Source organism: Streptomyces sulfonofaciens (genome assembly GCF_014656295.1).
Taxonomy (GTDB): domain Bacteria; phylum Actinomycetota; class Actinomycetes; order Streptomycetales; family Streptomycetaceae; genus Streptomyces; species Streptomyces sulfonofaciens.
This window is the reverse complement of record NZ_BNCD01000019.1, coordinates 1-115,343: the sequence shown is the minus strand read 5'-3', so window position 1 is coordinate 115,343 and position 115,343 is coordinate 1. Positions and strand designations below refer to the sequence as shown.

General features: G+C 73.4%; 85 protein-coding genes and 3 pseudogenes. 54 read left to right on the top strand and 34 right to left on the bottom strand.

Translation table 11 applies throughout. From position 1 onward, the window contains the following. Window positions 1-16: 16 nt before the first annotated feature. Entirely contained in the window at window positions 17-655 is a 639-nt protein-coding gene (locus tag IE313_RS26675; protein ID WP_189936560.1) for a maleylpyruvate isomerase family mycothiol-dependent enzyme, read from the bottom strand. Beyond that, window positions 648-1,577: pseudogene (locus IE313_RS26670) on the bottom strand (alpha/beta hydrolase); the annotation flags it as partial. The gene IE313_RS26675 and the pseudogene IE313_RS26670, both read right to left, overlap by 8 nt. Before the next feature lie 77 nt (window positions 1,578-1,654). Between IE313_RS26670 and IE313_RS26665 the strand changes: the two are divergent. Then, window positions 1,655-2,296, top strand: a complete 642-nt coding sequence (locus IE313_RS26665) for a TetR/AcrR family transcriptional regulator C-terminal domain-containing protein (protein WP_189936556.1) — start codon at window positions 1,655-1,657, stop codon at window positions 2,294-2,296. 307 nt (window positions 2,297-2,603) lie between these two features. On the opposite strand, the gene IE313_RS26660 is transcribed toward IE313_RS26665, so the two are convergent. Further along, window positions 2,604-3,881: an MFS transporter gene (locus tag IE313_RS26660; RefSeq protein WP_189936554.1), complete on the bottom strand. Its 1,278-nt coding sequence runs from the start codon at window positions 3,879-3,881 to the stop codon at window positions 2,604-2,606. Between the two features lie 95 nt (window positions 3,882-3,976). Between IE313_RS26660 and IE313_RS26655 the strand changes: the two genes are divergently transcribed. Together IE313_RS26655 and IE313_RS26650 are read left to right on the top strand one after the other, a co-directional pair. Further along, the gene (locus IE313_RS26655; RefSeq protein WP_189936552.1) at window positions 3,977-4,912 is read left to right on the top strand and encodes a LysR family transcriptional regulator; all 936 of its coding nucleotides are present in this window, start codon (window positions 3,977-3,979) and stop codon (window positions 4,910-4,912) included. 294 nt (window positions 4,913-5,206) lie between these two features. Continuing rightward, on the top strand, window positions 5,207-5,971 hold the full coding sequence (locus IE313_RS26650) for an NAD(P)-binding domain-containing protein (RefSeq protein WP_189936550.1): 765 nt from the start codon (window positions 5,207-5,209) through the stop codon (window positions 5,969-5,971). Window positions 5,972-6,441: 470 nt separating this feature from the next. On the opposite strand, the gene IE313_RS26645 is transcribed toward IE313_RS26650, so the two are convergent. Next, entirely contained in the window at window positions 6,442-6,939 is a 498-nt protein-coding gene (locus IE313_RS26645) for a peptidylprolyl isomerase (protein ID WP_189936548.1), read from the bottom strand. A 199-nt stretch (window positions 6,940-7,138) separates the two neighbouring features. Here IE313_RS26645 and IE313_RS26640 point away from each other — a divergent pair, with 199 nt between their 5' ends. The 11 genes from IE313_RS26640 (at window position 7,139) to IE313_RS35535 (ending at window position 21,599) form a co-directional block, all read left to right on the top strand. Further along, window positions 7,139-7,312 carry a hypothetical protein gene (locus tag IE313_RS26640; RefSeq protein WP_189936546.1) on the top strand — a complete coding sequence of 58 codons (174 nt, stop codon included), beginning with the start codon at window positions 7,139-7,141 and terminating at the stop codon, window positions 7,310-7,312. A gap of 72 nt (window positions 7,313-7,384) precedes the next feature. Beyond that, on the top strand, window positions 7,385-7,900 hold the full coding sequence (locus IE313_RS26635; protein ID WP_189936544.1) for a PaaI family thioesterase: 516 nt from the start codon (window positions 7,385-7,387) through the stop codon (window positions 7,898-7,900). Window positions 7,901-8,561: 661 nt separating this feature from the next. Then, on the top strand, window positions 8,562-9,560 hold the full coding sequence (locus IE313_RS26625; RefSeq protein ID WP_189936542.1) for a TIGR03842 family LLM class F420-dependent oxidoreductase: 999 nt from the start codon (window positions 8,562-8,564) through the stop codon (window positions 9,558-9,560). Window positions 9,561-9,779: 219 nt separating this feature from the next. After that, entirely contained in the window at window positions 9,780-11,393 is a 1,614-nt protein-coding gene (locus IE313_RS26620) for an NCS1 family nucleobase:cation symporter-1 (protein ID WP_189936540.1), read from the top strand. Window positions 11,394-11,699: 306 nt separating this feature from the next. Beyond that, window positions 11,700-12,614, top strand: coding sequence for a ribokinase (locus IE313_RS26615; protein WP_189936537.1), 915 nt, complete (start codon window positions 11,700-11,702; stop codon window positions 12,612-12,614). Then, entirely contained in the window at window positions 12,614-13,624 is a 1,011-nt protein-coding gene (locus tag IE313_RS26610) for a LacI family DNA-binding transcriptional regulator (RefSeq protein ID WP_189936535.1), read from the top strand. The genes IE313_RS26615 and IE313_RS26610 overlap by 1 nt, the downstream gene beginning before the upstream one ends. A gap of 116 nt (window positions 13,625-13,740) precedes the next feature. Then, window positions 13,741-15,249, top strand: coding sequence for a purine-cytosine permease family protein (locus IE313_RS26605; protein ID WP_189936534.1), 1,509 nt, complete (start codon window positions 13,741-13,743; stop codon window positions 15,247-15,249). Then, window positions 15,246-17,855, top strand: a complete 2,610-nt coding sequence (locus tag IE313_RS26600; RefSeq protein ID WP_189936532.1) for a hypothetical protein — start codon at window positions 15,246-15,248, stop codon at window positions 17,853-17,855. Before IE313_RS26605 ends, IE313_RS26600 begins: the two co-directional genes overlap by 4 nt. A 445-nt stretch (window positions 17,856-18,300) precedes the next feature. Next, complete coding sequence (locus IE313_RS26595) at window positions 18,301-19,302, top strand: helix-turn-helix transcriptional regulator (protein ID WP_189936530.1); 1,002 nt, start codon at window positions 18,301-18,303, stop codon at window positions 19,300-19,302. Between the two features lie 174 nt (window positions 19,303-19,476). Further along, window positions 19,477-19,965 carry a hypothetical protein gene (locus tag IE313_RS26590; protein ID WP_189936528.1) on the top strand — a complete coding sequence of 163 codons (489 nt, stop codon included), beginning with the start codon at window positions 19,477-19,479 and terminating at the stop codon, window positions 19,963-19,965. A 674-nt stretch (window positions 19,966-20,639) separates the two neighbouring features. Continuing rightward, a complete protein-coding gene (locus tag IE313_RS35535; protein WP_229924980.1) occupies window positions 20,640-21,599 on the top strand; it encodes a helix-turn-helix transcriptional regulator in 960 nt (319 codons plus the stop codon). 265 nt (window positions 21,600-21,864) lie between these two features. On the opposite strand, the gene IE313_RS26580 is transcribed toward IE313_RS35535, so the two are convergent. Genes IE313_RS26580 through IE313_RS26570 form a run of 3 tightly spaced genes read right to left on the bottom strand, consistent with a single transcriptional unit; the run spans window position 21,865 to window position 23,921 of the window. Next, complete coding sequence (locus IE313_RS26580) at window positions 21,865-23,328, bottom strand: helix-turn-helix domain-containing protein (RefSeq protein ID WP_189936526.1); 1,464 nt, start codon at window positions 23,326-23,328, stop codon at window positions 21,865-21,867. Between the two features lie 12 nt (window positions 23,329-23,340). Next, window positions 23,341-23,694, bottom strand: a complete 354-nt coding sequence (locus tag IE313_RS26575) for a response regulator transcription factor (RefSeq protein WP_189936524.1) — start codon at window positions 23,692-23,694, stop codon at window positions 23,341-23,343. A gap of 59 nt (window positions 23,695-23,753) precedes the next feature. Then, the gene (locus IE313_RS26570; RefSeq protein ID WP_189936522.1) at window positions 23,754-23,921 is read right to left on the bottom strand and encodes a hypothetical protein; all 168 of its coding nucleotides are present in this window, start codon (window positions 23,919-23,921) and stop codon (window positions 23,754-23,756) included. Between the two features lie 565 nt (window positions 23,922-24,486). On the opposite strand from IE313_RS26570, the gene IE313_RS26565 reads away from it, so the two are divergent. From IE313_RS26565 to IE313_RS26520, 10 genes are all read left to right on the top strand, one after another. Continuing rightward, window positions 24,487-25,791 carry an MFS transporter gene (locus tag IE313_RS26565; protein ID WP_189936521.1) on the top strand — a complete coding sequence of 435 codons (1,305 nt, stop codon included), beginning with the start codon at window positions 24,487-24,489 and terminating at the stop codon, window positions 25,789-25,791. A gap of 604 nt (window positions 25,792-26,395) precedes the next feature. Next, the gene (locus IE313_RS26560; RefSeq protein ID WP_229924979.1) at window positions 26,396-31,429 is read left to right on the top strand and encodes a non-ribosomal peptide synthetase; all 5,034 of its coding nucleotides are present in this window, start codon (window positions 26,396-26,398) and stop codon (window positions 31,427-31,429) included. Then, window positions 31,426-38,700, top strand: coding sequence for a non-ribosomal peptide synthetase (locus IE313_RS26555; protein WP_189936520.1), 7,275 nt, complete (start codon window positions 31,426-31,428; stop codon window positions 38,698-38,700). Before IE313_RS26560 ends, IE313_RS26555 begins: the two co-directional genes overlap by 4 nt. A 6-nt stretch (window positions 38,701-38,706) precedes the next feature. Beyond that, window positions 38,707-39,717 (top strand): GHMP family kinase ATP-binding protein, encoded by a 1,011-nt coding sequence (locus tag IE313_RS26550; protein ID WP_189936630.1) that lies wholly within the window; start codon window positions 38,707-38,709, stop codon window positions 39,715-39,717. Continuing rightward, a complete protein-coding gene (locus IE313_RS26545; protein ID WP_229924978.1) occupies window positions 39,692-40,753 on the top strand; it encodes a pyridoxal-phosphate dependent enzyme in 1,062 nt (353 codons plus the stop codon). Before IE313_RS26550 ends, IE313_RS26545 begins: the two co-directional genes overlap by 26 nt. Then, a complete protein-coding gene (locus tag IE313_RS26540; RefSeq protein ID WP_189936518.1) occupies window positions 40,750-41,982 on the top strand; it encodes an ATP-grasp domain-containing protein in 1,233 nt (410 codons plus the stop codon). The genes IE313_RS26545 and IE313_RS26540 overlap by 4 nt, the downstream gene beginning before the upstream one ends. Beyond that, window positions 41,979-43,496, top strand: coding sequence for an argininosuccinate lyase (gene argH, locus IE313_RS26535; RefSeq protein ID WP_189936517.1), 1,518 nt, complete (start codon window positions 41,979-41,981; stop codon window positions 43,494-43,496). The genes IE313_RS26540 and argH overlap by 4 nt, the downstream gene beginning before the upstream one ends. Beyond that, a complete protein-coding gene (locus IE313_RS26530) occupies window positions 43,486-44,571 on the top strand; it encodes a GntG family PLP-dependent aldolase (RefSeq protein WP_229924977.1) in 1,086 nt (361 codons plus the stop codon). Before argH ends, IE313_RS26530 begins: the two co-directional genes overlap by 11 nt. Before the next feature lie 73 nt (window positions 44,572-44,644). Further along, window positions 44,645-44,857, top strand: a complete 213-nt coding sequence (locus tag IE313_RS26525; RefSeq protein ID WP_189936514.1) for an MbtH family protein — start codon at window positions 44,645-44,647, stop codon at window positions 44,855-44,857. A 171-nt stretch (window positions 44,858-45,028) separates the two neighbouring features. Next, complete coding sequence (locus IE313_RS26520; protein ID WP_229924976.1) at window positions 45,029-45,784, top strand: class I SAM-dependent methyltransferase; 756 nt, start codon at window positions 45,029-45,031, stop codon at window positions 45,782-45,784. 23 nt (window positions 45,785-45,807) lie between these two features. Here the strand turns inward: IE313_RS26520 and IE313_RS26515 are convergent, their stop codons facing one another. The 5 genes from IE313_RS26515 to IE313_RS26495 all read right to left on the bottom strand — a co-directional run bounded on the left by IE313_RS26515 (window position 45,808) and on the right by IE313_RS26495 (window position 52,015). Continuing rightward, window positions 45,808-47,742: a cellulase family glycosylhydrolase gene (locus IE313_RS26515; RefSeq protein WP_189936512.1), complete on the bottom strand. Its 1,935-nt coding sequence runs from the start codon at window positions 47,740-47,742 to the stop codon at window positions 45,808-45,810. A gap of 115 nt (window positions 47,743-47,857) precedes the next feature. Beyond that, window positions 47,858-48,901: a LacI family DNA-binding transcriptional regulator gene (locus IE313_RS26510; protein WP_189936510.1), complete on the bottom strand. Its 1,044-nt coding sequence runs from the start codon at window positions 48,899-48,901 to the stop codon at window positions 47,858-47,860. Next, entirely contained in the window at window positions 48,898-49,725 is an 828-nt protein-coding gene (locus IE313_RS26505) for a carbohydrate ABC transporter permease (protein ID WP_189936508.1), read from the bottom strand. Before IE313_RS26505 ends, IE313_RS26510 begins: the two co-directional genes overlap by 4 nt. 16 nt (window positions 49,726-49,741) lie before the next feature. Continuing rightward, complete coding sequence (locus tag IE313_RS26500; protein ID WP_189936506.1) at window positions 49,742-50,677, bottom strand: carbohydrate ABC transporter permease; 936 nt, start codon at window positions 50,675-50,677, stop codon at window positions 49,742-49,744. Window positions 50,678-50,725: 48 nt separating this feature from the next. Further along, complete coding sequence (locus tag IE313_RS26495) at window positions 50,726-52,015, bottom strand: ABC transporter substrate-binding protein (RefSeq protein ID WP_189936504.1); 1,290 nt, start codon at window positions 52,013-52,015, stop codon at window positions 50,726-50,728. A gap of 348 nt (window positions 52,016-52,363) precedes the next feature. Here IE313_RS26495 and IE313_RS26490 point away from each other — a divergent pair, with 348 nt between their 5' ends. Both IE313_RS26490 and IE313_RS26485 read left to right on the top strand, forming a co-directional pair. Beyond that, complete coding sequence (locus IE313_RS26490) at window positions 52,364-53,635, top strand: RICIN domain-containing protein (RefSeq protein WP_189936502.1); 1,272 nt, start codon at window positions 52,364-52,366, stop codon at window positions 53,633-53,635. 89 nt (window positions 53,636-53,724) lie between these two features. Next, window positions 53,725-55,032, top strand: coding sequence for a ricin-type beta-trefoil lectin domain protein (locus IE313_RS26485; RefSeq protein ID WP_229924985.1), 1,308 nt, complete (start codon window positions 53,725-53,727; stop codon window positions 55,030-55,032). Between the two features lie 91 nt (window positions 55,033-55,123). Here the strand turns inward: IE313_RS26485 and IE313_RS26480 are convergent, their stop codons facing one another. Then, entirely contained in the window at window positions 55,124-56,527 is a 1,404-nt protein-coding gene (locus tag IE313_RS26480; protein WP_229924975.1) for a polysaccharide deacetylase family protein, read from the bottom strand. A gap of 345 nt (window positions 56,528-56,872) precedes the next feature. On the opposite strand from IE313_RS26480, the gene IE313_RS26475 reads away from it, so the two are divergent. From IE313_RS26475 to IE313_RS26445, 7 genes are all read left to right on the top strand, one after another. Further along, a complete protein-coding gene (locus IE313_RS26475) occupies window positions 56,873-58,969 on the top strand; it encodes a transglycosylase domain-containing protein (protein WP_229924974.1) in 2,097 nt (698 codons plus the stop codon). Between the two features lie 49 nt (window positions 58,970-59,018). Next, window positions 59,019-59,705: a response regulator transcription factor gene (locus tag IE313_RS26470; protein WP_189936499.1), complete on the top strand. Its 687-nt coding sequence runs from the start codon at window positions 59,019-59,021 to the stop codon at window positions 59,703-59,705. After that, window positions 59,702-61,216, top strand: coding sequence for a sensor histidine kinase (locus IE313_RS26465; protein ID WP_189936497.1), 1,515 nt, complete (start codon window positions 59,702-59,704; stop codon window positions 61,214-61,216). The genes IE313_RS26470 and IE313_RS26465 overlap by 4 nt, the downstream gene beginning before the upstream one ends. Then, window positions 61,213-61,782, top strand: a complete 570-nt coding sequence (locus IE313_RS26460; RefSeq protein WP_189936496.1) for a hypothetical protein — start codon at window positions 61,213-61,215, stop codon at window positions 61,780-61,782. The genes IE313_RS26465 and IE313_RS26460 overlap by 4 nt, the downstream gene beginning before the upstream one ends. A 58-nt stretch (window positions 61,783-61,840) precedes the next feature. Further along, complete coding sequence (locus tag IE313_RS26455) at window positions 61,841-63,664, top strand: gamma-glutamyltransferase family protein (RefSeq protein WP_189936494.1); 1,824 nt, start codon at window positions 61,841-61,843, stop codon at window positions 63,662-63,664. Window positions 63,665-64,039: 375 nt separating this feature from the next. Continuing rightward, window positions 64,040-65,452: a phytoene desaturase family protein gene (locus IE313_RS26450; RefSeq protein WP_189936492.1), complete on the top strand. Its 1,413-nt coding sequence runs from the start codon at window positions 64,040-64,042 to the stop codon at window positions 65,450-65,452. A 56-nt stretch (window positions 65,453-65,508) separates the two neighbouring features. Then, complete coding sequence (locus IE313_RS26445; protein WP_189936490.1) at window positions 65,509-66,045, top strand: O-acetyl-ADP-ribose deacetylase; 537 nt, start codon at window positions 65,509-65,511, stop codon at window positions 66,043-66,045. A 218-nt stretch (window positions 66,046-66,263) separates the two neighbouring features. Here the strand turns inward: IE313_RS26445 and IE313_RS26440 are convergent, their stop codons facing one another. The 4 genes from IE313_RS26440 to IE313_RS26425 all read right to left on the bottom strand — a co-directional run bounded on the left by IE313_RS26440 (window position 66,264) and on the right by IE313_RS26425 (window position 69,542). Next, window positions 66,264-66,725 (bottom strand): GtrA family protein, encoded by a 462-nt coding sequence (locus tag IE313_RS26440; RefSeq protein WP_229924973.1) that lies wholly within the window; start codon window positions 66,723-66,725, stop codon window positions 66,264-66,266. A 216-nt stretch (window positions 66,726-66,941) separates the two neighbouring features. Then, a complete protein-coding gene (locus IE313_RS26435) occupies window positions 66,942-67,958 on the bottom strand; it encodes an NAD(P)/FAD-dependent oxidoreductase (RefSeq protein WP_189936488.1) in 1,017 nt (338 codons plus the stop codon). Beyond that, a complete protein-coding gene (locus tag IE313_RS26430) occupies window positions 67,955-68,473 on the bottom strand; it encodes an isoprenylcysteine carboxyl methyltransferase family protein (protein WP_189936486.1) in 519 nt (172 codons plus the stop codon). Before IE313_RS26430 ends, IE313_RS26435 begins: the two co-directional genes overlap by 4 nt. A gap of 7 nt (window positions 68,474-68,480) precedes the next feature. Further along, window positions 68,481-69,542 (bottom strand): type III polyketide synthase, encoded by a 1,062-nt coding sequence (locus IE313_RS26425; RefSeq protein WP_189936484.1) that lies wholly within the window; start codon window positions 69,540-69,542, stop codon window positions 68,481-68,483. 118 nt (window positions 69,543-69,660) lie between these two features. Between IE313_RS26425 and IE313_RS26420 the strand changes: the two genes are divergently transcribed. The 3 genes and pseudogenes from IE313_RS26420 to IE313_RS26410 all read left to right on the top strand — a co-directional run bounded on the left by IE313_RS26420 (window position 69,661) and on the right by IE313_RS26410 (window position 72,837). Continuing rightward, window positions 69,661-70,611, top strand: a complete 951-nt coding sequence (locus IE313_RS26420; protein WP_229924972.1) for a UbiA family prenyltransferase — start codon at window positions 69,661-69,663, stop codon at window positions 70,609-70,611. Window positions 70,612-70,774: 163 nt separating this feature from the next. Beyond that, window positions 70,775-72,241 (top strand): annotated as a pseudogene (locus tag IE313_RS26415) (AlkA N-terminal domain-containing protein); the annotation flags it as partial. Window positions 72,242-72,336: 95 nt separating this feature from the next. Next, window positions 72,337-72,837, top strand: coding sequence for a methylated-DNA--[protein]-cysteine S-methyltransferase (locus IE313_RS26410; protein ID WP_229924971.1), 501 nt, complete (start codon window positions 72,337-72,339; stop codon window positions 72,835-72,837). Window positions 72,838-73,018: 181 nt separating this feature from the next. Here IE313_RS26410 and IE313_RS26405 read toward each other — a convergent pair whose 3' ends face one another. Together IE313_RS26405 and IE313_RS26400 are read right to left on the bottom strand one after the other, a co-directional pair. Continuing rightward, a complete protein-coding gene (locus IE313_RS26405; protein ID WP_189936480.1) occupies window positions 73,019-73,756 on the bottom strand; it encodes an SIR2 family NAD-dependent protein deacylase in 738 nt (245 codons plus the stop codon). Between the two features lie 371 nt (window positions 73,757-74,127). Next, on the bottom strand, window positions 74,128-74,592 hold the full coding sequence (locus IE313_RS26400) for an NUDIX domain-containing protein (protein WP_189936613.1): 465 nt from the start codon (window positions 74,590-74,592) through the stop codon (window positions 74,128-74,130). Between the two features lie 484 nt (window positions 74,593-75,076). Between IE313_RS26400 and IE313_RS26395 the strand changes: the two genes are divergently transcribed. Further along, window positions 75,077-76,258: a glycerate kinase gene (locus IE313_RS26395; protein ID WP_373317076.1), complete on the top strand. Its 1,182-nt coding sequence runs from the start codon at window positions 75,077-75,079 to the stop codon at window positions 76,256-76,258. 140 nt (window positions 76,259-76,398) lie between these two features. Here the strand turns inward: IE313_RS26395 and pssA are convergent, their stop codons facing one another. The 7 genes from pssA to ccrA all read right to left on the bottom strand — a co-directional run bounded on the left by pssA (window position 76,399) and on the right by ccrA (window position 84,299). Continuing rightward, window positions 76,399-77,253 (bottom strand): CDP-diacylglycerol--serine O-phosphatidyltransferase, encoded by an 855-nt coding sequence (gene pssA / locus IE313_RS26390; protein ID WP_189936477.1) that lies wholly within the window; start codon window positions 77,251-77,253, stop codon window positions 76,399-76,401. Beyond that, on the bottom strand, window positions 77,240-77,905 hold the full coding sequence (locus IE313_RS26385) for a phosphatidylserine decarboxylase (RefSeq protein WP_189936475.1): 666 nt from the start codon (window positions 77,903-77,905) through the stop codon (window positions 77,240-77,242). The genes pssA and IE313_RS26385 overlap by 14 nt, the downstream gene beginning before the upstream one ends. Before the next feature lie 169 nt (window positions 77,906-78,074). Next, a complete protein-coding gene (locus IE313_RS26380) occupies window positions 78,075-79,280 on the bottom strand; it encodes an acyl-CoA dehydrogenase family protein (RefSeq protein ID WP_189936472.1) in 1,206 nt (401 codons plus the stop codon). A gap of 72 nt (window positions 79,281-79,352) precedes the next feature. Further along, window positions 79,353-79,910, bottom strand: a complete 558-nt coding sequence (locus IE313_RS26375) for a MaoC family dehydratase (RefSeq protein ID WP_189936470.1) — start codon at window positions 79,908-79,910, stop codon at window positions 79,353-79,355. Between the two features lie 5 nt (window positions 79,911-79,915). Then, complete coding sequence (locus IE313_RS26370) at window positions 79,916-80,881, bottom strand: HpcH/HpaI aldolase/citrate lyase family protein (RefSeq protein ID WP_189936468.1); 966 nt, start codon at window positions 80,879-80,881, stop codon at window positions 79,916-79,918. Further along, on the bottom strand, window positions 80,878-82,926 hold the full coding sequence (locus IE313_RS26365; protein ID WP_189936466.1) for an ethylmalonyl-CoA mutase: 2,049 nt from the start codon (window positions 82,924-82,926) through the stop codon (window positions 80,878-80,880). Before IE313_RS26365 ends, IE313_RS26370 begins: the two co-directional genes overlap by 4 nt. An 8-nt stretch (window positions 82,927-82,934) precedes the next feature. Next, window positions 82,935-84,299, bottom strand: a complete 1,365-nt coding sequence (gene ccrA, locus IE313_RS26360; protein WP_189936464.1) for a crotonyl-CoA carboxylase/reductase — start codon at window positions 84,297-84,299, stop codon at window positions 82,935-82,937. Between the two features lie 742 nt (window positions 84,300-85,041). On the opposite strand from ccrA, the gene IE313_RS26355 reads away from it, so the two are divergent. Both IE313_RS26355 and IE313_RS26350 read left to right on the top strand, forming a co-directional pair. After that, window positions 85,042-86,040 carry an AraC-like ligand-binding domain-containing protein gene (locus IE313_RS26355; protein WP_189936462.1) on the top strand — a complete coding sequence of 333 codons (999 nt, stop codon included), beginning with the start codon at window positions 85,042-85,044 and terminating at the stop codon, window positions 86,038-86,040. 683 nt (window positions 86,041-86,723) lie between these two features. Further along, window positions 86,724-87,785: an acyl-CoA dehydrogenase family protein gene (locus IE313_RS26350; RefSeq protein ID WP_189936460.1), complete on the top strand. Its 1,062-nt coding sequence runs from the start codon at window positions 86,724-86,726 to the stop codon at window positions 87,783-87,785. Window positions 87,786-88,014: 229 nt separating this feature from the next. On the opposite strand, the gene IE313_RS26345 is transcribed toward IE313_RS26350, so the two are convergent. Together IE313_RS26345 and IE313_RS26340 are read right to left on the bottom strand one after the other, a co-directional pair. Further along, entirely contained in the window at window positions 88,015-88,842 is an 828-nt protein-coding gene (locus IE313_RS26345) for a TetR family transcriptional regulator (RefSeq protein WP_189936458.1), read from the bottom strand. A gap of 191 nt (window positions 88,843-89,033) precedes the next feature. Next, on the bottom strand, window positions 89,034-90,770 hold the full coding sequence (locus IE313_RS26340; protein WP_229924984.1) for a 3-hydroxyacyl-CoA dehydrogenase family protein: 1,737 nt from the start codon (window positions 90,768-90,770) through the stop codon (window positions 89,034-89,036). A gap of 579 nt (window positions 90,771-91,349) precedes the next feature. Here IE313_RS26340 and IE313_RS26335 point away from each other — a divergent pair. Further along, the gene (locus tag IE313_RS26335) at window positions 91,350-91,919 is read left to right on the top strand and encodes an adenylosuccinate lyase (protein WP_189936453.1); all 570 of its coding nucleotides are present in this window, start codon (window positions 91,350-91,352) and stop codon (window positions 91,917-91,919) included. A 500-nt stretch (window positions 91,920-92,419) separates the two neighbouring features. Here the strand turns inward: IE313_RS26335 and IE313_RS26330 are convergent, their stop codons facing one another. Beyond that, complete coding sequence (locus tag IE313_RS26330; RefSeq protein WP_189936452.1) at window positions 92,420-93,499, bottom strand: Rv2578c family radical SAM protein; 1,080 nt, start codon at window positions 93,497-93,499, stop codon at window positions 92,420-92,422. A 171-nt stretch (window positions 93,500-93,670) separates the two neighbouring features. Here IE313_RS26330 and IE313_RS26325 point away from each other — a divergent pair, with 171 nt between their 5' ends. The 7 genes from IE313_RS26325 (at window position 93,671) to IE313_RS26295 (ending at window position 102,504) form a co-directional block, all read left to right on the top strand. After that, window positions 93,671-94,114 carry an SRPBCC family protein gene (locus IE313_RS26325; RefSeq protein ID WP_189936450.1) on the top strand — a complete coding sequence of 148 codons (444 nt, stop codon included), beginning with the start codon at window positions 93,671-93,673 and terminating at the stop codon, window positions 94,112-94,114. 936 nt (window positions 94,115-95,050) lie between these two features. Then, on the top strand, window positions 95,051-95,887 hold the full coding sequence (locus IE313_RS26320) for a M55 family metallopeptidase (RefSeq protein ID WP_189936448.1): 837 nt from the start codon (window positions 95,051-95,053) through the stop codon (window positions 95,885-95,887). Then, window positions 95,880-97,343 (top strand): M20/M25/M40 family metallo-hydrolase, encoded by a 1,464-nt coding sequence (locus tag IE313_RS26315; RefSeq protein WP_189936447.1) that lies wholly within the window; start codon window positions 95,880-95,882, stop codon window positions 97,341-97,343. Before IE313_RS26320 ends, IE313_RS26315 begins: the two co-directional genes overlap by 8 nt. A gap of 381 nt (window positions 97,344-97,724) precedes the next feature. Continuing rightward, window positions 97,725-99,716 carry a S9 family peptidase gene (locus IE313_RS26310; protein WP_189936609.1) on the top strand — a complete coding sequence of 664 codons (1,992 nt, stop codon included), beginning with the start codon at window positions 97,725-97,727 and terminating at the stop codon, window positions 99,714-99,716. A 56-nt stretch (window positions 99,717-99,772) separates the two neighbouring features. Continuing rightward, window positions 99,773-100,705, top strand: coding sequence for a S66 peptidase family protein (locus IE313_RS26305; protein WP_189936607.1), 933 nt, complete (start codon window positions 99,773-99,775; stop codon window positions 100,703-100,705). 109 nt (window positions 100,706-100,814) lie between these two features. After that, window positions 100,815-101,360 carry a GNAT family N-acetyltransferase gene (locus IE313_RS26300; RefSeq protein ID WP_189936445.1) on the top strand — a complete coding sequence of 182 codons (546 nt, stop codon included), beginning with the start codon at window positions 100,815-100,817 and terminating at the stop codon, window positions 101,358-101,360. A gap of 202 nt (window positions 101,361-101,562) precedes the next feature. Then, window positions 101,563-102,504 carry an arginase family protein gene (locus tag IE313_RS26295; RefSeq protein ID WP_189936443.1) on the top strand — a complete coding sequence of 314 codons (942 nt, stop codon included), beginning with the start codon at window positions 101,563-101,565 and terminating at the stop codon, window positions 102,502-102,504. Between the two features lie 194 nt (window positions 102,505-102,698). On the opposite strand, the gene IE313_RS26290 is transcribed toward IE313_RS26295, so the two are convergent. Next, entirely contained in the window at window positions 102,699-103,052 is a 354-nt protein-coding gene (locus tag IE313_RS26290) for a VOC family protein (protein ID WP_189936442.1), read from the bottom strand. Window positions 103,053-103,444: 392 nt separating this feature from the next. Here IE313_RS26290 and IE313_RS26285 point away from each other — a divergent pair, with 392 nt between their 5' ends. Continuing rightward, window positions 103,445-103,660 (top strand): hypothetical protein, encoded by a 216-nt coding sequence (locus tag IE313_RS26285; RefSeq protein ID WP_189936440.1) that lies wholly within the window; start codon window positions 103,445-103,447, stop codon window positions 103,658-103,660. Between the two features lie 181 nt (window positions 103,661-103,841). Here the strand turns inward: IE313_RS26285 and IE313_RS26280 are convergent, their stop codons facing one another. Continuing rightward, window positions 103,842-104,234, bottom strand: a complete 393-nt coding sequence (locus IE313_RS26280) for a glycosyl hydrolase (protein ID WP_189936438.1) — start codon at window positions 104,232-104,234, stop codon at window positions 103,842-103,844. A gap of 462 nt (window positions 104,235-104,696) precedes the next feature. Here IE313_RS26280 and IE313_RS26275 point away from each other — a divergent pair, with 462 nt between their 5' ends. The 4 genes from IE313_RS26275 (at window position 104,697) to IE313_RS26260 (ending at window position 109,707) form a co-directional block, all read left to right on the top strand. Then, window positions 104,697-106,028: an NAD(P)/FAD-dependent oxidoreductase gene (locus IE313_RS26275; protein WP_189936436.1), complete on the top strand. Its 1,332-nt coding sequence runs from the start codon at window positions 104,697-104,699 to the stop codon at window positions 106,026-106,028. 28 nt (window positions 106,029-106,056) lie between these two features. Further along, the gene (locus IE313_RS26270; RefSeq protein WP_189936606.1) at window positions 106,057-107,901 is read left to right on the top strand and encodes a transketolase; all 1,845 of its coding nucleotides are present in this window, start codon (window positions 106,057-106,059) and stop codon (window positions 107,899-107,901) included. A 97-nt stretch (window positions 107,902-107,998) separates the two neighbouring features. Then, window positions 107,999-108,937 (top strand): non-homologous end-joining DNA ligase, encoded by a 939-nt coding sequence (gene ligD, locus IE313_RS26265; protein WP_189936434.1) that lies wholly within the window; start codon window positions 107,999-108,001, stop codon window positions 108,935-108,937. A gap of 23 nt (window positions 108,938-108,960) precedes the next feature. Continuing rightward, window positions 108,961-109,707: a GvpL/GvpF family gas vesicle protein gene (locus tag IE313_RS26260; RefSeq protein WP_373317070.1), complete on the top strand. Its 747-nt coding sequence runs from the start codon at window positions 108,961-108,963 to the stop codon at window positions 109,705-109,707. 261 nt (window positions 109,708-109,968) lie between these two features. On the opposite strand, the gene IE313_RS26255 is transcribed toward IE313_RS26260, so the two are convergent. Next, window positions 109,969-110,778 carry a methyltransferase domain-containing protein gene (locus IE313_RS26255; protein ID WP_189936432.1) on the bottom strand — a complete coding sequence of 270 codons (810 nt, stop codon included), beginning with the start codon at window positions 110,776-110,778 and terminating at the stop codon, window positions 109,969-109,971. A 371-nt stretch (window positions 110,779-111,149) separates the two neighbouring features. Then, window positions 111,150-111,770, bottom strand: a pseudogene (locus IE313_RS26250) (phosphatase PAP2 family protein); the annotation flags it as partial. Window positions 111,771-111,889: 119 nt separating this feature from the next. On the opposite strand from IE313_RS26250, the gene IE313_RS26245 reads away from it, so the two are divergent. Further along, window positions 111,890-113,515, top strand: a complete 1,626-nt coding sequence (locus tag IE313_RS26245; protein ID WP_189936428.1) for an ABC-F family ATP-binding cassette domain-containing protein — start codon at window positions 111,890-111,892, stop codon at window positions 113,513-113,515. Between the two features lie 169 nt (window positions 113,516-113,684). On the opposite strand, the gene IE313_RS26240 is transcribed toward IE313_RS26245, so the two are convergent. After that, a complete protein-coding gene (locus IE313_RS26240; protein WP_189936426.1) occupies window positions 113,685-114,803 on the bottom strand; it encodes a baeRF2 domain-containing protein in 1,119 nt (372 codons plus the stop codon). Window positions 114,804-114,907: 104 nt separating this feature from the next. Between IE313_RS26240 and IE313_RS26235 the strand changes: the two genes are divergently transcribed. After that, entirely contained in the window at window positions 114,908-115,213 is a 306-nt protein-coding gene (locus tag IE313_RS26235) for a DUF6158 family protein (RefSeq protein WP_229924969.1), read from the top strand. Window positions 115,214-115,343 lie beyond the last annotated feature (130 nt).

Below are 115,343 nucleotides of genomic sequence, written 5' to 3'. Positions count from 1 at the left end.
GTTCCGTGCTCGTGCTTCACATGCGCCGGGCCAACGCGGTGGTCCCGGCCCCGTCCAGGTGACGGAGGGCGTGGGCGCGGCCGGCCAGGACGGAGATGAGGTGCTCTGCCGCGCCGACAACCTCCAGAGCGGGGTCGCCTCGTCGGCTCCAGCCGGTGTCGGCCGCGCGCAGGGTGAGGCCACGGGCTCGCGCGGTGGCCGGCACGAACGGATTGGGGACGGTCGTCTCGACGGTGAGGACCGCTTCTGCCACCTCGCGCGCGAGAGCGGCCGGTCTGCCCAGGGCGAGGGCTATGTCGAGGTGGTGGACGACGTGGTCGCCCAGCATCAGCGGGGCGGGGAGCAGGCGTCCGATGCCGCGGGGCCGGGCCCGTCGCCGGTCGAATTCGTCGATGAGCTCACTCGCGGTCCGGTGTCGGGCGTAGCGGCGGCTGATGTCCTCGTTGGTGGCGTCGAACGATCCGCGGTGGCGGGCCATGGCGGCCAGCAGACGGCTCAGCGGAAGGTGCAGGCCGAGTGCGAGGTGGGCGAGCACGTCCTTGTTCGTCCAGCCCGCGCACAGGCTGGGACGGTCCCACTCCTCTTCGGTGAGGGCGCGGGCGAAGGCGGAGAAGTTGTCGTCCTGGAGCCTGCTGAGCGTGTTGTGGTCAGGCATCGCCGACCTCGCTCGCGGGCTCGGCGGCGAGGTGCCGGGTGAGAAAGGCGACCTGGTCGCGGAGGATGCCGTCCACGAGCGGCGGGTGGTAGACCTCGAAGTGGTCGGCGGGATAGCGGATCGCTGTGCCGCGGGGAGCGAGATCAGCCGTCCTGACGGCGATGCGCGGGTCCATGAGGGTCTCGTGGTCGGACACGCACACGAGCAGCGGCGCTCGAACGGCTTTCGCACGCCGCGAGGCGTTGAGCTTGATCAGCTCGAAGCCGATCGATGCGGTGACGCGGTTGTCGAAGCTGCCACCCGGCGGGACCATTCCGTACCAGCCTTCCTTGGCCCCCGGGACGGTCACGATCGCTGTGCCGCCCGGTTCGTCGACGATCGCGACGTAGCGGCGCGGCAGGCCCAGCGCAGCGCGGACCAGGTCACTGGCGATGGGCCGGGCCAGCCTGGTGATCGCGCGGAACCCGGAACTGGTTGCGGCGTTCATGGTGTTCAGGACAGGGCACTGGACGACGGCGGCGGCGATCTCGGGGTGTTCGGCCGCCGCGAGCAGGACGTGGGTGGCCCCCATCGAGGTTCCCCACAAGGCGATCCTGGTCGGATCGATGCGGGGGTCGCCGGCGGTGAAGGCCAGCGCGGCGTCCACGTCGGCGAGCTGGCGGGGGATCGAGACGAGCTGGCGGGGCGTGCCCTCGGAGGCGCCGATGTGCCGGAAGTCGAAGGCGACGACGGCGATGCCCGCGGCAGCGAACGCCTGCTCGTACCTGTCGAGCCGCATGTCATGGGTGGCTCCGAAGCCGTGGACGAGCACGACGGCAGGCCAGGGGCCCTGGCCCGTGGGGCAGGTGATCCAGGCCGCGCAGCGGTGTCCCCGGGAGATGAAAGAAGTGCGGTGTGTCTCAAGCATCTGGAGGTGGACTCCGTCCCTGTACGTACGTTGTACGTGTAGTACCTTGGGTTACGTACAACGTACGTGTCAAGTAGGGGGAGCACCTGCCGATGAGAGCCCGGTTCACTCTTGCGGAGATCCAGTGGCACGCGCTGGACATCGTCGACCGCGACGGCCTGCCCGCGCTCACCATGCGTTCGCTGGCCGCAGCCCTGCGTACCGGCCCCATGACGCTGTACAACTACGTCGACGGGCGCGAGGCACTGGAAGAACTCGTGGTCGACGCGGTTTCCGCATGTGTCCATGTCCCGGAACCCACCGGCGACTGGGCCGCCGACACCCGAGCGGTGGCCACCGCCCTGTGGCGGGCCGTCCGTGCGCACCCGGCCGCCGTCCCGCTCGTCCTCACCCGTCGTACGTCGTCGCCCGCCAGTCTCGCCCCGGCGGAGGCGCTGGCCTCGGCGCTGGCCGGCGGCGGGCTGGGCGAGGATGACCTGCTGGTCGCCTTCCGCACCGTCATGAGCTTCGTCATGGGCATCGCCCAGGCCGAACTCGCCGGTCCGCTCACCCGCGAGACCACTCGCGAGTCGGCAGCCCGGCGCATGAGCACCCTGGCCGAGGGAAGTCTTCCCACGCTCGCCGGTCTGGCCCACCTCGGTGCCGCGCTCGCGGACCAGGAGTTCGAGCGCGGGCTCGACATGGTCCTTGCCGGGATCCGGCAGGTGGCCGTGCGGCCGCACGACCGCGGTTGAGAAGGCACCGGCGGCGCGCCGCATCGTGCCCCCGCAGTCGCAGGGTCCGGCACGCTGACAGCATTTCGTCGCGGGGCCCTGGACGCCGCCCGGCAGCTTCCTCACGCGGAGCGCCCCTGCCCGTCGGGCGGCAGGCCCCTGACTCACCTGCGCGACTGAGCCCCGGACGCCGACCGTGCGCGAAGGGTCCTCAAGGCAGCGCGACCGCACCCCCGGCCCGCCCCGGTGCCCCTGTGCACCACCCGGCGCAGGACCCGGACGGAACGGAACCGGGGGAACCGGGGAACCGGGATTCAGGAAGAGGCGGTCATGGGGAACCGTGCCCCGCAGGGGCTGGGCGGAGGGCCGGGCGGGAGGCCAGGAGGACGGCGAGCAGGGCGACGGCAGCGGCCCCGGCCCAGCCGGCGAGGCGGTAGGCGGAGGCACCCACGGCGCCGCCGGCGCTGTTGCCGACGTAATAGGCCGTCAGATAGAGCGCCGAGGCCTGGGCCCGCCCGGAGGCGGCCGTGCGGCTGACCGCGCCGGAGGCGACCGAGTGACCGATGAAGAAGCCCGCGGTGATGAGCACGAGGCCGAGCAGGACCAGGGCGAGCGGCCCGGCCAGCGTCAGCAGGAGGCCCGCCGCGCAGAGCGTGAGGCCGACCGCGAACGCACCGCGCCGCCCCAGCCGGGCCTGCAGCGCACCGGACGCCGCGGACGTCCCCGTCCCCACCAGGTAGACGAGGAAGATCGCGCCGACCGCCGCCTGCGACAGGTGGTACGGCGCGGCCGTCAGCCGATAGCCCAGCAGGGTGTAGACCGAGCCGAACACGGCGGAGAACAGCGGCCCCACCGCGTACAGTCGCCGCAGCCGCACATCGCGAACGTGGCGGGAGACCGTGCGCCACAGTGCCGCCAGATGCACCGGAGCCGGTGTGAAGTGCCGGGCCGGCGGGGCCAGCAGGCGGAAGGCCACCGCGCAGGCCAGCGCGGTCAGACCGATCCCGAGCAGCGCGGCCCGCCACCCGTACGCCTGCGACAGCGCACTCCCGGCGACGCGGCCGCTCATCCCGCCGATGGAGTTGCCCGCGACGTACAGGCCGATCGCCGAGGGGACGGCGCAGGGCTGGACCTCCTCCGCGAGGTAGGCCATCGCCGTGGCCGGCAGGCCGGCCAGCGCCACGCCCTGCACCGCGCGCAGCGCGACCAGCACGGCCGGGTTCGGGGCGAACGGCACGGCGAGCGCGAGCAGCGAGGCCCCGAGGACCGAGGCCGTCATCACCGTGGTACGCCCGTACTTCTCGCTGAGCGCGCTGACCGGCAGCAGTGCGACGGCCAGCGCGCCGGTCGACGCGGTCACCGTCAGGCTGGCCTGCGCGGGCGTGAGGTGCAGACCTGAGGACAGCGCGGGCAGCAGCGCCTGGGTGGAGTAGAGCAGTGCGAAGGTGGCAAGGCCGGCGGCGAACAGGGCCAGGTTCGCCCGGCGGTACGCCGAAGTGCCCTTGCGAAGACGGGTGTCTGCGGTGGTGTCGGCTCGGGCGGTGGGCCGGCGGGGGCGCACCCCCGCCGCCCCGGTGTCGGCCGCCCCGGTGTCGGCAGAGCTCATGCAGCGAACGTAGGATTGCGCGCTTCCATGCGTCCAATGCATGGAAGAGGCGTTGTTGATGTACAGCCGTATCAGGTGAGGCGAGGAGAGTCGTCATGGACCCCGATGAGACGTACGACACTCCGCGGGTGGCCGCCGAGCTTGATCCCGACGCCTGGGCGGCGCTCCTCGCGCCGCGCCTGGCGCAGTTCGTCGCGGTCGCCCGGCATGAGCATGTGACGCGTGCGGCCCAGCAGTTGGGCATGCCGCAGCCCACCCTCAGCCGGGCGCTGGCCCGGCTGGAGGGCGACCTCGGTGTGACCCTGTTCGCCCGGCAGGGCCGCAGGCTGCGGCTGACCCGGGCGGGGGTCACGTTCCGCGGTGCTGCCGAGCGGGCCCTTGCGGAGGTGGAGCGCGCCGCGGAGTCCGTACGGGTGGAGGCCGGTCGGATCTCGTTCGGCTTCCTGCACACGCTGGGGCCTGAGACCGTGCCGGAGCTGCTGCGGGCGTTCCGCGTGGACCACCCGCAGGTGCGGTTCCAACTGGTGCAGACATATGGAGAGGCGATGCTGGAGCGGCTGCGTGCCGGCACGCTCGACCTGTGCGTGACCTCTCCGCTGCCGGACGAGCCCGGCCTGGTCGCCCGGCGCCTCGCCGAGCAGCGTCTGCGGCTGGTGGTGCCGAACGGGCACCGGCTGGCCGGGCGGCGCCGGGCTCGGTTGGCGGAGGTGGCGGGAGAGCCGTTCGTCACCCTGGAGCCCGGATTCGGGCTGCGCCGGATCACCGACGCCCTCTGCGCGGAGGCGGGGTTCACTCCGCGGGTCGCCTTCGAGGGCGAGGAGGTGGAGACCCTGCGCGGACTGGTCGCGGCCGGGCTCGGCGTCGCCCTGCTCCCGTCGCCGCCGGTGCCGCGGGCCGGGGTCACCGAGTTGGACGTCGTCGGTCAGCGGGCCGTTCGCGAGATCGGGGTCGCCTGGCTCCGCGGCCAGACGGACGCACCGCCGCTGGCCGCCTTCAAACGCTTCCTCCTCTCCCGCAGGGGCCACCTGTGAACTGCGCGTGCCCGGTCGGGTCGTTGCCGCCTGCCCGGTGCGCGGGAGTGTGGGGACCCTGCTCCACCCGGGCCTGGTCGACGGGCACATCGGCCGCCGCCGGTGGAACGGGAGCGCCTGCGCGTGCCCGGCGCGCAGGTCCGGTCCCCAGGACAGGCGGGGCCCGAAGACCGTCCTGCGTCCAGCCCGGTGGGCTGCCGGCGGACGCTGCGCGCACACCGTGCCCGCCTACACTCGGCGGTGGCCCGGGTACCGGAGTGCAGGCCGCTGCCGGCAGGACGACAGGGAGACACCGTGGAACGCATCGGGATCATCGGGGTGGGCGAGATCGGCCGGGCCATCGTGGAGGGCCTGTGCGACGGTGTCGAGGAGCCGCCCGAGGTGTTCCTCTCGCCGCGCGGGGCCGGTGCCGCCGCCGAACTCTCCCGGCGCCATCGAAACGTACGGGTGTGCGTCGACAACCAGGACGTGGCGAACCGCTCCGATGTGGTGGTCATCGCCGTCCGGCCCCAGGACCGCTCCGAGGCCCTCGCCGCGCTCCGGATCGGCGGGGACACCGTCGTGATCAGCCTGATGGCGGGCGTCGGTATCGGCGAGTTGCGCCGGACGCTCGGAGCCGTCGGCCCGCTGGTGCGTGCCATCCCGGTGCCCGCGGTGCGCGAGCGCGGGTCCGTCACCGTCACCCACCCCTCGCACCCGGTCGCGGACGCCCTCTTCGACCGCCTCGGCGGGGTGCTCCCGGTCGCGGACGAAGCGGCCTTCAACGTGTTCTCCGCACTGACGGCCACGGTGTCCACGCACTACCGGTTCCTGGCGACGCTCACCGCCTGGGCATCCCGGCAGGGCGTTCCCGCCGAGGACGCGGACCGCTACGTCCGGGGCCTCTTCCAGGGCGTCGGGCGCGCGCTGGACGACGGTGCGAGCTCTCTGGAGCAGCTTGCCAAAGAGCACGAGACGCCGAAGGGGAACAACGAGCGCATACGCACCACGTGGTTCGACAGGTCCAACTCCGACGCCCTGACCAGGGCACTCGACGGGCTCCTCGCCGATCTCAAGTAGCCGCCTCGCCGGCCGCGGCCTCGCCGGCCGCCGTCCCGCCAGCCGCGGCGCGCACGCCCCGTGCCGCCGGCGCGGGCCATCGCCGCGGGCCGCTCCACGGACCGCCTCGTGCGCCGGGACAGGCGGTGGTGCTTCGCCGAACGCCGCCTGACCCCTCGGAACGTCGTCGGCGGGCGGGCCGCCGCCTGCACCGTGGGTGGCTGAGGGGGAGGGACCGTCGCGGCGCGTCGGGCGGTAGTCCCGGTGATCTTCGCGGGCCCTCTCGCTGACACGGGTCACATGGCCACCGGGAGCAGGCCGGCCGGCTCCGGCACCCCGCACCGGAGGCCCGCCCTGCTCCCGGTGGCCCCCTGGCCGCTGTCCGGGGGCGGGTGAGGCTCCGGCGAGGAGGCGCCGGCCGTCTCTGGCCGGCGCCCCTGCTGTATGCGGATTTATGCGGATGTGTGCGGATCCGGGGGCCGGAAACCCGGTCAGCCCTCGACGACGCCGGACTTGGCGATCGTGATCTTGGCCTTCGTGGCGCCGCTGCCCGAGCCCAGGGACTCGATCCGCTTCACGACGTCCATGCCCTCGACCACCTCGCCGAAGACGACGTGCTTGTTGTCCAGCCAGTTGGTGACGATCGTGGTGATGAAGAACTGCGAGCCGTTCGTGTTCGGTCCCGCGTTGGCCATGGAGAGCTGGCCCGGCTTGGTGTGCTTGATCTGGAAGTTCTCGTCGGCGAACTTCTCGCCGTAGATGCTCTTGCCCCCGGTGCCGTTCCCCGCGGTGAAGTCGCCGCCCTGGAGCATGAAATCGGGGATGACCCGATGGAAGCCGGACCCCTCGTACCCGTAGCCGTGCTCGCCCGTGGCCAGCTCACGGAAGTTGCGCGCGGTCTTGGGGACCACGTCGTCGAACAGCGTGAAGACGATCCGTCCGGCAGGCGCGTCGTCGATGGTGATGTCGAAGAAAACGTTGTTGTTCATTGAGCCATGATCACATCCCCCGCGCCTGCGGGGGCGACCGGCCATGACCGACGAGAGGGTGAGGCGCCCGGGGCATGGGGCGGCCTCGCAGGTCACGACGCCGTCCGTCGGCCGCACCGCGGCACGGGGGCTTGGGCTGACTGGTGCTACCTTTAGTCAGCCGGTGGGGGATGTGTCCAGTCAGGACTGGAGTGCGCACATGGCGAACAACGTGATGGCGCTCCGCTTCGGCAAGGGCATGCAGGACGAGCGCCCGCTGTCGCTGAACCTGGTCCACGCCCGGTGCGGCGCCCCCGCCGAGCCCGCTGTGCGCTGCACCGCGTGCCACGACGTCCCGCTGTCCGACGTGGTCGTGACACTCGAACCCCGGTAGGCCGCTGTCGGCCCGGGGGCGGGCACGGGGACCGCGACGGCCGCCCGAGGAGGACGGCGTGAAAGGAAGATCATGGCCATATCCGATGCGTCAGGCTCGGACGCCGCGCGGGAGCGGACGTACCGGTGGCAGGACCCCGCCACGACGGCGGCCGCGGTACCGGGGAGGAGCGGTCGGGAGTTCCTGGAGGCGATCGGTGACGGAACGCTGCCGCGGCCGCCCATCCTGGACACCCTCGGGATAGACGTGGTCGAGGTGGGCGACGGGCGGGTGGTGTTCGCGCTGACGCCCGCGGAGTGGCACTACAACCCCATCGGCAGTGTCCACGGGGGCGTCATGGCCACGCTCGCCGACACGGCCCTCGGCTGTGCGGTGCACAGCCGTCTGCCGGCGGGCACCGGCTACACCTCCCTCGAAGTGAAGATCAACTTCACCAGGGCGGTGACCCTCGCGTCGGGGCGCCTGGTGTGCGAGGGCAAGGTCCTCACGCTGGGTCGGCGTACGGCGACCTCCGAGGCGCGCATCCTGGATCAGCAGGACCGGCTCGTGGCCCACGCCAGCACCACGTGCCTGGTCTTCCCCGTGTGACGAAGGCCCGGCCTGCCGAGGACGCCTCCGCGCTCCTCGGCCGGCCGGGGCAGGCGCGCCGGGCGGCCTGCGAGCCGCACGCCGTGCCTCAGTACAGGCCGCAGGGCCGCGGGTCCTGACGAGCGGGCCGGAACCCGGAACCCCGGAACCCGGGAACCCCGGAACCCCGGAACCCCGGAACCCGGGAACCCCGGAACCCCGGAACCCCGGAACCCGGAACCCGGGAACCCGGGAACCCCGGAACCCGGGAACCCGGGAACCCCGGAACCCGGGAACCCCGGAACCCCGGAACCCCGGAACCCCGGAACCCGGGAGCACGAGGACCCGGGAACCTCGAACCCGGGGACCCGGGAACACAGGAACACCGAACACCGGAACGCCCGATCCGGCGGCGAGCCCTCTCCACTGCGGTGAGCGCCTCCTTCCTCCGCCGACGAGCACGGGGCGCGCAGCGAGTCCTCTTGCCAAGCCAGGAGAACAAGTCCACGATTGTCCCTCCGCTGCCCACTGCCCCGCTGCCCCCGCCGAGTAAGTCCCGCGCGGCATCCGCCAGTACCCGCACCGAGCCCGTACCGAGCGCTCCGGCCGGGCCGCCGTCCCCGCCCCGTCCTCCAGTCGGCCCTTCCAGTCCTCAAAGCCCTCCGGACCAGGAGCTGTTCCCATGGACTTCGGACTCGTCCTCCAGACCGACCCGCCAGGCTCCGCCGTCGTCACCCTCATGCGCCGCGCCGAACGGGCGGGTTTCCGCTACGGCTGGACCTTCGACTCCGCCGTGCTCTGGCAGGAGCCGTTCGTCATCCACAGCCGCATCCTGGACCACACCGAGCGGCTGATCGTCGGCCCGATGGTCACCAATCCGAGCACCCGGTCGTGGGAGGTGACCGCGTCCACCTTCGCCACCCTCAACGAGATGTACGGCAACCGCACCGTCTGCGGCATCGGACGCGGCGACTCCGCCCTGCGGGTCGCGGGCCGGCCCCCGAACACCCTGGCCAGGCTGAGTGACGCCATCGGCGCGATCCGCGATCTCGCCGAGGGCCGTGCGGCCGAGGTCGACGGACAGCGCATGCGGCTGGCCTGGGCCAGGGACAGCAGGCTGCCGGTCTGGATGGCGGCCTACGGTCCCAAGGCGCTGGCCGTGGCCGGGCAGCGGGCCGACGGCTTCATCCTCCAGCTCGCCGACCCGTACCTGACCGAGTGGATGGTGAAGTCGGTGCGCGCCGCCGCCGAGGCGGCCGGCCGCGATCCGGCCGCGGTCAAGGTCTGCGTGGCGGCTCCCGCCTACGTGGGGGACGACCTCGCGCACGCCCGTGAGCAGTGCCGGTGGTTCGGCGGCATGGTCGGCAACCACGTGGCCGACCTGGTGGCCCGGTACGGGCAGCACTCCGCACTCGTGCCGGACGCGCTCACCTCGTACATCCGGGCCCGCGAGGGCTACGACTACGCGCACCACGGCCGCAGCGGCAACCCGGACGCGGCCTTCGTGCCCGACGAGATCGTGGACCGCTTCTGCCTGCTCGGACCCGCCGAGGCGCACCTGGAGAAGCTGCGGACGCTGCGCGACCTCGGCGTCGACCAGTTCGCGGTGTACGCCATGCACGACGCCCGCGAGAAGGTCATCGACACCTACGGCTCCGAGATCATCCCGGTGCTCGGCTGACCCGTCGAGCCGACCGGCCCCGGACGCCGGCCCGCCTCGCGGACATCCGGCGGCCGTTCGCGCTTTCCCCGCAACCGCCGCGCATCTCCCACCCATCGCACCCGCGTACCCGCGGCCACCCCCCGGGTATCTCCCCTCCGCGCCCTTCGGTGCTGCAACGGCCCGGGAGGCACCCGCACCGGCCTCGCCGGGACATCCCTACCAGCGAATGGGCACGCCATGACCCGCACCGTCCCCCCTGGCCCCCCGTCAGGAAATCCGGGCCCCCTCGGTCCCTCCCCCTCCATATCGGGCGCGCAGTTCCTCACCGGCGACGGCCGCGTGGAGCTGCTGCACGGCGCCTATCCCGCCGGGAGCCCCTTCGCCAACGAGGACCTGCGCCCCATCCCGCTCGCCGAACGCCACTGGGGCACGTACAACTTCACCGCGCTGTGGATCGGCATGGCGCACAACATCCCCTCGTGGACGCTCGCCTCCGGTCTGGTCACGCTCGGCATGGACTGGAAGCAGGCGGTCCTCACGATCGCGCTCGCCAACGTGATCGTCCTGCTGCCCATGCTGCTGACCGGGCATGCGGGGCCCAAGTACGGCATACCGTTCCCGGTGCTCGCCCGGGCGTCCTTCGGGGTGCGCGGCGCCAACCTGCCGGCACTGGTCCGTGCGGCCGTCGCCTGCGGCTGGTTCGGCATCCAGACCTGGATCGGCGGCCAGGGCATCTACGTCCTGCTGGGCAAGGCATACGGCGGGGCCTGGGCCGGGGCCGCGGAGATCGGCGGCTATCCGTGGACCCTGTGGCTGTGCTTCGTGGTGTTCTGGGCGCTGCAACTCGCCGTCATCCTGCGCGGTATGGAGACCCTGCGCCGCTTCGAGAACTGGGCAGGGCCCTTCGTACTGGTGGGCGCCGTGGTGCTGCTCGTGTGGATGGCCGACAAGGCGGGCGGCTTCGGACCGCTGCTCGATGCGCCCTCCCGGCTCGGCTGGGGCGCCCGCTTCTGGCCGGTCTTCTTCCCCGCCCTGATGGGCATGATCGGCTTCTGGTCCACGCTGTCGCTGAACATTCCCGACTTCACCCGCTTCGGCAGGGGCCAGCGGGCGCAGGTGTGGGGCCAGACGATGGGGCTGCCGACGACGATGACGGCCTTCGCACTGCTGTCGGTGCTGGTGACCTCGGGCACCCAGGCGGTGTACGGGGAGCCGATCTGGGAGCCGGTGGCCGTGGCGGGCAAGGCCGACAGCGTGCTGGGACTGCTGTTCGCCCTGGTCACCGTGCTGGTCGCGACGATTTCCACCAATCTGGCCGCCAACGTCGTCTCTCCCGCGTACGACCTGGCCAATCTGGCGCCGAAGTTGGTCGACTTCCGGACCGGTGCGCTGATCACGGGTGTGGTGGGCGTGCTGATCTTCCCGTGGAAGCTGATCGAGACCCCCGAGTTCTACATCTACGTGTGGCTGGGTGTGGTGGGCGGGTTGCTCGGCACGGTGGCCGGGATCCTGATCGCGGACTACTGGTTCGTGCGCCGTGCGTCGCTGGAGCTGGTGGAGCTGTACCAGCGGCAGGGGCGGTACTGGTACACCGGTGGCTGGAACTGGCGGGCGGTGCTGGCGTTCCTGGTGGGCGGCCTCCTCGCCGTGGGCGGCTCGCACTCCGCCCCGGGCAAGGGCCCCTTCCCCGCGGACGGCCTCGTTCCGGCCCTTGAGCCGCTGGCCGACTACGGCTGGGCCGTCGGCCTCGCCTCGGCGTTCGTGCTGTACACGGCGCTGATGTGGCCGGCGGCAGTACGGGAGCGGCGCGGCCGGGCCCTGCCGGGGGACCTCGGGGGCGGCGGCGCCTGACAGCCGTCCGTGCGCGGTCGGCCCCGCGGTCCTGCGCGGGCCGGCCGGCCACCGCCGGGCGGGGACCTGCCGGAATGAGAAGTTCCGCAAGGTCTTGACGCATCGCCTTTCCGCGGGGGAGAGTCGCCCAGCAGGTCGACGCCCGCCGAACGGGACAGGGCGGGCCGGCGTACCGCTCCGCGGCGCCGGTGCTGGCCTGCGCACCCTCGCCGTGATCAGTGCACAGAGGTCCCCGATCCGGTCTACACGAATAGACAACACGAATAGACAACACGAATAGACAACACGAGTAGAACGGATCGGACGATGGTACGGAACGGCGGCGTCCTGGTCGTCGGCTCGGTCAACCGCGATGTGACGGTGCGTACCGAGCGGTTTCCCGCCCCCGGTGAGACGGTCCTCGGCGACCGGCTGCTCACCGGCCTCGGCGGCAAGGGCGCCAACCAGGCCGTCGCCGCCGCGGGTGCGGGCGCTCGGACCCGGCTCCTCGCCACCGTCGGCGACGACGACCACGGTGGCGAACTGGTACGGGCCCTCACGGCGGCCGGGGTCGGCACCGGCCCGCTGCGCAGGGCGCCCGGCCTCGCCACCGGCACGGCGCTGATCACGGTGGACAGCCGGGGCGAGAACCAGATCGTGGTGGTCCCGGGGGCCAACGCGGCGACCGGCGCCGACCGGGTGCGGGAGGAGGCCGCCGCGGTCGGTGCGGCGGACGTGGTCGTCGTCCAGGGCGAGATCCCCGTCGAGGCGGTCACCGAGGTCGTCCGTCTCGGGCCCCGTCTGACCGTGCTCAATCTCGCCCCGTACGTCGCCGTGCCCCGTCCGGTGCTGGAGCGGGTCGACGTGCTCGTGGTCAACGCCACCGAGGCGGGGCAGTTGCTCGGCACCGCCGCCCCGTCGGGCGTTCCCGCCGCCCTTGGCGCGGTGCGGCGGCTCGCGGGCATCGCACGGAGCGCGGTGATCACACTGGGCGCGCAGGGCGCCGTCGTCGCGGGGGCACGCACGGCGCCGGCCCACCTCCCGGTCCTGGAGGCGGTCGAGGTGGTCGACGCGACCGGCGCGGGGGACGCCTTCGTCGGGGTGCTCGCCGCGGAGCTGGCCGCCGGTTCCGACCTGGCGCACGCCGTCGCGCGCGGGGTGGCCGCCGCCTCGCGCACGGTGCAGGTCGCCGGGGCGGCCCAGGCCGCCGTGGCGGCGCTGTCGCGGAACGGGAGCGCCTGATGCGCAACGGCAAGCCGCCCACACGTGCGGACGTGGCCCGCCTGGCCGGGACCTCGACCGCGGTGGTCAGCTACGTCGTCAACGACGGGCCGCGGCCGGTGGCCGCTGCCACCAGGGAGCGGGTGCTCGCGGCCATCGAGGAGCTCGACTACCGTCCCAACGCCGTGGCACGGGCCCTGCGCACCCAGGAGTCGCAGACGGTGGCCATGCTCGTACCCGACATCTCCAACCCGTTCTTCGCCGAGTTCGCCCAGGCCGTCCAGGACTGCGCCTTCGAGCAGGGCAAGGTGCTGCTGATCGGCGACTCGGGCGGCGACGACGAGCGCGAGCGGGCCTATCTGCGCCGCTTCCTCGACCAGCAGGTCGCGGGCATCGTCTTCATCGGGGCGCGGCGCGGTTCCTCGCTGCGGAACATGACCGACGCGGGGGTCCCCGCGGTGGTGCTCGACCGGCCGCTGGACGGGCCGGGCCACTCCTTCGTCGGCATCGACAACACCGCCGCGGCGCACGCCGCCACCCGGCACCTGATCGAGCACGGACACCGCCGCATCGCCTGCGTCGCGGGCCCCGGCGACCACCGCAACGCCGTGGACCGGCTGGCGGGCTGGAGGTCCGCGCTCAAGGAGTCCGGCAGGGCCCCGGACCCGGCGCTCGTCCACGTCGACGCGTTCTCCGTGGAGGGCGGGGTCAGGGCCGGACGCGCCCTGCTCACCGCACGGGCACCGGACGCCGTCTTCGTCAGCAGCGACTCCCAGGCGGAGGGACTGCTCGCCGTGGCCCACCGTCTCGGCCTCGCCGTCCCCGGCGACCTCGCCGTCTTCGGCTTCGACGGGACGCGCCGCAGCGAATACTCCGACCCCGCCATGTCCGTCGTCGAACAACCCGTCAAGGCCGCCGCGCAGTGCGCCCTCGCACTGCTCGCGTCGTCGGTCGCCGAGCATGTGCTGCTCGACTTCACGCTGGCCATCCGCAGGTCCTGCGGATGCGCCGCCGCCCCGGGGACCCGGTGAGCCGCCGTGCCGCAGAGCACCGCCGCCGCGTCCCGTCCCCGCCCGCAGGGCCGGGGGCCGTACGGCGCACCGCCGAGTCCCCGCCACCGACATGCCGCAGCCTTGGGAGGCCGCTCATGAAGCAGGACCAGAAACCGGCCGCGGCAGCGGTCGAACGAAACGGTGTGAACCCGGTTCCGGACGGCGAACGCCACGGCACCCCGCGGGGCCTCTTCGCGGTGTGGTTCTCCTGGAACATCTCCATCCTCGGGGTCAGCTACGGCGTCTACGTCTACGGCGTCGGCCTCAGCGCCTGGCAGGCCGTCGCCGCTGGCCTGCTCGGGTACGTGCTGTCGGCGGTCCTCGTCGGCATCCTCGCCGTCGGCGGGCCGCGCACCGGGCTGCCCACGCTCACCCAGACACGGCTCGCCTTCGGCTTCCACGGCAACAAGTTCCCGACCTTCTTCGCCTACCTGTCCAACGTCGGCTGGAAGGTCACCATCATCACGCTGGCCTCCACGACCGGCGCCAGGCTCTTCGCGCGGCTGTGGCCAGGCGCCTTCGCCGACGGCCGGGGGCACGAGAGCGTGCCCGCGGTCATGATGTGGTTCGTGATCGTCCTCGTGCTCACGGTCACCGTGGCGGTCTTCGGCCACCGGCTCATCCTGCGGGTGGAGAAGTGGGTCGCCTGGCTCACCGCCGTGATGACGGTGGTCTTCATCGGCATGATCGTGCCGCACATCCACTGGAGCCGGATCGGGCACACCCCGAACGGCTCGTTCGGCGAGTTCGTCGGCGGGGCCGTCCTCGCCATGACCCTGGTCGGTCTGGGCTTCCTCAACTACGGCGGCGACTTCGCCCGCTACCTGCCGCGCCGCACCGGCGCGCGCGGTGTCGTCGGCTGGACCGCGGGCGGCATCACACTCCCGGTGGCCGTGCTGCTGGTCCTCGGCATCCTGCTCGCGGCCGGGAACCCCGAGCTCGGTTCCGCGGCGGCCGACGACCCGGTCGGCGCACTCACCGACCTGCTGCCGTTCTGGTTCTTCGTGCCGTTCAGCATCGTCGTGGTGATCTCGCTGATCGCCGCCGCGATCACCGGACTGTACTCGTCGGGCCTTGCGCTGCTGGCCCTGGGAGTGCCCGTCTCCCGGGCGGGCACGACGGTCGTCAACATGGTGGTCATCTCGGCGGGCGCCTTCTACCTCCTGTTCGTCTCCGACTCCTTCCTCGCCACCTTCCAGGCGTTCCTCGCGCTGATCGCCGTGGTGATGGGCACCATGGGCGGCATCCAACTGCTGGACTTCGTCCGGCAGCGCCGCCTGGGCTGGCCGACGGAACTGGCCATGCCGGCCGGACAGGGCGGCAGCGCAGGACGCTGGACCGCCCTGGTTTCCCTGGTGGCCGCCACGGTGATCGGCCTCGGCCTGGTCACCTCCTCCGACCCGAACATCGCCAAGGTGGTCGGCTTCCTGCTCACCGAGGACCAGAAGAAGGGCGTCATCGGCACCACCAACGTCGGCGTCCTCGTCGCGATGGCCGTCGGCGCCGCCCTCTACGCCCTTCTGACGTTCGTGCTGGGGATCGACCCGAAGGGCCCGGCGCGCAGCACGGAGCCAGGCCGCGACCTGGAGGGCGTACCGTCATGAGCTTCACCAGGCCCGATGTGTGGCACGCCCCGGCAACCTACTGGTTCTGGCAGCGCATCCCGACCCGCGAGGAGATCCGCGAGCAGCTCGACTCCCTCGCCGCGGCCGGTTTCGGCTCGTTCCAGATCCAGACCAGGCTCTCCTTCCCGCGGGCCGACTACCTGGGCGGGGAGTACCTCGCCGCCTGCCGCGCCGCGGCCGACGAGGCCGCCGCGCGGGGCCTGATGATGGGGCTCTACGACGAGTACAACTGGCTCTCCGGGCACGCGGGCGGCCGGACCGTGGCGGGCCGGGACGAACTGCGCGAGCGGCACATGTTCTTCACCACCGCCCGCCTCGGCGGCGCGTTCGCCGAGTGCGCCGTCGACGGGATACGGGCGACGGACGTCGACCACCTCCTCGAACCCGGCAGGAACTGGGTGTTCGAGGGCGGTGCCCTGCGCTGGGACGAGTGGGAGGTCGTCGCCGCGCTGGCCCACCCCGAGGGCACCGTCGACGACGCGGAGTCGGTCGTGGACGTCACCGCGGACGCCGTCCTGGTCCAGGCGGGCGGGTCCGGGTGCCGGGTGCGCGTCGCCGCCGAGGCGCTGCGCGGACGCTCGGCCCTGACCGTGTTCGTCGCCGCCCGGTGCGCCTCCAGCCGGATGATCAACTACCTGCTGCCGGAGGCCGCGGAGCGGTTCCTTGAGGTGGGTTACGAGCCGTACGCGGCGGCGCTCGGCGACCATCTGGGCAGCACGGTCCGCTATGTGTTCTTCGACCAGCCGCACGGTTGCTTCTTCGACTGGCGGGGCCGGACGGGGCACGTGGGCTCGTCGCTGATGTACGCACCGGCGATCGTGCCCGCCGACCGCCGGGTCCTGCTGGCGCTGGCCCGCGATGTGGGACCGCGCACCGCGGCCTGGCGCTGTGACTTCTTCGAGCGGTACGCCTCGGTCGGCATCGACGCCTTCCTCGGCACGCTGTCGGCGTGGTGCAGGGCGCACGGCGTGGCGCTCTCGGGCCACGAGGTCCTCGGCTACGTCTCGTCGTGGGACCCGACCAGCACGATCATCACCGACGACCCGCGGACGAACTTCGGCACCGACTACTTCGGCCTCGACCGGCTGCGCGACCTGACGGCGGTCGACGCGCGCAACGAGCACCCGCAGATCAGCGCCAAGTTCGGTGACTCCATGGCCCGCTCCCACGGGCGCTCCGGCTGCCTGGTGGAGCAGTACTTCGCCCGTACCGGGCAGGGCTCGCACTTCGCGGCGGGACGCTGGGAACTCACCCTGGGCCAGCTCCGGGAGCAGACCGTCCGGCACCATCTGCTCGGTATGCGGCAGTTGCTGACGCACGCGTTCTGGCTGACGGACGGCGACGACCGGGACGAGGTCCTCGCCAACCCGCGCTTCGACTTCCCGCCCGGTGTCAACTTCGAACCCTGGTTCGGCCACCACCGGGCGTTCGCCGACGAGTCCGGCAGGCTCTCCGAGTTCCTCGACGGCGCCAGGCCGTTGGACGAGATCGCCGTGCTCTACCCCCTGCGGACGAGCTGGGCATGCGGACCGGGCCACCCGTACGGCAAGCACCTGGCGTTCTGGGCGGAGCACCTGGCACGGGGCGGCTACGACTTCCGCCTTCTGGACGAGCGCGAGCTGCGCGCGGGACCACTGCCGCAGGGGTTCACCACGCTGATCCTGCCCGGGGTGTCCGTCGTGGCCGACGCCGCGACGCTCGACGCCGTCGAGGAGTTCGCCGCCCGGGGCGGGAGCGTCCTCGCCTCAGGACCCCTGCCGTCGGCCACCCAGCGCTCGGGGCTCGACGCACGCCTGACCGCGCGGACGCGCGCCCTGCTCGGGGGCGAGCACGGGGCGTACTGGGAGGGCGTCCCTTCCGACGAGGACGTCGACGCCCGCCTCTGCGCCGCCCTGGCCGGCCACACCCGGGTGGAGACCGACGGCATGGTGTGGTCCCGCCGCGGCCTGGACGCCACGGGCACCAGGGTGGCGCTGTTCAACGACGACCCGGGGCGGCGCACCGTCTCCGTGCGGCCGACGGGGCTGCCCGCGCTGGTCACCCGCTGGAACACCGCCGACGGTACGACCGGCGAGCCGTTCGAGGTCTCCGGGGACCTGCGCCTCACCCTCGACCCGGGAGAGCTGGTCTGCGTGCACCTGGACCCCGGCCCCCGTGCCGTTCCGGCCACCAGGGTGCTCGACGCGGGGTGGACCCTCGCCGTCGACGACCGGGTGCGGCCCGTCGACGTGTACCGGGGCTGGGAGCGGCAGGGCGAGGAGACCTTCTCGGGTGTCGGCGAATACCGGACCCAGGTCGCGCTGACGGCGGCCGAAGCGGCGTGGCCCCGGTGGGAGCTCCTGCTTCCCGAGGTCGCGGCGAGCGCGGAGGCGGAGATCAACGGGCACCGCGTCGGCCGCTGGGGCTGGGGACCGTTCCGTGCCGCCTTCGGCCCCGGGGTGCTGCGGGAAGGACCCAATCTCCTGCGCATCCGGGTGGCGTCGACCGCCGCCAACTCGCACTACGCGCACGGCAGCCAGCGGCAGGGCCCGCCGGACCCGAGCGGACTGCTCCGCCCGCCCAGGCTCCGGCCCCACCTGCCGTGAGGCCGGGCCCGCCCGAGCCGTGAGGCCGCCGGGGACCCGGCCGGGCCTCAGGCCGTCGGGGGCCGGCCGCGCCGTGGGGCCGTACGGGCCCGGCCGCCCGGGGCCCGCCGGGCGGCACGGCCCGGAGGCCGGCACGGCCCGGGGCCGCCGTGCAGCAGGACTGCCGCGTCCGCATTCTTGTGTGCGAATTCGCCGGTTGCCGGTAGGGACATCACCTCCCTGCTTCTGGGTAGAGGAGACGCTGTTGTCGATGTGGTCCGGAAAGGGCGGCCCAGGGGCCGGGTTCCACACAGTGCGAAGCCAGGCACTGCGGTACGCGGCACCGGCGTTTGCGGGCGCCGCCGGGCCCCGCGCCATATGACCGGGCGTCGCCCCGACGGAGTCCCCTGGCCCGGGACCGGATTCGGTCCGAACGAGAAAGAGCTGCACGAAGGGGTTCTGATCCGTGTATGACCCGCTGGATTCCGACATAGCCGTCTACAGTTGGGTGCTGGAGCATCGCGCCGTCGACCAGCAGGCGATTGCCGAGACCATCGGGATCACTCCGGAAAGAGTCAGAAGCAGTATCGAACGCCTTTTTCGCGCACATCTGCTCCATGCCAATCCCGAGGATCCCTCGGACGTCTACGCGGTGGCCCCCGAAACGGCGACCGCGGAGCTGGCCGCCCCCCTGGAAACCCACATACGCGAGAACGAGCGGCGCATAGCCGTCATGCGGGAGACGCTCAGCCGCTTCTCGCCCTACTACCACCGGCGCCGCTCGCCGCGCGAGGCGCTGGAAATACTGGAGAACGTCCAGGACGTGCGCAACGCCCTGAACCGGGCGTCGGAGCGGTGCCGTGAGGAGGTGCTGAGCTGCCAGCCCGGCGGCGGCTCGCGGGTGCCCGAAGCCATGCAGGAGGCGCTCCTGAGGGACCAGGCGATGCTGGAACGCGGTATCGTCCTGCGGACCCTGTACCACCACACGGCCCGGTTCAACGGACCGAGCCAGGCCTACGTCGCCGCCAACTCCGACCTCGGCGGACAGTACCGGACCTCACACGAACTGTTCGGCCGCCTCATCGTGTTCGACAGGGAACTGGCCTTCATACCGGTGCAGGACGACAGTTGGGGAGCGGTCGTGATCCGCGAGGCGTCGACGGTCGCCTATCTGTGCCAGATCTTCGAGCAGACCTGGGACCGGGCCACGCCCTTCGCCGACCCCGTCGGCCAGGGCCTTGAGGAGGTGTCGCGTGAGATCCACGAGACCATCGTCCAGTTGCTGGCCGCGGGCATCAAGGACGAGGCCATCGCGAGGCGGCTCGGGATGTCGCTGCGCACCGCGCGGCGCCATATCGCGGACATCATGGAGCAGTTGGAGGCGACGAGCCGTTTCCAGGCCGGTGCCAACGCCGCCGCACGCGGCTTACTCGGCGCGGACACCAGGCCGCCCCGGCTCCCCCTGTGACGGGAGAACCACGCCGCACGGCCCCCGTCGCGCATGTCCGGGACCGGTTTCCCGTGGCTGGCGGGACGGCTGCGGTGCACCGGATACTCAGGGGACGAGGACCCCACCAGCCCTGGTCTGAACGGCCGGCTTCGCCTCACAAGGACGACGGCCGGCGAGGACAGAAGGCGAAACATGGACATGGGACACGAGCACTTCGAAAGGGACGAATCCGGGGCGTTATACATTCAGGAGCTGGCCCTTTTCGTCTTCGCCCATCTGGGGCGGGCCCCCGGAATCCTGTGGCCCGAGCACGACCACCCGGCGTTGCGCCCGCAGGCCGGGCCCGAGGAGCTCGCCCTGCTCGCCGAGGGGCTGAGCAGGGCCACGGGGCTACCGGTGCGCACCTGCCGGCTCGAACCGGTGGGAGCCGGCCTGCAAACGGGCTCCGCACGGCGGCACTGCCTGTTCCACCAGACCGCGGGGACCGGAAAGTGGTGGCTCCTGGCCGGCCCCGCCGACTCCGCCGGGGCCGGGTCCACGGCATTTCGCACCTACCGCCTCAGGGTCAGCGAGATCCTGTACGTCCCGGTGCACTGGACGTGGCTCGTCGACCTCGCACCGGGCGGCCGGTTGATCCATACCTGTCTGGGCCCGGCCGACGATCCGTCGCCCACCGACTGACGAGCGCGCGCAGCGGAGCGGACCGCGGACACCGGGCGGTCCTGGCACCCGCCGCTTCCCCCGCGGCCCCGTAATCCTCGTCCCCGGAATACCGGGACGCTGGAAGGAATCGCAAGCACATCGGGCTGCAGGCGCACACCCATGTGAAATCCATGCGGTCGCGGCGCGACAATCCTGGCACGCCCGAGCGCGAAGCACCCGCATTTATCGGCGCGGTCACCCGCATTTTCCTGGGTGAACCCGGTTCCCCGGTGCCGTGCCCGTCGGTGACCGAATGGTGCCCGGGGCCCTGGCACGCCGGGCGGCCGCACCGCGAGCCGGTGGCGTGGCTGCCGTCCGCCGCGTCTCGTACCAGCCCACAGGCGGTGCCGGCGCCGTCCGGCGAGACGGTCCGCCGCCCCCCGGACAGCCCCGTGGGCGCCCGAGTCCGCGCGGGGCCGGGGCGCGCCGGTACCGGCGCGCCCTGTGACGGGGCCGGGGAAACGGCCCGCCATTGCCGTGCGAGCCGGAAGCACATATTCTACGGCGCGGTACAGGAAAGCCTCAGGAAACCGCACTGCCGGAATTGCTGGGGTTGGTGGTTCGGACATGTCCCAACCACAAGAAAAAACTGCGTGAAGGGGTCCGGATCGGTGCATGAACCGTGGGATTCTGACACTGTCGTCTACAGTTGGGTGCTCGAGCACCGGACCATCGACCAGTCGGCCATCGCGGAGGATACGGGGATTACCCCCGACCGGATCAGGCGCAGCATCGACCGCCTCTTCCGCGCCCATCTGCTGCACGCCAACCCCGACGATCCCGCGGACGTCTACGCGGTGGCGCCCGAGACCGCCACCGCGGAACTGGCCGCCCCGCTGGAGGCGCACATCCGTGAGCAGCAGAGGAGAATCGACGCGCTGCGCGAAGCGCTCCACCCCTTCTCCCCGCTCTACCACCGGCGCCGCTCGCCGCGCGAGGCGCTGGAAATACTGGAGAACGTCCAGGACGTGCGCAACGCCCTGAACCGGGCGTCGGAGCGGTGCCGTGAGGAGGTGCTGAGCTGCCAGCCCGGCGGCGGCTCCCGCGTACCGGAGGCCATGCAGGAGGCGCTCCAGCGGGACCAGGCCATGCTCGGACGGGGCATCGTGCTGCGGACCCTGTACCACCACACCGCTCGCTTCAACGGCCCCAGCCAGGCCTATGTGGCGGCGAACTCCGCCCTCGGCGGCCAGTACAGGACCTCGCACGAACTGTTCGGCCGGCTGATCGTGTTCGACCGCGAACTTGCCTTCATACCCCTGCACGACGACCGCTGGGGGGCCGTGGTGATCCGCGAGGCGTCGACCGTGGCCTATCTGTGCCAGATCTTCGAGCAGACCTGGGACCGGGCCACGCCCTTCGCCGACCCCGTCGGCCAGGGCCTTGAGAAGGTCTCGCGGGAGATCCAGGAGACGATCATCCGGTTGCTCGCCGCGGGCATCAAGGACGAGGCCATCGCCCGACGGCTCGGCATGTCGCTGCGCACGGCACGGCGTCACATCGCCGACATCATGGAGCAGCTCGACGCCACGAGCCGTTTCCAGGCGGGCGTCAACGCCGCCGCACGCGGCTTAGTCGGCGCGGACACCGGCCCGGGACAGCTCCCGCACTGAGGCGCCATCCGGCCCCGACTCGGTGGCAACGTTGTCCACCGGCCGGTCGGCGCGGCGAGCGTGCTCGGGACCGCTCCCCCCTGACACCCGCGACCGGCCGCCGGCCGACGGATCCCGCGGCGCACCAGACCGCACCTGCCGCCTGGCACGGTGACCGGCCGGACCCTCGCCCGGGTGCCCGACCCGAGGGCGTCCCGGAGCCGGAGCGGACGGCGCGGCCCCGGCGCCGCGCCGGGCGGTGCGGCCCACGGGGCGCACCGCCCCGTCAGCAGACGGCCGCGGGCAGTGCCGCGTACAGGTGCTGCACCTGGCGCAGCGCGACGAAGCGCCGTTCGCCTCCGCTCTCCGTGACCGTCCTCAACAGGCCCAGGGTGACCAGCGTGTGCAGCATCGACGTCGCCTCCCGTTCGTCGAGCCCGGCCCGCGCGGCCGCCTCACCGATGGACCAGGCGCCGGCCCGGCGCGCCATGGCGGCGAGGAGGGAGCGCACGCGCGGTTCCAGTCGTGCGATGGTCCGCCGCAGCCCCTGGCAAGGGTGCCGGGGACGCAGGAGCGAGGTCGGGGGAGGGGGTGTGTGGAACGGGTCAAGCCGCGCCTCGTCGAGGAGCTGTTCGAGAGAGCGGACGAGGGACCAGGAGCCCGCGTACTCCAGGCTCCTCGGCAGTCCGTCGAGGGCCCGGCAGAGTTGCGCGACGACGCCCGCGTTGCCCCCGCCCAGCCGGAAGGCGGGGTCGAAGCGCCTGATGTGGCTGGCCAGCAGCCGCACCGCGGGGTTACGCGCCAGGCGCACCGGGTCCGCCTCGTCCGAGGCGCACGGCACCGGCAGCGGGGCCAGCGGCAGCACCTGCTCGTGCGGGACGCCGATGGGGGCCGAGGCGGTGACCAGCAGGCGCAGCCGCGGACAGCGCAGCATCAGCTCCATGGCCTGGCCGACACCGACACCGCACGCCTCCAGATCGTCCAGCGCCAGCAGGGCGGGACGGTCGTCGATGTCGGAGGCGATCTCACCGAGGGTGCGTGCCGCGCGGAACCCGTCCTCGCCGAAGGCGAGCGCCTCCCGCGGCACATGCGGGTGCACGGAGGCGAGCGGGCCCCGCGGAGCGAAGGCGCCGGCCGGCCCGTCCGGTACGAGGCGTCCGTGCGGCGGGCCGAACGCGTCGGCCCCCGGACGGGGCGGCGTGGCGCCCGCCGGTGCCGCACGGCCGGGCGGCACCGCACCCGCTTCCGGTACGTCGCGGTCCGGTTCCGCCTGGGTCAGCCAGCGGGCGGGCAGGTCCTGGGCGCGGGCGCAGCGGCTCACGGCCTCCGCGGCCACGCGCGTCTTGCCGACCCCGCCGACCCCCACCACCGTCACGAGCCGCTGGCCCGGCAGTCCGAGGAGTTCGACCAGGGTGGCGATCTCCGCCTCCCGGCCCACCACGGCGCCCGTCGTGGCCCACAGGGGCGAGGGATCGAGCCGGTACCGCGCGGGGGCGGCGGCGCGGTGCCGGGGCCCGTTCGACGCCGCCTCGATCAGTACCGCGCGCTCCGCGGCCCGCAGCCCCAGTCCGGCCGCGAGCAGTCTGACGGTCTCCAGGCGGGGCGCGCGTACGGTGCCCCGCTCCAGGTTGCGCACGGCGCGGACGCTCACCGTCGCGAGGTCCGCAAGGTGCTGCTGGGTCAGCCCCGCCCGTTGCCGGTGCGTTCTCAGAAGCTGGCTGAAGGATCTGAGGGTCTGCTCATCGTCCATGGCGTCCCTACGTCAGCGTTCCTGCGCCGGGATGGTGCTGCGGGGCGTTGCCGGTAAAGCGGGTCCGCTCACCGGTGCCGCCTCGGGGGCCTCGGGGGCCGGCCGTCCCGCGGGCCCGGTGTCGATCTCCCCTGAGGCGTGCCGGGCCCCGGGGGGCCCGGTGGCGCTGAGGGCCCAGACGATGAGTTGCGTCCGGTTGGCCGCCCCCGTCTTGCCGCGCAGGCGGCGCAGATAGGTGTCAACGGTGTGCGGGCTGATGCCCAGGTGACGGGCGATGCTCCAGTACGTCCCACCGTCGACGAGGAGGCTGAGGACCTGCCCCTCCCGGGGGGTGAGTGCGGGCCTGGAGCCACTTCGGTCAGTCATCGATGCCCTTGTGTCTGGGTCGGTACCGGGCGCGCACGGACGGGTGCAGGGCCGGGGGCTCAGCCGCCCCACGAGGTGTCGTCCACGGAGTTGTCGGGCACTCCGGACTCCGTCGGGGCGCCGGTATCAGCCCCGTGCAGGCCCTGGAGGTCACCGAACGCCCCGATGGCCGAAAGGACCAGGAACGCCGCCAGGGTGAGGCGCGCGAACATCGACGAGCTCTGCATGACAGTTCCCCTTCCGTCGTGGAGAGAGCCATGTCCTCGGGTCGAGTCCAGCTTGGCCGCGCGGACGGGGTGTCAGCGACCGGGCGGATACCTCAGCAACGTGCCTGGCACGAAAGCGACACGGGGAGGAAAGCGGCGTAATGGCTGCACCCTCGTGATTCGGCGGTCGCCGGTGGACCGTGGCCGCCCCTGCCGGGCCCCGCGATCCGGCCGTCCGGTCCCTCGTGCCGGGTGGCGGCACTGCACGCGTGTGCGAACATCGGTGTGCCGCGCCCGCCCGGAGAGCACACCGGGCACTGCGCGCCCCGGACACACCGGCTGCCACTGCCGCGCCCGCGGCCGCGGGCCCCCTGTCGGCCGGCCGCCCCCGTCAGGCCCCGGCACCTGCCCGGACCGGGTGCGGGCCGCAAGTCCGCCGTCCCGATGCCCGCGGCCCCTGCCCGGAGAGCCGGGCAACGGGCCCGGCCCCGGGCCGTGGAAGAACCGGTCGGCGGCGGTGGACCCCGGCAGCGCCGCGTCCCGTACCCGACGGCGCACACCACACGACTGCAAAGGACCCACAGGTATGGACGCTCGTTCCACCGACGCCCCGACCACCCCAGGGCGCACACGGGGCCCGCGGATTCCGGACCTGCTCAGACAGCCCGGTTTCCGGCGCTACTGGACGGGACAGACCGTCTCCGGCCTCGGCGACCAGATATCCGCCCTGGCCATTCCGCTGATCGGCGTCACCGTGCTGCACGCCGACGCCGCGGCCATGGGGTTCCTGGGCGCGGCGGCCTGGCTGCCCACCCTGCTGCTCGGCCTGCCCGCCGGCCAGTGGGCCGATCGCCGGCGCCGGCGCCGGCACGTCATGCTGGCCGCCGACCTCGCCCGCGCGGCGGTGCTGGTGACCGTCCCGGTCGCCGCCGCCCTCGGACTCCTCACGCTCTGGCACCTGTACGCGGTCTCCTTCACGGTGGGGACGCTGTCCGTCTTCTTCGAGGTGTCCAACCCCCATGTCTTCAAGGCCCTGGTCCCCGCGGACCGGTATGTCGCGGGCAACGCCCTGGCCAGCGGCGGCCGCGCCATGGCGAAGGTCGTCGGACCGAGCGTCGGCGGCCTGCTGGTGCAGTGGCTCTCGGCGCCGCTGAGCCTGTTGGCGGACGCCGCCACCTTCCTCGCCTCCGCCTTCTCACTGGCCCGGGTCGCCCCCGTCGAACCTCCGCCGGCGCCCCGCACGGGCCGGCCGTTCGCCGCAGCGGGCGGTTTCATCCTGCGCTCCGCGGTGATCAGGCCCGCACTCGCCGCCACGGCGACCGTGAACTTCTTCACCTTCATCGGATCGACGCTCTTCGTGCTGTACGCCACGAAGGCGCTGCACCTCGACCCGGGCCTGATCGGGGCCGTTCTCGGCGCCGGGGCCCTGGGGGCCCTGCTCGGTGCCACCTGTGCCACCCGGCTGCTCGCACGGATAGGGGTGGGGCGCGGGTTCGCCCTGGGCTGTGTCGTCTTCGCCGCCCCGATGCTGCTGGTGCCGGCGGCCGGCGGCCCGCAGCGGCTCGTCCTGGGCCTGCTGGTCTGCGCCCAGTTCACCTCCGGGCTCGGTGTGATCTGGATCGACATCTCGCTGGCCACGATCTTCGCCGTGCACGTCCCGGACGACCTGCGCTCCGGTGTGTTCGGCGCCTACCAGGCAGTCAACCTCGGCACCCGGCCCCTCGCGTCCCTCCTGGGAGGCACGCTCGCCACGGTGGCGGGGCTGCGTCCCACCCTGTGGGTGGCGGCGGCCGGCGCCCTCACCGCCTGGGTGTGGTTGCTGCCCTCGCCCCTGCTGAGGCGCCACGGACTGCCGGAGCAGGCGGGCGCCCCGGCCCGGACGAAGGTCTGAGGTCCGAAGCCACGGGCGGTGTGCGCCGAAGCCGAAGCCGCGGCGGTGCGCGCCGGGGCAGGCGCGTGCCCTGCCGGGCCGGTGGCTGCCGACCCGGTCCGTGCCCGAGCCGGTGAGTGCCCGGCCGGCCCCGGTCGGACCCTGCCGGGCCGGTGGCTGCCGAAGCGCGCCCATGTGCCTCAGGTGCCGCACGGCAGGCGGAAGTTGCCGGTCGAAGTGCCTGCGAAGTGCCTGTGGCGGTCCTGGGCCGCGGCTAGCTTGAGGACAACCGGGCAGCGAACCTGCCCGCCTCCCCCCACTCCCCACTCACCGCCACAGCCCGATACCTCCCGGCGCTGCCCCGCCCCGGCCCGCAGGCCCCAGGGCCGCCCGGTGCCTCCAAACCGCGCCGAGACCCCGGTGTACACCCGTCGGGACGCCCCCGACGACCGGGGGCCGATCACCGGCCGCACCGTTCCCCCAAGCCCCATACGCGGCTCCGGCCGACCACGCCGTGGCCGGCGCGGGCGGAGCCGTGCACCCGGCGGCGCCGCCGCGCGCCCGACGTCCTCCGCCCATGCCCGCAGCCGTCCGCCGAGCTGTCCGAACCCTCAGGGAGACTTCCGTGGTCCACGAAGAATCCGGGATGTTCCTGGAGATGTTCCTCCGTCAGGTCGCCGCGACACCTTCAAGCGTGGCAGTCGAACTGGCCGACCAGCGGCTGACCTATGCCGGTCTGGAGGAGGCGTCGGCACGGCTGGCCACCCGCCTGCACGCGCAGGGTGTGCGCCCCGGCTCCATCGTCGGCGTCTTCCTCGAACCCTCGTTCGACCTGGTCGTCTCGGTGGTCTCCGTCATCCGGGCCGGTGCCGCCTGGCTGCCACTGGACCCGTCGTACCCGCAGGACCGGCTGGCCTACATGATCAGCGACTCGGGCGCGCAGCTTCTGCTGGCCCACGGCACGGCCGCCCCCTGGCTGCGCACCTGCGGCGTACCGGTGCTGGACCCGGCCGGCGGCACGGGGGAGCCGTCCGCCGCCCCGGCCGAGGCGCCCGCCCCGGACTCCGCTGCCTACGTGATCTACACGTCCGGCTCCACCGGCCGGCCGAAGGGTGTGACGCTCACCCACGGGTCCCTGGCCAACCTCGCCCGGGCCCAGGTCGCCGCCTACGGGATCACGCCCGGCAAACGGGTGCTGCAGTTCGCGTCGCCGAGCTTCGACGCATCCGTGTTCGAGCTGACGATGGCCCTGCGCTCGGGGGCCACGCTGGTCCTGCCGCCCCGCAGGGACGTCCTCTACGGACCCGGCCTCGGGGAGTTCCTGAGGGACGCCCGGATCACCCACCTCACCCTTCCGCCCAGCGTGCTCGGCATGGTGCCGCACACCGAGCTGCCCGACCTCGAAGTCATCACCTGCGCCGGCGAGGCCCTTCCGCCGCACCTGGTGGAGCGGTGGGCCCCGGGCCGCCGCCTCCTGAACGCCTACGGTCCCACCGAGACCACCGTGTGGGCCTCGTACGCCGAGGCCGAGCCGGGTGGCGGCAAACCGGACATCGGGCGTGCCATCGAGGGCGCGACCCTGCATGTGCTGGGGGACGACCTGCGGCCCGTGCCGGACGGCGGCACCGGCGAACTGGCCATCGGCGGCGCGGGCGTGGCACGGGGCTACATCGGCCGTCCCGGCCTGACGGCGGACCGGTTCGCCCCCGACCCGGACCGGCCAGGCGAGCGCGTGTACCGTACCGGCGACCTGGTGCGGCGCACCACCGGCGGCGCGCTGGACTTCCTCGGGCGCATCGACCAGCAGGTGAAGCTGCACGGCTTCCGCATCGAGCCGGACGAGGTCGCGGCCGTGCTGGGCCGCCACCGCGACGTGCAGGACACGGCGGTGGTCGTGGGCACGGTGGGGGAGCAGGACGGCCTGCTGGCCTACGTGGTGGCGCCCGGCGCGAGCCCCCTCGAACTGCGGGACTTCGCCCGTGACCGGCTGCCGCACTACATGGTCCCGACGATCGTCACCATCGACCGGCTGCCCCTCACCCCGAACGGCAAGCTCGACCGCGCGGCGCTGCCGGCCCCGGACCGCGCGTCGCTGGGGCTGACCGGCGCGGACGACGACGCCGCGGCCCGCACGCCGGTGCAGCGGCGGCTGGCCGAGATGGTGGCGGAGCTGCTCGGCATGGACGACGTGGGCATCCACGACGACTTCTTCACGCTCGGCGGCCACTCCTTGTACGCGGGACGCCTCGCGGCGCAGATCCGTAGGGAGTTCTCCACCGAGTTCCCGATCTCGGGCATCTACAAGGGCCCGACCGTCGCGGCGATGGCCGAGGCGCTCGCCGGACCGGGCACCGCCGCCCCGGCCCTGCCGCCGCTGCGCAAGGCCGACCGCAAGGGACCGCTGCCCCTGTCCTTCCCGCAGGAGCGGATCTGGTTCCTGGAGCAGCTCTCGCCGGGCAACCTGGCCTACAACGCCCAGGCCACCCTGGAGTTCCGCGGCCCGCTGGACGTGGACGCGCTGCACCGCACGCTGACCGAGATCGTGCGGCGCCACGAGGTCATGCGCACGGCGTTCGCCGCCGTGGACGGCACGCCCGTCCAGCAGCCGCTGCCGCCCATGCCCGTACACCTCCCGGTGACGGACCTGGATGGGCTGCCCGCCGACGAGCAGGAGCGGCGCACCCAGGAGGTGCTCCGGAACGCCGTCCAGCAGCCCTTCGACCTGACCTCGCCGCCCCTGGTGCGCTGGGCGCTGGTGCGGCACGCCGCGGACCTGCACACCCTGGTCCAGGTGGAGCACCACTTCGTGCACGACGGCTGGTCGTTCGGCCGCCTCCTGGACGAGATGCGCGCCCTCTACACCGCGTTCGCGGCGGGCGCCCCCTCGCCGCTGCCGGAGCCCGCGGTCCAGTACGCCGACTTCGCGGTGTGGCAGCGCGACTGGCTGCGCGGCGAGGTGCTCGAACGGCACATCGACCACTGGAAGGCGCACCTGGACGGAGCCCCCTTCACCCTCGACCTCCCGACGGACCGGCCGCGTCCGCGCAACCAGTCCTTCTCCGGCGCCGCGCTGCGCGTGGAACTACCGGCGAAGCTGTCCCGCGCACTGGAGGAGACCAGCCGCGGGGCCGGGGTCACGCTGTTCAGTTCCATGCTGTCCGGCTTCGCCGCGCTGATGGGCCGCTACGCGCAGGTGGACGACATGGTGATCGGCACCGGTGTCGCCAACCGCCGCCTCGCCGAGACCGAGCGGATGCTGGGCATGGTGGTGAACACCCTCCCCCTGCACATCGACATGTCCGGCGCACCCGGCTTCGACGCGCTGCGCAAGCGCGTGCACGGCGTCATCGTCGACAGCTCCGACTGGCAGGACGTGCCGCTCGACCGGTTGGTGGACGCCATCAGGCCGCCCCGCGACCCCTCGCGCAACCCGCTCTTCCAGGTGATGTTCAGTTTCCACAACGCCTCCGTGCCCGACCTCGACCTCGGCGGGGTCGGGGGCACCGTGCTGGAGCGGCACAACGGTACGGCGAAGATGGACCTCAACATCGTCGTCATCCCCCGCAGCCAGCAGCGCACCGGTCTCGCGGAACACCCTGAGGGCGACCGCATCACCCTCATCTGGGAGTACTCCACGGCGCTCTTCGACGAGGACACGATGCGCCGCATGGTCGACCACTACATCAGGCTGCTGGAGACGGCCCTTCGTGAGCCCGACCGCCCGGTGGACCGCATCGACCTGGTGTCCCCCGGGGAGGTGGAGTCGTTCGAGGCGTTCAATCGGACGGGGGGTGTGTTTCCGGATGGGTTGTTGCACGAGTTGGTGGATGCGCAGGCGGTGCGGTCGCCGGATGCGGTGGCGGTGGTGGGTGCTGATGGTGAGCGGGTGTCGTATGCGGAGGTGGTGGGTCGGGCGAATGCGTTGGCGCATCGTCTGGTGGGGTTGGGTGTGGGGCCTGATGTGCCGGTGGGTCTGTGGATGGATCGTTCGGTGGAGATGCTCGTCTCGTTGTTGGGTGTTCTGAAGGCCGGTGGTGCTTATGTGCCGTTGGATCCGGATGTTCCTCCTGCGCGTGCGGTGACGGTGTTGACCGATGGCCGTATCCGGTTTGTGTGTACGGATGCGGGGCGTGCGGTGCATTTCGTCGGTTGCGGTGTGCGGGCGGTGGTGTGTGATGTGCTGACGGAGTCGATGCCCGAGGCTCCGGTCGTCCCGCTCCTGCCGGATCATCTGGTGTCGGTGTATTTCACGTCGGGTTCGACGGGTCGGCCCAAGGGTGTGGCGAGTACGCACCGCGGGTGGGTGAACCGTATGTGGTGGATGCAGGAGTGTTATGGCATCGGTCCGGGTGAGACGGTTCTGCACAAGACGATCCTCAGTTTCGACGACTCCGCTGTGGAGTTGTTCTGGCCGCTGATCACCGGTGCCACCGTGGTCATGCTGGGTGCGGGGCTCCACCGCGATCCGCGCGCCATCCTGGAGAGCGCCGTCCGGCACCGGGTCTCGGTCCTGCAGTTCGTGCCGAGCATGCTCAACCTGTTCCTGGACGAGGTTGCTGGTGCTGGTGCTGGTGTTGGGGCTGGGGGTCTTGGGTGTCTGCGGCATGTGGTGTCGAGTGGTGAGGCGTTGCAGCCGTATGTGGTGGGGCGGTTCTTCGAGTGTTTGGGGGGTACGCCTGCGCGTTTGTACAACCAGTGGGGTGCGACTGAGGTGTCGATTGATTCCACGGCGCATACGTGTGTGGTGGAGGATGTCGAGCGGGGTGCTGTTCCGTTGGGTGTTCCGATTGCCAACAATGAGTTGTTGGTGTTGGATGATCATTTGAATCCGGTTCCGGTGGGTGTTCCGGGGGATTTGTATCTTGCCGGTGTCGGGTTGGCTCGTGGGTATTGGGGTGATCCGCGGAAGACGGCGGATGTTTTTGTGCCTCATCCGGGTCGGTCCGGTGGTCGGTTGTATCGGACGGGTGATCAGGGTGTGCGTCATGGGGATGGGGAGATCACGTTCCTGGGGCGTAGTGATCATCAGATAAAGGTGCGTGGTATTCGTGTGGAGCCGGGTGAGATCGAGCATGTTCTGCGGTCTCATCCGGTGGTTCTCGAGGCGATTGTGACGAAGTGGGAGCCGACTCCTGGTGATCAGCGGTTGGCTGCTTATCTGGTGTTGGGTGACGGGGCGCCGGATTTTGATGCGTTGGTGAAGGATCTGGAGGCGGATCTTCTGGGGAAGTTGCCTCCTTATCTGGTTCCTGGGAGTTTCACGCCGATTGCGGCGGTTCCGACGAACGCGAACGGGAAGTTGGACACGAAGCGTCTGCCGGTGCCGCGTGTGGTGCGGTCCGCTCGTGCGCACACCGCGCCGGTCACGGACACCGAGCATCTGATCGCCGATATCTGGGCGGATGTGCTGCAGCATCCCGGGCCCGATGTGCACACCAATTTCTTTTCCCTGGGCGGGCACTCCCTGCTGGCCACGCGCACCATCTCGCGGCTGCGCGCCGCGCTGGGCCTCAACGTCCCCCTCACCCTCCTCTTCGACCACCCCACTATCCACACCATGGCCAAAGCCGTCGAGGAACTGCTCCTCCAGGAACTCGACGAGGGGACCGGGGCCGAGCCGGACGAGTCGTTCCGTGCCGCGGAAGGGAGCACCTCATGACCGCGGTCGGCCAGGAAGGCGCGTCCGGTCGGGCGCGCCCGTCGGCGGGGGACCGCAGGGCGCTCGCACAGGAACGGATCAGGGCGGCCCGGGCCCGGTTGTCCGGCACCGGCGCGGACGCCATCCGGCCGCGCCGGCACGGCGGCGAACCCCCCGCGTCGTTCTCGCAGGAACGCATGTGGCTCCTGGAGCGGATGCTCGACGGATACAACTCCTACGAAGTGGTCCGGCTGCGTGGCCGGCTCGACGTTCAGGCGTTGGAAGAGGCGTTCTCCTGCATCGTCGAGCGGCACGAGGTGCTGCGCACCGTCTTCACCGAGCGCGACGGGGCCCCGGTCCCGCTGGTGCGCCCGGCGGGTCCTGCCCCCGTCAGCCTGGTGGACGTCGACGGGGCCGGGGGCGGGGAGCGGTTGTCCCGAGCCCTCGCCCGGGCGGAGGAGCTGGTGCGGCAGCCCTTCGACCTGGCGGCGGAGAGCCCGCTGCGGGTCACGGTGCTGCGGCTGACGCCCGCGGACCACCTGCTCGTGGTGGTCGTCCACCACATCGCGGTCGACGGCTCGTCCATGCCGCTGCTGTGGAGCGAGCTGTCGGCCGCCTACGCGGCCCTGGTCGAAGGACGGCGGCCCGACCTGCCCGAACTGCCGATCCAGTACGCCGACTACGCGGCCTGGAGCCGCGAGCGGCAGCACGGGGAGGAGATGACGAGGCAACTGGCCTACTGGCGCGAGCACCTCCAGGGCGCCACCGGCACGGAACTGTTCACCGACCGGCCCCGGCCCCCCGTCCGCAGCGGCGAGGGCGCACACGTCCGGTTCGCCCTCCCCGCCGAGCTGACCCGGCGGCTGACGGAGCTGGGCGGGCAGCACAAGGCGACGTTCTTCATGGTGCTGCTGGCCGCGTTCGACGCGACGCTCCGCAAGCACACCGCCGCGGACGACATCCTGATCGGCACACCCATCGCCGGCCGCACCCGTGCCGAGACCGAGCCCCTCATCGGGTACTTCGTCAACACCCTCCTCATGCGCACCGATCTATCGGGCGACCCCACCTTCACCGAACTCCTGGAACGCGTCCGCACCACCGCCCTGGACGCCTACCACAACCAGGAACTCCCCTTCGACGCACTGCTGCAGGAGCTGCGTCCAGAGCGCGACCCCAGCCGCAACCCGCTCTTCCAGATCATGTTCACCCTCGGTGACGAGGAGACGACGACGCTGCGGCTCCCCGGCCTGGAGGCCGAGCCGGTGGCCATGGTGGCGACGAAGTCGCGCTTCGACCTCAACCTCTCGCTGACCCGTCGCGCGGACACCCTCGAAGGTGTCGCCATCTACGCCACCGACCTCTTCGAGCGGGCGTCGATCGAACGCTTCGTGGACCGGTTCCAGCGGTTCCTGCACAACGCGGCGGCCCACCCCGAGCGCAGGCTCTCGGCGATCGACGTCCTCAGCCCCGGGGAGGTGGAGTCGTTCGAGGCGTTCAATCGGACGGGGGGTGTGTTTCCGGATGGGTTGTTGCACGAGTTGGTGGATGCGCAGGCGGTGCGGTCGCCGGATGCGGTGGCGGTGGTGGGTGCTGATGGTGAGCGGGTGTCGTATGCGGAGGTGGTGGGTCGGGCGAATGCGTTGGCGCATCGTCTGGTGGGGTTGGGTGTGGGGCCTGATGTGCCGGTGGGTCTGTGGATGGATCGTTCGGTGGAGATGCTCGTCTCGTTGTTGGGTGTTCTGAAGGCCGGTGGTGCTTATGTGCCGTTGGATCCGGATGTTCCTCCTGCGCGTGCGGTGACGGTGTTGACCGATGGCCGTATCCGGTTTGTGTGTACGGATGCGGGGCGTGCGGTGCATTTCGTCGGTTGCGGTGTGCGGGCGGTGGTGTGTGATGTGCTGACGGAGTCGATGCCCGAGGCTCCGGTCGTCCCGCTCCTGCCGGATCATCTGGTGTCGGTGTATTTCACGTCGGGTTCGACGGGTCGGCCCAAGGGTGTGGCGAGTACGCACCGCGGGTGGGTGAACCGTATGTGGTGGATGCAGGAGTGTTATGGCATCGGTCCGGGTGAGACGGTTCTGCACAAGACGATCCTCAGTTTCGACGACTCCGCTGTGGAGTTGTTCTGGCCGCTGATCACCGGTGCCACCGTGGTCATGCTGGGTGCGGGGCTCCACCGCGATCCGCGCGCCATCCTGGAGAGCGCCGTCCGGCACCGGGTCTCGGTCCTGCAGTTCGTGCCGAGCATGCTCAACCTGTTCCTGGACGAGGTTGCTGGTGCTGGTGCTGGTGTTGGGGCTGGGGGTCTTGGGTGTCTGCGGCATGTGGTGTCGAGTGGTGAGGCGTTGCAGCCGTATGTGGTGGGGCGGTTCTTCGAGTGTTTGGGGGGTACGCCTGCGCGTTTGTACAACCAGTGGGGTGCGACTGAGGTGTCGATTGATTCCACGGCGCATACGTGTGTGGTGGAGGATGTCGAGCGGGGTGCTGTTCCGTTGGGTGTTCCGATTGCCAACAATGAGTTGTTGGTGTTGGATGATCATTTGAATCCGGTTCCGGTGGGTGTTCCGGGGGATTTGTATCTTGCCGGTGTCGGGTTGGCTCGTGGGTATTGGGGTGATCCGCGGAAGACGGCGGATGTTTTTGTGCCTCATCCGGGTCGGTCCGGTGGTCGGTTGTATCGGACGGGTGATCAGGGTGTGCGTCATGGGGATGGGGAGATCACGTTCCTGGGGCGTAGTGATCATCAGATAAAGGTGCGTGGTATTCGTGTGGAGCCGGGTGAGATCGAGCATGTTCTGCGGTCTCATCCGGTGGTTCTCGAGGCGATTGTGACGAAGTGGGAGCCGACTCCTGGTGATCAGCGGTTGGCTGCTTATCTGGTGTTGGGTGACGGGGCGCCGGATTTTGATGCGTTGGTGAAGGATCTGGAGGCGGATCTTCTGGGGAAGTTGCCTCCTTATCTGGTTCCTGGGAGTTTCACGCCGATTGCGGCGGTTCCGACGAACGCGAACGGGAAGTTGGACACGAAGCGTCTGCCGGTGCCGCGTGTGGTGCGGTCCGCTCGTGCGCACACCGCGCCGGTCACGGACACCGAGCATCTGATCGCCGATATCTGGGCGGATGTGCTGCAGCATCCCGGGCCTGATGTGCACACCAATTTCTTTTCCCTGGGTGGGCACTCCCTGCTGGCCACGCGCACCATCTCGCGGCTGCGCGCCGCGCTGGGCCTCAACGTCCCCCTCACCCTCCTCTTCGACCACCCCACTATCCACACCATGGCCAAAGCCGTAGACGGCCTGGCGCCCACCGCACCCGTGGGCCCGGCCGCCCGGACCGGAACCGACGAGGAGCTGTCACCCAGCCAGCGCCGGCTGTGGTTCCTGGAGGAACTGAACCCGGGCACGGCCGAGTACAACGTGCCGTCGGCCATCATGTTCAGCGGCACCCTGGACAGCGGGGCCCTGGCAGCCGCGCTGCGGCTCGTCGTGGACCGGCACCACGTCCTGCGCTCGCGCATCGTCATCGGGGACGACGACGTGCCCCGCCAGCGCGTCGAGGCCGTGCCCGACTTCCTCGTGGTGACCGACCTGCGGCACCTGCCGGCCGACGAGGCGCGAACCCGTGCCGACGCGCTGGCCACGGACGACGCGTGCCTGCCCTTCGACCTCGCCGAGGGCCCCTGGCTCAGGGCCCGCATCGTCGAGCTGCCCGAGGACCATCACCTGCTGGTGCTGGTGGTGCACCACATCGCGGTCGACGGCTCGTCCATGACGCTGCTGTGGAGCGAGCTGTCGGCGGCCTACACGGCCCTCCTCGGCGGACGGCGGCCCGACCTGCCCGAACTGCCGATCCAGTACGCCGACTACGCGGCCTGGAGCCGCGAGCGGCAGCACAGCGACGAGCTGGCGGAACAACTCGCCCACTGGCGCGACCGCCTCCAGGGCTCCACCGGCACCGAGCTGCACCCGGACCGGCCGCGGCCACCCGTCCGCGACGGGAACGGCGCCCAGGTGCGCCTCACCCTGCCGACCGAGCTGGCGGCCCGGCTGAACGCGCTCGCACAGCACCACAACGCGACCCTCTACATGGTGCTGCTGGCCGCGTTCGATGCGACCCTCCGCAAGCACACCGCCGCGGACGACATCCTGATCGGCACACCGATCGACGGCCGCACCCGTGCCGAGACCGAGCCCCTCATCGGATACTTCGTCAACACCCTCCTCATGCGCACCGACCTGTCGGGCGACCCCACCTTCGCCCAGCTCCTGGACCGCGTCCGCACCACCGCCCTGGACGCCTACCAGAACCAGGAACTCCCCTTCGACATGCTGGTCGAGGCCCTGCGTCCCGAGCGCGACCTCAGCCGCAACCCGCTCTTCCAGATCATGTTCACCCTCGTCGGAGCACAGTCCGGGGCACTGGAAGTGCCGGGCGCCACAGCCCGCCCCGTGGAACTGCCGACGGGCTCGGTGAGGTTCGACCTCGACGTGACACTCGTGACCCACCCCGACCGCATCGAGGGGGTCTTCACCTACGCCACCGCGCTGCTGGACCGGGAGACGGTGGAGAGGCTGGTGGCGCACTACCGGCGCCTGCTGGAACAGGTCGTCGCCGACGCGCACCGCCCCCTGTCGCGGATCGGTGTACTGACGCCCGACGAGGAGCACCGGCTGCGCACCGGCTGGAACGACACCGCCGCCGCGTACCCGGCGGCCTGCCTGCACGACCTGGTCGACGCGCAGGCCGCGCGGACCCCCCACGCCGTCGCCCTCGGCGCCCCGGGCCGGGCCGACATGGTCTACGCGGAGCTGGCCGAGCGCTCCGGCCGGCTCGCCGCCCGGCTGGCGGCCGCCGGCGCGGGCCCCGGCACACCGCCGGTGGCGGTGGTCCTCGAACGGTCGCCCGAGGCGGTCCTCGCGGTACTCGCGGTCCTCAAGGCCGGCGCCGCCTACCTGCCCGTCGACCCCGCCTACCCGCAGGACCGCATCGACTACATGCTCGCGGACAGCGGCGCCCGGATCGTCCTGACCGGACAGGGACTCGCCGCCCGGTTCGAGGACCGGCCGGGCGCGGCGGTGATCGACGTGGACCGCGACACCGGGGGAGACCCCGCCGGTACGGCCCCGGCGCGCACCACCCACCCGGACGACCTGGCGTACGTCATCTACACCTCCGGATCCACGGGCAGACCGAAACCGGTCCAGGTACCGCACCGCGGCCTCGCCAACTTCGCCGCCGACATGGCGCGCAGGCTGCGGCTGGACGAGGAGGACACGGTGCTTGCCGTGACCACCGTCTCCTTCGACATCGCGGTGCTGGAACTGCTGGTCCCGCTGACCCGCGGTGCCCGCACCGTCGTCGCCGACCGTGCCACCGCGTCGGACGGTGCCCGGCTCGCCGAGGCCCTGGACGCCGTCTCGGCCACCCTGGTGCAGGCCACCCCCGCCACCTGGCACCTGCTCCTGATGAGCGGCTGGCAGGGCGGTACCCTGCGGGCGGTGTGCGGCGGTGAGGCGATGTCCCGGCAGCTCGCCGCGGATCTCGCCGACCGGGTGGACGAACTGTGGAACGCCTACGGGCCGACCGAGACCACCGTGTGGTCCACGGCCCACCGGGTGGAGCCCTCACAGGCGCCCGGCCCCGTCCCCATCGGCACCCCGCTGTCCAACACCCGCGCCTATGTGCTCGACGACGCCATGGGGCTCGCCCCGATCGGCACCATCGGCGAGCTGTACCTCGCGGGCGACGGGGTGGTGCGCGGCTACGGCGGGCGTCCCGCGGCGACCGCCGAGCGCTTCCTGCCCGATCCGTTCGGCGCCGGCGGGCGGATGTACCGCACCGGCGATCTCGCACGGTGGCGCGCCGACGGCACCCTGGAGTTCGCGGGCCGCGCCGACGCCCAGGTCAAGATACGCGGCCACCGCATCGAGCCCGGCGAGACCGAGTCGGTGCTCCAGCGGCACCCCGCCGTGGCCCGCTGCGCGGTCACGGTCGCCGGTACCGGGATGGACCGGCGACTGGTGGGCCACGTGGTGTGGCGCGAGGGCGAGGAGACGGCGTCGCTGCGCGCGTTCGCGCGGGACCGGCTGCCCTCCCACATGGTGCCCTCGGCATTCGTGAGCCTCGAAGCCCTGCCGCTGACCCCGAACGGCAAGGTGGACGTGCGGCGCCTGCCGGAGCCGGGCACCGGGACCGGGGGCGCGGCCATGGCCCCGCGCGATGTGCTGGAATTGCGGATGACGGGACTGTGGCAGCGGATCCTGCAACGCGCCCCCATCGGCGTACGGGACGACTTCTTCGAGCTGGGCGGCCACTCCCTCAGGGCGTTCGAGCTGATGGAGGCGGTGCGCCGGGAGTTCGGGGTCGACGTCCCCCTCAACGCGCTCTTCCGCGCCCCCACCGTGGAGGGCCTGTGCGCGGCGCTGCCGGGCGCCTCGGGCGCCGTTGCCCACCTGCTCGTCCCGATGGCGGAGGGCCCCGCGCCCGAAGCCGGCCGGGCACCGGCACCGCCGCTGTTCCTGGTGCACCCGCACGGCGGCGACGTGTGCTGCTACGTCGACCTCGCCCGGCGGCTCGGCGGCACCCGGCCCGTGTACGGGCTCGAAGCCGTCGGCTACAACACCGACAGCACTCCGCTGGAGCGCATCGAGGAGATCGCGGCCCGCTATCTGGACGAGATCAGGACGGTGGCCCCCGAGGGCCCCTACCGGCTGGCGGGCTGGTCCTTCGGCGGCAACGTCGCCTTCGAGATGGCGGCACAACTGGAGCGGGCCGGGGACGAGGTGGACTTCCTCGGTGTGATCGACGCCGAGGCGCTCGGCACCGGCCCCGGCCCCTCGGAGCAGGATGTGCTGGTCAGGTTCGGCGCGGAGGCCGGACTCAGCGAGGAGCAGGTGCGCCGGCTCGACGACGACCACATCATCGCGGCACTGGTGCGCCGCTCCCACGAGAGGGAGACGCTGCCCGAGCGCACGCAGTCCGCGGCGGTGCGCCGCATGCTGGCCGTCGCACGGGCCCACCAGAAGGCCGCGGCCGGCTACCGGCCGGGCACTCGGGTCACCGCGGACGTCCACCTGTTCACCGTGTCGCAGCAGCACCCGACGCTCCAGGCGCCGCCGGTCGATCCGCACGCCTGGCGGGCCCGCACCCGCGGCCGCGTGCACGAGATCGAACTGCCGGGCAACCACCACGACGTCGTCTACCCCCCGCACTCCGCTGCGGTGGCCGAGAGGATCGAGACGGCCTTGCAGACCCTGAACCCGAAGACCGACACGGCCGAGGAGGCCTAGGTGGAGATGGGCGTATCCCGGCGAGGTGTGCTGCCGGACAACCCGCGCCCGACGGCGCTGGCGGAGTCGGAGCCGCACGAGGAGGGCCACGAGGGCGCCGGGCCCGAGGCCCTGGTCGGCATCGGCACCGCGCCGAGCCACCACGGAGAACTGCTCCAGGGGGCGTTCGAGGACCACGGCGAGATCCGCAGGGGCCTGGTCACACTGCCGTGCTCGCTGTTCGGCAGCAGTGCCACGATCCGGCTCAGCCGCTGGGAGCCGGAGCTGAGCGTGCGGCCGAAGTGGAAGACCAAGTCCCTGAGCGCCGTGCGGGGCGTGCTCGGCGCGCTCGGGATGGAAGGCTACGGCGGCCGGCTCGAACTGCACGGAGACGTCGCGGTGGGCCGCGGGCTCGGCTCGTCGAGCAGCGATGTCACCGCTGCCATCCTCGCCGTCCTCTCCGCGACCGGCCGGCATCTGCCCCCCGAGCGGATCGCGCGGATCGCAGCCGCCGCGGAGGTGGCCACGGACCCGCTGATCTTCGACCGCATGCTGCTGTTCGCCCAGCGCGAGGGCGTGGTGATCGAGGACTTCCACCGGCCGGCGCCGTCACTGGAAGTGGTCGGTTTCGCCTTCGACGACCAGGGACTCGACACGCTGTCCTGGCCGCCGGCCCGGTACACCTCGTGGGAGATCGAGTGCTTCAGGGCCCTGCGGGGTCTGCTGCGGCGCGCGGTGGAACACGGCCACCTCGCCGAACTCGGGCGCATCGCCACCGCCAGTGCCCGCATCAATCAGCGGTTCCTGCCCGTTCCCCGGTTCGAAAGGGTGCTGGACGTGGCCGCGGAGTGCGGCGCCCTCGGGGTCCAGGTCGCCCACAGCGGCACCATCGCCGGCCTGCTCTTCGACGCGCGCAGGCCCGAACTGGAACGGCAGGCGGCCCTCGCCGGGCGCCGCCTTCGTGAACTGCACTTCTCCGACCAGTGGCGCTACAACGCCGGGAGCGACAACCATGCCAGTGACGTACGCCAGCCGTAAGCCCTACCGGAGCGTGGTCGACAGCCATGTGCTCCCCAAGGTCGTCCAACTGGAGGGGAACCTCTACGGGGCCGCCTTCCACCTGATGAAGCTGCTGCCCGCGGACTTCATCCTCAAGAGCGCCGAGGCCGGCGGCGAACTGCTGCCGGGCACCACCGTGGTGGAGACCACCTCCGGCACCTTCGGGCTCGGCCTCGCCATGGTGTGCCGCCTGCGCGGCTACCCCCTGGTGCTCGTCGGCGACCCCGCCATCGACGCGCCGCTGCGGCGGCGGCTCGAGGCGCTCGGCGCCCGGGTGAGCATCGTCTCCGGGGCCGAACTGCGCACGTCGGGTGTCCAGCAGGCCCGCCTCGACCGGCTCGCGCGCATCCAGTCACGCCTGGGCACCTACTTCACCCCGGGGCAGTACGACAACCCGTTGAACCCGGTGTCGTACGGGGCGGTCGCCGAACTGCTGCTGGAGAGCCTGGGACCGGTCGACGCGCTGGTCTGCCCGGTCGGCTCGGGCGGTTCCTCGTCCGGGATCGGCTCGTTCCTGCGGTCCCTGAACCCGGCGATGCGGCTGATCGGCGTGGACACCCTCGGCAGCGTGCTGTTCGGCGCCCCCGCCGGGGCCCGGCGGCTGCGGGGCCTCGGCAACGGGCTCCTGCCGAAGGTGCTCGACCACACCCTCTTCGACGAGGTGCACTGGCTCGACGCCCCGACCGCCTTCGCCACCACCCGCGAGCTGCACTCCGGGCACTGCCTCTACATGGGTCCCACCAGCGGTGCGGCCCACCATGTGGCCCGCTGGTACGCACGCGAGCACCCGGACCTCAAGGTGGTCGCGCTCTTCCCGGACGAGGGCCACCGCTACACGAGCACCGTCTACAGCGACACCTGGCTGCGCCGCAACGACCTCCTCCCCCCGGCGCTGCCCGGCGCGCCGCGCACGCTGGACCACCCGGCGCAGGTCGACGGCGCCTGGAGCCACTACGCCTGGAACAGGCAGCGGCACGAGGACGTCACCCGGCAGGCCGCGGGAGGTGCGGCATGACGCGCACCCTCGTCCTGGTCGAGAGCAACACCACGGGCACCGGGCGGCTGTTCCCCGAGCGCGCCCGCGGGCTCGGACTGCGCCCGGTCCTGCTGGCCTCGCAGCCGGCACGCTACGCCTCGGTCGGCGGGGCCGAGGTCGTGCGCACCGACACGGACGACGTCGGGGCCGTCGTCGCCGCGTGCCGCGGTGCGGCGGGCGAGGAAGGGCTCGCCGGTGTCACCACCAGCTCCGACTACTACGTGGGCACCGCCAGCGCGGCCGCGGCACGGCTGGGCCTGCCCGGCCTTCCGCCCGCCGCCGTCGAAGCCGTCCAGGACAAGGGCGCCCAGCGCGGCCGGCTCGCCGACGGCGGCGTGCGCGTACCGCACTTCGCGGTGGCCGCCACCCGCGACGAGGCCCTCCGGGCGGCCCAGGACATCGGCTACCCCGTCGTGGTGAAGCCCGTCATGGGAAGCGGCAGCCAGGGTGTGCGGCTGTGCCGCGACGCCGGCGAGGTGACCGGACTGGTCGACGTCCTGCTCGCCAGGGAGCGCAACGAGCGCGGCCGGCCGGTGGCGCGGCGGGTGCTCGTCGAGGAGTTCGTCGACGGGCCCGAGTACTCCGTGGAGATGCTCGGCGGCGCCGTCGTCGGCGTCACCGGCAAGCACCTGGGGGCGCTGCCCGCGTTCGTCGAGACGGGCCACGACTTCCCCGCTCCGCTCGATCCCGCGGTACGCGCCCGGATCGAGGCGGCCGCGCGCGCCGCGGTGCGGTGCCTGGAACTGCTCCTCGGCCCCGCCCACGTCGAACTGCGCCTGTCCGCCGCCGGGGAACCCGTCCTGGTCGAGGTGAACCCCCGGCTGGCCGGCGGGTGGATACCCCGGCTGGTGCAGGAGGCCACCGGCATCGACCTCATCGAGGAGACCGTCAGGGCCTTCACCGGCCTCGGGCGCACCCCCGCACCGACCCGCTCGGAGGCGGCGGCCATCCGTTTCGTCGTGGCGACGCGCAGCGGCCGCCTCGACGGGCTGCCGGGACTCGACGAGGCGCGCCGGGTGCCCGGGGTCGTCGACGCCGAGTCCTACCGGGCCCCCGGCACGGAACTCACCGTCGGTGACGACTTCCGGGACCGCATCGGACACGTCATGGCACGCGCGGCAACCGCGGCCGAGGCCGGCCGCTCGGCGGACCGGGGCCTGCGGGCGGTCCGGCCGTCGCTCACCCCGATCAAGGAGGCGGTCCTATGACGGACTCCGGAAGGCTGCGCACCGCTGCCTCGCCGCAGATCCGCGCCATGCTGCTGGAGCGCCCGGCCACGCCCCGGCCGGCCTGGAAGGCGGAACTCGACCGGATCTGCCTGGTCGACCTGGCCCATGTCGTGATGCTGGCGGAGCGCGGCATCACCGAGCGGCCGGTCGCCTCGGCGCTGCTGTCGGCCGTCCAGGACCTGCGCAAGCAGGACTTCGCCCCCCTGGAGCACCTGCCGACGCCCAGGGGCCTGTACCTCGCCTACGAGGGCTACCTCATCGAACTCCTCGGCGAGGGTGTCGGCGGAGTCCTGCAGACCGGCCGCTCGCGCAACGACCTCAACGCGACCTGCCTGCAACTGGCCCTGCGCGAGCCCTACAAGCGGCTCGCCCGCGAACTCACCGCCCTCGGCACCGTGCTGACCAACCGGGCGCGCAGGTACCGCGACGTCCTGATGCCCGTCCACACCCACTTCCAGGCCGCCATGCCCATCACCTTCGGGCACTACCTGCTCGGCCTGTCGCACGCGGTCGAGCGCGACCTCCAGTCGCTGGCGCACGCGGCCCGCGGGCTGGCGCGCAGCCCGCTCGGCGGTGGCTCGGTGGGCGGCACGACCGTGCCCATCGACCCCGAACGCACCGCGCACCTCCTGGGGTTCACGGAGCCGGTGGCCAACTCCGTCGACGCCATCGCCTCCCGGGACACCGCACTGCGCATGCTGTCCACCTGCGCGATCCTCGGCGTCACCCTGGACCGGGCCGCACTGGACCTGCTGATGTGGTCCAGCGCCGAGTTCGGCATGCTCACCGTCCCCGACGGTCTCGTCGGCTCCAGCTCGATGATGCCCCAGAAGCGGAACGCGTTCGTACTGGAGCATGTGCAGGGCAAGTCCGCCGCCGCCCTGGGCGCGCTGACCGCGGCGGTGAGCGCGATGCGCGGCACACCCTTCACCAACTCGATCGCGGTCGGCACCGAGGCCATGTCCCACGTCATGGCGGCGCTGTACACCACGGCCGACGCGGTGAAGATCATGCGGCTCGCCTACCAGGGGGTGCGGCCCGTGCCCGAGGTCATGGCCCGGCGGGCCACCGAGGGCCTGACCAACGCGACCGCGACGGCCGAGTGGCTGGTGGGCCAGGGCGTGCCGTTCAGGCGTGCGCACTACCAGGTCGGCCAGGCCGCGACCGCGGTGCTCGCCGGGGAGGTGGACTCCCTCGGCGAGGGGCTCGCCCGCAACGGGCACACCCCGAAAGCCCCGCTGCCCGACCTCGGCCCCGAGGCGGTGCGGCGCGCGGCCCGGTTCGGCGGCGGCCCCGGCCCGGCCGCGTTCGAGCGTGCCTTCGGCCCGCTCGCCGCCCGGTGGCTGGAGCACCGCGCCGCCCACCTGCGGCAGGAGGCCGCATGGGAGCGCAGTACCGAACGGCTGATGGAGACCGTCGACGCCGTCTGCGCCCCGGCCACCGCCACGGCGGCCGGGTCCGTCACAGGAGAGGGGACCGTCCGTGGTGCCTGAGACACCGGCGAGCGACGCCGGCCTTCGCCGCGTCGAGCTGCGCAGCGACACGTTCACCATGCCGACGCCGGCCATGCTGCGGGCCATGACCGCGGCACGGCTGGGCGACGACACCTACGGCGAGGATCCCACCGTCCGCGAACTGGAGTTGCTGGCCGCGCGCACGCTGGGCAAGGGCGACGGCTGCTTCATGCCGAGCGGCACGATGGCCAACCTCGCGTCGATCCTCACCCACTGCCCGCGCGGCACCAAGGTCGTGGTGGGCGCCGAGTCCGACATCTACGTCTACGAGGCGGGCGGCGCGTCGGTGTGCGGCGGCGTGGTCTTCGAGCCCGTCCGCAACGCCCCCGACGGGACGATGGCGCTCGCCGACATCGAGGCGGCCTTCCCCGAGGACCCCGAGGACCCGCAGTTCGCGCTGCCCTCGCTGCTGTGCCTGGAGAATCCGCAGAACCGCTGCGGCGGGCGGGTGCTCCCGCTCGACCATCTGGCGCAGGTCGCCGAGCTGGCCCGCCGCCGCGGGGTGCCCGTCCACCTCGACGGCGCGCGCATCTTCAACGCGGCCCTGTCCAGCGGTGTGCCGGCGAGCGAGATCGCCCGCCACGCGGACTCGGTGCAGTTCTGCCTCTCCAAGGGCCTGTCCGCTCCCGTGGGCTCGATGGTGGTGGGGGACGCCGGCTTCATCGACGGCGTCCGCCGCGTCCGCAAGATGCTGGGCGGCGGCATGCGGCAGGTCGGTGTGCTCGCGGCGGCCGGCCTGGTCGCGCTGGAGGAGATGGTCGACCGGCTCGCGGACGACCACGTAAGCGCCCGGGCCCTCGCCGCGGGCCTCGCCCTGCTGCCCGGTGTCACCGTGGAGCCGGTGGAGACCAACATGGTGTTCTTCCGCGTCGCCCACCCCACGCTCACCCAGGACAAGTTCCTCTCCCTGTGCTCGGCCGAGGGCGTGCACCTCGCCGAACTCGGACACGGCCGCATCCGTGCCGTCACCCACGCCGGGGTGTCGGACGGCGACGTGGAACGGGCGCTGGCGGTCTTCCGCCGGATCCTGGCACCGGTGGCCGCACAGACCTGACCGCACGGCCCGGCGGACCACGCGACTCCGCCACCAGCCCCGCCCAGCCCTCTTCACCGAACGGAGATCAGCCATGCAGAACAGCACTCAGTGGACCGTCGTCGTCAACGACGAGGAGCAGTACTCCGTCTGGCCCGCCGATCGGGACGTCCCCGAAGGCTGGCGCGCCGTGGGTGTGACCGGCCCCAAGGAGCGGTGCCTCGACCACATCGAGGAGGTGTGGGTCGACATGCGGCCGCTCAGCCTGCGGCGCGCGGTGGAGGCGGACGGCGCGCTGTCCGCCTGAGCCCGGCGGCACCGCCGGGCCCCGGGGACGCGGGCCCGGCGGCCGCAGCGCCCCCGGGCCCGGCCGTGCCCACCGCCTGGGCGGCCGGTCCCCCCGTGCTGCGGCGGCCGGCTCCGGCACGGGCGCCGAAGACGCCGCAGCACACCCTCCGCGGACGAAAGGACCCCCACTGTGAGCTCGGAGTACATGATCGGTGACGCCTGGGGCGAACTGCTCCGCGACTGCCACGCCGCCGGCCTGCCCGCCGGCCGGTACTACGAGATCTGCGAACGCGACGACGGCTACATCAGCGCCTACGACGCGGTGGGCTTCTTCGAGGGGCCCGGCGGATGGCCGCCGCTCGACCGCTGGGCCTGCGAGCAGGCCCGCGGACGCGTCCTCGACGTGGGAGTCGGAGCCGGCCGGTTCTCCCTGCCGCTCCAGGCGGACGGGGTGGACGTGGTGGGCCTGGACGTCTCCCCGGGCGCGCTCAAGGTGTGTGCGGAGAGGGGCCTCGGATCCACCGTGCGGGGGACGGCAGGCGATCTCGACGACATGCGGCGGTTCGACTCCTTCCTCCTGCTGGGCAAGAACCTCGGCCTGCTGGAGAGCCGTGAGCAGGGGCCCCGGCTGCTCGCCGCGCTGCGGCGGCTGGCCCGCCCCGGCGCCCGCATCCTCGGCACCGGCGTGGACCCCTACCTCCTGGACGGTGCCGTCCACGGTGCGTACCTGGCGAAGAACAGGCGGCACGGCCGGCTCAGCGGTCAGATGCGGCTGCGGCTGCGGCACCTGCTGACGGCCACCGCATGGTTCGACTACCTGTTCGTCTCGCCGGCGGAGCTGAGCGGGATGACCGCCGGAACCGGCTGGTCGGTGGTCGACACCCGCACGGACGGCGCCCAGTACGCGGCGGTCCTCGCCCTGGCCCCGGACGCGGCACCGCACTGAGCCGGCCCGGGACGGCGGGCCCCTCAGCGCAGCTCCACCACGCGCACCCCGTACGGGGCGAGCGCCACCTCGTCGGTACGGGCGCCCGACTCCAGGTCGTACAGGACCCCGTCGGCGCGCGGCCGGACCGTGAGGTCCTCGGCACACTGGCTGACCAGCCACACGAAGCGCCGGCCGTCCTCGTGCACCAGGACGTCCGCGCCGACCAGCGGGCTGGCGACCGTCACGGGGCGGTGGACGCCCGCGAGGTCGGCGAGCGCCGCGTACAGCCGGTGCGTCTGCTCGGGGTTGGCGCGGGGGGTGCGGGCGGCCATGTGCTCCAGCGGATAGGTGGCGAGCACGGTGGCGCCCGCTCCCGTGTCGTTGACCAGCAGGGCGGGCCGGCCGTGCGCGTCGACGGCGACCACCCGGGCGGTACGCGGCACGACCGGCAGGTACGCCCTGCTGTCCTCGTTGCCCGCGACGGGGAAGCGCAGCACGTCGCCTTCGGCCAGTGAGCCGAAGTCCGCCGTGAACGTCATCTCCAGCACGTCGTCCTCGATCGGCTCGGCCACGCCGTAGGACAACTGGAGCTCGACGCCGAAGAGCCCGTCCAGGTCGTCGAACCACGGGCCGCGGGTGACCGGGTGCTCGCCCGAGCAGAACGAGAGGTAGACGGTGGCGCCAGCCTCGGCCCGGCGGTGGAGCTCGCGCCGGGTGCCCGCGGTGAGCTGGCGCGTGGCGGGCAGCAGGTACAGCGCGGCACGGCCGGGCAGGCCGTCGGCCTCCCGGGTGAGGCCCACGGGCAGGTCGGCGCCGCGGGCCGCCACATAGCTCTGGTGCAGCGAGGTGAAGATGAGCGGCCGGTCGGCGGGCCTGCTGTAGGGGTAGCCGCGTTCCAGGAAGGCGGGCACGACCAGGGCCGCGTTGGCGTCCGCGCGGTGGCAGCGCGCGAAGTCGACGGCCTTCAGCACCCGGGCGAACGCCTCCAGCTCACGCAGCGGCGGCTTCGCCGCGCCGGTGGCGTCGGTGATGCCGAAGTGCATCTCGAAAGGGTGGTGGTCGTAGGGCGAGCGGTCCCACAGGTCGTCGTAGTCGGTGTTGTTCCAGGCGATCCAGCCCGTCGCACCGCCCAGCAGGGAGTTGTGCAGGGTCTGCCGGTAGTACACCGCGGCGTTCTCGGCCGACACCGTGTCCGTGGACAGGCCGAACTCCTCCAGGACGACGGGCGCTCCGGTGACCGCGGCCAGTTCGCACTCGAAGGCGGCACGGTGGTGCTGGCGGACGGGGTCGGTGTCGGAGCGGTAGACGTGCGGGCCGACGAAGTCGACGTACTCCGCGGTCTCGCGCAGCGAGAAGCCGTTGTCGCGGCCCGTGACCTCGATGCCCCACGCCCCGTCGCCGAGGGACACCGGCTGGGTGCCCCCCGCGGCCCGCACGGCGTCGCACATGATCTGCGCCCAGGCCGTGACGACGTCACTGGAGGGCGGATCGACCTGGTAGACACGCCCGTAGCCGGGCATCTCGTTGGAGATCAGCCAGCCCGTGACCGCCGGGTGGTCCTTGAAGCGGCGGGTCATCTGGGACACGAACCAGGCCTGGCGCCCCACCATCCACACGTCCTCGTAGAGGTCGCGGCCGCCGCGCCAGGCAGGATCCCAGTTCTCTCCCGACATGTGCCCGACGAGGAAGGTGGGCACCGTCGCCATGCCCGCCTCGGTGTGGGCGTCGAGGAAGTCGCCGAAGTGGGCGCACAGTGCCTCGTCGACGCGGTGCGGGTGGGGATGGAAGTCCGGCCAGTAGAAGAACGAGCGGGTCATCGTCAGGCCGTGCGCGCGCAGGACGGACAACTCCTCGCGCACCGTCCGCGGATCGTAGGCGCGCCACATCAGGGGCCCGCCGGTGCGGGACCAGAAGTTGGCGCCCAGCCAGGGCAGGACGGCGGGATCGTGGGTGAGGTGGGCGCTGTGGCGTCGCATGGTCCTTCTGGGTCTCATTCTTCGGTGTGCGGGTGTGCGGGTGTGCGGGTGTGCGGGTGTGCGGGGGGCTGGGGGCTGGGGGCGGTGCGGGCCGGCGGTGGCCGGCGGGGGTGCGTCAGCGGGGAGCCGGTCCACTGGACTCGCGGGCCACCAGCCGCGGCCGGCCCTCCAGCACCTCCTCCGCCACGTCCTCGCCGCAGCGGGCGAGCAGCAGCCGGGCGGCGGCCGCACCGACCTGCTGCACCCGCTGGTCGACGGTGGTCAGCCGGGGGTGCAGCCAGCGGCCCAGCGGCAGGTTGTCGTAGCCGACCACCGACAGGTCGGCCGGGACGCCGAGACCGCGCCGCTGGGCGGTCCCCATGCCGCAGACGGCCATGGAGTCGTTGGCGTAGACGATCGCCGTGGGGCGGTCCGCGGCGTCGACCAGCGCTTCGGTGGCGGCGACGGCCGCACCCTGGCTGAAGTCGGTGTGCAGTACGGCGAACGGCCGCAGCCCGGCCGCACGCAGCGCCGACTCGAAGCCGGCGCGCCGCAGCCGGGTGTGCTGGAGCTCCGCGGGCCCCGCCACATAGGCGATGCGCCGGTGGCCGAGGCCGATCAGGTGCCGGACGGCCTCCGTGACACCGGCGTCCTGGTGCCCGAGGCCGACGCTCGGCACCGGCCCCGTGCGGTCGGGAGCACCGAGCATCACGGCGGGCAGGCCCAGGCGGGCGAGCAGGGCGGGGCGGGTGTCGTCGGTGCGCGCGTCGGTCAGGACGGCTCCGTCGACGCGCCCCTCGGCCGCGAACCGCTCGTACACCGCGTTCTCCTCGTGCACACCGGCGACCAGGTGCAGCAGCAGGCCGTAGCCGCGCGGCGCGAGTTCGGCCTCCATGCCGGTGATCAACTCGCTGAAGTGGGGGTCCGCGCCCAGTACGTCGGTGGGGCGGCGCACGACGAGGGCGAGGGTGCGGGTGCGGGAGCTGCGCAGGGCGGCGGCCGGCGCGTTCGGCGACCAGCCCAGCCGCACCGCGGTGTCCAGGATCCGCCGTCTGGTCTCCTCGGACAGCCTGCCCTTGTGGTTGAACGCTTGCGACACGGCCGCCGTCGACACCCCGGCCGAGGCCGCCACCTCCTTGATGGTGGGCCGGCGGCCCGGCCTCGCGGTCGGTGCGCTCACATCTTCACCGCCCCGCTGACGAGCGACTGCTGCATCCGCTTCTGGAGCAGCGTGTAGACGATCCACACCGGTACGAGGGTCAGCACGGTGCCGGCGGTGAGCACACCGTAGTCGGTGCCGGTGATGGCCTTGAGCGTGGGCAGGGCCACCTGAACGGTGCGCTGGGCGGGGTCGGGGCCGATGATGACCAGCGAGTAGAGGTACTCGTTCCAGAAGGACAGGAAGTTCAGCAGCAGCACCGTCGCGATGCCGGGCAGGCACATCGGCGTGTGCACGTGCCGCAGCACGGCGTAGGTGGAGGCGCCGTCCAGGCGTGCGGCCTCCTCCAACTCGCGGGGCACGGTCCGCATGAACTGCACCAGGATCACCACGGACAGCGGCAGCGCGGTGGCGGGCAGGAAGAGCACCATGAAGGTGCGGGTGTGGAAGAGGCCGGTCGCAGCGGCGAGCAGGAACGTCGGGAAGAGCGCCGCGAAGGTGGGGATGAGGAAGCCGAGCGAGAAGACCCTCTCCAGCGCCGCGGCCGCCCGCCCCGTCGACCGGCCGAGCGCGAACGCGGCGGGCAGCGCGAGCAGCAGCGTCAGCGCCAGCGCCAGGACCGTCACCAGCAGCGAGTTGACGACGGCGAGACCCAGATCCGCGCGGGTGAAGGCGGTGCGGAAGTTGCCGAGGCCGAAGGAGACCGGCGGTGCGAAGGGACGGCCGAAGATCTCGTCGTTGGACTTGAACGCGGACGCCAGCAGGTAGTAGAGCGGTACCAGCAGCAGCGCCGCATAGGTCCACACCAGCACGTGTGCGGGCAGCCAGCGTTTGCCGAGCTTCATGGGGAGCCGCCTTCGTTCAGTAGGTCTGGCGGAACAGGCGCCGGATGGCGAGCAGCCCGGCGAGTCCGGTGAGGAAGAGGATGACGCCGACGGTCTGGCTGTAGCCGAGATCGGCCGCGATGAACGCCTTCTGGTACACGAGGAAGGACAGCGTGGTGGACGAGGTGCCCGGGCCGCCCTGCGTGAGCAGCAGCACGTGCTGTGCGGAGCCGAACAGCGTCCACAGGAACTGCAGCATCGTGACCACGCCGACGTAGTCGCGCACCACGGGGAAGTGGATGCGCCACATCGTCCGCCAGTGCCCGGCGCCGTCCAGGTGCGCGGCCTCGCCGAGTTCCTCGGGGACACCGTCGAGCCGGGCGGCGAACAGCACGGCGGTGAACCCGATCCCGCTCCACAGGTCGAGCCCGATCAGGCAGGCGAGGGCCGTCGACGGCGACGCCAGCCAGGCGTCGGTGAGCGAGCCGAGGCCCACGCCTTTCAGCGCGCCGTTGAGGAGTCCGTCCGGTGAGAGCGCGGCGTAGCACACCATCGCCTTCGCTGGAGTGGAGATCAGTCCGGGGATGAACAGCAGATAGCGGATCACGCGGTGGCCGGGCGGCCGCTGCGCGACGTAGTACCCGAGCATGAATGCGCACACGATCATGACGGGCAGGGCCACGGCCAACTGGACGGCGGTGTTGCGCACCGCGTCCCAGAAGACGGGGTCGTCGAGGACGGTGCGCAGGTTGCCGAGGCCGGCGAAGGACACCGGCTGGAGCATGCCCGGCCAGTGCAGGGCCGCGATCACGAAGATGGCGGCCATCGGGCCGACCATGAAGACCAGGTACCAGAGCAGTGCCGGGACGGCGAGGATCGTGCCGCCCTGCCGGCGCGGTGGTGGGGCGGTGGCCGGGGAGGGCGCGGCGGGGTGGACCGCCCTCCCGCCCGGGATCGGCGTCAGCGTCGTCATGTGGTGGCTTCCGTGGGGCTGGGGGATGCGGGCAGGCGGGCGTGGGGATCACGCGGAGCGGTAGGCCGCCTCCAGCGCGGCGCGCACCCGCGCGGCGCTGGTGCCGCGGGTGAAGGACGTGCTCGTCGCGGTGATCAGCGGCTGGCTGGCCGTGGGTGGTACGTACAGATCGGGCAGCAGCACCTGGCTCACGTCCGAGCCCAGCCGCTGGGCGGCGGCGACGAGCGGGAAGCCGCTGCTCACGGTGGTGGAGCGCAGGGCCATGTCACGGCCGCTCTCCCTGATGAACCGAGAGACGGTGTCCGGGCGGTACATGAAGCGCACGAACTTCTCGACGTGGTCGAGCTTCTTGACCCCGTTCGGGCTGATCCAGAGGCCGATCAGGGTGTAGGCGCGCATGATGGTGGGCCTGTCGTGGGCGGCGCCCTCCGCCAGCGGCCACCCGCCCACCTCGGTGTGGCGTGCCACGCCCTGAGGCACGCTCGCGAGCGCCGACGACATCGCCGACTCGACGGCGGCGGCCCGGGTGTTGAACTGGGTGGTCATCGAGTCCGAGGTCAGGCCCTGCACCTTGTCGGCGAACACACCGGCGTCGCGCAGTGCCACGAAGTAGTCGATGCCCTCCCGTACGCCCCTGCCGCCGAAGTCCCCCGTGGTGTAGACGTGCCGGGCCTCGTCCTCGGTCAGAAAGGTCTGGATGACCTGGGCGAGCAGCTTCTGCCCGGTCCAGTCGTTGCCGCCCACCGTCACCGGAGCGATCCCCTTGGCCCGCAGCCTGCGGGCGGCGGCGATCAGTGCGTCCCCGGTCGTCGGCACCGCGTCGACGCCCGCCCGCTCCAGCAGGGACCTGTTGTACGCGACGGGCCAGTTCGTGGCGAAGTACGGGAAGCCCCGGAGCCTGCCCCTGGCGTCGGTCCACGCGTCGAGCGCCGCGGGCAGCACCCGCTCGCGCAGTCCCCAGGCGTCCAACTGGTCCTTGACGTCGACGGTGGCGCCGACGTCCGTCCACGCCAGGGTCTTGTCGTAGAGGTTGACCATGACGACGTCCGCTTCCTTGCGGGCCAGGCGCGCGGTCTCGTAGACCTGCGCGAGGTCGTCGCCGTTGACGATGCTCCTCACCCTGATCCCCGGGTTCTCCTTGCGGAACCGGTCCAGGGCCGCGAGGTAGGTGGGGGAGCCGGGCGCGGTGGTGCCGAGTTGGGTGTGCACGACGAGCGTGTCGGGATCGGAGTCCGCCGCGGCCAGGGCGGAGCAGCCGGACAGGGCCGGCAGGGCGGTTGCGGCGGCCAGGCCGGAACCGGCGGCGAGCAGGCCGCGCCGAGTCAGCGGTGAGCGCACAGCGGGGTGCCTCCAACCATGCGGTTAACGGGTGGTTAATCGATGTACCTGGGCAAGGTGCGAGGAATGTAGGGGGCGATTGGCTTCTTTTCAACCCCTTGGCGCGTCTTGACGTTCACGCACAGGTGTGCATGGGGTTCGGGAGCGGAGACGGAGGCGGACGTCCGAGCCGGGTGCGGGGCCGGCTCCCGGGGCGACTTGGTCCAGACATATCTCTTGACCAAGTCGCCCGGGGCCTCTTTAAATCAACCCTTGAAGTAAGTGCGTCACGTGTTCTCCCCACGGCTCTCACTTTTTGCCATGTCCTGTCATGGGCATGACCCCACATGGAAAGTGAAGTGATGCTCCATGCGTGATCCCTGGAGACGCCGGCTCGTCGTCTGGGCCGCCGCCGTCCTGTGCGCCTCGGGCGCGCTGGTTCCGGCCGCCGCAGCGGCAGGCGCGGCCCCCGCGGCCCCCACCGCCGCGACGGCCGAGGCGTCGCCCGCCCTGCAGGCCGCGTTCACCGAGGACTTCGACGGGGCCGCGGGTTCCGCCGTCAACGGCACCCGCTGGCAGTTGGAGACCGGCGACAACGTCAACAACCACGAACGGCAGTACTACACCGCCGGCAACGCCAACGCCGCGCTGGACGGCCAGGGGCACCTGGTGATCACCGCACGCCGTGAGAACCCCGGCAACTACAACTGCTGGTACGGCCGGTGCGAGTACACCTCCGCACGGATGAACACCGCCGGGAAGTTCAGCGCCCAGTACGGGCACATCGAGACCCGGATGAAGATTCCGCGGGGCCAGGGCATGTGGCCCGCCTTCTGGATGCTCGGCAACGGCGGGGGCGGCTGGCCCGACCAGGGCGAGATCGACATCATGGAGAACATCGGCAAGGAGCCGGGCACCGTGCACGGCACCATCCACGGCCCCGGTTACTCCGGCTCCGGCGGCATCGGCGCGGGTTACACCCTGCCCGGTGGCCAGGCGTTCGCCGACAACTTCCACACCTTCGCCATCGACTGGGCGCCCAACTCGATCAAGTGGTCCGTGGACGGCAACGTCTACGAGACCCGCACCCCGGCCGACGTCGGCGGCAACCAGTGGGTGTTCAACAAGTCGTTCTTCCTCATCCTGAACCTGGCGGTCGGCGGCTACTGGCCCGGTGACCCCGACGGCGGCACCTCCTTCCCGCAGCAGCTCGTCGTCGACTACGTGCACGTCTCCACCAGCGACGGCGGTGGCGGCACCGGCGGCCAGGCCATCCGCAACACCAACGGCAAGTGCATGGACGTGGCCGCGGCCAGCTCCGCGAACGGCACGCCGGTGCAGCTCTACGACTGCAACGGCTCCGCCGCCCAGCAGTGGTCCGTGAACGGTGACAGCCTGCGGGCCCTCGGCAAGTGCCTCGACGTGGTCGACAACAGCACGGCCGACGGCGCCAAACTCCAGTTGTGGGACTGCACCGGAGGCGGGAACCAGCGGTGGACGGTGAACACGGCCACCCACGACATCGTCAACCTCCAGGCCAACAAGTGCCTGGACGTCACGGACAACAACTCGGCCAACGGCACCCGGCTGCAGATCTGGACCTGCACCGGCGCCGCCAACCAGAAGTGGACGATGGGATGAGGAAACCGCTCACGGGGTCCGCCAGGCGGCTCCTCGCAAGGCCCCTGCGCCTGCTTCCGCTGCTCGTCGCCCCCGTCCTCGCCCTCGGCATGGTCCAGGCGCCCACCGCCTCCGCCGACACCGGCACCATCACCGGCCTCGGCGGCAAGTGCGTGGACGTGGCCGCGGCCAGCTCCGCGAACGGCACGCCGGTGCAGCTCTACGACTGCAACGGCTCCGCCGCCCAGCAGTGGTCCGTGAACGGCGACGGCACGATCCGCGCGCTCGGCAAGTGCCTCGACGTCGTCGACCGGAGCACGGCCGACGGCGCCAAGGTCCAGTTGTGGGACTGCACGGGCGGCGCCAACCAGAAGTGGTCGGTGAACTCCGCCCACGACATCGTCAACTCCGCCGCCGACAAGTGTCTTGACGCCACCGACAACACCTCCGCCAACGGCACCCGGCTGCAGATCTGGACCTGTACCGGCGCCGCCAACCAGAAGTGGAACGCGCCCGCCCCGGGCGACGGCGGCAGCACCCCGGCCCCCGGCGCCATGGCCGTGGCCCCGTACCTCTACAACGGCTGGGGCAGCCCGCCGAACCCCACCACCGTCATGAACGCCACCGGCGTCAAGTGGTTCACCCTGGCCTTCGTCCTCAGCAACGGCTACTGCAACCCGCAGTGGGACGGCAGCCGTCCGCTGACCGGCGGGGTGGACCAGGGGACCATCAACACGGTGCGCGGCGCGGGCGGCGACGTCATCCCGTCCTTCGGCGGCTGGAGCGGCAACAAACTGGAGAGCTCCTGCTCCAGCGCGGGCGAACTCGCCGCCGCCTACCAGAAGGTGATCAACGCCTACGGGCTCAAGGCCATCGACATCGACATCGAGGCCGACGCCTACAGCAACCCCACCGTGCAGCAGCGCACCGTGGACGCGCTGAAGACGATCAAGGCCAACAACCCGGGCATCAAGGTGTACATCACCTTCGGCACCGGTCAGAGCGGGCCCGACACCAGCCTCATCAACCGCGGTGCGCAGTCCGGCCTCACCGTCGACAGTTGGACCATCATGCCGTTCGACTTCGGCGGCGCCGGCCAGAACATGGGCACCCTCACCACCCGGGCCGCCGACGGCCTCAAGAACGCGCTGAAGTCCGCCTACGGCTACAGCGACGACGAGGCATGGCGGCACAGCGGCATCTCCTCGATGAACGGTGTCACCGACGACGGCGAGACCGTCACCGTGGCCGACTTCCGCACCATCCTCGGCTACGCACAGCAGCACCACCTCGCACGGCTGACCTTCTGGTCCGTCAACCGGGACCGGCCCTGCACCGGCGGCGGAGCGGACAGTTGCTCCGGCGTCGGACAGTCGGCCTGGGACTACACGAAGGTCTTCGCCCAGTACGCGGGCTGACCCCGCCCCCGGCAGGCGGTCGGTCCCCGCGCCCCTCCCAGGGGCGCGGGGACCGCTGCCGCCGGCCCCGCCGGCCGGATGCGCCGAGCCGCTACTTCCCGAGGAACGCGGCCCAGTCGGGCGCCTCGCCCGGGTCCAGGTTGCGCAGCTTGGCCAGGACGGCCGGGTCCTGGACGTCCAGCCAGTCGCACAGCTCCTTGAACGACACGCAGCGCACGTCCTTCTTGGTGCACACCGCCTTCACGACGTCCTCCACCGCCTGCATGTAGAGTCCGCCGTTCCAGGTCTCGAAGTGGTTGCCCACGAACAGCGGGGCGCGGCTGCCGTTGTAGGCGCGCTCGAAGCCGTTGAGGTACCCCTGGCGGGTCTCCTTCTCCCACTGCGGGTACCGGGCCGGGTCGCCCTCGGTCTCGTCACCGGACTGGTTGTAGAGGAAGTTGAAGTCCATGGACAGCACCTGGAGGTCCTTGCCCGGATAGGGCAGCAGTTGCAGGGGGAAGTCCCACACCCCGCCCTTCTTCGCCGGCCACTGCTGGAAGTCGCCGGGCGAGCTGGCGTCGTAGCGCCAGCCGAGCGCCTTCTCGGCGGGCAGCAGGTTCTTCTGGCCCTCCAGGCACGGCGCACGTCCGCCGACCAGTTCCTGAGCGTAGTCGAAGGGCAGCGGCGCAAGGTCCTTGAAACCGGTGTCCGTCTTCCAGTTCTGGACGAAGGAGTAGGCCTGGGACATCTCCTTCTTCCACTGCCCGGTGGTCCAGGTGCCGCCGCCGCCCGGGTCGGGCGCGCAGAAGTGGCCGTTGAAGTGGGTGCCGATCTCGTCGCCGTCCTGCCACGCCAGCCGAAGCTGCTCCAGGGTCCACCGGATGTGCTCGTCGGTCGGGAAGTCGATGGCGGCCGAGCCCGGGGCGTGCTTCGGCGGGTGGTAGAGGGTGCGGCGCGCCTTCGGCAGCAGGTAGATACCGCTGAGGAAGAACGTCATGTGGGCGTCGTTCGCCTTGGCGACCTTGCGGAAGCGGGAGAAGAAGTGGTCGTCGTTCTCCAGGGCGCCGTCCCAGGAGAAGACAACGAACTGCGGCGGCTTCTGACCGGGCTTCAGCTTCTCGGGTTTCAGTTGGTGCGGCTGGGGCCCGGTGTACGAGGTCGAGCCGTCCCCGATCACCTTCGCTTCGCCGTCCCACGGCGGGGTCGTGCGGGCCGTGGGGGCGTGCCGCACCGGCGCCGGCGCCTTCACGGCCGCCTTCGCGCCGTCGCCGGCCCCGGGCCCGCCCGGGTGGCCCGCGGTGAGCAGGGCCCCGACCAGTCCGGTGGACAGCAGTCCGCAGACGGCGCAGGTGCGTCCCCGGCGGCGTGGGCGCGCGGCGCGGAGCCCGCGCCGCGCGCCCGGGCCACCGGTGCCGCCGGTCTCCGCGGTCGCGGGCGCCTGCCCGGCGTCCGCGGCGGTGCGGGGCTCCTCGGCGGCCGCGGCCGCACGGGACTTTCGCTTCCTTAAAGTGGACATGCAGAGTCTCTTGATCGGTGGGGGCGGGCCCGGCGCCACCTGCTGGCGCGGGCTGCCGGTGCGGTGTGCAACCGCCTCGGGCCGGGCCCACTCTCCGGCCCGCGGGTGATGACCCCTGGCCCAAACGGTCACGGGATCGTCACGGATCCCCGCGTCCCGTGCGTGCCCGGGCCCGGGGGCGGTCGCGGAGCCCGAGGCCAGGGGCGGCCGATGCCCCGTCAAGACCGCACCGGTCATTGTTACGGACCCGTCGAGATCTCATCGCACGGGCTTCCAAAGCGCTCCCTAGGCTCCCGCCGGAACGGGGCGGCGGGCGCCCCGTCCGGTGATCCAGCAGGGGAGCGGATGGAGATACGACGGCTGATGCGGGGCAGATGGGTGCGGCCGCGGGCACCGCGGCCCGCGGGAAGGCGGCGAGCCCCCTCGCGAGCCCCCGGACCAGGCGGCCCGCGCCGAGCATGGCACGGCCCGCTCGGGGCCCTGCGCCCCCGCTACCCGCGGCCCGGCCGCAGCGGGCCCGGCCGGTGGGTGCCGTCACCGCGCCAGAGCCTCCTGGCGTTCGCCTGGCTGACGCTCGCGCTGGCCGCCGTCACCGGCATCGCCTACGCGCGCACCGACATCCCGCCCGATCTGAACGCGTTCGCCACCCAGCAGGACAACGTCTACTACTGGGCCGACGGTACCGAGATGGCCAGCGTCGGCCCCGTCGACCGGCAGGAGATGCCGCTGGAGAGGATCCCCCAGGGCGTGCAGTGGGCGGTGCTGTCCGCGGAGAACGCGTCCTTCTACAGCGACCACGGGGTCTCCCCGATGGGCCTCGGGCGGGCCGTGTTGGCCATGGCGACCGGAGGGGACACCCAGGGCGGATCCACCATCACCCAGCAGTACGCCAAGAACGTCTACCTCAACCAGCGGCAGACCGTCACCCGGAAGATCACCGAGATGTTCATCTCCATCAAGCTCGACGGCCGGATGAGCAAGCAGCAGATCCTCGCCGGCTATCTCAACACGAGCTGGTTCGGCCGCGGCGCCTACGGAGTGCAGCGGGCCGCCAAGGCGTACTACGGCAAGGACGTCTCCCAGCTCGACGCATGCGAGGGTGCCTTCCTCGCCACGCTGCTCAAGGGCGCAGGACTCTACGACCCCTCGCTCGGCGCGGCCAACCGCGAACGGGCCGTGGACCGCTGGAACTGGGTGCTTGACCGGATGGTCGCCGTCGGCCGGCTCTCCTCCGCGCAGCGCGCCCGCTGCGCCGCCTTCCCCGAGCCCCTTGCGCCGCCGAGGCCCAGGGGCCTGAGCGGGCAGACCGGCTACCTGGTGGACACCGCCCGCGCCTACGTCTCGGCGCACAGCGGGATCTCCGACGCGCAGTTCGACCTCGGCGGATACCAGATCTACACGACCTTCCAGAAGCCGAAGGTGGCCGCGCTCGCGGCGGCGGTGCGCAAGCAGACCGGCGCGCTGCGCCCGGCCACCCGGGGCGCCGACCGCCACGTACGCACCGGAGCCGCCTCGGTCGCCACCGACGGGCGGATCCTGGCGCTGTACGGCGGACCCGACTACGTCACCCAGGGGTTCAACGACGCCAACATCTCGATCGTGCCGGCCGGTACCGTCTACGCGCCCTTCGTCTACGCCGCCGGGCTGCGCGACGGACTCCTCCTCGAACGCAACGCGCCCCGCACGCCGCTCACCCCCGCGACGCTCTACGACGGGAACGACAAGGCGCCGGTGCGGACCCCCGAGGGGCCCTACTGGAGCCGGGACGGGAAGATCGTCAGGACCGCCAACGACGGCCACCGCTCCTTCGGCAGGATCCCCATCGCCCAGGCCGTCGCCGACTCGGTCAACGGCCCCGTCGTGCAGTTGGGCATGGACGTCGGCCTGAACCGGGTCCGTGAGGCCTCCGTCGACGCGGGCCTGCTGCCCGGCAGCTTCGGCGAGCAGGTGCCCGCCTTCTCCCTGGGGACCGCCACACCCAGCCCGATCCGGATGGCAAGCGCCTACGGGACGTTCCTGGCGTCGGGCACGCACACCGAGCCGTACTCGGTGCTCCGTGTCACCCGGGACGGCTCCCCGGCGCCCGTGGACAGGCCCGCCGCCACCCACCCGTTCACCCCGGCGGTCGCCCACGAGGTCGACGCCGTGCTGCACGGCGGTGGCTTTGGCGGCGGTGCGTCCGCGGGGGGTGCACCCACCGGTGCCGCACGGGCCGGCGAGCGGGGCTCCGCGGGCCGGTCGGGGACGAGCACGGACGGCAGGGCGGGCTGGTTCGTCGGCTACGACCGGGCGGCCGTGACCGCCGTGGCCGTCTTCCGCATCGACCCGAGGACCCAGCAGCTCCAGTCACTGAAGGGCCTCGCGGGACAGCCGGGCACCAAGGCCGGCCGCAGCTTCCCGAAGGCCGTCTGGAGCGACTACACGAAGGCGACCGGCCACTGACATGCACCCGCACACCGACCCGCCTGCGGCACTCGCGCATACTGACCGGATGCCCCGCGTCCTGCTCGTCGAAGACGACCCCGCCGTCCGCAAGGGCGTCGAGCTCGCACTGCGGCACCAGGGCCACCACGTCTCCGCCGCCGCCAGCGGTGAGGAGGGGCTGGGCCTGCTGGCGTCCTGCCGCCCCGACGTCGTCGTGCTCGACCTCATGCTGCCCGGCATCGGCGGGCTCGACGTCTGCCGGCGCATCAGGGAGCACGACCAGGTGCCGATCATCATCGTGACGGCCCGGGGCGACGACATCGACGTGGTCGTCGGCCTTGAGGCCGGCGCGGACGACTACGTGGTCAAACCCGTCAGGGCCCGGGTGCTCGAAGCCCGGATACGCGCCGTGCTGCGCAGGATGGGCCCCGGCCCCACCACCGGGCGCCCCCGCGCGGAGGCCCACGGCGAGCTGACCATCGACCGGTCGGGCCTGGTGGTGACGCTGCGCGGCGAGCCGATCGCCCTCGCGCCGTCCGAGCTGCGCCTGCTGCTGACGCTGTCGGCGTCCCCCGGCCAGGTGCTCAGCCGCCAGCAGCTCCTGGAGGCGGTCTGGGAGCACGGCTACCACGGTGACGTGCGCCTCGTGGACGCCTGTGTCAAGAGACTGCGCGGCAAGCTCGGGGAGCTCAGCGGCGACCCGCGCTACATCGAGACCGTGCGCGGCTTCGGCTACCGCTTCCGTTCCGCATGAGGGCCGCCCTGGCCAGGGCCCGGCTCGCACTGGTCGGGCTGCGCTCCAGGCTCGTCGTCGCGTTCGCGCTGGTCGCCGTGGCCAGCGCGCTGAGCACCGGCGCGCTGGCCTTCCGCGAGGCCCGCACGGGGGTGCTGCAACAGAGCCAGGACGCCGTCATCAAGCAGTTCCGCGACAACGTCGACGCGCTGGCCCCCGGCATCCCCGCCGACCCGTCCCAGGAGGAACTCGACGGCCTCGTCTCCCAGGTGGCGCGGACCCACCAGTCGCAGGGCTGGCACGTGCTCGCCACCTACGGCGGCCTGCGCGCCTCCTCCCTCTCCCAGGGCGCGTTCGACCTGCTCACCCCCGAACTCCGCCGGTCCGTGGGGACCCGGCCCAACGCCGTCTTCCAGCGCGTGAGCGACCACGGCTACCCGATGCTCGTCGTCGGCCTGCCCGTGGCCTACCGCACGAGCCCCGGCCTCCCCCCGGCGCTCTCCGGTGTCGTGCTGTACCTGGAGGTGGCGCAGAGCACCGAGCAGGCGTACGTCAAGGCGATCATCACCGCCATCGAGCACGCGGCCCTGTGGGCCCTGGGCCCGGCCGTGCTGCTGGCGCTGCTCGCCGCGCGAGGGGTGCTGCGCCCGGTGCGCGCGCTGCGCCGCGCCACCCGCCAGATGGCCGAGGGGCACCTCGACGTCCGGCTCGCCGTGCGCGGCTCCGACGAGCTGGCGGACCTGTCCCGGTCCTTCAACGACACCGCCGCGGAGCTGGAGCGTTCCGTGACGGAACTGCGCCGCCTGGAGGCACAGGCGCGCCGCTTCGTCGCGGACGTCTCCCACGAACTGCGCACCCCGCTGGCCGCCATGTCGGCGGTCACCGACGTGCTCGACGAGGAACTGCCCAGCCTGGACCGGGAGACGGCGGACGCGGTGGGGCTCGTCAGCGAGGAGACGGGACGGCTCATCCGGCTGGTGGACGACCTCATGGAGATATCCCGCTTCGACGCCGGCGCCGTGCGGCTCCATCTGGACGAGATCGACCTGGCCGAGTCCGTCCGGCGCACGCTCGCCTCCCGGGGATGGCAGCACCGGGTGGAGACCCGGTTGCCGGCCCCGGGCACACTGCGCGCCCAGGTGGACCCGCGCCGCCTCGACGTCGTGGTGGCCAACCTGGTCGGCAACGCGCTGCGGCACGGTGCGCCACCGGTGACGGTACGGCTCGGCGGCCCGGAGGGACGACCGGAGGGGGCTTGGGTGGTGATCGAGGTGGCGGACAGCGGTCCCGGCATCGCGGCGGCTGCGCTGCCGCACATCTTCGAGCGGTTCTACAAGGCGGACACCACACGGACCCGCAGCGAGAGCAGCGGTCTGGGCCTCGCCATCACGGCCGAGAACGTGCGCCTGCACGGCGGCCGGCTGCGCGTGGAGAACCGGGTCGGGGCAGGCGCCGTGTTCACCGTCGAGCTGCCGCTGCGCCGGCACTCCCCGGTGGCCGCGGCGGACGGCCCGGCGGGCGGCCGCTCATGAGGGGCACACGCATCGCGGCCCTGCTGACCGGTGCCGCGGCCGCCCTCATGATGACCGCCTGCGGTGTCCCGCCGTCCAGCGTCGTCGAGGCCGGCGAGCCCGCGACCGGCATGCCCGCCGGCGTCGAGGTCTACTTCCTGGCCGGCGGGCGGCTGGTGGCCGTGCCACGCCGGGCGCCCGGCACGCCGGACCTGGCCACCGCCGTGCGCCTGCTGTTCGCCGGGCCCACCGGGGCCGAGTCGTCGCGGCTGACCACCGCACTGCCGCTGCTGCCGAGGCCGCCCCTCGTCAAGGACGGCGGCGACACCGTCGTCGTCCGGCTGCCCGCCCGTACCGACCCCCTCGGCACCCGGGGCCAACAGCAACTGATGTGCACCGTCGTGCACGCGCCTGACCCGTACTGGGACAGGCGCGGGGCCCTGGCACCGCCGGCCGGCGGGCGAAAGCCGGTACCGCCCGTCACCTCCCCTCCCGGCGGGGCCGCAAGGGCGCTGATCGTCCGCGTCATCGGCACCGACTGGGAGGTGGACCTGGGGTCCGGCTCGTGCCCGTTCCTGTCGAACTGAGATCCTGACCACCGACCGGACCGACGGATCGGCGCACGCAACGAGGTGAAACGCCCTTATGTTCACTACTCGGCCCACCCTCCAGGGCACTTTCGGCATGGTGTCCTCCACCCACTGGCTCGCGTCCCAGACGGCCATGGCCGTCCTGGAGGACGGCGGCAACGCCTTCGACGCCGCGGTGGCCGCGGGCTTCGTGCTGCACGTCGTGGAGCCGCACCTCAACGGCCCCGCGGGCGAGGTACCGATCATCCTCGCGCCCGCCGGGGGACAGGTGAAGGTGCTGTGCGGGCAGGGCGTCGCGCCCGCCGGCGCCACCGTCGCCCACTACCGCTCCCTCGGCCTCGACCTGGTGCCGGGCACGGGCCCGCTCGCCGCCGCGGTGCCGGGCGCCTTCGACGCCTGGATGGTCCTGCTGCGCGACCACGGCACCAAACCGCTCGCGGACGTCCTCGGGTACGCCATCGGCTACGCGGAGGACGGGCACCCGCCCGTCGAACGCGTCGGCGAGACCGTCGAGACGGTACGCGAGCTCTTCGAGACGGAGTGGACGTCGTCGGCGGAGGTCTACCTGCCCGGCGGCCGGGCGCCGCGGCCCGGTGAACTGCTGCGCAACCCCGCACTCGCGGCGACCTGGCGCCGGCTGCTGAACGAGGTGGAGGCCGCCGGGGCCGACCGCGCCGAGCAGATCGAGGCGGCACGCCGGATCTGGCGGACCGGGTTCATCGCCGAGGCCCTGGTGCGCCAGGCGCAGCGGCCCACCCTGGACACCAGCGGCGCCCGGCACACCGGCACCCTCACCGCCGACGACCTCGCCTCCTGGTCGGCCACCTACGAGGACCCGGTGACCTACGACTGGCGCGGCTGGACGCTCTGCAAGGCGGGCGGCTGGAGTCAGGGCCCCGCCCTGCTCCAGCAACTCGCCCTGCTGCCTCCCGAACTGCCCGCCTACGGCTCCGCCGAGTACGTGCACCTGCTCGTCGAGGGATGCAAGCTCGCCATGGCCGACCGAGAGGCATGGTACGGCGACGCCGCTCAGGTGCCCGTCCAGGAGCTGCTGTCGAAGGAGTACGCCGCAGGGCGGCGCGCCCTGATCGGCGAGACCGCATCCCGCGAACTGCGTCCCGGCAGCCCCGGCGGGCGCGTCCCCGCGCTCTGCGCACACGCCCGCGCCGTGGCCGGCGGCGAGCCGGGCTTCGACGCGCCCGGCCTCGCCGCGGGGGCCGGGGAACCGACGGTGGCGACGTCCGGTGAGCCGCCGGTGGCACCGGACGGCGCCACCCGCGGCGACACCTGCCACCTGGACGTGGTGGATCGCTTCGGCAACATGGTCGCCGCCACCCCCAGCGGCGGCTGGCTGCAGTCCAACCCGGTCGTGCCGGAACTGGGCTTCCCGCTCGGCACGCGGTTGCAGATGACGTGGCTGGAGGAGGGCCTGCCCAGCTCCCTGACCCCGGGACGGCGGCCCAGGACCACGCTGACCCCCTCCCTCGCCCTGCGTGACGGCATACCCGTGCTGGCCTTCGGCACGCCGGGCGGCGACCAGCAGGACCAGTGGCAGTTGCACTTCTTCCTCGCCGTCGCACTGCGCTCCGCGGTACGCGGCGGGCTCGACCTGCAGGGCGCCATCGACGCGCCCAACTGGCACAACGACAGCTTCCCCAGCTCCTTCTACCCGCGCGGCATGAGCCCGGGCAGCGTCACCGTCGAGTCCCGCACGGACCCCGCGGTGATCGACGGGCTGCGCCGCCGCGGCCATGACGTCACCGTCGGCGACGCCTGGTCGGAGGGGCGCCTGTGCGCGGTCGCCCGCGACCCGGAGACGGGTGTGCTCTCCGCCGCGGCGAACCCACGCGGGATGCAGGGCTACGCCGTGGGGCGCTGAGCGCCCCGGCCCCCTTGAAGCCGGGGCAGCGCCCCGCCGGGAGCGCGGGAACCGCGGGCGGCCCCGGCGAGCCGGCCGGGTCGCCGCCGTCGTGGGCGTGACCGTCCCCGCCGTGGCCGGGCCGTTCCCGCCGTGTGCGGGCGGCCGGCGGGTGGGCGGCCCGTCCGCCGGCGGAGACGGGTGATGCGCGCGCCGTTCCCCGCGCCCCTGTTCGGGGCGGAACCCAGCCGCCGAAGGGGGCGCGGGGAACGGCGTGGACCGACGATGCGCGCGGCCGCCGCGCGGAGACCCCACCCGTCCCGTGGACCTCCCCGCCCACCGGCATATCCTGTGCCGACTGCCGTCGGCTGGTGAAGGGGTCCGAAGGTGCCGTCAATGCTCGATGTCGTCGTGGTGGGTGCCGGACCGAACGGCCTGACCGCCGCCGTCGAACTGGCCCGCCGCGGCCTGAGCGCGGCCGTCTTCGAGGCCCGCGGCACCGTCGGCGGAGGAGCCCGCACCGAGGAGCTCACCCTGCCGGGCTTCCGGCACGACCCGTGTTCCGCGGCCCACCCGCTCGGCGTCACCTCACCGGTCTTCCGGACCATGCCGCTCGACCGGTACGGACTTCAGTGGCGGCACGCCGAACTCCCCATGGCCCATCCCTTCCCGGACGGCACAGCGGCCGTCCTGTCCCGCTCCGTCGCCGAGACCGCCGCCTCCTTCGGCCCTCGCGACGAGGGCACCTACCGCAGGCTCGTCGCCCCCTTCACCGACCGGACCGACGCCCTCTTCAAGGACTTCATGTCCCTGCCGTCGACGGCCCTGCCGCGCGACCCCGCCACCCTCGCCCGCTTCGGCCTCGCCGGGCTCCCGCCGTCCACCTGGCTGATGCGCCGCTTCAGGGACGAGCGTGCCAAGGCGCTCTTCGCCGGCCTCGTCGCCCACGTCATCGCCCCGCTGAACGGCTTCGCCACCAGCGCCGTCGGCCTCGTCTTCGCGCTCGCCGCGCACGCCGCCGGCTGGCCGGTGGCCCGCGGCGGCTCCCAGTCGATCTCCGATGCGCTCGCCGCCTACCTGAAGGACCTCGGCGGCACCGTCCACACCGACTACGAGGTCAAGCGGCTCGACGACCTGCCGCCCGCACGCGCCTACGTCTTCGACACCTCTCCCACCGCACTCGCCAGGATCGCGGGCCTCGGCCGCAGCTACGACGGCTACCGGTACGGCGCCGGCGTCTTCAAGATCGACTACGCCCTGGACGGCCCGGTGCCCTGGACCGCCGAGGCCCCGCGCCGCGCCGGCACCGTCCAGGTCGCCGCCGACAGCCGCGAGGTCGGCACCGCCCTGTACGCGGCGTCACGGACCAGCAGGGCGCCCGAGGCGCCGTTCCTGATCACCGTGCAGCCCACCCTCGCCGACCCCTCCCGGGCCCCCGAGGGCAAGCACACCTTCTGGGTGTACGGACACGTGCCCAACGGCTGGCAGGGCGACCTGACCGACGCGATCGAACGGCAGTTGGAGCGCTTCGCCCCCGGCTTCCGTGACCTCGTACTCGCCCGCGCCGCCGCCGGACCCCCCCAACTCGCCGAGCGCAACGCCAACTACATCGGCGGCGACATCGCCTGCGGCGCCGCGGACGGGCTCCAACTGCTGCTGCGGCCCAAGATCAGCCTCTTTCCGTACGGCACCCCGCACCCGGCCGTCTTCCTCTGCTCCTCGGCCACCCCGCCGGGGCCGGGCGTGCACGGCATGTCGGGGCACAACGCCGCCAAGGCGGTGTGGCGCAGGCTGCGGCGCACGTCCTGAGCCGGACGCCGCGGAAAGCGGGGCCGGCCACCCGGCCCGCGCCCTACGATGGCGCCATGACCGCGCTCACAGTCGTCCGGGGCGACATCACCGAGCAGGACGTCGACGCCGTGGTGAACGCCGCGAACTCCTCGCTGCTCGGCGGCGGCGGTGTCGACGGCGCCGTCCACCGGCGCGGCGGACCCGAGATCCTGGCCGAGTGCCGTGCGCTGCGCGCGGGCCGGTACGGCGGGGGCCTGCCCACCGGCGAGGCCGTCGCCACCACGGCGGGCCGGCTGCCCGCCGGCCATGTGATCCACACCGTGGGCCCCGTCTGGTCCCGCAGCGAGGACCGCTCGGCGCAACTGGCGTCGTGCTACCGGCAGTCCCTGCGCGTCGCCGCCGAGCTGGGCGCGCGCACGGTCGCCTTCCCCGCGATCTCCACCGGCGTCTACGGCTGGCCCATGGACGACGGCGCACGCATCGCCGTCCGGGCGGTCCGCGGCGCCGTCGGCCCGGACATCGAGGAGGTGCGGTTCGTGGTCTTCGACGAGGGCGCCCACCGGGCCTTCGAGACGGCGCTCGCCGAGCAGGGCGGCACACCTGGGGCGTGAGGGACGGCAGCGGTCCTGCGGCCGTGCCGGGCCGCGCCGCCGGCGGTCCTGCGGCCCGCGCCGCGGACCTGGTCCGCCGGCGCCCGCCGCCACGGCCGTGTGCGGGTGGCGCGGCCGCGGGGGTGGTACGGCCGTCGGCGGGGGTACGGAGATCCGTCCGCACCTGACCGCGCCCACGCCTGCCGGCAGCGGCCCCGCCCGGCCGGTGCGGTACGCGGTCATGGGTGGTCCTCCACGGGGGCCGGCCGGAAGACCCATGTCCGGTACGACCAGAACCGGAAGGCGGTGGCGAGCGCGATGCCGAGTGCCTTGACGAGGTTGTCCCGCAGGGCGGTGTCCCAGCCGAGCCAGTGCACCGCGGCGAACAGCCCTCCGTTCTCGATGGCGAGACTGGCCGCGCTGAACGTGACGAAGAGGGCGAACTGCCTGGCCGGGGCCCGCTTGTCCCGGTCGCGGTAGGCGAAGTGGCGCAGCCCCAGGTAGTTGGAGACGATCGCCACGCAGGTCCCCGCCACGCTGCACCGCACCGCGGACAACGAGGTGAGGGCGTGGCACAGGTTGAACACCGCGAAGTTCACCACGAGCCCCAGGCCGCCGACCGCGCAGAACCGCGCCAGCTCCCGCACCAGCGCCGGGAGTCTCCACGGGCCGGTGCCGCGCCGCGCCCCCTTCATGCGCATACGGTGCTCCGGCGGGGCGGCCGGGCGGGAACCGGTCGCCGCGCGGCGGACGGCCCCACGGCACCTCCCTCACTCGAGATGACTTGGCTGCTCCCCAATATAGGGACAAGAGGGGAAAGTTCGCCCCGGTGGTGCTCCGGTGCGGTGGCGCACGGGCCGGGCAGGGGCGGCGGGACGGCAGGTCGGGAGGCCGGGTTGGCCGGGCGAAGCGGGAGGTCAGGCGAGCCGGTTGACGGCAGCGGCGAAGACGGCCGGGTAGCGTGCGGCGGTGGGCACGATCCTGGCGGCCAGCGCCGGTTGGCGCCGCAGCCACAGCAGGGCACCCGTCAGCGTCCGGTACCGGCGGGACAGCCGGCGCCAGGCGCGCTCGTAGTCCTCGGGCCGGCCGGCGCGTACGCACCGTACGAGGTGCCCGGCCGCCGCGAGGGCCAGCGAGATCCCCTCACCGGTCAGCGCGTCGACGTAACCGGCCGCGTCGCCGACCAGCATGGTCCGCCCGGCCACCCGGGTGCGCACCCGCTGGTGCAGCGGTCCCGCACCGCGGGCGTCCGTGACGGCGGAGGGCGGCAGCCGGGCGGCCAGCTCGGGGAACCCCGCGAGCTGCCGCTCGAAGGGGGCCCGCTCGCCGGTGAGGACGGCGACGCCGACGAGCCGGGGACCGACCGGGGTGACGTACGCCTCCGCGTGCTGGGACCAGTGCACCTCCACGCAGTCCGTCCACGGCGCCACCGCGAAGTGCCGGCGCAGCCCGTAACGTGCCGCCCGGCCGTCGGGCCGGGCCCCGAGGCCGAGGCTGCGGCGGATGGGGGAGTGCAGCCCGTCGGCGGCCGCGAGGTAGCGGGCGGTGACGCCGGCCGCCGTGACGCCGTCCCGATCCTGGCTGAAACCGCTCACCCGCGCCGCCACCACCTCGACACCGAGTTCCGCGGCCCTGGCGGCCAGCGCGGCGTGCAGGTCGGTCCTGCGCACGCCCCGGCCCTGGCCGCGGCGGAAGGGGGCCTCCGCCCGGTGGTGGGGGTCGACGTAGCGGATGCCGCGCAGGGCGTGGCCCGGGACGCTGACGCCGAGTTCCGCCAGCGCGCGCACGGCCGAGGGCATGAGCCCTTCGCCGCACGCCTTGTCGACGGGCCCCGGGCGGGGTTCGACCACCACCACGTCCAGGCCCGCCCGCGCCGCGTGGATCGCCGTGGCGAGTCCGGCGGGACCGCCGCCGGCCACCAGCAGGTCGATCACGAGGCCGGGGCCGCCGCGGCCAGGGCGGCGTTCTCGCAGCGCAGCCGGACGGCGAGGAGCGGCAGGTTGGCCAGCGTGAAGCAGGCGGCGGTGAGCCAGGCGCCGTGCACCAGCGGCAGCGCGGCGCCCTCCACCACGACGGCGAGGTAGTTGGGGTGCCGCATCAGCCGGTAGGGGCCGCCGGTCACCAGCGGCCGCCCGGGGATGACGATGACCCGGGTGTTCCAGCGCGGTCCGAGGGCGGTGATGCACCACCAGCGCAGGGTCTGCGCGGCCAGCGCGAGCGCCAGCATCGGCCAGCCGAGCGCGGGCGCAACGGACCGGTCCGCCACGGCCACCTCGGCCAGGCAGCCGGCCAGCAGGCCGGTGTGCAGCGCGACCATCACCGGGTAGTGCCCGCGCCCGTGCTCGACGGCGCCCAGCCGGCGGCTCCAGGCGGCGTTGCGGCGTGCGACGCACAGTTCGGCGAGCCGTTCCGCGGCCACCAGCAGGATGAGCAGGGTGTACGGGGTCATCGACGGCCTACCAGCGCAGCAGCACGAGTTCGGAGCAGAACCCGGGCCCCATCGCGACCACGAGGCCGGGCGTGCCGGCGAGCGGGCGGCGCAGCGCCAGGGTGTCCCGCAGGATGTGCAGGACGGAGGCCGAGGACAGATTGCCGACCTCGGCGAGCGAGCGCCACGACAGCTCCAGCGCACGGGCGGGCAGGTCCAGGGTGTCGCGCACCGCCTCCAGGACCTTCGGGCCGCCGGGGTGGCAGACCCAGGCCGTCACGTCCTGCGTCTTCAGGTCGTGGTCGGCCAGGAACGAGCGGACCTCGGGGCCGAGGTGGCGCTCCACCAGCCCGGGCAGGTCGCTGCCCAGGACGATACGGAAGCCCTCGTCCCCGATGTCCCAGCCGAGCAGGCGCTCGGTGTCCGGGTAGAGACGGCTGCGGGTCGCCACCACCACGGGCCCGCCCCCGCGGCCGCCGGGATGGTCCCGGCCCACGGCGACGACCGCCGCTGCGCCGTCCCCGAACAGCGAGCCCGCCACCATGTTGGCCGCCGAGTCGTCGGAGCGCTGGAGCGTGAGCGAGCACAGCTCGACGGACAGCAGCACCGCCACCTGGTCGGGCCTGCCGTCCAGGTAGTCGTGCAGCCGGGCGAGGCCGGCCGCGCCGCCCACGCAGCCGAGCCCGAAGACGGGCACCCGCTTCACGTCCGGGCGCAGCCCGAGGCAGCCGGCCAGCCGCGCCTCGATGGAGGGTGCGGCGATGCCGGTGACCGAGGTGGAGATGACCAGGTCCACGTCGCGCGCATGCAGCCCGGCCTCGTCGAGCGCCGTGCGCACCGCCTCCTCGCCGAGGTCCATCGCCACCTCGATGAAGCTGTCGTTGGCCTCGCCGAAGCCACCGAGCGTGCCGTAGCGCTCCAGCGGCAGGGCCAGGCGGCGGGTGCGCACGGTGGAGCCCGTGTGCAGCCGGTCGAACACCTGCCGCCGCTCCTCGCGCACGAGCCCCATGGCCAGCAGCGCGTCCCGGACTTCGCCCTGCTCGTACCGGTGCCGCGGGAGCACTCCCTGGACGGCGGCGATTCGCGTCATCACCCGACCATATAAATGAATCACAGAAAAAGAAGCGAAATAGGGACAAGTTGTTCATAGGTGTTGCCTTCGGTCGTGGCGACCCGTCAGAAGAGCGGCGCGGGCCTAGCATCGAGGCGTGCCGCGCACCAAAAGCCGTACCACTGCCGAGGGTGCCGAGGGTGCCGAGGGGCAGCGTGCACCGGCGCGCACGGCGGACGGTACCGCCGGGGCCGGGGCGTGGGCGCGGGCGCGCCGCGTGGTTTCCCCGGCGCGCGCACTGCTGCGGGCCTGCCACCCCGAACCCACGCTGGCCGTGACCGCCCTGATCACCCTCCTGGCGGCCGCCTCAGGCCACGGCCCCGCCGGCTGCCTGCTCCTGGCCTCGGCGGTGCTCACCGGGCAGTTGTCGGTGGGGTGGTGCAACGACCGGGCCGATCTGGCGCGGGACACCGCCGCGAAGCGCCGCGACAAGCCGCTGGTGACCGGTGGTGCGACGCCGCGGACGGTGGCGCTCGCGGCGGGCTGCGCCCTCGCGCTGTGCATCCCGCTCTCGCTGGCGAACGGGCCCGCGGCCGGCGCCGCCCACCTGACCGGGGTCGCCGCGGCGTGGAGCTACAACCTCGGTGTCAAGCGGACACGTGCGTCCTGGTTGCCGTACGCCCTGGCCTTCGGCCTGCTGCCGGCCTTCGTCACCCTCTCGCTCCCCGGTCGCCCGTGGCCGCCGGCCTGGTCGCTCGCCGCGGGCGCGCTGCTGGGCCTGGGCGCGCACATCACCAACGTGCTCCCGGACATCGACGACGACGTGGCGGCGGGGGTGCGCGGCCTGCCGCAGCGCCTTGGCGGGCGGTGGGCGCGGCTGCTCGGGCCCCTACCGCTGGTCGCGGCCTCCGCGGTCCTGGCGCTCGCCCCTCCGGGGCCGCCGGGCGCGGCGGGCTGGGCCGCGCTCGTGGTCACCGCCGCGCTGGCCGTGGCCACCGCGCTGCCCGGCAGGTCCGGCACCCGCAGCAGGGTGCCCTTCCTCGCCACCCTCGCGATGGCCGCGACCGCCGTGACGCTGCTCGTCCTGCACGGCGGCGCACTGGCCTGACGCGGCCGGGACGGCCGCCTGCCCGGGCACCTCCCCGGACGCCGGCGGGGCAGGGTCGTGCCGTATCCGAGTCGGTGACAAGCATCGACGCGAGTCCTGGCAGCGCGAGGCTCATGTCGGATTTCCGCCAGTCCCGGCGACCGCGGTGGGCCATGCTGGGGTCATGTACACCGACACCGAGCGGTGTGTACGCGCCGTCCAGTCGAAGGACGCCCGGTTCGACGGCTGGTTCTTCACCGCGGTGCTGACCACCGGAATCTACTGCCGGCCGAGCTGCCCCGCCGTACCGCCCAAGCCGGAGAACATGCGCTTCCACCCGAGCGCCGCGGCCTGCCAGGCCGCCGGTTTCCGGGCCTGCAAGCGCTGCCGTCCCGATGCCGCACCCGGCTCGCCCGAGTGGAACGAACGCGCCGATGCCGTCGCCCGCGCCATGCGGCTGATCGCCGACGGTGTGGTGGACCGCGAGGGCGTGCCGGGTTTGGCGGCCCGGCTCGGCTACAGCGCCCGGCAGGTCGAGCGGCAGCTTCGGGCCGAACTCGGCGCGGGACCGCTCGCGCTGGCCCGCGCGCAGCGCGCCCAGACCGCACGGCTGCTCGTCGAGACCACCGCATTGCCCATGGCCGAGATCGCCTTCGCCGCCGGCTTCGCCTCGATCCGCGCCTTCAACGACACCGTCCGCGAGGTCTACGCGCTCAGCCCCAGCGCACTACGGGCCCGGGTGCCGAAGACGTCCGGCGCGGCCGCCACCGCGGGCGTGCTCGTGCTCCGGCTGCCCTTCCGAGCGCCGCTCACCCCCGACAACCTCTTCGGGCACCTGGCCGCGACGGCCGTGCCGGGCGTCGAGGAGTGGCGCGACGGCGCCTACCGGCGCACGCTGAGGCTGCCCTACGGCCACGGCATCGTCGCCCTCGCCCCGGCCCCCGCCCACATCGACTGCCGGCTGACCCTCACCGATCTGCGCGACCTGCCGGTCGCCATCACCCGCTGCCGCCGCCTGCTCGACCTGGACGCCGATCCCGTCGCCGTGGACGACCGGCTGCGCACCGACGAACTGCTCGCTCCGCTCGTCGACAAGGCACCGGGGCGCCGGGTGCCGCGCACCGTCGACGAGGCGGAGTTCGCCGTCCGCGCGGTGCTCGGCCAGCAGGTGTCCACGGCCGCCGCGCGCACCCACGCCGCCCGCCTGGTCACCGCGCACGGCGAGCCGGTCGACGACCCGCACGGCGGCCTCACCCATCTCTTCCCCGCCCCCGGCGCGCTGGCGGCCCTCGATCCCGAGCGGCTCGCGATGCCGCGCAGCCGCCGCACCACCCTCACCACGCTCGTCGGCCGGCTGGCCGACGGCACCCTGCGGCTCGGCGCCGACAGCGACTGGGCCGAGGCCCGCGTCCGGCTCGCCGCCCTGCCCGGCTTCGGGCCCTGGACGGTGGAGCTGATCGCGATGCGCGCGCTGGGCGACCCGGACGCGTTCCTGCCGACCGACCTCGGCACCCGTCGCGCCGCCACCCTGACGGGCCTGCCGGGCACCCCGGCGGCACTCACCGCACGCGCCGCGGCCTGGCGGCCCTGGCGCTCCTACGCCGTGCAGTACCTGTGGGCCACCGACGACCACCCCATCAACGTCCTGCCGCCCCCCGCGGGCGCCACCAGCCCCCGGCGCGCCACCCCGCCGAACGACCCCGCCCCCCGCACACCGCCGCCCGACCCCGCGAAACAGGTGACACCGTGAACGCCCGGACCGTGCACACCCGTACGGACAGCCCCTACGGCCCGCTGACCCTGGTGGCCACCGACGGCGCCCTGTCCGGCCTCTACATGAGCGGCCAGCGGCACCGCCCCGCCGAGGAGGCGTTCGGCCCGCGGGCGGACCCCGGGGAGGCCCCTTTCCGTGCCGCGGTCGAGCAGTTGACGGCCTACTTCACGGGCGACCTCAAGGAGTTCGACCTGCCTCTGAGCCTCGGCGGGACCCCGTTCCAGCGGAGCGTCTGGCAGCAGCTCCAGCGCATCCCGTACGGCGAGACCCGCTCCTACGGCGAACTCGCCGACGCCCTCGGCAGCCCGAAGGCGTCCCGTGCCGTCGGTCTCGCCAACGGCAGGAACCCGGTCGGCATCATCGTGCCCTGCCACCGGGTGATCGGCGCGAGGGGCGATCTGACCGGGTACGGCGGCGGCCTCGACCGCAAACGGCGGCTGCTGGACTTCGAACGCGGGACGGCGCTCTTCTGAGCCGTGCGCGACCGGCGAGGTGCCGCGGCCCCGTGGCCCCGCGGGCCGTCGGGACCGAGCCCGCCGGTGACGGCGTCCCGGTGTCCGGTGCCGGGTGCCCGGCGCCCGCCCGGGCCCGGGCTCTCCGGGCGGGGAGGCCCTGGCTCGGGGCCGGCCCCGTGCGGGGTGCCGCGTACGGCGGTCAGTGGCCGCCCTCGGCGCCGAGCCGGCGCAGCAGCTCCGGCAGGGCGGTGCCGATGGGCTGCCGGACGACTTCGTCGGCTCGGTCGTCGTACGGCGTCGGCTCGGCGTTGACGATGATCAGCCGTGCGCCGTGGTCGGCGGCGAGTCCGGCGAGCCCCGCGGCGGGCTGCACCTGGAGGCTGCTGCCGACGGCGATGAACACCTGGCTGGCCCTGGTGACCGCGACGGCCTCGCCGAGGAGGACGGGGTCGAGCTGCTCGCCGAACATCACCGTGGCCGACTTCAGGATCCCGCCGCACTCCCGGCACGGCGGATCGTCCTCCCCGGCCTCGACCCGGGCGAGGGCGTCGGCCATGGGTCCCCGTGCGTGGCACCGCGTGCACACCACGCTCCGTGCGCTGCCGTGCAGTTCCAGGACCTTGCGGGGAGGCATCCCGGCCGACTGGTGCAACCCGTCCACGTTCTGCGTGATCACCCGGACCGGCGCACCGGAACGCTCCAACTCGGCCACCGCCCGGTGCGCGGCGTTCGGTTTCGCCTGCAGCGTCCGGTTCCTGCGCCGCATCTGCCAGGACCGCCGCCGGATGTCGGGATCCGCCATGTAGTACTGGTACGTCACGAGCTTCTCGGCCTCCGGGTCCTGCCGCCACAGCCCGTTCGGGCCGCGGTAGTCGGGGATCCCGGAGTCGGTGGAGATGCCTGCGCCGCTGAGGATCGCGAGGAGGGGCGTGGTCATGCGACCGAGCGTAGGTGCCGGGGCCCATGAGGGGCGAGGCGTTTGCGCGGTGACGGTCGGCCCACGGGGCGGGCGGCCGTTGCGCCGGCACACCGGTTCGCCCGCGCGTACCGGCTGACGGCCCGGCACGCCGGGCGACCCCCGGCGAAACCGCGACGCCCTCCGCCACCCGTACCGGTCCACCCGTACCGGTCCACCCGTACCGGCCCGCCCGTACCCGGCCCCCCGACCGGGTCGGGGCGCGGTGCTCGTCGCGGACGAGGGCGGCGGCGCTGCGGGGCGCGGTGGGCGGCCGGGGCCGCGTCAGGGGGAGATGGCGCCGGGAGGGCTTGCCGCCGGCGGTCCCCGCTCGTACCCACGGCGGGCGCGCGTCATCCCACGCGGTGGCCGTCCTCCAGTTCCGCGGGGCCCGAACCGGCGTCCAGGGCCTCCAGCGCGGCGAGCACGCGGCGCGTGGTCGTGGGCGGCAGATGGCCGCCCAGGTCGTCGGGCGCGACCATGCGCCAGGACAGCAGCTCCTCCTCCTGGAGCCGGATCGAGGCCAGCTCCCCGGCGGTCAGCACGCCGCCGTCGTAGAGGTACGCGACGACGGGCGGCCGGCCGCTGCCGCGCGCCCAGTCCACCGCGAGGAGCCGGCCGGGCTCGATGTCGAGGCCGATCTCCTCGGCCGTCTCGCGCCGCGCGCCCTGCCGGGGCGTCTCGCCCTCGTCCGACTCGACGGTGCCGCCCGGCAGGCCCCAGCCCTCGCGGTAGTTCGGCTCGACGAGCAGCACCCGGCCCCCGGTGTCGCGGAACAGGGTGGCGGCTCCGGCGAGGACGCGCGGAAGGCCCGCGATGTACGCGGCGTAGGCGGGGTCAGCGGCGGCCGCCCCTGTGCCCGGGGGGTTCGCGGCGGCAGGCGACCCGAGGGCCGATGCGGTCGGGGCCGTGGCGGCCGCCGCCCCGGCGGATCCGGCGGACCCGGCGGGGTCGGGGCCGGCGGCGGTGGCGGTGGTCGGTCGGGGACGGGGGTCAGGATCGGCTTGGGTGTCGGTGTCCGCAGCAGTCACACCGACAGCGTAGTTGCGGCCCGCGCGGGCCCCGCCCGTATTCGCCCGCCGTCCGCACCGTGGCCGCCGTGGGCAGCGTCCCGCCGCTCCGGTTAAGGTCGCAGCGGCGCGACTGCCTTGACGTGCGCAGGGCCACGCAAGGCCGGATGAGCAAGGGGAATGCAAGGTGGCTGACGCTCCAGTGACGAAGACCTCGCCGAGTGCGACGACCCCCGCGGGTACCGGCCGGGACACCACCGGCGCCGGACCCGCCGCGGCCGGTGCCGGGCCGGTGCCGGCCGGCGCTCCGTCGCCCGACGCCGAGACGGTGCCCCGCACGGGACCGCGGCGGGTACTGATAGCCGCGGACAAGTTCAAGGGCTCGCTCACCGCCGTACAGGTGGCGCAGCGGCTCACCGCGGGCCTGCGCCGGGTGGTGCCGGACCTCGCGGTCGAGGCGCTGCCGGTCGCCGACGGCGGCGACGGCACGGTGGACGCGGCGGTCGCCGCGGGCTTCGAGCGCCATCAGGTGCCGGTGACCGGGCCGCTCGGCGACCAGGTGCGAGCGGCCTTCGCGCTGCGCGGTGACACCGCCGTCGTGGAGATGGCCGAGGCCGCCGGACTCCAGCTCCTGCCCCGCGGAGCGTTCGCGCCGCTCACCGCCACCACCTACGGCGCAGGCGAGCTGCTGCGCGCCGCGCTGGACGCCGGGGCCCGCACGGTCGTCTTCGGTGTGGGCGGCAGCGCGACGACCGACGGCGGCGCCGGAATGCTCGTGGCACTCGGCGCACGGCTGCTGACCGCCGGCGGCAGTCCGGTCGCGCCCGGCGGCGGCCCGCTGGGCACCCTGGCCACCGCCGACCTGAGCGGTCTCGACGCACGCCTGGCCGAGGTCGACGTCGTGCTCGCCAGCGACGTCGACAACCCGCTGACCGGCCCTAAGGGCGCCGCGGCCGTGTACGGGCCGCAGAAGGGCGCGACCTGGGCGGACGTGGCGGTGCTGGACGCGTCACTCGCGCACTTCGCCGAGGTCCTGGGCGCAGCCGCCGGGCCCCGGGCCCTGGAGCTGGCGGCCGCTCCCGGCGCCGGAGCGGCCGGCGGCATCGGATACGGGGCGCTGGTGGGCCTCGGAGCACGCTTCAGGCCGGGTATCGAGGTGATGCTCGACGTGCTCGGCTTCGCGCCGGCGCTGCGCAGGTCGACGCTCGTCATCACGGGGGAGGGCTCGCTGGACGAGCAGACGCTGCACGGCAAGGCCCCTGCCGGTGTCGCGGCGGCGGCCGGGGCCGCGGGCAAGGACGTCATCGCGGTCTGCGGCCGCCTTGCGCTGCGCCCCGGCGCACTGGCCGACGCGGGCATACGGCGCGCCTACGCGCTGACGGACATCGAGCCCGACGTCGGGCGCTGCATCGCCGAGGCCGGGCCCCTGCTGGAGTCCCTCGGCGAACGGATCGCGCACGACCTGCCGGGGTAGGAAGCCGCCCGCCCGCCGTGGCGGACGGGGTACCTGCCGTGGCTGGGCGGCCGTGTCGCGCCCCGCTCGCCTGCGAACGCACGTGGGCCCGGGCCCTTCGAGGAGGACCCGGGCCCACGGACAGCGGCGGATGCCGGCCCCTACGGGAGCTGCGCCGCCCGGGCCTCGCGGCGGTTGTCGCGGAAGTTGTTCACCCGGCGGGCCGTGGCGAACAGCGGGATCACCGCGCCCAGCACCAACTGGAGCGAGCAGCCGGTCTGCAGCAGGAGCTGCCCGCCGGGTGCGTCGAAGGCCCATGCGGCCAGCAGCCCGATGCTCAGCACGATCCAGGACAACATCGCCGCCGCGAGGCGGCCCCGCGGCTTCGGGTACTCGACGCGGCTCACCATCAGCCACGCGGTGCCGATGATCGCCATCAGGGTGGCGACGAACGGCAGCTCGAGCAGCACGATCGAGACGACCGTCAGCGCCCCGAACGGGCTCGGCATGCCCTGGAACATGCCGTCCTTGAGCGTCACGCACGAGAATCTGGCGAGCCGCAGCACCACGGCGAGCAGCACCACGATCGCACCCACCGCCGCCACCCGCTGGTGGGCGTCGTCCGCGACCATGCCGTAGACGAGGACGAAGTAGGCGGGTGCGAGGCCGAAGCTGATCAGGTCGGAGAGGTTGTCAAGCTCGGCCCCCATCGGCGAGCTGCGCAGCTTGCGCGCCACCAGGCCGTCGCAGAGGTCGAAGACGGCGGCGCACAGCATCAGGATCACGGCGGTGGCCGCCGAATGGCGGGCCATGCCCGACTCGGCACTGCCCGTCAGGTGCGGGATGAGGATGCCCGTGGTGGTGAAGTACACCGCCATGAAGCCGCAGGTCGCGTTGCCGAGGGTGAGGGTGTCCGCTATCGACAGGCGCAGGGACAGCGGCATCTCCTCGCCGTCGTCGTCCTGCTCGGACTCCGGCACCCAGCCGGCCTGTGTCTCCGGATCAATCACGGTCAAGGCGCGTCACCCCAGCCACCGTCTTCTGACCGACCTCGACCGCGACCTCCACACCGCGGGGGAGGTAGAGGTCGACCCTGGAGCCGAACCGGATGAGTCCGATCCGCTCGCCCTGCTCGACCTTGCTGCCCTGGGTGAGGTACGGCACGATACGGCGCGCCACGGCACCGGCGATCTGCACCATCTCGATGTCACCGAGCTCGGTGTCGAAGTGCCAGACGACGCGCTCGTTGTTCTCGCTCTCCTTGTTGAACGCCGGGACGAAACCACCCGGAACGTGCTCCACGGAGGTGATGCTGCCGGCCAGCGGTGCACGGTTGACGTGCACGTTCAGCGGGCTCATGAAGATCGCGACACGGGTGCGCCCGTCCTTCCACGGCATGATGCTCTGCACCACACCGTCGGCGGGCGAGATCACCCGACCGGCGGCGACGGTGCGCTCGGGGTCGCGGAAGAACCACAGCATGCCCACCGCGAGGGCGGTGGTGGGCACGGCGAGGACGGTCGCGGTCCGCGACCGGGGGGCACGCAGGGAGCGGGCCACGCTCAGGGCTGCGGTGGCGACGGTCGGCAGAAGCCACGGCGATGCTCCGCGCGCGAGTCGTCCTTTGAGGAGGCTGTCGCGTGGTGCAGAGGTTTGGCTGTGGGGCATGGATGACCTTCGTAGCGGATGATGCCGCGCAGGAAAGGGGGACGGCGGCTTTCCGGCGATCGTATCGGTTACGGGCCGCAACTCGGCAAGCGAGGAAGCCGAGTCGGTGGCCGGTACGTGATGACCGCGGGTGACGTTCTCCTCGGGAAATCCGCTCGGGACCCGGAAACTATCCCTGGTACCGATACTCCTCGAGGAGCCGCCGCCCGATGATCATTTTCTGGATTTCGGCGGTACCTTCGCCGATCAGCAGCATCGGGGCCTCCCGGTAGAGGCGCTCGATCTCGTACTCCTTCGAGAAGCCGTAGCCGCCGTGGATCCGGAAGGCGTCTTCCACCACCTCTTTGCAGTACTCGGAGGCGAGGTACTTCGCCATCCCTGCTTCAAGGTCGTTTCGCTCCCCGGAGTCCTTTTTGCGCGCTGCGTTCACCATCATGGCATGAGCCGCCTCAACCTTGGTAGCCATCTCCGCCAGCTTGAACTGAACCGCCTGGTGCTGGGCGATCGGCCGGCCGAAGGTGTGCCGCTGCTGGGCGTAGGCGATGCCCAGCTCGAAGGCGCGCCGGGCGACGCCGCAACCACGCGCTGCAACGTTGACGCGGCCGACCTCCACTCCGTCCATCATTTGGTAAAACCCTCGGCCGGTGGCCCCGCCGAGCACGCGGTCCGCGGGAACGCGCAGTCCATCCATGATGAATTCGGTGGTGTCCACACCTTTGTAGCCCATCTTCTCGATCTTCCCGGGGATGGTGAGACCGGGACGTACCTCGCCGAAGCCGGGCTCCTTCTCCACCAGGAAGGACGTCAGGGACCTGTGGGGAGCGTCACCCTCGGCGCGCCCCTCGCCCGTCCGGCACAGCACGGCCACCAGCGTGGAGGTTCCGCCGTTCGTCAGCCACATCTTCTGGCCGGTCAGCACGTACGCGTCGCCGTCCCGCACCGCCTTGGAGGTGATGGCCGCCACATCGGAGCCGAGCCCCGGCTCCGACATCGAGAACGCGCCCCGCACCTCGCCCGCCGCCATCCGGGGCAGGAAGCGCTCCCGCTGCTCCTGGGTGCCGTGCCGCTGGAGGAGGTACGCCACGATGAAGTGCGTGTTGATGATGCCGGACACCGACATCCAGCCCCTGGCGATCTCCTCCACGCACAGCGCGTACGTCAGCAGCGACTCGCCGAGACCCCCGTACTCCTCCGGGATCATCAGGCCGAAGAGCCCGAGTTCCCTGAGCCCGTCCACGATCGCCTGCGGGTACTCGTCCCGGTGCTCCAGCTCGGTGGCGACCGGGAGGATCTCCTTGTCGACGAAGTCACGGACCGTCGCGAGGATCTCCCGCTGGACGTCGGTGAGACCGTGGGTCTGGGCGAGTCGGCTCATGGCGTCACTTCTCCTGGCTCTCCGGGCTCCCGGGCCGTCCGGGCTCCGAGGGGGTCACTGGGCTGTGCGGGCTCACTGCGGGCGCGGGGTGTCCGGGGCCGCGGGGTGCGCGGGGTCGGGGCCCTGCGGGTGGCGGGGCTGCGGACGGCCGGGCTGTTCGCCGCCGTGCTCCTCGACGTACGCCCGCGTCGGTACCAGCACCTTGCGGCGGAAGGTGCACACCAGCGTGCCGTCCTGCTTGTGGCCCCGGGTCTCCACCTGCACGACGCCCCGGTCGGGCCGGGACCTGGACGGGGTCTTGTCCAGCACCGCCGTCTCGCCGTAGAGGGTGTCGCCGTGGAAGGTCGGCGCCACGTGCCGCAGCGACTCCACCTCCAGATTGGCGATCGCCTTGCCCGACACGTCGGGCACCGACATGCCGAGCAGCAGCGAGTAGACGTAGTTGCCCACCACGACGTTCCGCCCGAAGTCCGTGGCCCGCCCGGCGTAGTGCGCGTCCAGGTGCAGCGGGTGGTGGTTCATCGTCAGCAGGCAGAAGAGGTGGTCGTCGTACTCGGTGACCGTCTTGCCGGGCCAGTGCCGGTACACGGCGCCGACCTCGAACTCCTCGAAGGTGCGTCCGAACCGCATGCGCGTCACGCCTCCGGGGCCTCGAACGAGCTGGTGCGGCGCATGCCGGCGGCGCGCCCCTTGCCGGCGATCACCAGCGCCATCTTGCGGCTGGCCTCGTCGATCATCTCGTCGCCGAGCATCGCCGAGCCCTTCGCGCCGCCCGCCTCCGACGTGTGGTACGCGTAGGCGTCCAGGATCAGCTCGGCGTGGTCGTAGTCCTCCTGGGAGGGTGAGAAGACCTCGTTGGCGGCCGCCACCTGGCCCGGGTGCAGCACCCACTTGCCGTCGAAGCCGAGGGCCGCGGCCCGCTGCGCGACCGTTCGGAAGGCGTCCACGTCCCTGATCTGGAGGTAGGGGCCGTCGATGGCCTGCAGGTCGTGTGCGCGGGCGGCCATCAGGATCCGCATCAGGATGTAGTGGTACGCGTCGGCCGGATAACCGGGCGGCTGCTCGCCGACGACCAGCGACTTCATGTTGATCGACGCCATGAGGTCGGCGGGCCCGAAGACGATCGTCTCCAGCCGCGGGGAAGCGGCCGCGATCGCGTCGACGTTGACGAGGCCCCTGGCGTCCTCGATCTGCGCCTCGATGCCGATCCTGCCGACCTCGAAGCCCATCGTCTTCTCGATCTGCGTCAGCAGCAGGTCGAGCGCCACCACCTGCTGGGCGTCCTGGACCTTGGGCAGCATGATGCAGTCGAGACGTGCGCCCGCGCCCTCCACGACCGTGACGACGTCGCGGTAGGTCCACTCGGTCGTCCAGTCGTTGACCCGCACCACACGCGTCTTGCCCGTCCAGTCGCCCTCGTTGAGGAACCTGACGACGGTGTGCCGGGCCTCCGGCTTGGCGAGCGGCGCGCAGGCGTCCTCCAGATCGAGGAAGACCTGGTCCGCGGGGAGCGACTGGGCCTTCTCCAGGAAGCGCGGGTTGGAGCCGGGCACCGCGAGGCACGAGCGGCGCGGGCGCAGGCGGTTGACGGGGCCGGTCATGCGGGGACCTCCACGGGGTCGAGCTTGTTGGCTTGCCGGATCTCGTCGACGATACGGCCGATGATCTCCGTGATACCGAAGTCCTTCGGGGTGAAGACGGCGGCCACGCCCGCGCGCCGCAGCGCCTCGGCGTCATCGGCGGGGATGATGCCGCCCACGACCACCGGGACGTCCGCCGCACCTGCCGTCCGCAGCCGCCGCAGCACGTCGGGCACCAGCGCGGTGTGCGCCCCGGACAGGATCGACAGGCCCACGCAGTGCACGTCCTCGGCGAGCGCGGCCGCCACGATCTCCCCGGGCGTCAGCCGGATGCCCTGGTAGACCACCTCGAAGCCGGCGTCCCTGGCGCGCACCGCGATCTGCTCGGCGCCGTTGGAGTGCCCGTCGAGCCCGGGCTTGCCGACCAGCAGCCGGAGCCTGCCGCAGCCCAGTTCCGCGGCCGTGCCCTGCACCGCGGCACGGACGTCGGCCAGCCCTGTGCCGTCCCGCGCGGGCACCGCGACCGGCACGGAGGAGACGCCGGTGGGGGCCCGGTACTCGCCGAACACCTCGCGCAGCGCGCCCGCCCACTCGCCCGTCGTCACGCCGGCGCGAGCGCACTCCAGCGTGGCCTCCATCAGGTTCTCGGTGCCGGCCGCGGCCTCCTTCAGCCGCTCCAGCGCCTTGCAGGGCCGGGGACGGTTGAACGGCGGTCGGCAGCGGGTGGCCCGCCAGCGGTCGAGCGCCGCCACCGCCTGTGCCTCCGCGCCGGGGTCCACGCTCAGCACGGCCGTGCCGAGGTCGGCCGTCAGCGGGCTGGGCTCGGTCGCCCGGTGGCAGTTGACGCCGACGATCTCCTCCTCGCCGGACTCGACACGGGCCCGGCGCGCCGCGTGCGAGGCCACCAGCCGTTCCTTCAGGTAGCCCGACTCGACGGCCGCGAGCACGCCGCCCATCTCCTCGATGCGTTCCATCTCGGTGAGCGACCGCTCCACCAGCCCGGCCACCTCGGTCTCGATGACGTCGGAGCCGGCGAAGATGTCGTCGTACTCCAGGAGGTCGCTCTCATGGGCGAGGACCTGCTGGATGCGCAGCGACCACTGCTGGTCCCAGGGCCGCGGAAGCCCCAGCGCCTCGTTCCAGGCGGGCAGTTGCACGGCACGTGCGCGGGCGTCCTTGGAGAGGGTCACCGCCAGCATCTCCAGCACGATCCGCTGGACGTTGTTCTCCGGCTGCGACTCGGTCAGACCGAGGCTGTTCACCTGCACGCCGTAGCGGAACCGGCGCTGCCGGGCGTCCTCGATGCCGTACCGCTCGCGGGTGATGCGGTCCCAGAGGCGGCCGAAGGCGCGCATCTTGCACATCTCCTCGACGAAGCGGACCCCGGCGCTGACGAAGAACGAGACCCGGCCGACCACCTCCCCGCGGCGCTCCTCGGGAACCTGACCGCGGGCGAAGACCGCGTCCAGCACGGTGACCGCGGTGGAGAGCGCGAAGGCGATCTCCTGGACGGGCGTCGCCCCGGCCTCCTGGAGGTGGTAGCTGCAGATGTTGACCGGGTTCCACTTCGGCATGCGGTGGACGGTGTACGCGATCAGGTCCGTGGTCAGCCGCAGGGACGGGCCCGGTGGGAAGACGTACGTCCCGCGGGACAGGTACTCCTTGACGATGTCGTTCTGCGTGGTGCCGGCCAGCCGGGCGATGCCGCCCTCGTCGAGTCCCTGCTCCTCGGCGAGGACCTGGTAGAGGGCCAGCAGCCACATGGCGGTGGCGTTGATGGTCATCGAGGTGTTGGTGCGCTCCAGCGGGATGCCCTCGAAGAGGCTGCGCATGTCGCCCAGGTGCGCGACGGGCACCCCCACCCGGCCGACCTCGCCGCGCGCGAGCACGTGGTCGGGGTCGTAACCGGTCTGCGTGGGCAGGTCGAAGGCCACCGACAGGCCGGTCTGGCCGTGCGCGAGGCCCTGCCGGTACAGGGCGTTGGACGCCTGCGCGGTGGAGTGTCCCGCGTAGGTCCGCATGAGCCAGGGCCGGTCCTTGGCACGCCCGGCCGGGTACTCGGTCATGGCTCTCCTCACGGGGTGCGGAAGCGGTTGATGGCGTCGAGGTGGCGGGCCCGCAGCTCGGGGTCGCGCACGCCGAGCCCCTCCCGGGGCGCGAGCGCGAGTACGCCGACCTTGCCGTGGTGGAGGTTGCAGTGCACGTCGTACGCCGCCTGGCCGGTCTCCGCCAGCGGGTACACGCGCGACAGCGTCGGATGGATCCGGCCCTTGGCGACGAGCCGGTTGGCCTCCCACGCCTCCCGGTAGTTGGCGAAGTGCGAACCGATGATCCGCTTGAGCGACATCCACAGGTAGCGGTTGTCGTACTCGTGCCGGTAGCCGGACGTGGAGGCGCAGGTGACGATGGCCCCGCCCTTGCGGGTCACGTACACCGAGGCGCCGAAGGTCTCACGGCCCGGGTGCTCGAAGACGATGTCGACGTCCTCGCCGCCCGTCAGATCCCTGATCCTCTTCCCGAACCGCTTCCACTCGCGCGGGTCCTGGTGGTCCTCGTCCGCCCAGAAGGCATAGCCCTCCGCGCTGCGGTCGATGACGGCCTCCGCGCCCATGGCCCGGCAGATCTCCGCCTTCCGCGGGCTGCTCACCACGCAGATCGGGGTGGCGCCGCCGGCCAGCGCGAACTGTGTGGCGTACGAGCCGAGCCCGCCGCCGGCGCCCCAGACGAGGACGTTGTCGCCCTGCTTCATCCCCGCGCCGTTGCGCGACACGAGCTGGCGGTAGGCGGTGGAGTTGACCAGCCCGGGGGAGGCGGCCTCCTCCCAGGTCAGATGGCGCGGCTTGGGCATCAGTTGGTTGGACTTGACGAGGGCCAGCTCGGCGAGGCCGCCGAAGTTGGTCTCGAAGCCCCAGATGCGCTGCTCGGGGTCGAGCATGGTGTCGTTGTGGCCGTCGGAGGACTCCAGCTCCACGGACAGGCAGTGCGCCACCACCTCGTCGCCCGGACGCCAGGCGGTCACACCGGCGCCGGTGCGCAGCACCACGCCCGCGAGGTCGGAGCCGATGACGTGGTACGGCAGGTCGTGGCGTGCCGCCAGATCACCGAGGCGGCCGTAGCGTTCGAGGAAGGCGAAGGTCGGCAGCGGCTCGAAGAGCGAGGTCCACACGGAGTTGTAGTTCACGGATGAGGCCATGACGGCCACCAGGGCCTCGCCGGGCCCCAGCTCGGGCACGGGAACCTCGTCGAGGTGCAGCGACTTGCGGGGGTCCTTCTCGCGGGTGGCGAGGCCGTCGAACATGTCGGTCTCGTCCTTGTGCACGGTCACCGCGCGGTAGCTGTCGGGCAGGGGCAGGGCCGCGAAGTCCGCGGCCGTGACGGTGGCGGTGGGTGTCGGCGGCTGTGCCGACTGCGCGTGGATCGCGTCCAGGATTTCCTTCACGGTGGTGCCTCCGGCGAGGGGTTCTCCCGGCGCCGGCGCGCGGCCGGAAGCCGGGAAGCGTCGCGGGGACGCTGGGGACGTCGGGTGCTGGGGCGCGGGTGGTGCCCTCGTGGCGGGGTGTCGTGGTGTGCCCCGGTGCGGTGTGCGGTTGCCGTCGGTTCGGTGAAGGCGGCGGTGGCCGTGTGCGGGCGGCCCGGGTGGTGCTCTTGGGATGCCTGTGACGCAGGCGTCCGGGCGCGCGGGCCGGGGCCCGCTGGGACAACCGGCCCCGGGAACCCCCGGTCGCCGGCCGCCCGGACACTTTCAATGTATGGCACTGCGTGCCAGAAGGCAAGGCACTGCGTGCCGTCAATTGGTCTCATCTGGCATAGGGAGGCCGACAGATGAGCGATGATCGATCGTGTTGCGCCTCCCATGCCCCTACCGTGTCTGCGGTGCCTGCGGTGTCTTCTGCGTCTGCCGTGTCTACTGCCTTCACCCGTATCTGCCGCGTCCCGTACGGCCATGACGCCCACCGGCTCACGCGCAGTGCTCGGCGAGGCGCGGCGGGCCCCGGTCTCGGCGCGCGCCCGCCGCGCCGTCCGGTGATCGGCCGCCCGGCCCGGACGGCGGTCGTCTCTGACGGGCATTCATCGGCCGTTTATCGCACTCTGCTGCACTTTCCCCATCGGCCGGCGCCGGTGCGGGCCGACGAGCCGCGACGAGCGAGCCGCAGGCACCCGGGGGGAGAGTGTCGAGTACCGTGCTGAGGGAATCCGTCTTCAGAACAGCCGACTTACCCGCGGAGCACCGCTTCGAGGGCTTTCGCGAGTGCATGGTGAAGACCATGTTTCCGCAGGACTTGCACAGCGAGCGGCCCGGCGCCTTCCGCGCCGAGCTGCGGGTGCTGGAGATGGGCGGGGTCCGGGTGTGGCCGGCCGCCATCCAGCCGGTGCGGTTCGTCAGGACACCCCGGCTGATCCGGGAGTCCGATCCGGAGCTCTACCACCTCACGCTGCCGTTGCAGGGCACGGTGGGCATCACGCAGGACGGCCGCCAGGGCCGGCATCACGCGCAGGAGATGTACATCGTCGACAGCTCGCGCCCCTTCGACTGCGTCACCACCGAGATGACCGGTGTCGGGCTCGAAGTCCCCAGGAACCGGGTGCCGCTGCCGCCCGCCAGGGTCGAGCGGCTGCTGACCGGCCGGCTGCCCGCCCACGAGGGCGTCGGCGCGCTGCTCGCCGGGCTGCTCACCCAGCTTGCCTCCGGCGGCCCCTATCTGCCCTCGGACGGGCCGCGGCTGGAGCGGGTCGTCATCGACCTGTTCTGCGCGACCCTCGCCCACCACCTCGACGCGGAGGACCGCCTCGCGCCGGAGACTCGCGGCCGGACCCTGACCCTGCGCATCCGGACCTTCGTCGAGAGCCGTCTGCACGACCCGGAGCTCGCTCCGCCCGCGATCGCCGCCGCGCACCACATCTCCGTGAGCTACCTGCACCGCCTCTTCAGGGCCGAGGGCACCACGGTGGCGGCCATGATCCGCCGTCGGCGGCTGGAGCGCGCCCACCACGACCTAGGCGACCCGGCGCTCGCCCGCACCCCCATCCACGCCATCGCCGCCCGCTGGGGGTTCAAGAGCCACGCCGACTTCACCCGCTCCTACCGGAACACCTACGGGACCAGCCCCCGAGAGCACCGCCGCCGCTGCCTGCACCAGACGCCGCGGCCGGCCCGGACCGAGGAGGGCGAGGCTGCCTAGGAGCGTGCCCCGGCCACCGGTGACGGCCGGCCGGTCCGAGCGGCCGGCTGGTCCGAGCGGCGGAACCGCCCGCACTCGCCCCGTCAGCGCCTGCGGGCCCCCGGCCGCGGGCCGGCCGGGCCCGGGCCCCCGGCCCGTAGGGCAAGGTCCTTCGGGCCGTAGGGCAAGGTCCCTCGGCCGCCGGGGCCGGTGTGACCGGCCGGTCGGCCGACCGCGGCGGCGTGGCCGGCGGCGGCCTCCTCCCGAGCGGCCCGGTGCGTGCGGTCCGACACCACCGGGCCCACCTGGCTCACCGGGATCGCCCCGGACCTGACCGGCCGGGGACCCGCTCATCCCCGCACGGCGTGGGAGCGCGGACGTGCCCCACGGTCGCGGTTCGGGGGGAGCACGGACCCTGCCCCACGGTTCGGGGGGAGCGTGGACGTGCCCCACGGTTCGGGGGAGCCCCCCCCGTACCTGCCGCGCACCGGCCCGCGCTCGCCCGCACCGGCCCGCGCTCGCCCGTGTTCTCGGGTGCGGCCCTGGAGCCAGGGGCCGCCCGTGGCACCCGTGGCCGCCCGTGTCCCGAGGACGGCCGGCGGGCATGATGGACGGATGTCCACCCGTGTCGCCCACGCACCGTCCCGCCGCGCACCCAAGGCGCAGGGGGGCCGCCGTCCGGCCCGTGCGGCGGAGGGCCCCGCATGAGCGGGGCCGGTCCGCACCCGCTGGTCGAACGGGCCCGCAGGCTCGCGGCCGATGTGCTGGTGCCGGACGCCGAACGGATCGACCAGGAGGGCGTGCCCGCGAGCCACCTCGACGCCGTCCGGCGCTCCGGGCTGCTCGGTCTGCACGCGCCCGAGGCGTACGGCGGTGCGGCGGCACCCGCCGCGGTGGCGCGCGAGACGGCCGAGATCCTCGCCGGGGCCTGCTGCTCGACGTGGTTCGTGCAGACCCAGCACCACACCCCGGTGACGACCCTCGCCGCCGCCGACCGCCCGGTGCGGGAGCGGCTGCTGCGCCCGCTGGCGGGCGGCACGCTGCTGGCCGGAGTCGCCTACTCCTACCTGCGGGCCTTCCCGCGCGTCGTGGTGCGGGCCACGCAGGAGCGGGGCGGGTGGCGGTTCGACGGCCGGGTGCCCTGGTACACCGGGTGGGGCCTGAACGACGTCTTCATGCTGGGCGCCCTGACCGAGGCCGGCGAGGTGCTGTTCGGCTTCGCCGAGGCCCGCGCGCAGCCCGGCCTGCGGCCCTCCGCGCCGCTCCGGCTCGCCGCGCTCGCCGCCTCCCGCACGGTCGCCCTTGACCTGGACGGCCTGTGGCTGCCCGAGGACGCCGTGGCCCTGCGGGTCCCGTACGAGGAGTGGGCCGCCGCGGACCGGGCGAGGACCGCGAACACCTCTCCCGCCGTCTTCGGCGTCGCCCGCGCGGCGCTCGGCGTACTGGCGGAGTCCGGGGACCCGCAGGCGGCACGGACCGCCCGGGCGCTGGGCGCCCGGCTGGAGCGGGTGCGCAGCGCCGCGTACGCCCTCACCGACGATCCCGCAACGCACGAGCGCGTCGAGGAGCGCCTGGCGGTGAAGACGGACGCGTACGCCGTCCTGTCCGCCGCCACGACGGCGGCGGTGGTGGCCGGCGGCGGCCGGGCCATGGGACTGGACAACCGGGCCCAGCGGCTCGCCCGCGAGGGCCTGTTCCTCCAGGTCCAGGGCCAGACGGCCGACGTGCGCGCGGCTCAGCTCGCCGCCCTCGCTCCGCCCTCCTGAGCAGCCGATGCCCTCCGGCGTTCCGGTGGAGCCCGCTCCACGGGCCCAGCGCGGGGCAACGCCCCGGGCCGCCCGGCAGACGCAGACGCAGCCGCCGATGACGAGCACGAGCACGAGCACGACCACGACCACGACCACGACCGACGGTGTGAGCACGAGCCTGCCCGACCCCCGTTTCGTGTGATGGCCCGCGCCATCGTCTCAGGCGGGCCTCACCCCGAGCAGGCTCCTAGGGCCGCTGCCGCAGCGCCCCCTCGATGGTGCGCATGATCTCGTCGAGCGGTGCGTCCGTGCGGGCCACCGTCACCAGGACGTCGCCGGAGGCGGTCGCGGTGGCGGGCGGCACGGTGCCCTGGGTGCGGCCCGCGCCGATGCCGGTGCCGAAGGTCCTGCGGACGATCGCGAACGCGTGGTCGAGCTGGGCCTCGACATCGCCCTTGCCGTCGGCCCGCAGCCAGCGGCGCAGGACGTGGTTGTGGGCGGTGACCACCGCGGACGCGGCCACCTCGGCGAGGAGCGGGTCGTCGTTGGTGGCGTCGTGGTGGGCGTGCTCGTCGAAGTGACCCAGCAGATAGCGGGTGAAGAGCCGTTCGTAGCGTGCCACGGAGGCGATCTCGGCCTCCCGCAGGGTGGGGACCTCGCGGGTGAGGCGGTAGCGGGCGACGGAGATCTCCGGGCGCGCCGCGTACATCTTCATCACTTCCTTGATCCCGCGGCAGACCGTGTCGAGCGGGTGCTCGTGGGCGGGCGCGGCGTTCAGCACCGCCTCGGCGCGCACCAGTGTGTCGTCGTGGTCCGGGAAGATCGCCTCGTCCTTGGAGCGGAAGTGCCGGAAGAAGGTGCGGCGGGCGACACCGGCCGCTGCCGCGATCTCGTCGACCGTCGTCGCCTCGTAACCCTTGGTGGCGAACAGCTCCATGGCCGCGGCCGCGAGCTCGCGGCGCATTTTCAGCCGTTGGGCGGCGGCGCGGGAGCCCGCGGTGCGTTCGGGGAGGTCGGACGGGGGTTGCGGCCGGGAGGACTTGGCGGGCTGGGACATGCCCCGAACGTACTGCATGCGCCTGTCCGGCCGCGCAGTCACCGGCCCCGCCCCCGACCGGTGGCGGGGGCCGGGCGGGGCCGGGCCGGGCGGGACCGGACCGGGCGGTGCTGCCCCGCCGGCGGCACTGGCCCCCGCACCGGGCGGCAGGGGCCGGGCGGCGGGCCGCGGTCACGGTGCTGCACCCGGTGGTTCGGTGGTTCGGTGGTTCAGCGCCGGACGTGTTCGCGGAATCCACGGCCCGTCTTGCGGCCGAGGCAGCCCGCGGCCACCAGGTGTTCGAGGAGGGGCGCGGGCGCGAGGCCCGGCTCGCGGAACGCGCCGTGCAGGACCCGCTCGATGGCCAGCGACACATCGAGCCCGACGACGTCCAGCAGTTCGAAGGGCCCCATCGGGTAGCCGGCGCCCAGGCGCATGGCCGCGTCGATGTCGTCCGGCGAGGCGTAGTGGTCCTGGACCATCTTCACCGCGTTGTTGAGGTACGGGAACAGCAGGGCGTTGACGATGAATCCGGCGCGGTCGCCGCAGTCCACCGGATACCTGCCGAGCCGGGCGCAGACCGCGTGCGCGGTGGCGTGCGCCTCGTCGCAGGTGAGCACCGTACGCACCACCTCCACCAGCTTCATGGCCGGCGCCGGATTGAAGAAGTGCAGGCCGACGACGTCCTGCGGGCGGCCGGTCGCACGGGCGCAGGCGATGACGGGCAGTGCGGACGTGGTGGTGGCGAGCAGGGCGCCGGGTCGGCAGACCTCGTCCAGCACGGTGAACAGCTCCCGCTTGACCGCCAGGTCCTCGACGACCGCCTCCACCGCGAGGTCGACGTCGGCGAAGGCCGCGCAGCCGCCCACCGGGGTGATGAGGCCGAGCGCCCCGGCCGCGGCCGCCGCGGAGATCCTGCCCCGCTCGGCGGAGCGGGAGAGCGATCTTCCGACGGCGGCCCGGGCCGCCTCCGCCCTGGCCCGGTCCCGTCCCGCGAGCACCACGGGAACGCCGCTCCCGGCGAACACCTCGGCGATGCCGCACGCCATGGTCCCGGTGCCCGCCACCCCCACCGAACGCACCGGGCGCCCCGCGGCGGTCGGCTGCCCGGCGCGCGGGGTGAGCGCGTCGGGCACGGTCTCGGCGCTGCCGGCCGCCCGGTAGGTGTAGAAGCCGCGGCCCGCCTTGCGTCCGGTCAGACCCGCCTGTGCGAGCTGCCGCAGAAGCGGCGCGGGCGCGTGCAGCCGGTCCCGGGAGGCCGCGTACAGGGCATCGAGGACGGTGTACGCGGTGTCGACGCCGACGAGGTCGAGCAGCGCGAGCGGCCCCATCGGCAGCCCGCAACCGAGCCGCATGGCCGTGTCGATGTCCTCGCGCGAGGCGTACTTCGCCTCGTACATGGCGGCGGCCTGGTTGAGATAGCCGAACAGCAGCCCGTCGGCGACGAACCCGGGCCGGTCCCCGACGGCCACCGGCTCCTTGCCCAGGTCGAGGGCCAGAGAGGTGACGGCGGTGACCGCGGCCGGCGCGGTGAGCACCGAGGAGACCACCTCGACGAGCCGCATCGCGGGCGCCGGATGGAAGAAGTGCAGGCCAAGGACGCGTTCCGGGCGCCCCGAGTCGGCGGCGAGCCGGGTCACCGACAGGGCGTCGGTGCCGGTGGCGATGATCGCGCCGGGCCGCACGACCTCGTCGAGCGCCCGGATGACCCGCTGCTTGGTCGGATAGGACTCCGGGGTCACCTCGATCACGAGGTCGGCGTCGGCCGCGGCGGCGAGGTCGGTGGAGGTGCGGAAGCGGGTCAGCGCCGCGCGCCGGTCCTGCGCGGTCAACCGGCCGCGGCGCACGGCGCGTTCCGTGGCGGCGTCCAGCGCGGCGGCGGCCCGTGCCGCGGCCGCCCCACTGATGTCGACGCCGATCACCTCGCGTCCCGCGCACACCAGCAGCTCGGTGATTCCGGTGCCCATCGTGCCGAGTCCGACGACGGCGACGCGGCGCAACCCGCCGTCGGGCGGGTTGTGGGGCGAGGGGGCGGTACGTGCCGACCGGGGTGTGCCGGCCGGGGAGGGGTGGGACAGGGGAGGGACCATCGGGGGCTCCAGGGGGAGTCGGCGACGGCCGGTGCGCGCGCACGCACGGGTACGCGGCCAGGGGCGGGACCGAGTGGCGGGCCTACGCCGGCCACGACGGTGCCGCCTGCGCGGGCGGCGCGGTGCCCGTCCGCACACGCGGCACCGCGCACACCCGGCGCACCGGCGGGAGAAGAGCGGCGGGCCCTGTCCCGGGACCTGCCGTGCACCGGCGGTACGACCAGCCGTACCGCCGGGGTCCGTGCACCGCCACCGCCGTGCGGCGGCGGCCGGCTCCGGACGTACCGAACCGACCGGCGCTCGGGGCGGCCGCGTCACCGAACCACCTGAAGCGCCCGCGGGGAGGGTGTCCCCGCTCGTATGAGCTTAACTGGCGAGTAACGAGCGCGCCAGGGTCCTTTCGGGACTCTTCGTGGTCTGTCCCCGCGATCTGCGTCCCGGCTACGCTCCCAGGCCATGGACGAAGAGTTGCGAGTGCTCACGGAGCGCTTACGCAAGGAGTCGGCCGGGGCCCCCGACTTCGAGCGGCTGGTGGCGACGGCGGACCACGACACCCTGGCCGGGGTGCTGACCGCCGCCGGGCAGCCGCTGTGGGCGCGCGAGCTGGCCGCCTTCCGGCTGGGCAGCGCCCGGGACCGGCGCGCGTTCGAGACCCTGGTGCTGCTGCTCAACCACCGCGACCCCGCCCGCTGCGCCTGCGCGGCCCGTGCCCTGGCCCGGCTCGGAGACCCGCGCACCGCCCGCGCCGCGGCGGCCCTGGCCACCAACGAACTCCGGGTGGCCTACGCCCTGCATCCGGTGCGGCTGCTCACCGAGCTGCGCGCGCCCGAGGCCGTGCCCGCGCTCATCACCACGCTCCGCCGCCGCCTGGTCCCGCACGACCCGTACGGCAAGGTGGCGCTGGCCTGCGTCGAGGGCCTCGGCGCGCTCGGCGACGGGCGGGCCCGCGCCGTGCTCACCGACGCGGCCGCCCACCCGCGCCTCGCCGCCGCGGCGGAGGCGGCCCTGGCTCGCCTGCCGGCGTGACGGTGCGGCGGGCCCGGCCCGACTGGCGCGAGACCGCCGTGCTGTTCCGCTCCGTGCTCATCCCGGCGAGGTGCGGGTCGGGATGAGCACGGGCGCCGCCGGAGATCCCGGGGGCACGGGTGGAGAGGGGTGCCAAGGACCCGCTGGGCCGCGACGCCGTCCAGGAGTTCGTGGGCCACCCGGAGAGGATTCCTTCGGGCCGGCAGGGCCGCCAGGGGTGCTGCCTCGATCCGAACACGTACGGCTGCCCCGGAGAAACGGCTGATGGCGCCCGGGGCCCGACATGGTCGAGGCCCGGACGGCCCGGGGAGTGGTGGGCCGGCCCGGCCTGCGGCCCTGACGGCGGCGGCCGCTGTGGGGCGTGCGCCGGGTCCGGCCAAGGGGCGCCCGGCGCCGGGCGCCGGCGCCGGGGCGGTCGGGCGGGGCGGGCTGCGGGGCGGACCGGTCGTCCCGCACGCGTGCGGCCGGTGTCCCGCGCGCCCTCGGGGCCGCCCGACCCTTCAGAGAATGGTGAGCTGGGTGTGGCCCGGGGGCCGCTCCTGCTCGGGCAGGGCCCTCGCGTGCTCCGGCTCCGGCTCGCGCATCCGGATACGGCGCGGCCCGCCCGGCCCGGACGGCCCGATGCCGAACTCGCGGGCCAGCTCGTGCACCTCCCGAGTCACCCGGCGCTGGTACCACTTGGGCGCGTACGCCCCGGCCGCGTACAGCCGCTCGTAGCGCCGGACCAGATGGGGGTGGTGCCGTCCCAGCCAGGCCGTGTACCACTCGCGGGCCCCCGGCCGCAGGTGCAGCACCAGCGGGGTCACCGAGGTGGCACCGGACGCCGCGATCGCGCGCACGGTGGCGCGCAACTGGTCGGGGTGATCGCTCAGGAACGGCAGCACCGGGGCCATCAGGACCCCGCAGCCCAGGCCGTGCTCCGACAGTTGCCGCACCACGTCGAGCCGCCGGTGCGGCGCGGGCGTGCCCGGCTCCACGGTCCGCCACAGTTCCTGGTCGACGAAGCCCACCGACACGGACAGGCCCACGTCGGTGACCTCGGCGGCCTCGACGAGCAGGTCCAGGTCACGCAGGATCAGGGTGCCCTTGGTCAGGATGGAGAACGGGTTGGCGTGGTCGCGCAGCGCGCCGATGATGCCCGGCATGAGCCCGTAGCGGCCCTCGGCCCGCTGGTAGCAGTCGACGTTGGTGCCCATCGCTATGTGCTCGCCGTGCCAGCGCGGCGACGCGAGCTGGCGCCGCAGCACCTCGGGGGCGTTGACCTTCACCACGATCTGCGAGTCGAAGCCGTGCCCGGTGTCCAGGTCGAGATAGCTGTGGGTGCTGCGAGCGAAGCAGTAGACACAGGCGTGGCTGCAACCCCGGTACGGGTTGATCGTCCACTCGAACGGCATCCGGGAGGCGCCCGGCACGCGGTTGACGATCGTCCGCGCGCGGACCTCGTGGAAGACGATGCCGCGGAACTCGGGGGTGTCGAAGGTGCGCGTCGTCACCGCGTCCGTGCCGAACAGCGCGGCATCGCGCGGCGGCGCGGAGTCCCCGCCCCCGGCGGGCTTCTCTGTGAGGTTCTCCCAGCGCATGACGCCTCCTCGACGGCACTCGGCAGCAGCACGCGACACACAATAGAACAAATGTTCCCTTGATCGTGCGCGTGAGGCTTCCGGAGGCGTGCCGCGGGCCCTGATTTGGGCAGGCGCACCGCGGGGTGATTGGCTTGGCCCGACCGTGTGGGAACGAGGGAGGAAGTGTTCATGGCGCAGGTCGAGGCCGTCACCGAACGGATCATCGCGGCTCAGCCGGACGACGTCTTCGACGCGCTGGCCGACTACAGCGGCACCCGGGGGCCGGTGCTTACCGAGCACTTCAGCGAGTACGAGGTGCGCGAGGGCGGCGACGGCGAGGGCACCCTCGTGCACTGGCGGCTCCAGGCGACCAGCAAGCGGGTGCGGGACTGCCTGATGGAGGTGACCGAGCCCACCGACGGAGAGCTCGTCGAGAAGGACCGCAACTCCTCGATGGTCACCACCTGGCGTGTCACCCCCGCCGGGGAGGGCCGGGCGCGGGTGGTCGTCACCACGGTCTGGAACGGCGCGGGCGGCATCGGCGGCTTCTTCGAGAGGACCTTCGCACCGAAGGGGCTGAACCGCATCTACGGGGCCGTGCTGGAGAAGCTGGCGCAGCGCCTCGAAGGGTGAGTACGCGGGCCGGTGCGCAGGTCGGGCCGACGACCTCCGCACCGGCCCGCACACACGGCCACGCCGCCTCACCGACCGGCGCCGGCGCCCCGCCCGGGCGGTTCGGCGGGCGTGGTGCGGCGAGAGCTTCGCGACCAGGAACGGGAACTCCTCGGTCGCATCGGCACGGACGAAGAGCTTCCCGCTCACGTCCTTGGCGGTCGGTGTACGAGAAGAGGACGCCGAGGATCCCGCGCGCGCCGGTGAGACGTGAGGGGCGCGCTTCGATCGGCGTCAGCGCCCGACCGGCGGTGAACGCCTCCGCGGTCGTGGCGTGGACCTGCGGGTGGCGCAATCGCGAGACGGTGCAACGCACGGTGCTCGTCGGAGGAACCGGCGTGGTCGGCGATCTGGATGCACCCGCTCGAAGAGTTCCTGGGCCGCCCGGAACGGGGCCTCGTCGACGGAGCCGGGCCTCGGCGGCGGCCCCCACGAGCGAGTCGACGTCGAAGGCGTACAACTGGTCGTCGAAGGCGTACAACTGGTCGAGGAGGACCACCGGCAGGGTCAGCCCGTGGCACGGGCTCGGCGGGGCGATCGGCCCGCGCAGGCCGATGACGACATGGCGGCCGGTCGGTCGCGGCCTTCGCCCGAGGGCGTTCACCAGCACACCGGCGTCACGCTCCCGGTCCGCCACGCCCTCCGGCGTCAGGCCCCCGGTCCGCCGTGCCCCCGGCGCCACGTTCCCGGTCCGTCGTACTCCCGGTCCGTCGTACTCCCGCAGTAGCCGACCGCCCGATCTGCCGTGGTGGCGCGGGGCCCGCGGGCGCAGCCCCAGGCGTCCCTTCAGGCTCCGTTCGCCCCCCGGTCACCGGAGGTATGGCGTGACCACTTGCGCCACAGCGGGCCGAGGCTGTTGGCTGATGGCGGGTCTGACCTGGGGAGAACGGAGAGCGAGTGAAGATCGTCATCAGCGCCGACATGGAGGGCGCGACGGGCGTGACCTGGCCCGCCGACGTACTGCCCGGCACACCGCAGTGGGAGCGCTGCCGTGCGCTGTTCACCTCGGACGTCAACGCCGCCGTCCTCGGCTTCCTGGACGGCGGGGCCGACGAGGTGCTCATCAACGAGGCCCACTGGACGATGCGCAACCTCCTCCTGGAGAACCTGGACGAGCGCGCCCAGATGATCACCGGCCGCCACAAGACGCTGTCCATGGTGGAGGGCGTCCAGCACGGCGACGTCGACGGCATCGCGTTCGTCGGCTACCACACGGGCGCCGGCATGGAGGGGGTCCTCGCGCACACCTACCTCGCCAACTCCATCACCGGTGTCTGGCTGAACGGCCGGCGGGCCAGCGAGGGCCTGCTGAACGCCGCCCTGGTCGCCGAGTACGGCATCCCCGTGGTGCTGGTCACCGGCGACGACCTCACCTGCGAGGACGCCCTCGGCTACGCCCCCGAGGCGCTGAAGGTCGCCGTCAAGGACCACGTCTCGCGGTACGCCGCCGTGTGCCGCACCCCGGCCCGCACCGCCGCCGACATCAGGGCCGCGGCCGAGCGTGCCGCGGCGCTCGCGGTGCGCCACGAGCCCGCCGCGGGCGCCGGGCCGTACACCGTGCGGGTCGAGTTCGACGCCGAGCACCTGTCGATGGCGGCGACCGTGGTCCCGGGCGTCGCCAGGACCGGTGAACGCACCGTCGAATACACCAGCGACACCATGTACGAGGGAATCCGTACCTTCAAGGCGGTCACCACGATCGCCTCGGCCGCCGTGGAGGAGCAGTATGGCTGAGCAGTCCGGGACGGCAGACGGACCCGAGAAGCCCGTGGCGACGCAGCCGCCTTCGGTGAACGGCAGGGTGCCGGGGGCCGCCTCCGGCGCGCCGGCCGCGGGGGCCCTGGGCACCGGCGCACCCGGCGCCGCGGCCGCCGAGGTCGACGCGCGCGCCCTCGACGAGGTGGTGCGCTTCACCTCCGAGCTGATCCGCATCGACACCTCCAACTACGGCGGCGGCTCCTGCAAGGAGCGGCCCGCCGCCGAGTACGCCGCCGAACTGCTCGCCGACGCAGGTCTCACCCCCACCCTGCTGGAGCGCACCCCGGGCCGCACCAACGTCGTCGCCCGCATCCCCGGCACCGACCCGAACGCCCCCGCCCTGCTGGTGCACGGCCACCTCGACGTGGTGCCCGCACGGGCCGAGGACTGGAGCGTGCACCCGTTCTCCGGCGAGGTCCGCGACGGCGTGGTCTGGGGACGCGGCGCCGTCGACATGAAGAACATGGATGCGATGGTCCTCGCCCTGGTGCGCTACTGGGCACGCGCGGGCCTGCGGCCCCGCCGGGACATCGTGATCGCCTTCACCGCCGACGAGGAGGCCAGCGCCGAGGACGGCTCGGGCTTCCTCGCCGATCGGCACGCCGTGCTCTTCGAGGGCTGCACGGAAGGCATCAGCGAGTCCGGCGCCTACACGGTGCACGACGGCCAGGGCCGCCAGATCTACCCCATCGCGGCCGGCGAACGCGGCACCGCCTGGCTGAAGCTGACCGCCCGCGGCCGCGCGGGACACGGCTCCCGGGTCAACGACGACAACGCCGTCACCCGGCTCGCGGCCGCGATCACCCGCATCGGCGAGTACCGCTGGCCCGTCCGGCTCACGCCGACCGTCCGCGCCGCCCTCACCGAACTCGCCGCGCTCTACGGCATCGAGGCCGACCTGGACGGCCCCGACTCCGAGGTGGACGCGCTGATCACCCGGCTGGGCAGGGCCGGTGCGCTGGTCGCGCCCACCGTGCGCAACAGCACCAACCCCACCATGCTGGACGCCGGCTACAAGGTCAACGTCATCCCGGGCGAGGCCGTCGCCCACGTCGACGGCCGCTGTCTGCCCGGCGCCGAGGAGGAGTTCCGGACCACCCTCGACCGGCTCACGGGGCCCGGCGTCGAGTGGGAGTTCCTGCACCGCGAGATCGCCCTCCAGTCGCCGGTCGACTCGCCCGCCTTCGCCGGGATGCGCGCCGCCGTCGAGGAGTTCGCCCCCGAGGCCCACGTGGTGCCCTTCAGCATGGCGGGCGGCACCGACGCCAAGCAGTTCTCCCGGCTCGGCATCACCGGCTACGGCTACTCCCCGCTGAAGCTGCCCGCCGACTTCCACTACGACACGCTCTTCCACGGCGTCGACGAACGGGTACCGGTCGAGGCACTGCACTTCGGCGTCCGCGTACTCGACCGCTTCCTGCGCACGGCGTGAGGCCCGCACCCCGCGCCGAGCGGGGCCGCCCCGCGCCGAGCGGGGCCGCCCCGCGCCGAGCGGGGCCGCCCCGCGCCGAGCGGGGCCGCCCCGCACCGAGCGGGGCCGCCCCGCACCGAGCGGGGCCGCCCCGCACCGGCGGCGGCCGGAGCGTGCGCCGCACGTACGGCCGGGCACGGCACGCGGCGGGCGGCGGGCGGCGGGCGACGGGCGACGGGCGACGGACACGAGCATCCGAGAGCCACGCAAGACTCCGCGAGCCCCGGGGCCCCCGGGGCCCCCAGGGCCCCCGAGACACCGGGGGGCGCCGGGGGACACCGGGGGACACCGAGGGACGGGGAGGCACCGAGAAATGGGAAGACACCGGGAGATGGGGAGATGATGCGGACACTGCCGTACGGGTCCTGGCCTTCGCCGATCGACGCACGGCTCGCCGCCGCGCACGACGGGCGGCCCGAGTACGTGGGCTTCATCGGGGGCGAGGCGTGGTGGACCGAGCCGCGGCCCGCCGAGGCCGGCCGGCGCGCCCTGGTGCGCCGCCGCCCCGACACCCCGGGGAGCCCCGTGCTGCCCCCGCCCTGGAACGCGCGCAGCCGGGTCATCGAGTACGGCGGAGGGCCCTGGGCGGGTGCGGAACGCCCCGGCGCGGGCCCGCTCGTGGTGTTCTGCGACTTCGCCGACCAGCGCCTGTACGTCTACGAGCCCGATGCGCAGGACGCCCGGCCTCGCCCGCTGACCCCGCTGTCACCCGTGGGCGGCGGCCTGCGCTGGGCCGACCTCACCGTGCACCCCGACCGGGGCGAGGTCTGGTGCGTCCTGGAGGAGTTCACCGGGGAGGACCCCACCGACCTGCGGCGCGTGCTCGCCGCCGTGCCTCTGGACGGCTCCGCCGCAAAGGACCGCGGCGCCGTACGGGAACTGACCGACGACCGGCACCGCTTCGTCACCGGCGCCCGCCTCTCGCCCGACGGCCGCCACGCCGCATGGCTCGTCTGGGACCACCCGCTCATGCCGTGGGACGGCACCCGGATCATGCTCGCCGAGGTACGCGAGGATGGCACCTTCGCCCCTCCCGTCGAGTTCGCCGGCGGGCCCGAGGAGTCCATCGCGCAGGTCGAGTGGGACCACGCGGGACACCTGCTGTTCGCCAGCGACCGCACCGGCTGGTGGAACCTCTACCGGGCCCCGGCCGGCGAGCGTCCCGATGCCGAGGCAACCGCGCTGTGCCCGCGCGACGAGGAGTTCGCGGGCCCGCTCTGGCGGATCGTGCTGCGCTGGTTCGCCCCGCTCGCCGACGGGCGGATCGCCGTCTTGCACGGCCGCGGCGCGCCCGTCCTCGGCATCCTCGACCCGGCGACCGGCGAGGTCACCGACGCCGCGGGCCCCTGGACCGAGTGGGCGCCGACCCTCGCCGCACACGGCACCCGGGTGGTCGGCGTCGCCGCGGGGCCGCGCAGCGGCTACGAGGTGGTCGAACTGGACGCCGCCACCGGTGAGACCCGTGTGATCGGCTCGGCGCACCACGATCCGGTGGACCCCGCGTACTACCCTGAGCCGCGGATCCGCACCTTCACCGGGCCCGACGGCCGGGACATCCACGCCCATGTCTACCCGCCGCACCACCCCGACCGCACCGCACCCGACGGGGAGCTGCCGCCGTACGCGGTGTGGGTGCACGGCGGCCCCACCAGCCGCGCCCCGCTCGTCCTCGATCTGGAGATCGCCTACTTCACCTCACGCGGCATAGGCGTCGTCGAGGTCAACCACGGCGGCTCCGCCGGACACGGCCGGGCCTACCGCAACCGCCTGCGCGAGCAGTGGGGCGTGGTGGACGTCGAGGACTGCGCGGCGGTGGCCCGGGCACTGGCCGAGGAAGGCACCGCGGACCCGGCCCGCATCGCCATCCGGGGCGGCAGCGCCGGCGGCTGGACCACCGCCGCCTCGCTCGCCACCACCGACGTCTACGCCTGCGGCACCATCATCTACCCGATCCTCGACCTCACCGCCTGGGGCTCGGGCGAGACCCACGACTTCGAGTCGCAGTACCTGGAGTCGCTGGTCGGACCGCTCGCCGAGGTGCCCGGACGGTACAGGGAGCGCTCGCCGTCCGAGCACGCCGACCGGATCACCGCGCCGTTCCTGCTGCTCCAGGGGCTCGACGACGTGATCTGCCCGCCCGCGCAGTGCGAGCGGTTCCTCGCCAAACTGAAGGGCAGGGGGGTGCCGCACGCCTACCTCACCTTCGAAGGGGAAGGCCACGGCTTCCGGCGTGCGGACACCATGATCAGGGCCCTGGAGGCGGAGCTGTCGCTGTACGCCCACGTCTTCGGACTGCGCCCGCCCGGCCTCCCCACCCTGGAGCTCACCACATGACCGCCGCACCTCCCGCACGGCCCGGCATCGCGGCACCCCCCGCGGCCGATGCGGCCCTGCGCCCGCTGACCCGGCCCGCCCGGCTGCGCCCCGGCGCCCGGGTGGCCGTGGTCGCGCCCAGCGGACCGGTTCCCGCGGACCGCCTCGAAGCGGGCCTCGACGTGCTGCGCGGCTGGCACCTGGACCCGGTCGTCGGCTCCCACGTCCTGGCCGGGCACTCCGCGTTCGGCTACCTCGCCGGCACCGACGCCGAGCGTGCGGCCGACCTCCAGCGGGCCTGGTGCGACCCGTCCGTCGAGGCGGTGCTGTGCGCCCGCGGCGGCTACGGTGCGCAGCGCATGGTGGACCTGCTCGACTGGGACGCGCTGCGCGCCGCGGGGCCGAAGGTGTTCCTCGGCTTCAGCGACATCACCGCGCTGCACGAGGCCTTCGCCACCCGGATGGGTCTGGCCACCCTGCACGGGCCGATGGTCGCCGGCGCCGACTTCGTCAAGAGCACCCGTGCGCAGGACCACCTGCGGGTCACCTTGTTCGCGCCCCGGACGGCCCTCACCGTCCGGCGCGGCCGGGTGCTGGTGCCGGGCAGGGCCACCGGGGTCACCCTCGGCGGCTGCCTCTCGCTGCTGGCCGCCGGCCTGGGCACCCCCGACGCACGGCCCTCGGCGCGCGGCGGGGTGCTGCTGCTGGAGGACGTCGGCGAGGAGGTCTACCGCCTGGACCGCTACCTCACCCAGTTGCTGCGCGCCGGATGGCTCGACGGCGTCGCCGCGGTCGTCCTCGGCTCGTGGGAGGAGTGCGGGCCGAAGGACGAGCTGGCCGCACTCCTCGCCGACCGGCTCGGCGGGCTCGGCGTCCCGGTGGTCGCCGACCTCGGCTTCGGGCACTGCGAGGACGCGCTCACCATGCCGCTCGGGGTGTCCGCAGAACTCGTCGCGGACGACGCCGGGCAGGCGCCGGTGCTGCGGCTTGCGGAGCCGCCCCTCGTCTGAGCGGCCCAGCGCGCGAGGGCTCCACCCCGGGGGCCCCTCGCGCGCGAGGGGCCCCCGGCAGGTGCGACATCCCGCGACCGGCGCACGCCCTCCGGCGTACTGTGGCCGGATGCCGCACACCCCCTACCTCGCCGAAGGCCCCCGCGTGGGCATACGGCAGATCACGCTCGCGGACGGCCCCGAGTTCACGGCGCGGGCGCGGGAGAGCCGGCCGCTGCACCGGCCGTGGCTCTTCCCGCCCGACGCGCCGGACACCTTCACCCCGTACGCGACCCGGCTCATCGACGACCCCTCGCGGCACGGCCTCCTCGTCTGCACCCGCGACACCGGGGCCCTGGCGGGCTTCATCAACATCAACAACGTCGTCGAGGGCGCCTTCTGGAGCGGCGCGCTGGGCTACGGAGCCTTCGCGCACGCCGCGGGCCGGGGGCTGATGCGGGAGGGCCTGCGGCTGGTTGTCGCACATGCTTTCGGGACCCTGGGGCTGCACCGCCTGGAGATCAACGTCCAGCCTGCCAACGTCGCCTCCATCGGGCTGGCCCGCGGCGCCGGGTTCCGCCTGGAGGGCTACTCACCGCAGTTCCTCTACGTCGACGGCGCCTGGCGGGACCACGAGCGGTGGGCGCTGACGACCGAGATGACCGCACCGCGCTGACCCCGGCGGGGCGGATGCCGCCGCCGCTGCCCTGCCGGTCCGTCCGTGCCGGTCCGTCCGTGCCGGTCCGTCCGTGCCGGTCCGTCCGTGCCGGACCGCGCCGCGCCGTCGGGCACCACCGGGCCGGGCCCGCCCCGCGCCGGCCCGGGTGCCCCCGCCGCACACGTTGAGGCAGGCGCGGCCGTCGGCGACCATGGTGCGCATGCGGCACCTCGTGGTCCTCGACGCGCCCTCCGACCTGGGACGGCGTCCACCCGCGCCCGGCACGGTGCCCGGTTGCCACAAACTGGCCGGCGCGCTGCGCGAGCAGGGCATCGTGCGACGGCTTCGCGCCCTGGAGGGCGGGGTCGAGGTGCCGCCCCGCCACGACCTCGGCGATCGGCGGGAGGACGACGGCGTCCCCAATGCCCCGGCCCTGGCCGTCTACACCCGCAGGCTCGCCGACCGCATCGAGCACCACGTGCGCGCGGGCGACCTCCCCGTGGTACTCGGCGGCGACTGCTCCATCCAGCTCGGCGCCGCGCTCGCGCTGCGCCGCACGGGCCGCTACGGCCTGGCCGCGCTGGGCGCCACCGCCGGCTTCCGGCCCCCTGGGGACCGCGAGCGTACCGGCGCCGCGGCCGACGCGTACCTGGCCCTGTCCACCGGCCGCGGCCGGCGCGAGCTCACCGCCCTGGAGGGACTGCGGCCCTACCTGCGCGACGACGACGTCCGCCTTCTGGGCCTGCGGGACGCGCACTGCGACCGGCCCGAGCACACCAGGCCGGACGGACCGGGTGGATCGAACGGACCGGGCGGAACGAACGGACCCGGGAGCTGCACGGCCACCGTCGGGGACATCCGCGAGCGGGGCGTCGACGACGTCGTGCGCGCCGCGGCCACCAGCCTCGAAGCGGATGTCCTGCGCGGCTTCTGGGTGCACGTCGACGCCGATGTGCTCGACCCGTCCGTGATGCCCGCCGTGCGGGACCCGGAAGCCGACGGCCTGGTACCGGACGAGGTGGCCGCGCTGCTCGCCCCGCTGGTGCACTCGCCGCGCTGCGCCGGCCTCACCATCGCCGGCCTCGACCCCGACCTCGACCCGGACGGTGCCGCGGGGGCGCTCCTCGCCGACCTGGTCGCCGCCGCCTTCGCACCCCTTTGACCCGCCGCCCCGACCGACCGCGGCCCGTGCCGACGGACGCTGTTCCACGGTCATCGGGGAACCGGCCGTGCCGCGCCCCGCACGGCCCGAAGCCCGCCGACCGCGGACCCCCGGGGTTGTGGGAGCCGCCGACCGGGCCGCCGTCCGCAACCGGGTGGCCGCCCGGCCTGCGGCCGAGCTGCCGCGCGCCTACGTCACGTGGCCGTGCGCCGGTCCGCGTACTCGAAGATCGACCCGTCAGGGTGCATCGCGATCAGGTTGCGCCCGGCCGGTGACGGCAGCGGTCCCGCGACGATGTGCGCCCCGGAGGCGCTGAGCACGTCACGGGTCTCCTCGACGTCCTCGACCGCGATCGTCGCCGCCACCTTCCGCAGCACCTCCAGCTCCTGCGCGGGCCCGCTCATCAGCAGGAAGCAGCCGACCGCGGCGACCGACACGCCGCCGCGCTCGAAGCGCACCGCCCTGCTGCCCGCCAGCCGCTCGTAGAACGGCACGGAGGCCTCCAGGTCCTCGACGCAGATGCGCAGCGTGGTTCCCAGGATTTCCAAAACTGAGCCCGATCCCTTCCTCTGACCAGCGGCTTTCTCGCCCCGGCAGCTCCAGGTGGGAAACGAGCGGGAGTTGGTCACAGATTCAGGCCGCACGACCGCCGTGGAGACCCTCCCACCGCTCCTGAAGCGATGCCATGATCGCACGCTCCACTGCGACCGTCACGTTCTTCCGCACTCCCCGGGCCCCGGTGAGCACATGCCCCGCACATGCCCCGCACACGCCCCGCACCTGACCCCACAGCAACCGCGAGTGCCGGTGCCGGGGGCCCGATGCATCAGGGGCGAGCCGCGCCACGCGCGCCCTGCGCGTTGATGAGCTGGGCAAACGCCACCGTGCGACCGCCAGGCCACCTCCACGCGCCCCACGCCCGGCGCGGACCGTCGGATGCATGGCACACGGCGAACGTGCATGTGACGCTGACTGCGGGCGGACCGAAGCCCTCGACGACCTCCACGAAGCCGGCCCCGACGTGTGGCTGTGCGACGGCTGCCGGAACGACCGGCAGTACGACGAGCTCATCCCGCAACGGCGGCCGCCGGCCGACGACAGGCCCACCCCGCCCCTCGGCGACCCGGGGGAGGCCGGCCGCAGCGACGCCGCATGACAAGGCCCCCGCGCCGTGGTGCGGGGGCGTACGGGTGCCGGGCACCGCATCGCTCCGACCGGGTGCGTCAAGACCGCCCGGGTCGAGGGGTAAAGGCCGCACAGCGCCCCGGCTCCTGCGGAAAAGGGGGCGCTGACGTCAGGACCGGGCCACGGCCCGGCGGCAAGGAGCTCCGCCCGGTTCACCACCAGGTGGTGCAGGCAACCTCGGGATAGTTGCCGGCCTTGCCGCAGGCCCGCATCAGATTGCCCTTGTTGTTGAACGCGTCGGTGTGGTTGCTGCCGCCGGTGTTGATGGCCGTGACACTGAGCTGCTCCCAGGTCCGGCCGTTGTCGAAGCTGCGGTCCACCCACACCAGGTCGCCCGGGGAGCCGAAGATCCGGCCCCACGCGCACGTGCCGTTGTACCGCAGCTCGATCCCGCGGGACCTGATCGAGGTCGACGCGACCGTCCTGGGGTTGTCGAAGGTGCAGCCCTCGGCGGCCTGAGCGGCGGTCGGAGTCAGCGCGGTGAGCATGGCTGCCGAGAGCCCTGCTACGGCGACGGTTGCGAGTAGAGCCTTGCGCACACGCATGTTAGGCGTCCTTCCGGTTGACGTTCGTCGAGGCCCGGGAAGGAGTGCGGCCGGAGCCCGCCGCGACCGCATCCGCTCCCGCCACCCCGGTGGCCACCCAAGGTGTAGCGCGAGCCCGCCGGTACCGGTCCCGGCGGGCCGGACCGTGCCGCCCCCGGCCACCGACCGCGGAGCAGGGCGAGCCCGACGCTTTCCAGGGGTGCGCAAGGCCGTCGGATCAGCTCGCCCGCCGGCGCCCGCCCGCACCGCGGGCGGCATCTGCCCGCGCCCGCCGCTGCCGCGCACGCCCCGCCCGCGACGGGCCCGGACGGGGCGGCAGTGATCGTTCCCCGGACCGGACGGCCGGCGCTGCGACGTTTGGGCGCCGTGGTCAGGGTTACGCGGAATACCTGCCGGGTGGGCGCCCGTGGCGTGGGCCCGCCCGGTGAGACCGTTGCCGCTACCCGCCGCCGGAGGCGAATCGTGAGCCGATCCCGCATAGTGATCGTCGGTGCCGGCTTCGCCGGCTACCGTGCCGCCCGGACCCTGAGCAGGCTCTCCAAGGGCCGGGCGGACATCACCCTGCTGAACCCCACCGACTACTTCCTGTACCTGCCGCTGCTGCCGCAGGTGGCCGCGGGCGTGCTGGAACCGCGCAGGACCACCGTCTCGCTCGGCGGCACCCTGCCGAACGTACGGCACGTGCTGGGGGAGGCCGACGGGGTCGACCTGGAACGGCGCACCGTGCGCTACGCCGACCCGGAGGGCGGTCGCGGGGAGCTCACGTACGACCGCCTGGTGCTGACGGTGGGCAGCGTGAACAAGCTGCTGCCGGTACCCGGTGTGGCCCAGCACGCGCACGGCTTCAGGGGCATCCCGGAGGCGCTGTACCTGCGCGACCACGTGACCCGCCAGATCGAGCTGGCCTCCGCCGCCGAGCACCCGCCCACCTGCCGGTCACGCTGCACCTTCGTCGTGGTGGGCGCCGGCTACACCGGTACCGAGGTCGCCGCGCACGGCAAGATGTTCACCGACGCGCTCGTGCGCAAGAACCCGCTGCGCGAGGGCATCCACCCGCGCTGGCTGCTGCTGGACATCGCGCCCCGGGTGCTGCCCGAGCTGGACGAGCGCCTGTCGCGCACCGCCGACCGGGTGCTGCGCAAGCGCGGCGTGGACGTGCGCACCGGCACCTCCGTGAAGGAGGCCACCGCCCAGGGCGTGCTGCTGGACAGCGGCGAGCACGTGGACACCAGGACGCTGATCTGGTGCGTGGGCGTACGGCCCGACCCGCTGGTGGACGGGCTCGGCCAACCGCTGGACCGCGGACGCCTGGTGGTCGACGAGTACCTGAACGTGCCGGGCCACCCGGAGGTGTTCGCGTGCGGCGACGCGGCCGCCGTGCCCGACCCCAACAACCCCGGCGGCACCGCCCCGATGACGGCCCAGCACGCCTGGCGGCAGGGCAGGACCGCGGGACGCAACGTGGCCGCCTCGCTCGGCCGCGGCACCCGGATCCCGTATCGGCACCGCGACATGGGCTTCACCGTCGACCTCGGCGGGGCGCAGGCCGCCGCCAACCCCTTCGGCATCCCGCTGTCCGGGCCCATCGCCGGGGCCCTCACCCGCGGCTACCACCTCGCCTCGATGCCGGGCAACCGCGTCCGGGTGGCCGCCGACTGGCTGCTCGACGCGATGCTGCCGCGCCAGGGCGTCCAGCTCGGCCTGGTGCGGTCCGGCTCCGTACCGCTGGAGTCGGCCTCGCCCGAGCTGGCCCGGGTGCTCCGCGTTCCCGGCGACACCACGGAGGACCACTGATATGACGACCCTCGGCCTGACCCATGACATGACCGTCCAGGAGCTGTCCGACCTGGGGCAGCAGCTCAGGGTGGACAGCGTGCGCGCCGCTGACGCGGCGGGCTCCGGACACCCCACGTCCTCGATGTCCGCCGCGGACCTGATGGCCGTCCTCCTCGCGCGCCATCTGCACTACGACTTCGACCGGCCCGAGCATCCCGGCAACGACCGCTTCATCCTCTCCAAGGGCCATGCCTCGCCGCTGCTGTACGCGGCGTACAAGGCGGCCGGCGCGATCAGCGACCCGGAGCTGCTGACCTTCCGCAAGGCAGGCAGCCGCCTTGAGGGCCACCCGACGCCGCGGCTGCCCTGGGTGGAGGTGGCCACCGGATCGCTCGGGCAGGGGCTGCCCGTGGCGGTCGGCGAGGCACTCGCGGGCAAGCGCCTCGACCACGTCGACTACCGGGTGTGGGCGCTGTGCGGGGACAGCGAGCTCGCCGAGGGCTCCATCTGGGAGGCGGCCGAGGCCGCCGGGTACGAGCACCTGGACCACCTCACCCTGATCGTCGACGTCAACCGGCTCGGCCAGCGCGGGCCCACCCGGCACGGCCACGACCTGGACGCCCACGCGCGCCGGTTCGCGGCCTTCGGCTGGCACACGATCGAGATCGACGGCCACGACGTGGACGCCATCGACCTCGCGTTCGCCGAGGCCGCCTCGACGGCCGGCCAGCCGACCGCCATCCTGGCCCGCACGCTCAAGGGCAAGGGCGTCGCCGCCGTCGAGAACCGCGAGGGCTGGCACGGCAAACCGCTGGCCGACGCGGCCGAGGCCATCGACGAACTCGGCGGCATCCGCGACCTGCGCGTGTCGGTCCAGCCGCCGCCGGCCGTGCGGGCGCTGCACGTGGTGCGCGACGGCCACCTGGAGCTGCCCGCGTACGAGAGGGGCGCCAAGGTCGCCACCCGCGACGCCTACGGCGAGGCGCTGACCGCGCTCGGCACCGCCCGCGGCGACGTGGTGGCCCTGGATGGCGAGGTCGGCGACTCCACCCGCACGGAGTTCTTCGCCAAGGCACACCCCGAGCGCTACTTCGAGTTCTACATCGCCGAACAGCAACTGGTGGCCGCGGCCGTGGGCATGGCCGCGCGCGGGTGGAAGCCCTACGCCGCGACGTTCGCCGCGTTCCTCACCCGTGCCCACGACTTCATCAGGATGGCCGCGGTCAGCGGCTCCGACGTCAACCTGGTCGGCTCGCACGCGGGCGTCGCCATCGGACAGGACGGACCCTCCCAGATGGGCCTGGAGGACCTGGCCATGTTCCGCGCGGTGCAGGGCAGCACCGTGCTCTACCCGTGCGACGCCAACCAGACCGCCCACCTCGTCGCCGAACTCGCCGACCGGCCGGGCATCGGCTACCTGCGCACCTCGCGCGGCCCGACGTCGGTCATCTACGGGCCCGAGGAGACCTTCCCGGTGGGCGGCAGCAAGGTGCTGCGCTCCAGCGACGAGGACCGGCTGACCATCGTCGCCGCCGGAGCGACCGTGCCCGAGGCGCTGTGCGCGGCTGAGATGCTGGCGGGCGAGGGCATCGCGGCCAGGGTGATCGACCTGTACTCCGTCAAGCCCGTCGACCGCAGCACGCTGCGCACCGCCGCGGAGCGCACCGGCTGCCTGCTCACGGTGGAGGACCACCACGAGGAGGGCGGCATCGGGGACGCGGTCCTGGACGCCTTCACCGACGGACGCCCGGTGCCCCGCCTGGCACGGCTCGCGGTCACCGCACTGCCCGGCTCCGCGAGCCCGAACGAGCAGTTGGCCGCCGCGGGAATCGACGCGGAGGCGATCGCGGCGAGCGCCCGGCTGCTGGTCGAGCACGCGGTGGTGGCCTGATCCCGCGCCGCGCGAGGCGCGGCACGACGGCGAGGGCGGTGCCCCGGCAACGAGGGGCACCGCACCGGACAGGGCGACAAGAGGAGGAGAGGGCCGGGTGAACAGCGGCGAGGAGCGGACGGTACGGGCGGGCCGGCGCACGATCACGGTGCACCGGCCCGGCAAGGTACTCTTCCCCGACGACGGGTGGACCAAGGCGGACCTCGTCGACTACTACCGCTGCGTCGCCCCGTTCATGCTGCCCCACCTGCGGGGCCGCCCGCTGATGCTGGAGCGCTGCCCCGACGGTGTGGCGGGGCAGCGCTTCATGCAGAAGGACACCCCGGACCACTACCCCGACTGGATCAGGCGGGTGACGGTGCCCAAGGAGGGCGGCAAGGTCACCCACACCGTCTGCGACTCCACCGCGGCCCTGCTGTTCCTCGCCGACCAGGCGTGCGTCACCCTGCACCGCTGGCAGTCCCGTGACCGCGACGTCGACCGGCCGGACCGGCTGGTGTTCGACCTCGATCCGCCCCCGGCCACCGCCGGGCGGTCCCCGCAGGACGAGTTCGAGCCGGTGCGCGAGGCCGCCCGGCTGCTGCGCGGACTCTTCGACGACCTGCGGCTGCCGTCCGCGGTGATGACCACCGGCTCGCGCGGTCTGCACGTGATCGTGCCGCTGGACGGCCGGGCCGGCTTCGAGGAGGCGCACGGCTTCAGCAAGGAGGCCGCCGAGGCGCTGGCCCGCGCCCACCCCGCGAAGCTGACCACCGCCATGCGCAAGAAGGACCGCGGCGACCGCCTCTACCTGGACGTCCAGCGCAACGCCTACGCCCAGACCTCCGTCGCGCCGTGCACGGTGCGCGCCAGGCCCGGCGCGCCGGTGGCGGTGCCGATCTCCTGGGACCAGTTGGAGGATCCGGCGCTCCACGCACGGCACTGGACCATCGAGGATGCCGTGCAGCAGGTCCGCGGCAGGCCCTGGGCCGGGCTGCCGTCCAGGGGGCGTGCCCTCGGCCCGGCGCGGCGCAGGCTGCGCGACCGGCGGGGCTGATGCGCCGCATCGAGGAGAGCGGGGTGAACCGGGTGCCGGCGACGACCGATCTGCGTGCGCTGCGCTACGTCTACGCCGTCTGCCGTCCGTTCGACGCGGCGCTCCAGGCGGAGCTGACGGGCGTGGCGGGCACACCGCCGAGGACGCTGCGGCACGGCGACCTGGTGGCGGTGGTGGGCACCGTCCCCGCCCCGGACTTCGGCCCCCTCCCGCTCGCCGCGCACCTCGCCGACCCGGACTGGCTCGCCGGGACGGTCCGCGCGCACCAGCGGGTCGTCGCCGCCCTCACCACCGTCACCAGCCCGCTGCCGCTGCGCCCTGTGACGGTGGTACGCGACGACAGCGCCGTACGGGGCCTGCTGGAGGCCAGGGGCGACTACTTCCGGGATGCGCTGCGCAGGCTCGACGGGCAGGTCGAGTGGGGCGTGCGGGCCTATGTGGAGCGTGCCGAGCGGGACGGGAGGCGCGAGGAGGCCGGAGAGCTGGGCAGGCGGCTGCACGAGCGGCTGGCCGGGATGGCGAGCGAGTCGCGTCTCGACCCGCCGGCCAGGCCGTGGTCGGTGCACTCGGCGCCGCCCGAGCTGGTCGGCCCCGCCGGGGTCCTGGTCCTGGACGCCGCCTACCTGCTGCCGAGGGCGGCGGCGGGCGGCTTCGTGGCGGAGGTGGAGGCGGTGCGGGGCGCCGTGGCGGGCCTGCGCGTGGAACTCACCGGCCCTTGGGCCGCCTACTCCTTCACGGAACCGGGACACGACTCCACCGGACGCCGGTAGGTCCGGCGGTCCGCGACGGCGAACGGGATCGCAGCGCCCGCAGCGCCCCTCGCCGGGTGCGCGGGCCTGCTGCGCGGTGGACGCGTGCGGGGCAGGCGGGCCGGTGGCCGGGCACCGCACCGGGAGGGGCCGGCCCGCCAGCGCCGCGGGCGCGCCGGGGTCGCACGCGCGGTTGCCCGCGCCCGGCCGGGGGCGCGCCCGTCATGTGCGGCACCCGCCGGCGGTGCGCCCCTCCTCGGCGCGCCTGCGGCGGGTGCGCCCTCACTTCCGGCAGAGGACCTCGCCGTGCAGCACCGCGAACCAGCCGTCCTCCCGCGCACCCCACTCCCGCCAGGCCGCGGACACCTGCTCCAGCTCCTCGCGCGTGGCGTGGCCGTCCCGCACCGCGCGCTCGGCGTACTCGGGTGCCAGGGTGCGGTCCGCCCACGAGCCGCTCCACCACGCGCGTTCCTCCGCGGTGCTGTAGCACCAGGTGTCGGCGCCGGCGGTGACGTCCGTGAAACCGGCCTCGAGCGCCCAGGACCGCAGCCGGCGTCCGGCGTCCGGCTCGCCGCCGTTGGCGCGGGCCACCCGGCGGTAGAGGTCCAGCCACGCGTCCATGCCGTCGGTCGCCGGGTACCAGGTCATCGAGGCGTAGTCCGCGTCCCGCACGGCGACGTACCCCGTGGGCCTGCAGACCCGGCGCATCTCCCGCAGCGCCTGCACGGGGTCGCCGACGTGCTGGAGCACCTGGTGGGCGTGGACCACGCAGAAGGTGTCGTCCGGGAAGTCGAGGGCGTGCACGTCGCCCACCGCGAAGTCCACGTTGGTCAGGCCGCGTGCCGTCGTGGTGGCACGCGCCAGCTCCAGGACGCCGGGCGCGCGGTCCACCGCCGTGACCCGGCCGTCGGGCACCAGTTCCGCCAGGTCGGCGGTGATGGTGCCGGGGCCGCAGCCGATGTCCAGGATCCGCATGTGGGGCTTGAGGGAGCCGAGGAGGTAGGCGGCGGAGTTGGCCGCGGTGCGCCAGGTGTGGGAGCGCAGCACCGACTCGTGGTGGCCGTGGGTGTACACGGCGGTCTCCTGTGTCATGGCGGTTCTCCTTTCCCGCAGCGGCTCGGCTCCCGGGCCGCCGGGTGCGTGGGTGCGTGGGTGCGCCGGACGTACCGGTACACCGGAGGGAGGGGGCGCCCGAGCCCGGCACGGCGGCCGCGGCCGCCGGGGCACTGATGTCCCCGTGCACGGCACGGTAGGCGATCCACTCGAATAGTGAGACCTGTGTCTCGCTATGTGGTCACGGGGTGGCGGGGCACGCGGCGCGGGCACCGGGCGGCCGCGCAGGCACCGGGTGGCCGCGGTGGGGGAGGGCGGTCGTGGTGGCGTGGGCGGTGGGGGCTGACGAGGCCGCCCGTGTGGTGCGGGGGCCGGGGGCGCCGTGCGGCGCCGGGACGGCCTCAGCCGTCCTCCTCGCGCCCGGCCGCCGGCCGCCGCGCGCTCCTGCGCACCGCCATCCCGCCCCGGACCGCGAAGGCAGCCCCCGCGCCCAGCGCGGCGCCCACCAGGACGTCGCTCGGATAGTGCACGCCCGTGTAGATCCGGGACAGCGCCACCGCACCGGCCAGCGGGACCACGGCCACGCCCCAGCGGGGCGACTCCAGCACCACGCCGGTCGCGAAGGCCGCCGCGGACGCCGCGTGTCCGGACGGGAACGAGGTGGTCACGGGCTGCCGCTTCAGCCGCCGCACCAGCGGCACCGCGTCCAGCAGCGGGCGCGGGCGGCGCACCGACCGCTTCGCGAAGGTGTTGATGGTGGCGGAGGCCAGTGCCAGCGAGGCCACCCCGTGGGCGGCGGCACGCCGCGCCCCGGGCGTCCCGCAGGCGGCGAGGCCGCCCGCCACCGCGAACCAGAGCACTCCGTGGTTGGCCGCCCGGCTCAGCCGCGGCAGCACCCGGTCACCGCCCGGCCAGTGCCGGTCGGCCACCGCCTCGAAGAGGCGTACGTCCACCGCGGCGAGCGTGCGGAGCAGGGTGGGTGCGGCACCCCGCGGCGCGTGGGCGGTGGGAACATCTACGTCAGCGCACATCCTCATCCGGTACCCGATCGCACGCCGGACCATCCACCGCCCGCGCGCGGCGGCCAGGTGGCCGCTCCGCGCGGAAACGACTTGGCCCGGACCGGCCGCGGGGGCGAGAATGCCCCTTCATGGGACATCTGGAGGCCGGGCACCTGGAGTACCACCTGCCGGACGGGAGAACGCTGCTCGGCGATGTCTCCTTCCGGGTGGGCGAGGGCTCCGCGATGGCCCTCGTCGGGCCGAACGGAGCGGGCAAGACCACTCTGCTGCGCCTGCTGTCCGGCGAGCTGAAGCCGCACGGCGGCACCGTCGCGGTCACCGGCGGACTGGGGGTGATGCCGCAGTTCGTGGGCTCCGTACGGGACGAGCGGACCGTGCGCGACCTGCTGGTGTCCGTCGCCCCGCCCCGGATCCGCACCGCGGCCGCCGCCCTCGACGAGGCCGAGCACGCCATCATGACCGTCGACGACGAGGCCGCCCAGATGGCCTACGCCCAGGCCCTCGCCGACTGGTCCGAGGCACAGGGCTACGAGGCGGAGACCCTGTGGGACATCTGCACCACGGCCGCGCTCGGGGTGCCCTTCGACAAGGCGAGGTGGCGCGAGGTGCGCACCCTCAGCGGCGGGGAGCAGAAGCGGCTCGTCCTGGAGGCGCTGCTGCGCGGCCCCGACGAGGTCCTGCTCCTCGACGAGCCGGACAACTACCTCGACGTGCCGGGCAAGCGCTGGCTGGAGGAGCAGCTCATCCAGACCCGCAAGACCGTGCTGTTCGTCTCGCACGACAGGGAGCTGCTGGCCCGGGCCGCGCAGAAGATCGTCAGCGTCGAGCCGGGCCCCGCGGGCGCCGACGCCTGGGTGCACGGCGGCGGCTTCGCCACCTACCACGAGGCGCGCCGCGAGCGCTTCGCCCGCTTCGAGGAGCTGCGCCGCCGCTGGGACGAGAAGCACGCCCAGTTGCGCAAGCTGGTGCTGACGCTCCGCCAGGCCGCCGAGAACAGCCACGACATGGCCTCGCGCTACCGCGCCGCGCAGACGCGGCTCGCCAGGTTCGAGGAGGCGGGACCGCCGCCGGAGCCGCCGCGCGAGCAGGACATCAGGATGCGGCTCAGGGGCGGGCGCACCGGCGTCAGGGCGGTCACCTGCGAGGGCCTTGAACTCACCGGTCTGATGAAGCCGTTCGACCTTGAGGTCCACTACGGCGAGCGGGTCGCCGTGCTCGGCTCCAACGGCTCGGGCAAGTCGCACTTCCTGCGGCTGCTCGCGGGCGGGGAGGTGGCGCACACCGGCACCTGGAAGCTGGGCGCCCGGGTGGTGCCCGGCCACTTCGCCCAGACCCACGCCCACCCGGAACTCGCCGGCCGCACCCTGCTCGACATCCTCTGGCGGGAGCACGCGAAGGACCGCGGCGCCGCCATGTCACGGCTGCGCCGCTACGAGCTCACCGGTCAGGCCGAACAGTCCTTCGACCGCCTCTCGGGAGGCCAGCAGGCCCGCTTCCAGATCCTCCTGCTGGAACTGGCGGGAGCAACCGCGCTGCTGCTCGACGAGCCGACGGACAACCTGGACCTGGAGTCCGCCGAAGCCCTCCAGGAGGGCCTGGACGCCTTCGAGGGGACGGTGCTCGCGGTCACCCACGACCGCTGGTTCGCCCGCTCCTTCGACCGCTTCCTGGTCTTCGGCGGTGACGGCCGCGTCCGGGAGGCACCGGAGGCGGTCTGGGACGAGCGGCGGGTGGCACGCGTCCGTCTTCCGTAGCGGACGCGGCCCGGCGCGGAGTCCGGACGGCCCGGAGCTGCGTGCGCCGCGCGGCACCCAACCGCCCGGGGCCCGTCCCGGAGGTCGGCGCGGGGCCGGGCGGCCGGCCCCTTCCGCCGGGTGGCGGGCCGCGCGCGAAGGCCCCGCCGGGCCTTCGCGCGCGGTGTCCTCACTCCGCCGGCTCCCTCCAGCGCAGTACCGCCCCGAGCCCGCCCACCGGGAGGTCCTCGGGATCGGCCGAGGCCACGGACAGGGCGGTGGCGCCGGTGACGGCGGCGGACCTGAGCAGCGCGTCGTCGGCGCGTGCGGGCCGTGGCTCCGGCTCCCCCAGGGGCTTGCTCTCCGTGCGCCGCACCGCCACCTGGTCGGGGTCGCCGCCCACCCAGACCCGGCGGTGCGCGTCGGGCCCGTCCGGGCGTACCAGCAACTCGGCGATGCGGTGCTCCCTGGCCGCCTCCACCAGTGCCGGCACGCCCTCCACCGCCGAAGGGCGCCCCTCCTCGTCCGGGGCGCGGGCGGCGCGGAAGCGCTCCAGGTCACGGGCGGCGCGGGCCCGGACGTGCGCCGTGCGCAGCCGCTCCACCTCCTCGTGCAGCAGCCGGCTCCCGGCGCCGTGCGCGGCCTCCACCGAGATCTCCCGCACCGGCAGGGGCAGCTTGTCGTGCACGGAGCGCCGTTCCCGGTCGTCGCCGACGAGGACGACCAGGTCCGCGCGGACCTCCTCCTGCTGCGCCGCGAGCGCCTGGGCGATCTCCCCGGCGTTGTGCTCCCAGGTGTCCTCCACCCGTAGCTGGAAGTGCCGTTCCGACCAGTCCGCGGTACGGGTGCGGTGGATGGGCCACTGCCGGCCCGCCACCTCGCCTGCCTGCTCGCTGCCGCGCGCGCCGCGCAGCTCGAACCTGGCACCGCGCCGGTCCACGTACGCCACCAGGCACAGCGGGTCCTCACCGGCCAGTTCGAGCAGCGGTGCGGTGTGCGGCAGCGCGGCCCAGGTCGCGCGGGTGCCCTGCGGCGCCGCGGCGAGCGGCGGGTCGAGGACCACCTCGCCGTCCGCGGCGAACAGGGCGCGGCCGAGCGGCTCGGTCGAGTGCCGCAGCTCCTCCATCGCGTTGAGGACCGCACGGCCGGTGTTCCGGTCCGCGCCCTGCTCCGCCAACTGCCGGTAGACGTCCTGGGCGATCAGCGAGCGCTCCTCGGGCGTGGACTCGGTGTGCCGTGAGGTGTCCGCGTAGACCGAGGCCCATGGCCCGGGACGTTCGTACAGTGGCTGGAGAAAGGCGAGATCCATGGCAGCCTCCGGGCGCCGTGTTCGTACGTATGGGGTCGTGTGCGGTCGAGCGGGTACCCGAACCCCGCACGCCGACACGGCGACGGCGCTGTGCCGACCGCCACATGCCGGGTACGGACCGAGTGACGACCGAACGACTGGGGTGCCACATGACAGGAGTCGACCCCGGGCGCCTGGACGACCAGCAGCTCATGAAGGAGCTGGAGGCGATCCACCGCACCCGCCACGACACGCTGCTGCACGGCTCGAACGACGCCCTGCACGCGCACAACGAGCGCATGGCGCAACTGGAGGGCGAGTACCTGCGCCGCCATCCGCGCCGCCTCGTCGCCCCGGGACGCACCCGTGCGGGCGCCAGGGAACGGGAGGCCGCGTCCGCCGCCGGACCGGGAACCGCGGGTCCTTCCTGACGCGGGTCGGGGATCGCGGGGCGCGCGGCGCGCACGGGCCGCGCGGGACGCAATCGCGGCGCGAATGGGGCGCGGGTGCATCTGACGTGCGTACGGGCGCGGTGGCACGACACGTGTCGTGCCACCGCGC

What these genes read in the sequence shown, in the direction of transcription:
- IE313_RS26240 (WP_189936426.1), bottom strand. Translation starts at nt 114,803, where the DNA reads ATGGATCTCGCCTTTCTCCAGCCACTGTACGAACGTCCCGGGCCATGG.
- IE313_RS26515 (WP_189936512.1), bottom strand. Translation starts at nt 47,742, where the DNA reads ATGCGACGCCACAGCGCCCACCTCACCCACGATCCCGCCGTCCTGCCC.
- IE313_RS26675 (WP_189936560.1), bottom strand. Translation starts at nt 655, where the DNA reads ATGCCTGACCACAACACGCTCAGCAGGCTCCAGGACGACAACTTCTCC.
- IE313_RS26465 (WP_189936497.1), top strand. Translation starts at nt 59,702, where the DNA reads ATGAGGGCCGCCCTGGCCAGGGCCCGGCTCGCACTGGTCGGGCTGCGC.
- IE313_RS26295 (WP_189936443.1), top strand. Translation starts at nt 101,563, where the DNA reads ATGCGGCACCTCGTGGTCCTCGACGCGCCCTCCGACCTGGGACGGCGT.
- IE313_RS26365 (WP_189936466.1), bottom strand. Translation starts at nt 82,926, where the DNA reads ATGACCGAGTACCCGGCCGGGCGTGCCAAGGACCGGCCCTGGCTCATG.
- IE313_RS26500 (WP_189936506.1), bottom strand. Translation starts at nt 50,677, where the DNA reads ATGACGACGCTGACGCCGATCCCGGGCGGGAGGGCGGTCCACCCCGCC.
- IE313_RS26475 (WP_229924974.1), top strand. Translation starts at nt 56,873, where the DNA reads ATGGAGATACGACGGCTGATGCGGGGCAGATGGGTGCGGCCGCGGGCA.
- IE313_RS26455 (WP_189936494.1), top strand. Translation starts at nt 61,841, where the DNA reads ATGTTCACTACTCGGCCCACCCTCCAGGGCACTTTCGGCATGGTGTCC.
- IE313_RS26385 (WP_189936475.1), bottom strand. Translation starts at nt 77,905, where the DNA reads ATGCCCCACAGCCAAACCTCTGCACCACGCGACAGCCTCCTCAAAGGA.
- IE313_RS26625 (WP_189936542.1), top strand. Translation starts at nt 8,562, where the DNA reads ATGGACTTCGGACTCGTCCTCCAGACCGACCCGCCAGGCTCCGCCGTC.
- IE313_RS26490 (WP_189936502.1), top strand. Translation starts at nt 52,364, where the DNA reads ATGCGTGATCCCTGGAGACGCCGGCTCGTCGTCTGGGCCGCCGCCGTC.
- IE313_RS26340 (WP_229924984.1), bottom strand. Translation starts at nt 90,770, where the DNA reads ATGGGCACCGGAATCACCGAGCTGCTGGTGTGCGCGGGACGCGAGGTG.
- IE313_RS26525 (WP_189936514.1), top strand. Translation starts at nt 44,645, where the DNA reads ATGCAGAACAGCACTCAGTGGACCGTCGTCGTCAACGACGAGGAGCAG.
- IE313_RS26580 (WP_189936526.1), bottom strand. Translation starts at nt 23,328, where the DNA reads ATGGACGATGAGCAGACCCTCAGATCCTTCAGCCAGCTTCTGAGAACG.
- IE313_RS26480 (WP_229924975.1), bottom strand. Translation starts at nt 56,527, where the DNA reads ATGTCCACTTTAAGGAAGCGAAAGTCCCGTGCGGCCGCGGCCGCCGAG.
- IE313_RS26245 (WP_189936428.1), top strand. Translation starts at nt 111,890, where the DNA reads ATGGGACATCTGGAGGCCGGGCACCTGGAGTACCACCTGCCGGACGGG.
- IE313_RS26555 (WP_189936520.1), top strand. Translation starts at nt 31,426, where the DNA reads ATGACCGCGGTCGGCCAGGAAGGCGCGTCCGGTCGGGCGCGCCCGTCG.
- IE313_RS26370 (WP_189936468.1), bottom strand. Translation starts at nt 80,881, where the DNA reads ATGACCGGCCCCGTCAACCGCCTGCGCCCGCGCCGCTCGTGCCTCGCG.
- IE313_RS26655 (WP_189936552.1), top strand. Translation starts at nt 3,977, where the DNA reads ATGGACCCCGATGAGACGTACGACACTCCGCGGGTGGCCGCCGAGCTT.
- IE313_RS26565 (WP_189936521.1), top strand. Translation starts at nt 24,487, where the DNA reads ATGGACGCTCGTTCCACCGACGCCCCGACCACCCCAGGGCGCACACGG.
- IE313_RS26540 (WP_189936518.1), top strand. Translation starts at nt 40,750, where the DNA reads ATGACGCGCACCCTCGTCCTGGTCGAGAGCAACACCACGGGCACCGGG.
- IE313_RS26615 (WP_189936537.1), top strand. Translation starts at nt 11,700, where the DNA reads ATGGTACGGAACGGCGGCGTCCTGGTCGTCGGCTCGGTCAACCGCGAT.
- IE313_RS26575 (WP_189936524.1), bottom strand. Translation starts at nt 23,694, where the DNA reads ATGACTGACCGAAGTGGCTCCAGGCCCGCACTCACCCCCCGGGAGGGG.
- IE313_RS26375 (WP_189936470.1), bottom strand. Translation starts at nt 79,910, where the DNA reads ATGCGGTTCGGACGCACCTTCGAGGAGTTCGAGGTCGGCGCCGTGTAC.
- IE313_RS26545 (WP_229924978.1), top strand. Translation starts at nt 39,692, where the DNA reads ATGCCAGTGACGTACGCCAGCCGTAAGCCCTACCGGAGCGTGGTCGAC.
- IE313_RS26550 (WP_189936630.1), top strand. Translation starts at nt 38,707, where the DNA reads ATGGGCGTATCCCGGCGAGGTGTGCTGCCGGACAACCCGCGCCCGACG.
- IE313_RS26450 (WP_189936492.1), top strand. Translation starts at nt 64,040, where the DNA reads ATGCTCGATGTCGTCGTGGTGGGTGCCGGACCGAACGGCCTGACCGCC.
- IE313_RS26380 (WP_189936472.1), bottom strand. Translation starts at nt 79,280, where the DNA reads ATGAGCCGACTCGCCCAGACCCACGGTCTCACCGACGTCCAGCGGGAG.
- IE313_RS26440 (WP_229924973.1), bottom strand. Translation starts at nt 66,725, where the DNA reads ATGCGCATGAAGGGGGCGCGGCGCGGCACCGGCCCGTGGAGACTCCCG.
- argH (WP_189936517.1), top strand. Translation starts at nt 41,979, where the DNA reads ATGACGGACTCCGGAAGGCTGCGCACCGCTGCCTCGCCGCAGATCCGC.
- IE313_RS26635 (WP_189936544.1), top strand. Translation starts at nt 7,385, where the DNA reads ATGGCCATATCCGATGCGTCAGGCTCGGACGCCGCGCGGGAGCGGACG.
- IE313_RS26255 (WP_189936432.1), bottom strand. Translation starts at nt 110,778, where the DNA reads ATGACACAGGAGACCGCCGTGTACACCCACGGCCACCACGAGTCGGTG.
- IE313_RS26330 (WP_189936452.1), bottom strand. Translation starts at nt 93,499, where the DNA reads ATGCGCTGGGAGAACCTCACAGAGAAGCCCGCCGGGGGCGGGGACTCC.
- IE313_RS26315 (WP_189936447.1), top strand. Translation starts at nt 95,880, where the DNA reads ATGGCTGAGCAGTCCGGGACGGCAGACGGACCCGAGAAGCCCGTGGCG.
- IE313_RS26505 (WP_189936508.1), bottom strand. Translation starts at nt 49,725, where the DNA reads ATGAAGCTCGGCAAACGCTGGCTGCCCGCACACGTGCTGGTGTGGACC.
- IE313_RS26350 (WP_189936460.1), top strand. Translation starts at nt 86,724, where the DNA reads ATGAGCGGGGCCGGTCCGCACCCGCTGGTCGAACGGGCCCGCAGGCTC.
- IE313_RS26660 (WP_189936554.1), bottom strand. Translation starts at nt 3,881, where the DNA reads ATGAGCTCTGCCGACACCGGGGCGGCCGACACCGGGGCGGCGGGGGTG.
- IE313_RS26345 (WP_189936458.1), bottom strand. Translation starts at nt 88,842, where the DNA reads ATGCAGTACGTTCGGGGCATGTCCCAGCCCGCCAAGTCCTCCCGGCCG.
- IE313_RS26405 (WP_189936480.1), bottom strand. Translation starts at nt 73,756, where the DNA reads ATGACCACGCCCCTCCTCGCGATCCTCAGCGGCGCAGGCATCTCCACC.
- IE313_RS26645 (WP_189936548.1), bottom strand. Translation starts at nt 6,939, where the DNA reads ATGAACAACAACGTTTTCTTCGACATCACCATCGACGACGCGCCTGCC.
- IE313_RS26665 (WP_189936556.1), top strand. Translation starts at nt 1,655, where the DNA reads ATGAGAGCCCGGTTCACTCTTGCGGAGATCCAGTGGCACGCGCTGGAC.
- IE313_RS26270 (WP_189936606.1), top strand. Translation starts at nt 106,057, where the DNA reads ATGACCGTCCAGGAGCTGTCCGACCTGGGGCAGCAGCTCAGGGTGGAC.
- IE313_RS26570 (WP_189936522.1), bottom strand. Translation starts at nt 23,921, where the DNA reads ATGCAGAGCTCGTCGATGTTCGCGCGCCTCACCCTGGCGGCGTTCCTG.
- IE313_RS26590 (WP_189936528.1), top strand. Translation starts at nt 19,477, where the DNA reads ATGGACATGGGACACGAGCACTTCGAAAGGGACGAATCCGGGGCGTTA.
- IE313_RS26600 (WP_189936532.1), top strand. Translation starts at nt 15,246, where the DNA reads ATGAGCTTCACCAGGCCCGATGTGTGGCACGCCCCGGCAACCTACTGG.
- IE313_RS26300 (WP_189936445.1), top strand. Translation starts at nt 100,815, where the DNA reads ATGCCGCACACCCCCTACCTCGCCGAAGGCCCCCGCGTGGGCATACGG.
- IE313_RS26470 (WP_189936499.1), top strand. Translation starts at nt 59,019, where the DNA reads ATGCCCCGCGTCCTGCTCGTCGAAGACGACCCCGCCGTCCGCAAGGGC.
- IE313_RS26325 (WP_189936450.1), top strand. Translation starts at nt 93,671, where the DNA reads ATGGCGCAGGTCGAGGCCGTCACCGAACGGATCATCGCGGCTCAGCCG.
- IE313_RS26610 (WP_189936535.1), top strand. Translation starts at nt 12,614, where the DNA reads ATGCGCAACGGCAAGCCGCCCACACGTGCGGACGTGGCCCGCCTGGCC.
- IE313_RS26235 (WP_229924969.1), top strand. Translation starts at nt 114,908, where the DNA reads ATGCCGGGTACGGACCGAGTGACGACCGAACGACTGGGGTGCCACATG.
- IE313_RS26310 (WP_189936609.1), top strand. Translation starts at nt 97,725, where the DNA reads ATGCGGACACTGCCGTACGGGTCCTGGCCTTCGCCGATCGACGCACGG.
- IE313_RS26280 (WP_189936438.1), bottom strand. Translation starts at nt 104,234, where the DNA reads ATGCGTGTGCGCAAGGCTCTACTCGCAACCGTCGCCGTAGCAGGGCTC.
- IE313_RS26640 (WP_189936546.1), top strand. Translation starts at nt 7,139, where the DNA reads ATGGCGAACAACGTGATGGCGCTCCGCTTCGGCAAGGGCATGCAGGAC.
- IE313_RS26425 (WP_189936484.1), bottom strand. Translation starts at nt 69,542, where the DNA reads ATGACGCGAATCGCCGCCGTCCAGGGAGTGCTCCCGCGGCACCGGTAC.
- IE313_RS26445 (WP_189936490.1), top strand. Translation starts at nt 65,509, where the DNA reads ATGACCGCGCTCACAGTCGTCCGGGGCGACATCACCGAGCAGGACGTC.
- IE313_RS26430 (WP_189936486.1), bottom strand. Translation starts at nt 68,473, where the DNA reads ATGACCCCGTACACCCTGCTCATCCTGCTGGTGGCCGCGGAACGGCTC.
- IE313_RS26335 (WP_189936453.1), top strand. Translation starts at nt 91,350, where the DNA reads ATGGACGAAGAGTTGCGAGTGCTCACGGAGCGCTTACGCAAGGAGTCG.
- IE313_RS26620 (WP_189936540.1), top strand. Translation starts at nt 9,780, where the DNA reads ATGACCCGCACCGTCCCCCCTGGCCCCCCGTCAGGAAATCCGGGCCCC.
- IE313_RS26460 (WP_189936496.1), top strand. Translation starts at nt 61,213, where the DNA reads ATGAGGGGCACACGCATCGCGGCCCTGCTGACCGGTGCCGCGGCCGCC.
- IE313_RS26285 (WP_189936440.1), top strand. Translation starts at nt 103,445, where the DNA reads ATGGCACACGGCGAACGTGCATGTGACGCTGACTGCGGGCGGACCGAA.
- IE313_RS26485 (WP_229924985.1), top strand. Translation starts at nt 53,725, where the DNA reads ATGGTCCAGGCGCCCACCGCCTCCGCCGACACCGGCACCATCACCGGC.
- IE313_RS26605 (WP_189936534.1), top strand. Translation starts at nt 13,741, where the DNA reads ATGAAGCAGGACCAGAAACCGGCCGCGGCAGCGGTCGAACGAAACGGT.